116 protein-coding genes, 1 other RNA gene and 2 riboswitches (1 of these 119 running past the window's edge) are annotated in these 115,343 nt (G+C 36.9%); of the genes, 15 read left to right on the forward strand and 102 right to left on the reverse strand.

Annotated features, from left to right (window positions below):
- Positions 1-150: 150 nt before the first annotated feature.
- The 23 genes from CD138_RS04465 to CD138_RS04575 form a co-directional block, all read right to left on the reverse strand.
- Complete coding sequence (locus tag CD138_RS04465; RefSeq protein WP_019167652.1) at positions 151-2,040, reverse strand: vWA domain-containing protein; 1,890 nt, start codon at positions 2,038-2,040, stop codon at positions 151-153.
- A gap of 11 nt (positions 2,041-2,051) precedes the next feature.
- Positions 2,052-2,849 carry an ATP-binding protein gene (locus CD138_RS04470; RefSeq protein WP_019167651.1) on the reverse strand — a complete coding sequence of 266 codons (798 nt, stop codon included), beginning with the start codon at positions 2,847-2,849 and terminating at the stop codon, positions 2,052-2,054.
- A gap of 104 nt (positions 2,850-2,953) precedes the next feature.
- On the reverse strand, positions 2,954-3,157 hold the full coding sequence (locus CD138_RS04475) for a DUF6501 family protein (protein ID WP_019167650.1): 204 nt from the start codon (positions 3,155-3,157) through the stop codon (positions 2,954-2,956).
- Between the two features lie 3 nt (positions 3,158-3,160).
- Entirely contained in the window at positions 3,161-3,985 is an 825-nt protein-coding gene (locus tag CD138_RS04480; RefSeq protein ID WP_019167649.1) for a VOC family protein, read from the reverse strand.
- Between the two features lie 64 nt (positions 3,986-4,049).
- Positions 4,050-4,289: a hypothetical protein gene (locus CD138_RS04485; protein WP_019167648.1), complete on the reverse strand. Its 240-nt coding sequence runs from the start codon at positions 4,287-4,289 to the stop codon at positions 4,050-4,052.
- 440 nt (positions 4,290-4,729) lie between these two features.
- On the reverse strand, positions 4,730-5,998 hold the full coding sequence (gene sucB, locus CD138_RS04490; protein ID WP_019167647.1) for a dihydrolipoyllysine-residue succinyltransferase: 1,269 nt from the start codon (positions 5,996-5,998) through the stop codon (positions 4,730-4,732).
- Between the two features lie 14 nt (positions 5,999-6,012).
- Positions 6,013-8,799, reverse strand: coding sequence for a 2-oxoglutarate dehydrogenase E1 component (locus CD138_RS04495; RefSeq protein ID WP_019167646.1), 2,787 nt, complete (start codon positions 8,797-8,799; stop codon positions 6,013-6,015).
- Between the two features lie 94 nt (positions 8,800-8,893).
- The gene (locus tag CD138_RS04500; protein WP_019167645.1) at positions 8,894-10,261 is read right to left on the reverse strand and encodes a HAMP domain-containing sensor histidine kinase; all 1,368 of its coding nucleotides are present in this window, start codon (positions 10,259-10,261) and stop codon (positions 8,894-8,896) included.
- Complete coding sequence (locus CD138_RS04505; RefSeq protein WP_019167644.1) at positions 10,258-10,935, reverse strand: response regulator transcription factor; 678 nt, start codon at positions 10,933-10,935, stop codon at positions 10,258-10,260. The genes CD138_RS04500 and CD138_RS04505 overlap by 4 nt, the downstream gene beginning before the upstream one ends.
- Positions 10,936-11,483: 548 nt before the next feature.
- Positions 11,484-12,107: a phosphatase PAP2 family protein gene (locus tag CD138_RS04510; RefSeq protein ID WP_019167643.1), complete on the reverse strand. Its 624-nt coding sequence runs from the start codon at positions 12,105-12,107 to the stop codon at positions 11,484-11,486.
- A gap of 11 nt (positions 12,108-12,118) precedes the next feature.
- The gene (gene murG / locus CD138_RS04515; protein ID WP_026066787.1) at positions 12,119-13,189 is read right to left on the reverse strand and encodes an undecaprenyldiphospho-muramoylpentapeptide beta-N-acetylglucosaminyltransferase; all 1,071 of its coding nucleotides are present in this window, start codon (positions 13,187-13,189) and stop codon (positions 12,119-12,121) included.
- Positions 13,190-13,198: 9 nt separating this feature from the next.
- The gene (locus CD138_RS04520) at positions 13,199-13,714 is read right to left on the reverse strand and encodes a GNAT family N-acetyltransferase (protein ID WP_019167642.1); all 516 of its coding nucleotides are present in this window, start codon (positions 13,712-13,714) and stop codon (positions 13,199-13,201) included.
- A complete protein-coding gene (locus CD138_RS04525; protein ID WP_019167641.1) occupies positions 13,714-15,243 on the reverse strand; it encodes a S41 family peptidase in 1,530 nt (509 codons plus the stop codon). The genes CD138_RS04520 and CD138_RS04525 overlap by 1 nt, the downstream gene beginning before the upstream one ends.
- 50 nt (positions 15,244-15,293) lie before the next feature.
- Positions 15,294-15,515: a YozE family protein gene (locus tag CD138_RS04530; RefSeq protein ID WP_019167640.1), complete on the reverse strand. Its 222-nt coding sequence runs from the start codon at positions 15,513-15,515 to the stop codon at positions 15,294-15,296.
- Positions 15,515-16,015 (reverse strand): PTS sugar transporter subunit IIA, encoded by a 501-nt coding sequence (locus tag CD138_RS04535; RefSeq protein ID WP_019167639.1) that lies wholly within the window; start codon positions 16,013-16,015, stop codon positions 15,515-15,517. Before CD138_RS04535 ends, CD138_RS04530 begins: the two co-directional genes overlap by 1 nt.
- A gap of 13 nt (positions 16,016-16,028) precedes the next feature.
- Positions 16,029-16,457: a peptide-methionine (R)-S-oxide reductase MsrB gene (msrB, locus tag CD138_RS04540; protein WP_019167638.1), complete on the reverse strand. Its 429-nt coding sequence runs from the start codon at positions 16,455-16,457 to the stop codon at positions 16,029-16,031.
- On the reverse strand, positions 16,454-16,978 hold the full coding sequence (gene msrA / locus CD138_RS04545) for a peptide-methionine (S)-S-oxide reductase MsrA (RefSeq protein ID WP_019167637.1): 525 nt from the start codon (positions 16,976-16,978) through the stop codon (positions 16,454-16,456). The genes msrB and msrA overlap by 4 nt, the downstream gene beginning before the upstream one ends.
- Positions 16,979-16,995: 17 nt before the next feature.
- Positions 16,996-17,850 (reverse strand): DegV family protein, encoded by an 855-nt coding sequence (gene fakB / locus CD138_RS04550; protein ID WP_019167636.1) that lies wholly within the window; start codon positions 17,848-17,850, stop codon positions 16,996-16,998.
- Positions 17,851-17,868: 18 nt separating this feature from the next.
- Positions 17,869-18,348 carry a dihydrofolate reductase gene (locus tag CD138_RS04555; RefSeq protein ID WP_019167635.1) on the reverse strand — a complete coding sequence of 160 codons (480 nt, stop codon included), beginning with the start codon at positions 18,346-18,348 and terminating at the stop codon, positions 17,869-17,871.
- Between the two features lie 18 nt (positions 18,349-18,366).
- Positions 18,367-19,320 (reverse strand): thymidylate synthase, encoded by a 954-nt coding sequence (locus tag CD138_RS04560; protein WP_019167634.1) that lies wholly within the window; start codon positions 19,318-19,320, stop codon positions 18,367-18,369.
- A gap of 237 nt (positions 19,321-19,557) precedes the next feature.
- Entirely contained in the window at positions 19,558-19,998 is a 441-nt protein-coding gene (brxA, locus tag CD138_RS04565) for a bacilliredoxin BrxA (protein ID WP_019167633.1), read from the reverse strand.
- 24 nt (positions 19,999-20,022) lie between these two features.
- The gene (locus tag CD138_RS04570; protein WP_019167632.1) at positions 20,023-21,138 is read right to left on the reverse strand and encodes a conserved virulence factor C family protein; all 1,116 of its coding nucleotides are present in this window, start codon (positions 21,136-21,138) and stop codon (positions 20,023-20,025) included.
- Positions 21,139-21,169: 31 nt separating this feature from the next.
- Positions 21,170-21,355: a zinc-finger domain-containing protein gene (locus CD138_RS04575; RefSeq protein ID WP_019167631.1), complete on the reverse strand. Its 186-nt coding sequence runs from the start codon at positions 21,353-21,355 to the stop codon at positions 21,170-21,172.
- 226 nt (positions 21,356-21,581) lie between these two features.
- Here CD138_RS04575 and CD138_RS04580 point away from each other — a divergent pair, with 226 nt between their 5' ends.
- Together CD138_RS04580 and CD138_RS04585 are read left to right on the forward strand one after the other, a co-directional pair.
- On the forward strand, positions 21,582-22,280 hold the full coding sequence (locus tag CD138_RS04580; protein ID WP_019167630.1) for a queuosine precursor transporter: 699 nt from the start codon (positions 21,582-21,584) through the stop codon (positions 22,278-22,280).
- A 56-nt stretch (positions 22,281-22,336) separates the two neighbouring features.
- Positions 22,337-22,735 (forward strand): ribonuclease HI family protein, encoded by a 399-nt coding sequence (locus CD138_RS04585; RefSeq protein WP_019167629.1) that lies wholly within the window; start codon positions 22,337-22,339, stop codon positions 22,733-22,735.
- A 141-nt stretch (positions 22,736-22,876) separates the two neighbouring features.
- Here the strand turns inward: CD138_RS04585 and CD138_RS04590 are convergent, their stop codons facing one another.
- The 8 genes from CD138_RS04590 to CD138_RS04625 form a co-directional block, all read right to left on the reverse strand.
- Positions 22,877-23,758 (reverse strand): 5'-3' exonuclease, encoded by an 882-nt coding sequence (locus CD138_RS04590; protein WP_019167628.1) that lies wholly within the window; start codon positions 23,756-23,758, stop codon positions 22,877-22,879.
- A 4-nt stretch (positions 23,759-23,762) separates the two neighbouring features.
- Positions 23,763-27,218, reverse strand: a complete 3,456-nt coding sequence (locus tag CD138_RS04595; protein ID WP_019167627.1) for a dynamin family protein — start codon at positions 27,216-27,218, stop codon at positions 23,763-23,765.
- Between the two features lie 165 nt (positions 27,219-27,383).
- Positions 27,384-28,301: an EamA family transporter RarD gene (rarD, locus tag CD138_RS04600; RefSeq protein ID WP_019167626.1), complete on the reverse strand. Its 918-nt coding sequence runs from the start codon at positions 28,299-28,301 to the stop codon at positions 27,384-27,386.
- A gap of 34 nt (positions 28,302-28,335) precedes the next feature.
- The gene (locus CD138_RS04605) at positions 28,336-29,463 is read right to left on the reverse strand and encodes a THUMP domain-containing class I SAM-dependent RNA methyltransferase (protein ID WP_019167625.1); all 1,128 of its coding nucleotides are present in this window, start codon (positions 29,461-29,463) and stop codon (positions 28,336-28,338) included.
- A gap of 875 nt (positions 29,464-30,338) precedes the next feature.
- Positions 30,339-30,725, reverse strand: an RNA gene (gene rnpB / locus CD138_RS04610) — RNase P RNA component class B.
- A 41-nt stretch (positions 30,726-30,766) separates the two neighbouring features.
- Entirely contained in the window at positions 30,767-31,102 is a 336-nt protein-coding gene (gpsB, locus tag CD138_RS04615; RefSeq protein WP_019167624.1) for a cell division regulator GpsB, read from the reverse strand.
- 19 nt (positions 31,103-31,121) lie between these two features.
- Positions 31,122-31,679 carry an SLOG family protein gene (locus tag CD138_RS04620; RefSeq protein WP_019167623.1) on the reverse strand — a complete coding sequence of 186 codons (558 nt, stop codon included), beginning with the start codon at positions 31,677-31,679 and terminating at the stop codon, positions 31,122-31,124.
- A complete protein-coding gene (locus CD138_RS04625) occupies positions 31,672-32,013 on the reverse strand; it encodes a DUF1798 family protein (protein WP_019167622.1) in 342 nt (113 codons plus the stop codon). The genes CD138_RS04620 and CD138_RS04625 overlap by 8 nt, the downstream gene beginning before the upstream one ends.
- A gap of 192 nt (positions 32,014-32,205) precedes the next feature.
- On the opposite strand from CD138_RS04625, the gene recU reads away from it, so the two are divergent.
- A complete protein-coding gene (gene recU / locus CD138_RS04630) occupies positions 32,206-32,832 on the forward strand; it encodes a Holliday junction resolvase RecU (RefSeq protein WP_019167621.1) in 627 nt (208 codons plus the stop codon).
- Positions 32,829-35,039, forward strand: coding sequence for a transglycosylase domain-containing protein (locus CD138_RS04635; RefSeq protein ID WP_019167620.1), 2,211 nt, complete (start codon positions 32,829-32,831; stop codon positions 35,037-35,039). The genes recU and CD138_RS04635 overlap by 4 nt, the downstream gene beginning before the upstream one ends.
- A 147-nt stretch (positions 35,040-35,186) precedes the next feature.
- Here CD138_RS04635 and CD138_RS04640 read toward each other — a convergent pair whose 3' ends face one another.
- From CD138_RS04640 to cmk, 25 genes are all read right to left on the reverse strand, one after another.
- On the reverse strand, positions 35,187-35,522 hold the full coding sequence (locus tag CD138_RS04640) for a YpoC family protein (protein ID WP_026066785.1): 336 nt from the start codon (positions 35,520-35,522) through the stop codon (positions 35,187-35,189).
- Positions 35,522-36,193: an endonuclease III gene (gene nth, locus CD138_RS04645; RefSeq protein ID WP_019167618.1), complete on the reverse strand. Its 672-nt coding sequence runs from the start codon at positions 36,191-36,193 to the stop codon at positions 35,522-35,524. The genes CD138_RS04640 and nth overlap by 1 nt, the downstream gene beginning before the upstream one ends.
- On the reverse strand, positions 36,183-36,875 hold the full coding sequence (locus CD138_RS04650; protein WP_019167617.1) for a DnaD domain-containing protein: 693 nt from the start codon (positions 36,873-36,875) through the stop codon (positions 36,183-36,185). The genes nth and CD138_RS04650 overlap by 11 nt, the downstream gene beginning before the upstream one ends.
- A gap of 170 nt (positions 36,876-37,045) precedes the next feature.
- Positions 37,046-38,338, reverse strand: a complete 1,293-nt coding sequence (gene asnS / locus CD138_RS04655; RefSeq protein WP_019167616.1) for an asparagine--tRNA ligase — start codon at positions 38,336-38,338, stop codon at positions 37,046-37,048.
- A 67-nt stretch (positions 38,339-38,405) separates the two neighbouring features.
- The gene (locus CD138_RS04660) at positions 38,406-41,108 is read right to left on the reverse strand and encodes a helicase C-terminal domain-containing protein (protein WP_019167615.1); all 2,703 of its coding nucleotides are present in this window, start codon (positions 41,106-41,108) and stop codon (positions 38,406-38,408) included.
- Positions 41,109-41,135: 27 nt separating this feature from the next.
- Positions 41,136-42,107 (reverse strand): biotin--[acetyl-CoA-carboxylase] ligase, encoded by a 972-nt coding sequence (locus CD138_RS04665; RefSeq protein ID WP_019167614.1) that lies wholly within the window; start codon positions 42,105-42,107, stop codon positions 41,136-41,138.
- Complete coding sequence (locus CD138_RS04670) at positions 42,091-43,293, reverse strand: CCA tRNA nucleotidyltransferase (RefSeq protein ID WP_019167613.1); 1,203 nt, start codon at positions 43,291-43,293, stop codon at positions 42,091-42,093. Before CD138_RS04670 ends, CD138_RS04665 begins: the two co-directional genes overlap by 17 nt.
- Positions 43,294-43,296: 3 nt before the next feature.
- Complete coding sequence (gene bshA / locus CD138_RS04675; protein ID WP_019167612.1) at positions 43,297-44,421, reverse strand: N-acetyl-alpha-D-glucosaminyl L-malate synthase BshA; 1,125 nt, start codon at positions 44,419-44,421, stop codon at positions 43,297-43,299.
- A gap of 15 nt (positions 44,422-44,436) precedes the next feature.
- A complete protein-coding gene (locus tag CD138_RS04680; RefSeq protein WP_019167611.1) occupies positions 44,437-44,760 on the reverse strand; it encodes a nucleotide pyrophosphohydrolase in 324 nt (107 codons plus the stop codon).
- A gap of 178 nt (positions 44,761-44,938) precedes the next feature.
- The gene (locus tag CD138_RS04685; RefSeq protein ID WP_019167610.1) at positions 44,939-45,637 is read right to left on the reverse strand and encodes a zinc metallopeptidase; all 699 of its coding nucleotides are present in this window, start codon (positions 45,635-45,637) and stop codon (positions 44,939-44,941) included.
- Positions 45,638-45,675: 38 nt separating this feature from the next.
- A complete protein-coding gene (locus CD138_RS04690) occupies positions 45,676-46,269 on the reverse strand; it encodes a DUF1405 domain-containing protein (protein ID WP_026066783.1) in 594 nt (197 codons plus the stop codon).
- Between the two features lie 28 nt (positions 46,270-46,297).
- Positions 46,298-46,855: a YpiB family protein gene (locus CD138_RS04695; protein ID WP_019167608.1), complete on the reverse strand. Its 558-nt coding sequence runs from the start codon at positions 46,853-46,855 to the stop codon at positions 46,298-46,300.
- 11 nt (positions 46,856-46,866) lie between these two features.
- Complete coding sequence (locus CD138_RS04700) at positions 46,867-48,108, reverse strand: tetratricopeptide repeat protein (RefSeq protein ID WP_019167607.1); 1,242 nt, start codon at positions 48,106-48,108, stop codon at positions 46,867-46,869.
- Between the two features lies 1 nt (position 48,109).
- On the reverse strand, positions 48,110-49,399 hold the full coding sequence (aroA, locus tag CD138_RS04705) for a 3-phosphoshikimate 1-carboxyvinyltransferase (RefSeq protein ID WP_019167606.1): 1,290 nt from the start codon (positions 49,397-49,399) through the stop codon (positions 48,110-48,112).
- Positions 49,400-50,473: a 3-dehydroquinate synthase gene (gene aroB, locus CD138_RS04710; RefSeq protein ID WP_019167605.1), complete on the reverse strand. Its 1,074-nt coding sequence runs from the start codon at positions 50,471-50,473 to the stop codon at positions 49,400-49,402.
- A gap of 17 nt (positions 50,474-50,490) precedes the next feature.
- Complete coding sequence (aroC, locus tag CD138_RS04715; RefSeq protein WP_019167604.1) at positions 50,491-51,660, reverse strand: chorismate synthase; 1,170 nt, start codon at positions 51,658-51,660, stop codon at positions 50,491-50,493.
- Positions 51,661-51,934: 274 nt separating this feature from the next.
- Positions 51,935-52,387, reverse strand: a complete 453-nt coding sequence (ndk, locus tag CD138_RS04720) for a nucleoside-diphosphate kinase (protein WP_019165294.1) — start codon at positions 52,385-52,387, stop codon at positions 51,935-51,937.
- Between the two features lie 81 nt (positions 52,388-52,468).
- On the reverse strand, positions 52,469-53,425 hold the full coding sequence (locus CD138_RS04725) for a polyprenyl synthetase family protein (protein ID WP_019167603.1): 957 nt from the start codon (positions 53,423-53,425) through the stop codon (positions 52,469-52,471).
- A gap of 17 nt (positions 53,426-53,442) precedes the next feature.
- Positions 53,443-54,156, reverse strand: coding sequence for a demethylmenaquinone methyltransferase (locus CD138_RS04730; RefSeq protein ID WP_019167602.1), 714 nt, complete (start codon positions 54,154-54,156; stop codon positions 53,443-53,445).
- 13 nt (positions 54,157-54,169) lie between these two features.
- Entirely contained in the window at positions 54,170-54,736 is a 567-nt protein-coding gene (locus CD138_RS04735; protein ID WP_019167601.1) for a heptaprenyl diphosphate synthase component 1, read from the reverse strand.
- Between the two features lie 464 nt (positions 54,737-55,200).
- The gene (hbs, locus tag CD138_RS04740) at positions 55,201-55,473 is read right to left on the reverse strand and encodes a non-specific DNA-binding protein Hbs (RefSeq protein ID WP_019167600.1); all 273 of its coding nucleotides are present in this window, start codon (positions 55,471-55,473) and stop codon (positions 55,201-55,203) included.
- A gap of 170 nt (positions 55,474-55,643) precedes the next feature.
- On the reverse strand, positions 55,644-56,642 hold the full coding sequence (locus CD138_RS04745) for an NAD(P)H-dependent glycerol-3-phosphate dehydrogenase (RefSeq protein WP_019167599.1): 999 nt from the start codon (positions 56,640-56,642) through the stop codon (positions 55,644-55,646).
- 15 nt (positions 56,643-56,657) lie between these two features.
- Positions 56,658-57,968 (reverse strand): ribosome biogenesis GTPase Der, encoded by a 1,311-nt coding sequence (der, locus tag CD138_RS04750; protein ID WP_019167598.1) that lies wholly within the window; start codon positions 57,966-57,968, stop codon positions 56,658-56,660.
- 346 nt (positions 57,969-58,314) lie between these two features.
- A complete protein-coding gene (gene rpsA / locus CD138_RS04755; protein WP_026066782.1) occupies positions 58,315-59,496 on the reverse strand; it encodes a 30S ribosomal protein S1 in 1,182 nt (393 codons plus the stop codon).
- A gap of 91 nt (positions 59,497-59,587) precedes the next feature.
- Positions 59,588-60,247, reverse strand: a complete 660-nt coding sequence (cmk, locus tag CD138_RS04760) for a (d)CMP kinase (protein WP_019167596.1) — start codon at positions 60,245-60,247, stop codon at positions 59,588-59,590.
- A 73-nt stretch (positions 60,248-60,320) separates the two neighbouring features.
- Here cmk and CD138_RS04765 point away from each other — a divergent pair, with 73 nt between their 5' ends.
- The gene (locus tag CD138_RS04765; protein ID WP_019167595.1) at positions 60,321-61,289 is read left to right on the forward strand and encodes an asparaginase; all 969 of its coding nucleotides are present in this window, start codon (positions 60,321-60,323) and stop codon (positions 61,287-61,289) included.
- Positions 61,290-61,526: 237 nt separating this feature from the next.
- Here CD138_RS04765 and ypdA read toward each other — a convergent pair whose 3' ends face one another.
- The 4 genes from ypdA to CD138_RS04785 all read right to left on the reverse strand — a co-directional run bounded on the left by ypdA (position 61,527) and on the right by CD138_RS04785 (position 67,215).
- Positions 61,527-62,513 (reverse strand): bacillithiol disulfide reductase YpdA, encoded by a 987-nt coding sequence (ypdA, locus tag CD138_RS04770; protein WP_019167594.1) that lies wholly within the window; start codon positions 62,511-62,513, stop codon positions 61,527-61,529.
- A 748-nt stretch (positions 62,514-63,261) separates the two neighbouring features.
- Positions 63,262-64,725, reverse strand: a complete 1,464-nt coding sequence (gene ebpS / locus CD138_RS04775; RefSeq protein WP_019168751.1) for an elastin-binding protein EbpS — start codon at positions 64,723-64,725, stop codon at positions 63,262-63,264.
- Between the two features lie 173 nt (positions 64,726-64,898).
- Positions 64,899-66,275 (reverse strand): RecQ family ATP-dependent DNA helicase, encoded by a 1,377-nt coding sequence (locus CD138_RS04780; RefSeq protein ID WP_019168750.1) that lies wholly within the window; start codon positions 66,273-66,275, stop codon positions 64,899-64,901.
- Positions 66,268-67,215, reverse strand: a complete 948-nt coding sequence (locus CD138_RS04785; RefSeq protein ID WP_019168749.1) for a helix-turn-helix domain-containing protein — start codon at positions 67,213-67,215, stop codon at positions 66,268-66,270. Before CD138_RS04785 ends, CD138_RS04780 begins: the two co-directional genes overlap by 8 nt.
- 101 nt (positions 67,216-67,316) lie before the next feature.
- On the opposite strand from CD138_RS04785, the gene CD138_RS04790 reads away from it, so the two are divergent.
- Positions 67,317-67,565 (forward strand): ferredoxin, encoded by a 249-nt coding sequence (locus tag CD138_RS04790; RefSeq protein ID WP_014613875.1) that lies wholly within the window; start codon positions 67,317-67,319, stop codon positions 67,563-67,565.
- Between the two features lie 217 nt (positions 67,566-67,782).
- Here CD138_RS04790 and CD138_RS04795 read toward each other — a convergent pair whose 3' ends face one another.
- The 6 genes from CD138_RS04795 to CD138_RS04820 form a co-directional block, all read right to left on the reverse strand.
- Positions 67,783-68,328, reverse strand: a complete 546-nt coding sequence (locus CD138_RS04795; RefSeq protein WP_019168748.1) for an ECF transporter S component — start codon at positions 68,326-68,328, stop codon at positions 67,783-67,785.
- Positions 68,329-68,393: 65 nt separating this feature from the next.
- A riboswitch (FMN riboswitch) is annotated at positions 68,394-68,532 on the reverse strand.
- A gap of 157 nt (positions 68,533-68,689) precedes the next feature.
- The gene (locus CD138_RS04800; protein WP_026066866.1) at positions 68,690-70,432 is read right to left on the reverse strand and encodes an ATP-binding protein; all 1,743 of its coding nucleotides are present in this window, start codon (positions 70,430-70,432) and stop codon (positions 68,690-68,692) included.
- A complete protein-coding gene (locus CD138_RS04805; RefSeq protein ID WP_026066865.1) occupies positions 70,419-71,141 on the reverse strand; it encodes a response regulator transcription factor in 723 nt (240 codons plus the stop codon). The genes CD138_RS04800 and CD138_RS04805 overlap by 14 nt, the downstream gene beginning before the upstream one ends.
- Before the next feature lie 112 nt (positions 71,142-71,253).
- Complete coding sequence (locus CD138_RS04810; protein ID WP_019168746.1) at positions 71,254-72,000, reverse strand: pseudouridine synthase; 747 nt, start codon at positions 71,998-72,000, stop codon at positions 71,254-71,256.
- On the reverse strand, positions 72,001-72,543 hold the full coding sequence (gene scpB / locus CD138_RS04815; protein WP_019168745.1) for an SMC-Scp complex subunit ScpB: 543 nt from the start codon (positions 72,541-72,543) through the stop codon (positions 72,001-72,003). It abuts the gene before it with no gap.
- The gene (locus tag CD138_RS04820) at positions 72,533-73,261 is read right to left on the reverse strand and encodes a segregation and condensation protein A (RefSeq protein WP_019168744.1); all 729 of its coding nucleotides are present in this window, start codon (positions 73,259-73,261) and stop codon (positions 72,533-72,535) included. The genes scpB and CD138_RS04820 overlap by 11 nt, the downstream gene beginning before the upstream one ends.
- Positions 73,262-73,355: 94 nt before the next feature.
- Between CD138_RS04820 and CD138_RS04825 the strand changes: the two genes are divergently transcribed.
- Positions 73,356-73,862, forward strand: coding sequence for a DUF309 domain-containing protein (locus tag CD138_RS04825; RefSeq protein WP_019168743.1), 507 nt, complete (start codon positions 73,356-73,358; stop codon positions 73,860-73,862).
- Positions 73,863-74,206: 344 nt separating this feature from the next.
- On the opposite strand, the gene xerD is transcribed toward CD138_RS04825, so the two are convergent.
- The 3 genes from xerD to CD138_RS04840 form a co-directional block, all read right to left on the reverse strand.
- Positions 74,207-75,094, reverse strand: coding sequence for a site-specific tyrosine recombinase XerD (gene xerD / locus CD138_RS04830; protein WP_019168742.1), 888 nt, complete (start codon positions 75,092-75,094; stop codon positions 74,207-74,209).
- 40 nt (positions 75,095-75,134) lie between these two features.
- Positions 75,135-75,590 (reverse strand): ferric iron uptake transcriptional regulator, encoded by a 456-nt coding sequence (gene fur, locus CD138_RS04835; RefSeq protein WP_019168741.1) that lies wholly within the window; start codon positions 75,588-75,590, stop codon positions 75,135-75,137.
- Between the two features lie 103 nt (positions 75,591-75,693).
- The gene (locus CD138_RS04840; protein ID WP_019168740.1) at positions 75,694-76,236 is read right to left on the reverse strand and encodes an NUDIX hydrolase; all 543 of its coding nucleotides are present in this window, start codon (positions 76,234-76,236) and stop codon (positions 75,694-75,696) included.
- A gap of 79 nt (positions 76,237-76,315) precedes the next feature.
- Between CD138_RS04840 and CD138_RS04845 the strand changes: the two genes are divergently transcribed.
- Complete coding sequence (locus CD138_RS04845; protein WP_019168739.1) at positions 76,316-77,230, forward strand: aldo/keto reductase; 915 nt, start codon at positions 76,316-76,318, stop codon at positions 77,228-77,230.
- A 3-nt stretch (positions 77,231-77,233) separates the two neighbouring features.
- On the opposite strand, the gene CD138_RS04850 is transcribed toward CD138_RS04845, so the two are convergent.
- Positions 77,234-77,989 (reverse strand): SDR family NAD(P)-dependent oxidoreductase, encoded by a 756-nt coding sequence (locus tag CD138_RS04850; protein WP_019168738.1) that lies wholly within the window; start codon positions 77,987-77,989, stop codon positions 77,234-77,236.
- Between the two features lie 86 nt (positions 77,990-78,075).
- On the opposite strand from CD138_RS04850, the gene proC reads away from it, so the two are divergent.
- A complete protein-coding gene (gene proC / locus CD138_RS04855) occupies positions 78,076-78,891 on the forward strand; it encodes a pyrroline-5-carboxylate reductase (protein WP_019168737.1) in 816 nt (271 codons plus the stop codon).
- Between the two features lie 104 nt (positions 78,892-78,995).
- Here the strand turns inward: proC and rnz are convergent, their stop codons facing one another.
- Positions 78,996-79,913 (reverse strand): ribonuclease Z, encoded by a 918-nt coding sequence (gene rnz / locus CD138_RS04860; RefSeq protein WP_019168736.1) that lies wholly within the window; start codon positions 79,911-79,913, stop codon positions 78,996-78,998.
- A 156-nt stretch (positions 79,914-80,069) separates the two neighbouring features.
- Here rnz and zwf point away from each other — a divergent pair, with 156 nt between their 5' ends.
- Positions 80,070-81,554, forward strand: coding sequence for a glucose-6-phosphate dehydrogenase (gene zwf / locus CD138_RS04865; protein ID WP_019168735.1), 1,485 nt, complete (start codon positions 80,070-80,072; stop codon positions 81,552-81,554).
- A gap of 140 nt (positions 81,555-81,694) precedes the next feature.
- Entirely contained in the window at positions 81,695-82,552 is an 858-nt protein-coding gene (locus tag CD138_RS04870; RefSeq protein WP_019168734.1) for an effector binding domain-containing protein, read from the forward strand.
- A gap of 324 nt (positions 82,553-82,876) precedes the next feature.
- On the opposite strand, the gene gnd is transcribed toward CD138_RS04870, so the two are convergent.
- Together gnd and CD138_RS04880 are read right to left on the reverse strand one after the other, a co-directional pair.
- Positions 82,877-84,280 carry an NADP-dependent phosphogluconate dehydrogenase gene (gene gnd, locus CD138_RS04875; RefSeq protein ID WP_019168733.1) on the reverse strand — a complete coding sequence of 468 codons (1,404 nt, stop codon included), beginning with the start codon at positions 84,278-84,280 and terminating at the stop codon, positions 82,877-82,879.
- A gap of 73 nt (positions 84,281-84,353) precedes the next feature.
- Entirely contained in the window at positions 84,354-85,469 is a 1,116-nt protein-coding gene (locus CD138_RS04880) for a tripeptidase T (RefSeq protein WP_019168732.1), read from the reverse strand.
- Positions 85,470-85,642: 173 nt separating this feature from the next.
- On the opposite strand from CD138_RS04880, the gene prli42 reads away from it, so the two are divergent.
- Positions 85,643-85,744, forward strand: coding sequence for a stressosome-associated protein Prli42 (gene prli42, locus CD138_RS14135; protein ID WP_019168731.1), 102 nt, complete (start codon positions 85,643-85,645; stop codon positions 85,742-85,744).
- Positions 85,745-85,798: 54 nt separating this feature from the next.
- On the opposite strand, the gene CD138_RS04885 is transcribed toward prli42, so the two are convergent.
- The 20 genes from CD138_RS04885 to CD138_RS04980 all read right to left on the reverse strand — a co-directional run bounded on the left by CD138_RS04885 (position 85,799) and on the right by CD138_RS04980 (position 105,690).
- Positions 85,799-86,776, reverse strand: a complete 978-nt coding sequence (locus CD138_RS04885; protein ID WP_019168730.1) for an aromatic acid exporter family protein — start codon at positions 86,774-86,776, stop codon at positions 85,799-85,801.
- Between the two features lie 12 nt (positions 86,777-86,788).
- Positions 86,789-87,226 (reverse strand): bacilliredoxin BrxB, encoded by a 438-nt coding sequence (gene brxB / locus CD138_RS04890; protein WP_019168729.1) that lies wholly within the window; start codon positions 87,224-87,226, stop codon positions 86,789-86,791.
- 199 nt (positions 87,227-87,425) lie between these two features.
- Entirely contained in the window at positions 87,426-88,721 is a 1,296-nt protein-coding gene (locus CD138_RS04895) for a dihydrolipoamide acetyltransferase family protein (RefSeq protein ID WP_019168728.1), read from the reverse strand.
- 12 nt (positions 88,722-88,733) lie between these two features.
- Positions 88,734-89,717, reverse strand: a complete 984-nt coding sequence (locus CD138_RS04900; protein WP_019168727.1) for an alpha-ketoacid dehydrogenase subunit beta — start codon at positions 89,715-89,717, stop codon at positions 88,734-88,736.
- The gene (locus CD138_RS04905; protein ID WP_019168726.1) at positions 89,710-90,708 is read right to left on the reverse strand and encodes a thiamine pyrophosphate-dependent dehydrogenase E1 component subunit alpha; all 999 of its coding nucleotides are present in this window, start codon (positions 90,706-90,708) and stop codon (positions 89,710-89,712) included. The genes CD138_RS04900 and CD138_RS04905 overlap by 8 nt, the downstream gene beginning before the upstream one ends.
- Positions 90,709-90,729: 21 nt before the next feature.
- Positions 90,730-92,148, reverse strand: a complete 1,419-nt coding sequence (lpdA, locus tag CD138_RS04910) for a dihydrolipoyl dehydrogenase (RefSeq protein ID WP_019168725.1) — start codon at positions 92,146-92,148, stop codon at positions 90,730-90,732.
- Between the two features lie 10 nt (positions 92,149-92,158).
- Positions 92,159-93,217 (reverse strand): butyrate kinase, encoded by a 1,059-nt coding sequence (buk, locus tag CD138_RS04915; RefSeq protein WP_019168724.1) that lies wholly within the window; start codon positions 93,215-93,217, stop codon positions 92,159-92,161.
- Between the two features lie 235 nt (positions 93,218-93,452).
- Positions 93,453-94,346 (reverse strand): phosphate acyltransferase, encoded by an 894-nt coding sequence (locus tag CD138_RS04920; RefSeq protein WP_019168723.1) that lies wholly within the window; start codon positions 94,344-94,346, stop codon positions 93,453-93,455.
- Positions 94,347-94,352: 6 nt separating this feature from the next.
- Positions 94,353-96,035 carry a DNA repair protein RecN gene (gene recN, locus CD138_RS04925; protein ID WP_019168722.1) on the reverse strand — a complete coding sequence of 561 codons (1,683 nt, stop codon included), beginning with the start codon at positions 96,033-96,035 and terminating at the stop codon, positions 94,353-94,355.
- A gap of 13 nt (positions 96,036-96,048) precedes the next feature.
- Positions 96,049-96,501: a transcriptional regulator AhrC/ArgR gene (ahrC, locus tag CD138_RS04930; protein WP_014613844.1), complete on the reverse strand. Its 453-nt coding sequence runs from the start codon at positions 96,499-96,501 to the stop codon at positions 96,049-96,051.
- Positions 96,502-96,783: 282 nt separating this feature from the next.
- Positions 96,784-98,652 carry a 1-deoxy-D-xylulose-5-phosphate synthase gene (gene dxs / locus CD138_RS04935; RefSeq protein WP_019168721.1) on the reverse strand — a complete coding sequence of 623 codons (1,869 nt, stop codon included), beginning with the start codon at positions 98,650-98,652 and terminating at the stop codon, positions 96,784-96,786.
- 69 nt (positions 98,653-98,721) lie between these two features.
- A complete protein-coding gene (locus tag CD138_RS04940) occupies positions 98,722-99,603 on the reverse strand; it encodes a polyprenyl synthetase family protein (RefSeq protein ID WP_019168720.1) in 882 nt (293 codons plus the stop codon).
- Entirely contained in the window at positions 99,584-99,808 is a 225-nt protein-coding gene (locus tag CD138_RS04945; RefSeq protein ID WP_019168719.1) for an exodeoxyribonuclease VII small subunit, read from the reverse strand. Before CD138_RS04945 ends, CD138_RS04940 begins: the two co-directional genes overlap by 20 nt.
- Positions 99,792-101,138: an exodeoxyribonuclease VII large subunit gene (gene xseA / locus CD138_RS04950; protein ID WP_096559716.1), complete on the reverse strand. Its 1,347-nt coding sequence runs from the start codon at positions 101,136-101,138 to the stop codon at positions 99,792-99,794. Before xseA ends, CD138_RS04945 begins: the two co-directional genes overlap by 17 nt.
- Before the next feature lie 8 nt (positions 101,139-101,146).
- On the reverse strand, positions 101,147-101,539 hold the full coding sequence (gene nusB, locus CD138_RS04955; RefSeq protein WP_019168717.1) for a transcription antitermination factor NusB: 393 nt from the start codon (positions 101,537-101,539) through the stop codon (positions 101,147-101,149).
- 20 nt (positions 101,540-101,559) lie between these two features.
- Positions 101,560-101,934 carry an Asp23/Gls24 family envelope stress response protein gene (locus CD138_RS04960; RefSeq protein WP_019168716.1) on the reverse strand — a complete coding sequence of 125 codons (375 nt, stop codon included), beginning with the start codon at positions 101,932-101,934 and terminating at the stop codon, positions 101,560-101,562.
- Between the two features lie 20 nt (positions 101,935-101,954).
- On the reverse strand, positions 101,955-103,310 hold the full coding sequence (accC, locus tag CD138_RS04965; RefSeq protein ID WP_019168715.1) for an acetyl-CoA carboxylase biotin carboxylase subunit: 1,356 nt from the start codon (positions 103,308-103,310) through the stop codon (positions 101,955-101,957).
- Position 103,311: 1 nt separating this feature from the next.
- Positions 103,312-103,773 carry an acetyl-CoA carboxylase biotin carboxyl carrier protein gene (gene accB, locus CD138_RS04970; protein WP_019168714.1) on the reverse strand — a complete coding sequence of 154 codons (462 nt, stop codon included), beginning with the start codon at positions 103,771-103,773 and terminating at the stop codon, positions 103,312-103,314.
- Between the two features lie 270 nt (positions 103,774-104,043).
- The gene (gene efp, locus CD138_RS04975; RefSeq protein WP_019168713.1) at positions 104,044-104,601 is read right to left on the reverse strand and encodes an elongation factor P; all 558 of its coding nucleotides are present in this window, start codon (positions 104,599-104,601) and stop codon (positions 104,044-104,046) included.
- Between the two features lie 18 nt (positions 104,602-104,619).
- On the reverse strand, positions 104,620-105,690 hold the full coding sequence (locus tag CD138_RS04980) for a M24 family metallopeptidase (protein WP_019168712.1): 1,071 nt from the start codon (positions 105,688-105,690) through the stop codon (positions 104,620-104,622).
- Between the two features lie 94 nt (positions 105,691-105,784).
- Between CD138_RS04980 and CD138_RS04985 the strand changes: the two genes are divergently transcribed.
- Both CD138_RS04985 and CD138_RS04990 read left to right on the forward strand, forming a co-directional pair.
- The gene (locus tag CD138_RS04985) at positions 105,785-106,399 is read left to right on the forward strand and encodes a coiled-coil domain-containing 22 family protein (RefSeq protein WP_019168711.1); all 615 of its coding nucleotides are present in this window, start codon (positions 105,785-105,787) and stop codon (positions 106,397-106,399) included.
- 5 nt (positions 106,400-106,404) lie between these two features.
- A complete protein-coding gene (locus CD138_RS04990; protein ID WP_019168710.1) occupies positions 106,405-106,629 on the forward strand; it encodes an SA1362 family protein in 225 nt (74 codons plus the stop codon).
- 121 nt (positions 106,630-106,750) lie between these two features.
- Here CD138_RS04990 and lipM read toward each other — a convergent pair whose 3' ends face one another.
- Positions 106,751-107,581, reverse strand: a complete 831-nt coding sequence (gene lipM / locus CD138_RS04995) for an octanoyltransferase LipM (RefSeq protein WP_019168709.1) — start codon at positions 107,579-107,581, stop codon at positions 106,751-106,753.
- 159 nt (positions 107,582-107,740) lie between these two features.
- On the opposite strand from lipM, the gene CD138_RS05000 reads away from it, so the two are divergent.
- Complete coding sequence (locus tag CD138_RS05000) at positions 107,741-108,118, forward strand: rhodanese-like domain-containing protein (RefSeq protein WP_373364641.1); 378 nt, start codon at positions 107,741-107,743, stop codon at positions 108,116-108,118.
- 624 nt (positions 108,119-108,742) lie between these two features.
- On the opposite strand, the gene gcvPB is transcribed toward CD138_RS05000, so the two are convergent.
- From gcvPB to comGB, 8 genes are all read right to left on the reverse strand, one after another.
- Positions 108,743-110,215, reverse strand: a complete 1,473-nt coding sequence (gene gcvPB / locus CD138_RS05005; RefSeq protein ID WP_019168707.1) for an aminomethyl-transferring glycine dehydrogenase subunit GcvPB — start codon at positions 110,213-110,215, stop codon at positions 108,743-108,745.
- Positions 110,205-111,554 (reverse strand): aminomethyl-transferring glycine dehydrogenase subunit GcvPA, encoded by a 1,350-nt coding sequence (gcvPA, locus tag CD138_RS05010; protein WP_019168706.1) that lies wholly within the window; start codon positions 111,552-111,554, stop codon positions 110,205-110,207. Before gcvPA ends, gcvPB begins: the two co-directional genes overlap by 11 nt.
- A 12-nt stretch (positions 111,555-111,566) precedes the next feature.
- Positions 111,567-112,658, reverse strand: a complete 1,092-nt coding sequence (gene gcvT / locus CD138_RS05015; protein WP_019168705.1) for a glycine cleavage system aminomethyltransferase GcvT — start codon at positions 112,656-112,658, stop codon at positions 111,567-111,569.
- A gap of 75 nt (positions 112,659-112,733) precedes the next feature.
- Positions 112,734-112,829, reverse strand: a riboswitch (glycine riboswitch).
- A complete protein-coding gene (locus tag CD138_RS05020) occupies positions 112,816-113,343 on the reverse strand; it encodes a shikimate kinase (RefSeq protein WP_019168704.1) in 528 nt (175 codons plus the stop codon). (Overlaps the previous riboswitch by 14 nt.)
- Positions 113,344-113,506: 163 nt before the next feature.
- Entirely contained in the window at positions 113,507-113,992 is a 486-nt protein-coding gene (locus tag CD138_RS05025) for a competence type IV pilus minor pilin ComGF (RefSeq protein WP_019168703.1), read from the reverse strand.
- A gap of 210 nt (positions 113,993-114,202) precedes the next feature.
- On the reverse strand, positions 114,203-114,664 hold the full coding sequence (gene comGD, locus CD138_RS05035; protein WP_244913366.1) for a competence type IV pilus minor pilin ComGD: 462 nt from the start codon (positions 114,662-114,664) through the stop codon (positions 114,203-114,205).
- Entirely contained in the window at positions 114,621-114,944 is a 324-nt protein-coding gene (comGC, locus tag CD138_RS05040) for a competence type IV pilus major pilin ComGC (RefSeq protein WP_019168701.1), read from the reverse strand. Before comGC ends, comGD begins: the two co-directional genes overlap by 44 nt.
- 12 nt (positions 114,945-114,956) lie before the next feature.
- Positions 114,957-115,343 carry the final stretch of a competence type IV pilus assembly protein ComGB gene (comGB, locus tag CD138_RS05045; RefSeq protein ID WP_019168700.1) on the reverse strand. It continues 681 nt past the right edge of the window, so 387 of the gene's 1,068 nt are visible here — the last part of the coding sequence; its start codon lies beyond the right edge, outside the window; it ends in the stop codon at positions 114,957-114,959.

Here is a 115,343-nt window from a genome sequence, read left to right on the forward strand (position 1 = left end):
ACATAAACCCAATAAATAAAGTGTTTTTATTCATAACGCTGCTCCTTAAAATTCCTAAATAAATATGATTCATTCTATCATAAGAAAGTGTAGCCGTCTATAAAATTTCTGAAAATTTGAAAATTATTATTACAAAATGTGAAATAATGGCTAAAATGACTTCAACAGCAACTTTTTCAGTAGCGGTGAAAGTAAGCTTGGCAAATGTTGTACCCCTTCCACAAAGATGGCATATTGCCCATAGATATTATGAATGGTCTGTTCGATGGATTCAGTAATCGGTTGTTGACTTAAAAAGACATTGAACACTTCAATGCCGAGTTTACGTGAATTTTCAACGGCCTCATACGTATCTAAAATACCGTCTTGACTGTAATTAAACGCTGAAGGTTCACCATCAGAAAAGACGATAAGAAAACGTTGTTGTTCTGAACGGGTCAATAGGCGATCACTCGCAACACGAATGGCAACACCATCGCGATTATCGTCTTGTGGTGTTAGCGACATAATTCTCGGCGCTTCAGAATGGAATGTTGACTGGTGGTAATTAATAATTTCATCAATAATGTTGGGTTGATGTTGTGCATCTGCATCAAATGCATCTTCATTAAATGCCAAAATTTCATGTTTGACATTGAGTGCTTTCAACGTTTCATGGAAAAGTACAACACCTTTAATCGTTTCGTCCATTTTGTCGTGCATACTTGCTGATGCGTCAATTAATAACGTAAAAGTCGCGTCAAAAGTACGGCTTTGGTCAGCTTTTTTATAAAATAATTTATATTGATCATCTATAAACCAATTGACCAAGTTGCGCTGTAATCTGCCTTTTGTCAAATTCGTACGAACGTCTTGATATTCTCGGTCAATCGTCTTTTTAATGATTTGAATAAGGTCCTTAATTTCAAATTGAACAGATGATTGTACATCGCGGTATTTTTCAATGTGTTCCGGCAAAATATCTGGTACATTCCACTTGATATCCACATATTGGTTAATTCCTTTGAGGCTTAGCAATGCATGAGAAGGTCCTTGTTCACCGCCTTCTTGATCAACTAGAGTATCATTTGAGCCCTTGCCCTTTTTACTCATCATATCCGTCATATCATCAGTGCTGTCTCCTTCACGCGCACTCTCATCACCGAGCACATCACTATTTTCTCCTTCATGAAGTTCCATTTCGAGATAAGCGCCACCTGTAGATTCACTGTCGATGTTTTTGGACTCTAGTTTTTCAGTTTCCACATCTTCTTCTTCAGTGCCATTGTGCTGATCCGTATTTGCGGCATCAATTCTTTTTAAATCTTCAAGTGTCAGTTGACTTAATGATTCGTAGACATGACGTGGAATATGATAATACTCATTCAGCATATCTTCATCTAACCAATCATCCACTTGGTACATGATGCGCTGAGTAAGATACATCGTTTCTTCACTTGTCTGAAGTTGAAAGGCATCTGGCAAATATTGATACATAAATTCAAGTGTCGGTTGAAGATCAGGATGGATGTTTGGAATTGTATAAAAATCATCTTGTAAAAATGAATATTCTAAATTTAAAAAGAACAAATCTGTAAAAAGCGTTTTTGTTTGGTACACATTGATTTGTGACGCACTAAATTGTTGACGTGTTTCTTTACGAAGTTGAATCATCCTTTGGGTACGTGGACGTTCGCGTTCTATTAAATTTAAAATACGCATCTCTTCCATCATTTTAAAAAGTTGACGGTACAGTTTCGGATGCTTGAATCCTTCCTCATTCGTCAGTACTTCATTGACAATTCGTGGTTCCATATGAAAATAACTATAAGTCGCCAGTAAAACATCCGTTTTTAGCCCTGTATGTTCAATATGTTCAGGACGATGTGCCCAAAAAGAACTACAAATTAACGTATCATTGATGGCATCATAATATGGAAATTTGTGGATTTTCACTTGTGTATTTGGATTTTTTAACAACAAGCGTGCCAAATCTTGTAACATCATCATTTTCATGGCATCAAGTTGTTCGTCGTTAAACATGATAAAGCGATCACTCATAATATCACCTTCTAAAAGTTAAGTTCTACCGCATTCATTATCGCTTGTTGTTCACGTTCGTCTTCTAATTTATCAATGATACTACGTTGAATTGCGCGTTCAATTGGCATCACTGTCGCTAAATCACTCATATCGATTAACGCACGAATACTTGCTGCTTCTTCAGACAATTGTCCTTGTTGTGTCATCGTACGCAAATCCGCATTGAATTTAATAATTTGGTCAATCAATGCATCGTCTTGCAATAAACTTTGTCCTTTAATGACATCATGTAATGTTTGTCCGTCAATATAGTCTACATTGATGACTACGAAACGGTTTTTTAATGCTTCGTTCATAGGTAGTGTCCCAACGTAGCCTTCATTAATTGCTGCAATGACTTTAAAGCCAGGTGCCGCTTTAATCACTTCACCTGTAAATGGGTTTGTCAGTTGACGACGATAGTCCAACACACCATTTAAAATCGGTAACGTTTCAGGTTTCGCCATATTAATTTCATCAATGTATAAAATATGACCTTCACGCATGGCACGAATCACCGGCCCATCGATAAAAATAATTTCTTGATGGCCTTCTTCAGATGTTTTAATTGTTTTAAATCCAAGCAAGCTTTCTGCATCTAAATCGACAGAACAGTTGATTTGATGCATGGGTAATTCAGTGATTTCGCTCAATGTTTCAGCTAATCTTGTCTTCCCTGAACCAGTTGGCCCTTTAAGCAAAATATTTTTATTCAATTCGAATAATTTAATTGCATCTCCAAGAACAGTTTCATCGGAGTTCATATAACTCGTAAATTCCTTAACCATAGTCACTTCCCTTTCCCTTCCTGTTTAAGTGCATGAAAAAAGACGTGAGTACCGAGATACCCCCGCTTTTTTGAAGTTTTTAATCGTTATATAGAATGAAGTGCTTATACTTCTTCAAAATAAGTTTTGTAATAACCGCCAACGTGGCCTGAATTATCAATGATTTGATAGTATTCTTCAGTTTCGTTAACGACATCGTACGTTTCGCCTACAGTTAGCATATCACTCACTGTAAATTTCTTTGCATCTGTGTGAACGACTTTCACCTTTTTAATCGGTGTACGTGTTTTCCAAGTTTCATGTAACATAGATTAACTTCCTTTCGTTGCATGCGCTAATGTTAAAATCAATGCTAAACCACTGATATCATTGACACGAATAGCACGTGTCCCTTGTTGCTCATTTTGAAGTTGCTGAAAAGGGATGTCATGATGATTCAGTTGATTTAACGCATAATTAAATTCGTTTTCGTGTTGTGCTGTAAATTCGAGTTGTTCAACAATACCGTAAGGCGGCATCTGTAAAATGTCTGATTGATAAATGTGAACTTCAGCGCCTAATCCGCCACCATCACCTTCCATCACTATGACACGTTGATTGGTTTGAGGTGAAGTGTATTCAGCGATAGGTTTAAAACCAAATAAGTCACTTAACAATGTGATTGTCACAACTGGTTCATGTGTGCGTAACATCAATGGACCCATGCCTTGCACTTGATGTATTGGACTGACAGAACTCTTTTCATTAGGTATACCCAATCCAATACCAACGTTTACTTCGTTAGAAAAAATGGCGAATTGTTGTGCATCGGCATCTGAAAATTGTATCAGTTGGTGACCATTGAGGTGTGTGGGTCCTTCATATACGTGTTGATGTTCTTTTAAAATGGCTACATATTCATCGATACCATCATTACTTGGTGTGCGTAATGCAACACTTTCAAAATGTTGATGTGCAGGTTCAATGTTTTCTGCGATTTCAACAAATTGAAGACGTGTCCCAGGGCTAAGTTCTGCATCACCAAATTGAATACGATTGCCCTTTCTTACGTACGCCATACCTAACATATTATGGAATAAATCAATCGTTTTGTCTATACTTTTAGTAGCTAAAGTAACACTACGAAATTGCGCCATTTTATCTCATTCCTCTTCACATTTATTATAACGTAAATCAGTCATTGAAGCAGACTTGATGCCTTTATAACTTTAGTAGAATCCCTGCAATAATAAACACCAAACCAGCAATCAAATATACCGTTTTAGCGCGGTTAAATTTCAGTGTATCTATAGCAAATAGGAGTAATAAACAGCTACCTATTAATTGGAAAATCGGATAATAGTGAATGAAACCGAAAAGACTTGCGATGATGAAGCCGATTTGCGCAATAATATTGGCAATCGCTATCACAATCAATATGTAAATGAAATTGCGACTCATCTATGTCACCTCTTTCAATGGATTATTCTTTGCTATTTATTTTAATACAAATGTTCTCTAAATGACATGAGTACCTGAATATTAATGGGACTTGAATTTTTCACAAACTCCGAAAACAACCAACTATGCATACACCACGTGCAAACCAAGAAGATTGAGTATCTGTAAATGAAGAGAAATGTGTTTCACTTCTTTCGGTAAGTACACAAAACTAAAGATTGCAAAACTGGGCTTGACTCCTGAGGCATCAGCTGAAACTGAAAATCCACCAACGCTTCTATACAATGTAACAGTAAAATCAAAGCGTTGGTTAGTTGAAGTTTCAGCGCCTCGGAAAGCATAGCCCAGTTAAAGCAATCGGCGGAGCATTATCAAAACAAAAGTAAAAAAAGAGAGAAATCCATTACAGATTCCTCTCCTTTATCAACAACCCAAATCTATTATGACTCTAATAATAAATCTTCTGGGTTTTCAATTAACTCTTTAATCATCTTCAAGAAACTTACGGCTTCTTTTCCATCAATAATTCTGTGATCATAACTTAACGCAATATACATCATTGGACGGTTTTCAATCGTATCTTGATCAATCGCAATAGGTCTTGTAATGATAGAGTGCATACCTAAAATTGCAGCTTGACTACCATTAATAATTGGTGTTGACATCATTGAACCAAAAATACCACCATTTGTAATAGTGAATGAACCGTTCATCATGTCATCAAGCGTTAACTTATTATCACGTGCTTTTGTTGCTAAGTTTGCGATTTCTTGCTCAATTTCAGCAAAGTTTTTCTTGTCACAGTCTCTTACATTCGGTACTAATAAACCGCCTGGTGTAGAGACCGCAATACCGATATCGTAGTATTGTTTAGTGACCATGTAATCGCCATCAATTTCAGCGTTCACTTCAGGATAACGTTTTAAAGCTGCAACGGCTGCTTTTGTGAAGAATGACATGAAGCCCAGTTTCGTACCATCATGGTCTTCCATAAATTTATCTTTTTTGCGTTTACGTAACGCCATAACATTTGTCATATCTACTTCATTGAAAGTCGTTAACATTGCAGTATTGTTACTTACTTCTAATAACTTTTTAGCTGCAGTTTGTTTTCTGCGACTCATTTTTTCGCGAATCACTGGTTTTGATGGTGTTTTAGGTGCTTGTGGCGCTGCAGCTTCTTTTGCTTTAGGTTGAGAAGCACCAGATGATTGCTGTTGTGCACCACGTTCAACGTCTTCTTTGCGTACGACGTCGTTTGCTTTACCGCTGAGTTCGCTCAAGCTAATGCCTTTTTCACGTGCCGCGCGACGTGCTGAAGGCGTTGCATTAATACGCTCATTTGAAGAAGTGCTTTGGCTCTCTTTGTCAGAAGATGATTTTTCTTCTTTTTTGCTTTCTTGTTTTTCTGACGCTTTGTCTGACGCGTCTTTTGAGTCAGCTTTTGAATCGTCACTTGAAGGTTTAGAAGCGCCACCTTCGCCCACTACGGCAATCGCTTGGCCAACTTCTACAGTGTCGCCTTCTTCAGCAAGTAATTCTTGAATGGTACCTGCTTCTTCAGAAACAACTTCAACATTAACTTTGTCTGTTTCTAATTCAAGAATGGCTTCACCTTTTTCTACAGTGTCACCGACTTGTTTTAACCATTCTGCAATGGTACCTTCCGTAATCGATTCTGCTAATTCTGGAACTTTTACCTCTGCCATTTTTCTTATGCCCCCTAAATATTTAAACTATTTTCAATAATATTATTTTGAACAAGTTTATGAATTTCACCATCACCCTCGGCAGGTGCAGCTCTATGCTTTCTACCGTGATAAGTGAGTTCGTATTGATCTCCAACAATGTCTCTTAGCATTGGATATGCAAAATGCCATGCCCCTTGGTTTTGTGGCTCTTCCTGAACCCATGCGACTGTTTTAAGATTTGGAAGTGTTTCGAGTATTGATCGAATTTCTTCTTCTGGGAAAGGATAGAGTCGTTCAACGGCTATCAGTAAAATGGCTTCATTTGGTGATTGAGCCAATTTTTCTTTTAAGTCGATAAACATTTTGCCTGAAGCAAGAACGACCTTTTTAACTTTTTTAGCTTCATGTGCTTCTGGGAGAATCGGTTCAAATCCACCAGATGTAAATGCACTAATCGGTTGTGCGACTGTTTTATTACGTAATAAACCTTTTGGAGACATGACAACTAATGGTCTCATTGCGTCAGTACCTAGGCTTGCTGCTTGAGCGCGTAATAAATGGAAATAGTTGGCTGAGCTTGATAAGTTACAAATCGTCATATTATTTTCAGCTGCTAATTGTAAGAAACGTTCTAAACGCGCAGATGAGTGTTCAGGTCCTTGGCCTTCAAATGAATGTGGTAATAAGAAAGTTAAACCTGAAGATTCACCCCATTTTGCATTACCAGAGAAAATGAAGTTATCAAAATACATTTGTGCCATGTTAGCAAAATCACCAAATTGGGCTTCCCAAATGTTAAATGATGTCGGGTTTTGAACATTGTATCCATATTCAAAGCCTACTACTGCAGCTTCGGATAATGGAGAGTTGTGAATGTCAAATGTCGCTTTTTGATCTGGTACATGCTGTAATGGTGTGAATGTGTCACCATTTTCTTGGTCGTGTAATACAGCGTGTCGATGGCTAAAAGTACCACGTTCACAGTCTTGTCCAGTCATACGAATCGGTGTTCCTTCTTGCATCACCGTCGCAAATGCAAGTTGTTCTGCATGTGCCCAGTCTACTAAACCTTCTTCACTTTCAAACGGTTGTTTACGCTGCTCTAAAATACGACTTAACTTATTGAAAACGTTGAAACCTTCTGGATAGTTAAACATTGCATCGTTTATTTCTTTTAAGCGATCAAATGAAAGCTCTGACGTATTGCTTGCTAAAGGTTTTGAGATGCTATCCGGAATACGCATATCTGTGTTATCATTTTTGTCATTTTTGTCAATTTTGTCATGCGCAGTACGCATTTCTTTTTGAACATTTTCCATCACTTCGTCCATATCATCTTGACTAATGATGCCTTCTTCTACAAGTTGTTTACCGTAAATCACTTCAGAAGTATCATGCTTTTTAATTTCTTTGTACGGTAATGGATTTGTTAATGTAGGTTCGTCCATTTCATTATGACCAAAACGACGGTAGCCGACTAAGTCAATGACAACATCTTTATTGAATGTTTTTCTAAATTCCATAGCAATATCGATCGCTTCAATTGTTGCTTCAACGTTATCAGCATTGACGTGCATAATTGGGACATCATACCCTTTAGCCACATCCGTTGCATATGTTGTTGAACGACCGTCTTCAGGGTCTGTTGTGAATCCAATACGGTTATTCGTGATGATGTGTAATGTGCCGCCTGTTGAGAATCCGTCTAAGCTGCCAAGGTTCATTGTTTCAAAGTTCACCCCTTGACCTGGATATGCAGCATCACCATGTACGATAATCGGCATCGCATTTGAAAAATCAGATTGAACTTTACCCGCATAATCGGTTTGATCTTGTGCTGCTCTTGTACGGCCTGTCACTACGGGAGCCACTACTTCAAGATGACTTGGGTTATTAGCTAATGTGATTTTTTGCTCAATACCATGGTCATTAATCGTTTTAATGCCACCTAAGTGATATTTAACGTCACCTGTCCAACCTGAAGTGATTGATAAGCTACCATCTTCTGGTAAAAATTTCATCGGATCCGTATGCATAAATTCAGAAAGCATCATCTCATATGGTTTTTGTAGCACATGTGTTAAAACATTCAATCGTCCACGGTGTGCCATACCAATTTGAATATGAGCGATTTCTTCTTCAGCAGCACGTTTAATTGTTTGAGTAATCATAGGTACGAGGGTATTGACGCCTTGGATTGAAAATCTTTTTGCACCTACAAAGTTCTTGTGAAGGTATTTCTCAAAGCCTTCAACGTGTGCCAGAAGTTTGAAAAGATTAATTTTTTCTTCTTTATTAAGGCTTGCTTTATATGGTGTTTCAATACGACGTTTTAGCCATACACGTTCTTTGTTATTGTTAATGTGTGTGTATTCAAAAGCAATAGGCCCCTTATAACGTTCTTCCATACGTTCAATTGCTTCATACGCATTGTCGTAGATATCTTTAAAATGATCAGAAACAATTTCAGCTGAAATGTTTTCTAATGTGGCTTGATCTAAATTAAAGTCTTCAGGATTTAATTTGGGGATATTTGTACGTTCCGGTGCATTCACTGGATAAATATCAGCTTCTAAATGACCGTATTGTCTAATATTATCGATTAAACGCATCACACGTTTGATCGTACTATCTCCTGAGCTTGATTGCGTTGTTGATGATGTTGTCGCTTCACCATCTTTAATTGTACTAAAGAGAACTTGTAAATCTTCAGTTACAGAACTAGGGTCTTCTAAAAATTGATCATATAACTCTAAAATGAGCCCTAAGTTTGTACCGAAGTTTACAGGTGCCTCTGTCACCTGTTTATCGTTCTTCATAATCCACCCTCCACAGAAAAAAATAAAAACGCTTACAAGACAATAATAGCATTAAAATGTGAACATTTAAAGGCAAAAAACCTGATAAATATACTTATCCGCACGAATCAAAACTAATAGTAAATGTTGTGAAATAACCGACTTCACTTTCGACTGAAATACGACCATGATATAATGTCACCATTTTATGTGCAATGGAGAGTCCTAGGCCGTTTCCACCTTGTTGACGAGAACGGGATTTATCGACACGGTAGAACCGATCGAAAATATGCTCTTGGTCTGCTTGAGGAATCCCTAATCCACGGTCTGTAATTTTTATCACGACTTGGTTGCTAATGAGTTTCGTTTCAATAGAAATATGCTTGTTTTGAGTATCATATTTAATCGCGTTATCAAGAAAAATAAGTAAAATTTGTTCTAGGTGGAAAGAGTTGATATCTAAATATATAAAGTCTTGACTTGTTTGAAAGTCGAGTTGATAATCTGGATGAATTTGTTGCAGTGCATGAAGGCGACTTCTAATTTCATTATTAACATCGACTTTTTCAGTTTGATTTTCAGTTGATCTCGTATCATCTTTAGTGAGTAGTAATAGTTCTTCAACGAGCTTCGTTATCCGGTTCATTTCCTCTAAAGAAATATTAAGAGATTCTTCTAAAATGTCAGGGTCTTTTTTACCCCAGCGCTGAATTAAATTTAAATGTCCTTGGATGATTTGAAGTGGCGTACGCAATTCGTGTGAAGCATCTTCTACAAATTGACGTTGTTGATTAAAGGAACTCTCCAGTTTTAACATCATACTATTAAAAGTATCTATGAGCGCGTCAGTTTCTTCATAATTGGTCGGGACTTCTAGTTTTTCCTGGAATCCATTACGCCGTATTTGTGTCATCTTTTCCGTAATAATATTGATGGGCTGAGTAATTTGAGACGAAAAGAAATAACTCAGCGATGCGGTCACGAATAATGCAATGAGTCCAAAAGTTAAGGCGAGATATGTGATAAAATTTAATAAATCATCGTACTCCTCTAAAGAATGGACAATCGTTGCGTGCCCTTTAGAATAAGGTGTATTAATCGGTGTTGAAACGACGATGAACGAACCTTTATCTGTGCGTAAAATTTTAATATTACGAGTATCATACGCTTGAAATGGTGGCGTGAACTTCACATTTGTTGTACTGACATTTTCAAATAATTTTTTTCCTTTTTTGTCGTATAAAATCACTCTTTGATAGTTATCAATGACCGAACTGAATTCCAAGGCGGTAATGTTATTCATCGGTTTGGTTTCAAGTAAATTGTATAAATCATCCGCACTTCTTTCTGCTTTGTCAAATTCATTTTGTTTCAATAAACTACTAATTGCATAAATGATAAGTAAACAAAAAATGAAAATAATAAGAAATGTAATCAGTGTCGTGACAAAAGTCCACTTAGTCTTCAGTGTTGATTGTTTCATTGTCGAATCACGTAGCCGACACCACGGACAGTTTCAATTAATTTCTGTTTTTCTATGCGCTTTAACTTATTTCTTAAATATCGAATATACACGTCCACGACATTCGTTTCGACTTCGGATTCATATCCCCAAACATGATCCAAAATTTGTTCGCGATGAAGAACTCGATTTTTATTTTCAGCCAGTAGTAACAATAAATCGAACTCCGTCTTTGTTAGCTCAAGTTTTTCATTTTGATACGTCACATGAAAAGCACTTTTATCAATCTTAATACCATCAATATCAACAACATTTGTGTCGGTTACGTTCTCATCTGAATAACGTCGGATGAGTGCACGACTTCTCGCTAATAGCTCTTCAATCTCAAAAGGTTTGACGATGTAATCATCAGCCCCAATATCTAATCCTATGACTTTATCGTATGTTTCACCTTTCGCAGTAATCATAATTACAGGTGTGTCTTTTTGCGTTCTTAATCTTTTACAAACTTCTAACCCGTCCATTTCTGGTAACATCAAATCTAAAAGAATTAAATCAAAGTCATGTTGTAATGCACGGTTTAAACCAGATACGCCGTCATATTTTACTTCAACATCATAATTTTCATGCTTAAATTCAAGCTCAATAAAACGTGCTAAATTTTGCTCGTCTTCAATAATAAGTACTTTTTTCATATTAGCCACCTCTCCCCCTAATGATATGCTAAAAATAAAGATGACGAAAGTTTTTTTAAAAAATTTTGCTTTTTTAATTGACAATGATTCTCAATGCGTTATAATGTAATTGAAAATGATTATCAATCCCAACGACCCCCCACTACAATTCGTTCTTATGATTGAGTCATTTTCAATAATATCCCCTTTTATATGCCCGTATAAAAATTCGTTGATATTAAACGTTAAATAAAAGCCGTCGCATTTGATGCGGCGGCTTTTATTGTGTGCATTTGAATAAAACAAAGTTGTGTGAGATGGTTCATGATTAAACATTTCGCCTGTTGTCGTAAGGTCACGTTTGTATATCGTTACACGATGACTGTAACTAAAATTATACAAATGACCAAAATTGTATGATAAACATTGTGATGTCAAATGTGTTACCTTTGTTTTCCTAGAAGTATTCATTAGGTAAATAAATAAGACTGTGTCCTGAAAATCCATTGGCACTTCTAAATTTAAAAGGAGAACTGCTAACTGAAAATGAAAGACAGTTCTCCTTTAAATTAAACTTTCGATTGTTCGAGTGGATGTCTTAAAATGAGCAATGTTAATACGATACAGAAAAGACCGCCTACAATACCGGCCATAATATCTGTTGGATAATGGACGCCGAGATAGACACGTGAGCTTGAGATGAGGACAATCATCAACACACTTAACGCCATAGCGACATTTTTTGCCTTTCCTTTTAAGATGCGGTGCGCGACGAAAATCACGCTGCCGAAAAAGGCTGTTGAACCCATTGCATGACCGCTTGGGAAGCTGAACCCTGAAATATCAATTAAACGCAATAAAGTGGGACGTTCTCTGTCAAAAATATTTTTTAAAATCGGATTCGACACGCCTGATAACAACATTGTTAATGCGAAAAAGAGTGCCTCTATTTTATAGCGGTATAACATCAATAGAGCAACCATGATGAGTGATAAAGCAATCATAGCCCAAACTTCACCGACTTGAGTCGCACCGAAAAAAATTGCCGTTGAAATAAAACTTTCTGACGCATAGATGAAATTGTAAACTTCATTATCAATCCATTTGCCGAGACGCGATTCATGAAACATCGCAATCATTGAAAATATAAATGCGAAGACGATTAACAAAGAAATCTTTTTCCAATGTGTCATGCGTCAACCTCCTATTGAAGTGCGTCTTGGATGATTTTATCAAGTAAATCATGACGCGTATAACTTTCTGTAAAACTTTCCATATTTTGAATGTACTGATGTCGATTTTTTTCAAGTTCTGCTAATGCAGGTAATAACGTTTCACTTGTTAATTCCGACTCATCTAACATCGTCGCATATCCTTGTTTTTCAAAATATTTTGCGTTGTCGATTTGATCGCCACGTGATTGATCCAGACCAAGTGGAATAAGTAACATTGGAAGGCGTAATGTTAAAAACTCATAGATTGCATTTGAACCTGCCCGAGACACGACAGTATCTGTAATGGCTAATAAGTCTGTCAATTCTTCTTTAACGAACTCATATTGCACATAACCTTCTTGATTGATGTTTGAAGCGACAAGGCCTTTACCAGTGAGGTGGATAATTTGATACGTTTGAAGTAATGCATCTAGATGACGACGGATCGCTTCGTTGATTTTTAAACTTCCCATACTGCCACCCATCACGAGCAGTGTCTTTTTATCAGGGCTCAATCCTGTCAATGCATAGCCTTTTTGACGATCTCCGTGTTTTAAATCTTCACGAATTGTAGCACCAACGAAATCTGATTTTTCACGTGGTACATATTTCAAAGTATCTTCAAATGTCGTATAAAGTCGTTTCGCAAACTTTATAGCAATTTTATTGGCAAGACCTGGTGTTAAATCAGATTCGTGAACAATAGTTGGAATGTTGAGTGACTTCGCGGCAAGTATCACGGGTACTGATACGAATCCCCCTTTTGAAAATACGATATCCGGTCGTTCACGTTTTAAAACTTTACGTGCATCGCCAATCCCTTTAATGACTTTAAAAATATCTTTCAAGTTTTCAGCAGAGAGATAACGACGCAATTTACCACTTGAAATCGGATAATAAGTGGTTTCAGGAAGTTGAGACGTAATCATTTCACGTTCGATTCCTTCCTTTGAACCAATATAAAATGCTTCGTGTCCCTTTTCGAGCGCAGTAGGTATCAAGCTTAAATTCACGGATACATGCCCTACTGTACCGCCACCTGTAAATGCAATTTTAACCATAATAACCCTCTATTCTGTTAATTTTTTATAGTATGCGTAAAATGGCTTGCCTTTATCAAAAGGAAATTCTGTACTTGTCATTTCGCCAGTTTTTTTAAATCCAAATTTATCAAATAAACGTTGTGCACGTTGATTTTGCGAAAATGTATCGGTTAAAAGAATGTCAATGTCATGTGATTTCGCTAATTCAATCGCAAAGTTCATTAACGCTTGTGCTATACCACGATATTGTGGAGAAGCAACGAGACGATGAATAACATATGCGTCTGATTTATCCACCGGCCATTCGAGTGTATCGTACCAATCCGGTGCTTGTTGATCAATCACGATAAAACCTTGAATCACGTCATCCTCATCATAAACATAGAGGCTACCTGATTCAATATCCGTTTTAAAATGTGCCTTTAAAGGATAGCGATGGTCCCATTGTGGGTTATCATCTTTTATCATGAGTGTTTTTGCTTCTTCCGTCAATTGTTCAATGACATTGAGATCTTGTAATGTTGCTTTTCTTAACAAGGCCATCACTCCTCTACTTTTTTCAATGTTTTTTCTAACATCGGGTCTTCTGACGATGCTTTTTCAACAAGTCTTTCTGTAAATACACGATTTGTGTCCTTGTTAAACATGCCATTTGCATTGATATTATTTTTTTGTTGAAATTGTTTCACTGCCGAAGTCAATTGCGCGTCATAGTGATTGTCAATGGTCCCGACGTCATATCCGAGTGCTTTTAAACCAATTTTAATCGATTTGATATGTTGATCTTCTTGCCCTTCTTGATAGGTTGTTTTGGAAGGAATCACCGTGATATTTTCATAATCTGCACCTTTAACAGGGACATCTGGTTGAATACCCTTACCGTGAATATAATGGTCATTTGGTGTGAGCCATTTCATTTCAGTGAATTTTAATAATGAACCGTCTTCAAATTCACGCGTCGTTTGTACAATGCCCTTACCAAATGATTTTTCACCATAAATTTTCGCCACGTGATGATCATGTAAAGCACCAGAAAAGACTTCAGAAGCACTCGCTGAACCTTCATTCAGTATAATAGATACTTTTAAGTCTTTAACACCGTCTAAAGGCGCATTTGATGTTTTAATGGCCTCTTTTTGATCCCCTTTTTCTAGTTTGACGACTGTTTCATCTTGGTCAAGGAAAATATTTGCCATTTTTACAGCTTCATCAAGCAGACCGCCTGGATTGTTACGTAAATCAAGCACGATATTTTTAATACCAGCCTTTTGTGCCTGTTGTATGGCAGATTTTAACTCACCCGCTGAACCTTCTTGGAATTTATTGATTTTAAACACACCGACGTCGCCATGTTTTTCATATTTAACACTTTTGACATGAATTTTATCTCTTGTCACAGTGAGTTCCTTTTCTTCTCCATTCCGTTTTACTGTTAATTTCACCTCAGTGCCTTTTTTACCACGGACTTTAGGAATAATGGCATCGAGTGGTTGACCTTGGATTGACTTGCCATCAATTGCAATAAGGACATCACGTGGTTTTAAACCAGCTTTTTCAGCAGGTGAATCTTGCATTGGACTCGTGATGATAATTTGCTTTCCTTTTTGTTGCAGCTCTGCACCGATACCAACGAAATCACCGGAAACATCTTCATGGAAAGAAGTTGTCTCTTCCTTTGATAAGTATTCGGTATAAGGATCTTTTAAGCTTTTTGTCATACCGTTAATGGCTTCGTCCAACAATTGATCTTTATCTTGCTTTTGATAAAAATCTGATGCCAGTATTTCATAAACTTCACTTAATTTTTGCGCATTCTCACTTATCTTGTGGTCTTTGCTATATTGATGAAAATAGAATTGGATGCCAAAAACAATGCATCCCGTCAACAGTGCTGTGAGAATGAGACTTAAAATAAACGTTTTTAGTGAGACATAACGAGGTGTCTTTTTTTGATTTGGTGAATCTTTCAATACGATTTCCGCCCTTCTCGTTTGATCAACATTTGTCTCTTTGTCAAGTAAAGAGACAGTCTCTGCTTTTGCTGTGGTACATAAAGAAAAAGGGTGAGACATTTTCTGCCAGCACCCTCAAAATTCATGCGTGTCAAATCTTCAGCAATCACTTAAAATTGAAGCCATTCCTGATATTCCTCATACAAGTCATCAAAAACAGACATGGGTAATGTAAAATTACCTTCTGTCTCAATGTATTCAGATAACGCATCGAAATCTTTATCGTATTTTGGAAATGATAAATCCTGGAATATTTGCTCTGCAAGTTGTCCTGCATCATTTTTACGTCCACGAACAGTTAATGCAAATTGATAGAATGAGACATCTTTCATTATTTCATTGTCACTTCGATTACAGGTGTCTCGCCTTTAGTCAATTGCGTTACTTGTTGAATATCAATGGTTGCTGCTTGATCTGTGTTTGTAATAATGACAGGTGAAACAATAGATTTTGCATGTTGATCAATATAATCCACGTCAAATGTGACAAGTGGATCACCGACTTTTACTGTGTCACCACTATTGACTAATGTTTCAAAACCTTCACCATTGAGTTGTACAGTGTCTAGTCCGATATGAACAAGGACTTCTAAGCCATTGTCTGCTTTTAAACCAATAGCATGCTTGGTTGGGAAAACATTGTCAACGACACCGTTGATTGGTGAAACGACTTGACCTTCAGTTGGACGTATACCAAAACCCTCACCCATCATTTTTTGAGCAAAAACAGGGTCTGGAATGTCTTCAATTTTGACATATTCTCCAGTTATCGGTGCATAAACTTGAATGTCCTTATTTGTTTCTTCACTTTTTCCGAATAATTTCTTAAACATAAAACTCGCTCCTTTATTGGTCGAAAAGTTTGACTAAATCACCATAGCCTAACGCTTCGAGCTTTTCATATGGTATGAATTGAATTGCAGCCGAATTGATACAATAACGTAAGCCACCACGTTCTTTTGGGCCATCATTGAACACATGTCCTAAATGACTGTTGCTTCCTTCAGAGCGGACTTCTGTTCTCAACATACCAAATGATTTATCGACTAACTCAATAATGTCTTGGTCGTCGATGGCTTTGGAAAAACTAGGCCAACCACAATCTGATTCAAATTTATCATCTGAAGTAAATAGCGGTTTGCCAGAAAGTTTATCGACATAGACACCCTTTTCAAAGTGATTCCAATATTCATTTTGAAATGGTGGTTCTGTACCGTCTTGTTGAGTAACGAGGTACTCCAAGTCTGTTAAATCTTTTTTGTCTTTTTTAATCATGCTTGATTCCCCCAATGCTTTTCAATAAACGCTTTACGTCCTGATCCACGTTGATATTGTGCATAGTGAAGCGGATGTTTTTTATAGTAATCTTGGTGTGCCTCTTCTGCCGGATAAAAATTGCGATATGCTTCGACCGGCGTTACAACAGGGGCACTGAAAATTTGGGATTGATTTAGTGCTTCAATCTTGTTGAGCGCGGCTTGACGTTGCGCATCATTGTGATAAAAAATAACAGGTCGATAACTTTCGCCTCTATCAAAAAATTGACCATTTTTATCTGTTGGATCAAAAGTTTTGAAATAAATATCTAATATATCTTCATAGCTGATCACTTGATCATCATATTCAATTTGTACAGCCTCAACATGGCCTGTTGTGTTTGTACAAACTTCTTCATAGGTTGGATATTCTACTGTCCCACCGCTATAACCTGATGTGACACTTTGAACACCGTCAAATGTATCAAAAGGTTTAACGAGACACCAAAAACATCCGCCTGCTAAAGTTGCTATAGCCATGTTTGACACCTCCATTGTTATAAGTCAGATGAATCTTTAAGGACAACTAATCCAATAGCACCCGCACCGGTATGCGTCGAAATCACTGGTGTTGTATGTCCGAAATCAAAGTTTTGAATCGTAAATGTTTCATCTAATTTTTCTTTAAAAAGGTTAATGAAATCCTTTGCTTTCGCATGTGAAATACCGATTGATTGAATCGTGCCATCACCGACAAACGGCTTTAAATCTTTGATGACGTATTTAATACAAGCGTTTTGTGTGCGGGCATTATGAATCATTTCAAGATTACCGTCAATGAGTGAACCGATTGGCTTGATTTTCATAAGATTACCTATCAAGCCTTTAGTTTTACTAATGCGGCCACCTTTGATGAGTTGATCTAATTGTCCGATAATCACGTAAAGCTTAATGTTTTTTTGTAAGTTTTGAAGTTTTGAGACAATTTCTTCTGTTGGGACGCCTTCTTCCACCCAGCGAATCACATTTTGAAGTTGATAGCCTAAGCCGAATGAAATTGATTTTGAATCAATGACTGTTACTTTAGCATCAACCATTTCGCTCGCTTGAACAGCAGTTTGATATGTGCCACTCAAGCCAGATGAAAGATGGATACTGATGATTTCAGCACCTGTTTCACCCAACTTTTCATATGTTTCTACAAATCTACCAATTGGAGGTTGACTTGTTTTAAAATCGTGGTTGGTGTCTCCTAAATATTGTGAAAATGACTCAGATGTAATATCCGTTTGATCCTCATAAGATTCTCCGTTAATTGTAACACTCAACGGTACAATATGGACATTGTGTTGCTTCAGAAAAGCTGGATCTAAGTCAGATGTAGAATCTGTGACTATAATACGTTGTTGCATAATGCTAACCTCCAATAATTACTTTCGAGTAAGATGTAAAAATGTATGTGGGTATTTATTTTTTTCATCCACGACGCCTTCTACGGCAGATGTGACTTCCCAATCTTCAAATGTGTATGGCGGGAAAAACGTGTCCGCTTGAAATTTGTCGTCGATCACAGTGATATACATATCGTCAACACGGTCAATAAATGTTTCAAATAATGTCTGACCGCCAAAAATAAAGATATGGTCGTCCTCAATGGCATCAATGTCATCGAAACTGTGAATCACTTCAACGCCCTCAGGTTTGAAATCAGGGTTTCGTGTAATAACGACATTTCTGCGGTTCGGTAGTGGTTTTCCAATGGATTCGAATGTTGCACGTCCCATCACTAATGTATGTCCAGTGGTTAACTTTTTAACATGTTTTAAATCATTTGGTAAGTGCCACGGTAACTGTCCTTCAAATCCAATGCCACGCTGTTGGTCATGAGCGACTAAAATAGATAGTGTCATATGATTACTCCTTTTTGTTTATACGGCGATTGGTGCTTTAATCGCTGGATGGGATTCATAATTTACAATCTCTAAATCTTCATATTCTATATCGAAAATGGAACGATCTGTATTGATTTTCAATTGTGGCGGTGCATAACTTGAGCGTGAGAGCTGTGTTTTCACGGCGTCTAAATGGTTACTGTAAATATGTGCATCACCAAATGTATGTACAAACTCTCCTACTTCTAGGCCACATTCTTTCGCAATTAAATGTGTTAATAAGCTATAACTGGCAATATTGAAAGGTACGCCTAAGAATATGTCAGCGCTGCGTTGATAAAGTTGACAGCTCAGCTTATTGTCTTGTACATAAAATTGAAAAAGTGTATGACAAGGAGGTAACGCCATTGTCTCGATTTCAGCTGGATTCCAAGCGCTAATAATATGACGACGTGAGTTTGGATTCGTTTTGATTTGTTCAATCAATGTTTTCAATTGATCGTAATGTTGACCGTCTGCACCGACCCAGTCACGCCATTGCTTACCATAAACATTGCCTAAATCACCGTGTTTTTTCATAAAGGCATCATCAGTTAAGATCAGTTGTTTAAATTTAGCCATTTCTTCACGATACATTTCAGCAAATGCAGCATCATTTTGTGCTCTATGACCAAAATCAGTCATATCTGGACCGTTATAATCCTCACTTTGTATATATTTTTCAAAGGCCCATTCATTCCAAATATTGTTGTTATATTGTAATAAATATCTTAAATTCGTATCGCCACGAATAAACCAAATTAATTCAGTGGCAACGAGTTTAAAGGAAACTTTTTTGGTTGTTAATAATGGGAAGCCTTTTGAAAGGTCAAAACGCAACTGGTGTCCAAATTTTGAAATTGTTCCTGTCGCTGTTCGATCTTCACGTTGATTGCCAATTTGTAATATTTCTTTACATAAATCATGATAAGCTGCATCAAATGGATTCATGACATTCACCTCTTTCTCTTAGTATCTATAATAGACGATTTTGTGCCATTTTCAAAACGATATCAACGTAATTCTATATGGGGATATAAATGGAATGCATTCAGAATTTCCAACATTGAAATGGCTTCATACCATGCAACGAAAACAACTGTGCCTATAGGTTATAACGCGATTGATGTGACTTAGAAACGAAAAAAAGCCGGAACAATGACATCATTGTATGTTCCGGCTTTTTGATTATGCGCGACAATGTGTGTCGAATGCGTCTTTGATATCCATCGCGATGTCATTAATATCGCGCCCCTCAATATGTTCACGTGGCATAAAGTGAACTAATTCAGACCCTTTAAATAATGCGAATGAAGGGCTTGAAGGTACTTGTTGAATGTATTCACGCATTTTTGCAGTCGCTTCTTTGTCTTGACCTGCAAAAACAGTTACTTTATTCGTTGGTTTATATTCATTTTGTTCTGCTACGGCTACAGCTGCAGGACGTGCTAAACCAGCTGCACAACCACATGTTGAGTTAATAACAACGAATGTGGTATCTTCATCGTTCACATGGTCCATATATTCTGTTACTGAATCTTCACTTTCTAAACTTTCAAAACCATTTTGTGTCAATTCGCCTCTCATTTGAGCTGCGAGTTCTTTCATATATGCATCATATGCGTTCATATTATAACGCTCCTTTATATTATTTTATTGATTACGATTTGCGATCTGTTTCCACACTGATCCAAGTGCTTCTTCTCCATTTTCGATGCGTGTAATGGCCATTTCAATTTGCAACTTGACTTCATACGCAGGATCATTTTGATGTGCTTTCAAAGCTGGAAGTTGATCTGGCTCACCTTCATCAAAAAGGAACATCGCCGCACGCCATCGAACAATTTTTTGTGGATCATCTAAAGCTTTTTCCATTTCTGGTAAAGCTTCCTTAAAGCCTAAATCACTTAAACTATCACCAGCTGTTCGTCTCACTGCTGGACTTTTATCGTGCAATCCTTTATATAAGTATGGCAAAGTGGCTGGGTCTTCAATCATGCTGAGCAATACGACTGCTTCACGGCGTAATGGCACTTTATCTTCATTCAGTGCATAATCGAGTAACGGATAGTCATCTTGTGTTGGTGTTGGGAATGATTTCAACATACGGAGTCGCGCTTTCCATTCCGATTCTTGTTGGTAAGCTTCTAATGTGACATGCGCATATTGCTTTTGTGGCACTGTCACATCCGTATGTTTTGCCTCTTCCACCAATTGTTTCAAAACATGTTCAGGATAAAGCGCATCAACTTCTTCAACAACGCTTTGCATGACATCGTCTAAGTCACCATAGCGGATGCCTAACGTTTCCCATTTACGTAAAAACACAACATTATCATGAGGGGCTTGTGTTTCAAGCATTGCATTCACGAAAATGTCGCTTAATTGTTGACGCTTTTCTTCCTTAGAGGTTGTAAGCTTCACTTGGTAAGGAATATTTTTAAACTTGAGCACCTCTGCTTTGACCTCACCAAAATGGGTGTCAGGCTCAGGTTGTGGTGTGTCTTGTTGCTGTTCGTGATTCAGTGTTGCCGTGACGAGAGGTAACACAGTCTCCCAGTCTGCTTTTGGTGTTTTATCAACGGCAATAAAATCTAAAACATAAAATACAGATTTCACACCTTCTACTTGCAAAATAGCATTGATAAAGTGAGGCTGACCTTCTGCAACTTGTGTATACGTATTGGAATGATTGTCTTGCCTTTTTTCAGATAAAATAATTTTCATAGTATTCGGACTAGGTGTAGGTTCGACCTTCATAATTTCCATGTTAAACCTCCTCGTCAATGAACTACAGCCCTCATTGTAGCGCATTGCCTAATTGTTGAATTTGTTTGCCGATTGAACACGCATTGATACAGAAGTGATGTGCTTGTGTTTTCCCCTTTGTTTTTCGAAGGTGCGCTTTAACCAAGCAGTGTTCGCAATATTGTTGAGACAATTGATCGATTGAAGCAATGGCCTTCTTTTTAGAGTCAGTTAGCACGAAATGTCACCTCTTTTAAATATAGTGCGTACAATATTCACTATCGTAACATGATTTAAATGCACATTGAAGCGTTTTAACTTCAACATCATCGTAAAAAATGTCTCGCTTGTAAAAGTTATTTAAATACTATTGAAAATCATAAAGCTGTTGATTATAATGGATGAGTTATCGTGAAGAGCGGTTTCTAAACACCCGCGTTAACAAAATTTAGGAGGTTATTCAATTGTATAATGAATGGTTAGGTTTAGGGTCGTTTATCGTTACTTTCATATTAATGGTCGCGATGTTTCGATTCTTTGGTAAAGCAGGTTTGTACGCTTGGGTTGCGATGGGCACAATTATCGCCAATATCCAAGTGCTCAAAACGATTGATATATTTACGATTTCAGCAACTTTAGGAAACGTCATGTTTGCATCAATTTATCTTGCGACAGACATTCTCAATGATATCTATGGTAGAAAAGTTGCGAAAAGAGCAGTGTGGCTCGGCTTCTCGTCTACATTTATTATGATTATTATCATGCAAATTTCGCTCGCATTTCAACCGAGTGAAGCGGATATGGCACAAGGCGCAATGAAGGCTATATTTGATGTCGTTCCTCGAATTGCCTTTGCATCGATTATTGCTTATATTATTGGGCAGCATATCGATGTATTAGTTTTTAACATGATTAAAAAAGTATTTCGTTCAGATCGCACATTTATCTTACGTGCATATGGGAGTACGGCGTTAAGTTCTATTATTGATACGGCACTCTTTGTAGCGATTGCTTTTTATGGCAGTTTACCTAATGGTGTCGTATTTGAAATTTTCATAACAACGTATTTATTAAAACTATTATCTACTGTATTGAACGTGCCATTTGGTTACTGGGCAAAGTCGCTTTATCGTCGCAATAAAATTAAAGATGACACGCTGTAACGCATGGTATGTTAAGCTTAAGGCTTAAAAAAACATTCAAGTGTGGTGTATTGAATTTGGCTAAAATTTATTTTGATGCAGCAACAAAGGGAAATCCTGGAATAAGTGCATGTGGAGTCGTTATCGTAACTGAAGAGGCACGTCATACTTTTACCAAAGTGCTCGGCGAAATGGATAATCATAGTGCTGAATGGGAAGCACTATTGTTTGCATTAGAACAAGCAAAAGTATTAGCAGTTCCTAATGCTTTAGTTTACACTGATTCACAGTTGATTGAAGATGCAGTCAATCGTGAGTTTGTGAAGAATGCAAGATTTAAGCCGTATTTAGAGCGCTATTTGCAAATCACATCTGCCTTTGAATTGGCCTTTGTCAAATGGGTTCCACGAGCGCAAAATAAAGCCGCAAATCAATTAGCACAAGATGCCTTGTATCAAGCAATACAACGGTCGTAATGTTTAAATATTCAATGAAAAATGTCGAAGTAGATGACATGTGTATGACATGTCCATTTCACTTCGACATTTTTTTGTTGATCTTTTTATAGAAGATTTAATTGGTAGAGGTTCACAGCGAGATGATCTCGCAATGATGCATTACAAATTCTCAATAAATCGTTTCGATACAAATAATTCGTGTTGATCTAATACGGCAAGCACGTGATTCAATTCAACATGATGGGCCATCTGTTCGAATAATGTGTCGACAGATAAGGGCACGTTCAATTCGATTGTGGCAAGTTGTTTGGATAAACGCAAATTGTTCATATCTTGTTGAATCTTTTTCTGTTGTCCAGCCGTTAGTTGTGATATGTTCGCAATGACTTCTTCTACTGAACCATATTGTTGAATCAGTTTAATTGCTGTTTTCTCACCAATCCCTTTGACGCCTGGATAGCCATCTGCTGTATCACCCATAAATGCTTTCACATCAATGAGTTGTGGCGGTTGCAAATCATATTCTAATTCAAATCGTGCTCTGTCGTATTTGCTATATTCCGTAAAGCCCTTTTTAATGAGCCAAACAAAAACATTATCACTGACACATTGCAATAAATCACGGTCTCCTGTAATGACGTATACTTCATGGTCTGGTGACTCTGAGAAAGCGTGTGTCAACGTACCAATGACATCATCCGCCTCATAGTTTTCTACGCCGATATTTAAAAAGCCAAGTGACTCAGAAATATGCTGTACATGGTCAAATTGTGGCATCAATTCTTCAGGCGGTTCAGGACGGTTTTGCTTATATCCATCAAACATGTCATTACGAAATGTTGCTTTTCCCATATCCCAACAAACTGCCACGTGTGTCGGTTCAATATCTCGAATGGCGCTATACACATGTCTTACAAAGCCTTGCGTGCCATTCGTAGGTGTTCCTTCTGTATTGCGCATAAAATTTTTGTGTACACTGGTTGCGTAAAAATGGCGAAATAGCAGCGCCATACCATCAATCAATAAAAGTTTGTGTGTCATGTTTTCAGTCCTTTGAATTAAGTATTTCAAATAATTTTGGTGATTCCGTTTGTAATTGTGCAATGAGTGCATCATCCATTTCGACAGCTAACACTGTGTCGATTTCTTCTTGTGCTTGTGTTTCAATTTGTTCAAGTGCTTGTTGCGCTTTTGATGTTAATGTCAAAAGCATGGATTCTAGCGATTGACGTAAATCGGCTAATCGAGGTTGTAATAAGTCGATTGTTTCATCTTTAATTTCCGCCTGTATTTGTTTTTGCACTTGAGGTTGTAAAATGTTTTTCTTAGTCAATTGTTTCGGGAGTGCATTGACCATCGCATCTAATGAAATCGTTAAAAATGAATCTTCTATCGGTGCGACTTCAATAGACTCAATATCTGGTAATAAAATGTGATATTGATGAAAAGATTTAATTTTCGGTGCCATTTCTTGTTGTAACGCCTGATTAAAGAAGTATTTAATCCGTTCAATCATCAATGTTTGTTCTAAGTATAATTTTTGGTGTAGCTGATTTAAATAAGTTTTGGTCGATTGGCGTTTTTCCTCATTGAAATGATTGGAATTCGTCATTTGTGTGTTATATACAGCTTTTACATTATCCAGCAATTGAATTTTTAAGCGTTCATTTAAGTGATACATTTGGTCTTCTATTTCGTTTATCAGTTTTTGTCGAATCGCGTTTAAACTTTGCGTGTTAAAAATGGCTTTTTGACGCATTTGCTGTAATTGCTGTTTAACTTGCTGCATTTTTTCAGCATTGGACGTGTGATCGTCAATCATTTGGTCGTATGATTGTTGGATGTAGCGTAACTGATCATATACCTTGGCTTCTAAAATATGTTTTGATTCCACTTCTGAAAACTGTGAAATACTAGCTTTTAATTGTTGAACACCTACGTCCCCTTCTGTTAATGCAGCGCGACTCGATACCGCAAAGATTTCAGGATGCATTTGAACTTGCATTAACGCATTTTTGACGTAATCACGAACTGCCTGTTTGTCTGCTTCATTTTCAGCTAAGTCTGTCGCATTAATAACCATTTTGAAAGCTTGGTGTTCTTTCAGTTGATTCATATTTTTCATATGTTCGATAAATGCTTTGTCGTTATCAGTAAATGCGTGATTAAAATAACTTACATATAAAATTAAATCAGAAGTTGTGAGTATTTTTTCTGTTTCATTTGTATGGCGTTGGTTGTTAGAATGTAAACCTAATGAGTCAACAATAATTTTGTCTTTTAACCACTCAAGCGGTAATCTTAAATGCACCGTTTGCACAAATGTCGCATATGCATCTTCAGCACTCCATTGTTGTACTTCTGAAGCTTTAATTGGATGCTCTAAACCTTTTGCGATATACGATTGATAAAGCGCATAATTTTTTTCAATCGCATGAATAAATGCTAAGCGACTTTTCTCAATACGTCCTTTTAATTTGTCTGTATCAGCTTCTAAAAAGGCTTCGATATGATCAAATTGTCGCCCCTCTAATTCAAACACATCATTAATCTCTTGAAGTAACATTTCAGGTGATTTAAAGGTAATGTGATGTGTGTCACCATATGCAATTTCAGTCGTTGCTGCTGTCGTAGGATTAGGTGAACTTGTCAAATAACTGTCCCCTAACAACGCATTAATCAAACTACTTTTACCAGCACTGAATGTTCCAAAAACACCAATTTTAACTTTTTGATCTTGCATTCTTGCACGTGTAGCTTCGATATTTTTCACACTTGATTTAAATAGTGGTATATTTTTAACGATGCTTAACGCTTGATCGATGCGTTCGTTATCAATCCCTGATACATTCTCAGTCGTTGTTGACGCTTGTGGTGTAGTCTCTGTTAATTTGTCTGAATCTGTTTTCGGCTGGTATTGAATTTCAGTACGGTCAATTAAACGATCTAGTGAGTCTTCCATATGAATATAGTAATGACGGTAATTTTCAGTTTTCAATGATTGAGCTAAATTACGCAATTCGATATAACGTGAATACATGGCATTATCATTTGACTCATCAACTAAATGTTCTTCAGCGTGCACATTTTCAATTATGGTATCATCAAGTGGTTCCTGTTCTTTTAAAATATATTGTTTGATGGCTTTCATTAAATCATTTGAAAAAGTGAGCACATATTGATTTGTAATTTGAATTTGGGTCTGATACAGGTCTGTGACAATCGGTGCAGGTAATGTCAATTTTTGATTTAAAATACGTTGGTTTATCTCCGTATCATTAATAAAGCGCGTCAGAAATGACAAATCCTCTTGCATCGGTTTAATAATTTGATGATCCACTTTGCTTTGTAAATCTGTCATCATTGCATTCAGACGGGTTTCATGTTCTTCTTCTGTTTTTTTCTTTTTATTGAACAATCCACCTGCTTTAAAATCTTTCGTCATGCTTTCAAGGTAATAACGAATCGTTTCGCGCATCTCGTGTGTCATGATGTACGCATTGTCTATAATCGAACGCCGTTTATCTTTTAAATAATGTTTCAAAGCGTGCGCATCATTTAATAATTGCGCTTCTTCACTGATTGTTTCATTTTGTTGATGTGTTTGATACGCTTGATCGAACTGTGCAGCTTCAATATTGAGTTGCTCTAGAATGTCATCCATTTCGTGTTGTAAATAATCTAATTGATGTTGATGAATAAATTGCTTCATACGTGCAACATAATCTTCTACAGCTTCTCGATGTTGATCTTGTTCCATAATGAATGCACGTAACAGTTCGAATTCGTTATGAGGGTGTTCGAATTTTGTAATATAAAATGTTTCGAGTAAATCAATATCCCACTCTGTAATAGATTGTTCAACGCGTGCTTGGAAAGTTTCAAAATGAAGCTCATTGTCATCATGTTTATCAATTTGATTAATAATGAAAACAACAGGGATACTCGCGCGATTCAATCGTTTCATAAATTGAAAGTTCAGTGCAGATTGAACGTGGTTATAATCGACGGTATAAAAGACGATGTTACTTGTATAGAGAAATTGTTCCGTCTGTAAACTATGTGATTGTACATTGGAATCGACACCTGGCGTATCTTGGAATGTAAAGCCGTTTCGGAATGCATCGCTTTGTATGCGAATGTCGATGGATTCAACTTGAAAATTTTCGCGATTCATTTGTTTAACATCATCATAAGAGTTGAGTTGCGTATACTTTTGACCTTCAATATTGGCTGTAATTCCTGTTTCATCAGCAACAGTCACTAATGCGGTATTACTCGTAGTCGGGACAGGCGAACTTGGTAAAATATCTTGTCCGATGAGACGATTAATGACCGTCGATTTACCAGCTGAAAAATGGCCGACAAAGGTCATCGTGTAATGGTTCAAATACACTTTTTTAATCATTTGGTTAATCGTATGTATGAAAGCGGAATGGTCTGACTTCTCCACTTCTTTTTTGAGTTTATATAAAATATCCAGTTGTTCTTGATTTTGCATAGAAATTGGATTCCCCTTGTTTTAAACGTCTATATTTATGTATTATATGGGTTTGTTAAGATAAATGCTATCGGAGCGTTCATAAAATATCGCATTTTTCTTGTAAATCTCATATAAAAAAAATAACACCGCACAATCCATGTACGATGTTAGCTGATCTTTAAATTAATTTTGATATTTTAATGGTTGTGGGCGTTTTTTAATTTTAATGATTTGAGATATGACATAAATCACAATCCCGACCCAAATAAAGCAAAATGTAATGAATTGGTCGACATTAAACGGTTCTTTAAATACAAAAATGCCGAGTAAAAAGATAAGCGTCGGTCCGACATATTGAATAAAGCCCATTAATGATAACGGAATACGGATAGCCCCTTCTGAAAATGAAAGTAACGGTAATGCAGTCACAGCCCCAGAAAAGAGCAACCAAAATGTTGACATATTCCATCCAATGCTTAAATCGGCAGCCTGACCAACGATAATTAAATAAATGATTGCCATGGGTGCCGTCGCAAGTGATTCGACTGTGATGCTACTCAATGCAGACATCGGAACGAGTTTTTTCAGTAAACCGTATATACCAAATGAAAATGCTAAAATTAGCGAAATGTATGGAAATTCTCCTACTTTTAATGTCATATAAACGACACCCAGTACAGCAAATAGGATTGCCAACCATTCGAGACGATTAAAACGTTCTTTAAAAAATAGCATGGATAGCAAAATGCTGACAAGAGGATTGATATAATAACCTAAACTTGTTTGTAAGACAAATCCTGCATCAATCGCATAGATAAACGTACCCCAATTTACTGTAACGATATAACCCGCTAATATTATAATAAACAGTTTAAACGGTTTCGCCATTAATTGTGCCATATCTTGAGAAAACTGTTGCCATCGTCCAATGATCGGTAACAGAATTAACATAAAAATGAGTGATAAAACGATACGGTACATCAGCGTTTCAATCGGATCGACATCGTGAATGAGTGCCCAATATAATGGCAATGTGCCCCACATGACATAAGCCAATAAAGCGAAAAGAATGCCCTTTTTAAATTCTTTATCTTGATACAAAGTACTCCCTCTTTTCGTATAGATTCATAGCGGCTTAAGATTTTTGATTGGCCCAGTATTGGTAATAGGTTGTCTCAATATAACCATTAAATAACTTGCGTCGTTTTGTAGCTTTTCGATTCACAAGATATTCAAACTCTTTGTTGCTCGTCATAATATAAAGAGATAAATTTGGATGATTTTGCATTAACGTACCTAGATTACGGTACATCTCTTCAACTTCTTCGCGATCCCCAATACGTTCACCATATGGCGGGTTACCAATTAAGCCAATTGGACCTTCATGCTCAATTGTAAGTGTGTTCACATCTTTTACTTCGAAGCGGATAATATCGCCAACACCGACTTCATCAGCATTTCGTTTTGCAATTTCGACCATATCAGGATCAATATCTGAAGCATAAATTTCTATTTCTTTATCATAATCAGCCAGTTCATCAGCTTCTGCACGTTTTTGGTCATATAGTCCTGCTGGAATCATGTCCCACTGTTCAGAGACAAATGAACGATTAAAACCAGGTGCGATATTTTGAGCAATTAAACACGCTTCAATGGCAATGGTACCAGAACCACAAAATGGATCGATAAGTGGTGTGTTACCCGTCCAATTGGCTAATTTCACTAAACTCGCAGCGAGTGTTTCTTTAATCGGTGCCTCACCTTGCGCAAGGCGATAGCCACGTTTATTCAAACCCGAACCAGAAGTATCAATCGTTAATAATACTTTATCTTTTAAAATCGCTACTTCGACAGGATATTTTGCGCCTGATTCATCGAGCCAACCTGACACTTGGTGGGCATTTTTCAAACGTTCGACAATTGCCTTTTTCGTAATCGCTTGCACATCTGGGACGCTGAATAATTTTGATTTTAAACTACGACCTTGCACTGGAAATTGACCATCTGCAGGAATGAAATGTTCCCATGGTAAATTTTTCGTTTGTTCGAATAAGGAATCAAAAGTCACGGCTTCAAATTGCCCCACGATCAGTTTGACGCGATCTGCAGTGCGCAACCATAAATTCGCCTGAACGATGGCTGAGGCGTCTCCTTCAAAATAAATGCGTCCGTTTTCTACACGTGTGTCGTAACCTAGGTCTTGAATTTCTTTGGCGACAATCGCTTCAAGCCCCATTGGACAAACCGCTAATAGTTGATACACGAAAATTCCTCCTTTTGAATATTAGGTTATGTATTTCTTTTCATATTATTGCACTTTTTTTATTATATATGTGAGTGTTTATTGACTTTATTACTTGATTACAGAACTTGCCCTCCCTTTCCCAGGGGACTTGCCTCAACTAAATTCGGCTTGATGATAGGGTACATTTGATGGAAGCCGAATTGGATTTTCGGCTGCGTCTGATCCCTCGGGAGTGTCGGGCAGTTCTTGTAATCAAATTTCGGACATAAGAAAAGTAAATGTCATTTTCAAAAATAGATCATTTGTTTTTGTTATAGTTGTTTCTCTTATTGAATGGATTTTCGGTTTCGGCTTTATGCCTCAGGAGTCTCGCCTCGTTTTGCAATCAAGAAAGTCATGATGACAAACAGTTGCAATCACCAAGTCTCATAATTCCCCCAAAAACAAATTTAATACCATAAATTTACTTGCCAACGCTTTATTAAATAGAGATGTTGCAACATTTTCGGCTACGTCTGATCCCTCGGGAGTGTCGGGCAGTTCTTGTAATCAAATTTCGGTCATAAGAAATGTAGATGTCATTTTCAAAGTCACAATTTCTATGTTTTACATCCACATAAATTGAATTTAAGGAGATTCGTAACTCACACAGCTTTAAAAACAACTAAGATGAGAAATCGTTGGAAAACGCGAATACATGATAGCAATCTTATAAAGCTAAGAAAAAATGACATCAAAAAATGCATTACCCCTTCCTCTAAAATTTGATTGTTTTCCCCTATGATAAGGAAGTACTCTATATTTTGATATTGATTCTTATTCCATGTGATGTCAAGACAAATTGAAGGGCTGGAACAAGACGTTCCAGCCCTAAGGTGACTAGTTTGGGATATTTCTATAAGCCATGTTCTGTACTGATGTACTCGTTACGTGCACTAGTTTCACTGGTACTTCAGTTGTAATCATCTGTCTGAAAAGTATGCTGTACTTTTCCTCGTCTATACGTTGAATTCCGTTAGACAAGTGCTCCTACCAAATTTGGATTGCTCACTCGAGGGGTTTACCGCGTTCCACCTTCATTATTTCTAATAAAGCTACGTCACTGTGGCACTTTCAAACTAATGTAACCCTATCAAAAGACTTAGGTTAGGTCGTTGCCGTCAATATCGAATATTGCCTTGACTTATGGTTTCATCAAGCACGAACACTACAGTCATCTCAGACTGTGTGAGCATGGACTTTCCTCTATATGCCGAAACATATAGCGATTACACGAAATATCCTCAAAAAATTATAGCATTTTTTAATTAAAAAACAATCCCTATTTTCCAAAGACTGCTTTTTCAAGATTAGAAATTCGTTTTAAAATATCTACATTATTATTTTGGTTCGAACTTTGACTTGCGAAACTCTTATTATCTTGTGGTCGACTAGAGGCAACACGAATACGTAAATCTTCAATCTCTTTTTTTAGTTTGTGATTTTCTTCTGATAATTTGATGACTTCATTATTTAGGTCTGACATTTTTTGATAATCCGCAATAATATCGTCCAAAAAAGCATCTACTTCTTGGGGACGATAGCCACGAACCATTGTTTTTTCAAAATCTTTTTCGTAAATGTCTTTTGCTGATAATTTTAACGAAACATCTGACATCTGTTCCACCTCATTTGATTTAAATTTCTTCTGACCATTGTAAATCATTGATAAAGTTCGTAATTTCGTCAAACGTCACAATATCACAAGTATAGTTTGTTTTTTCAACAAAATCAACTAACTTCTTTTTGAAAAATTGTGGGCTTGCAGGTTGTTCTTCATCATAGATTAATATGGTAATATCCGTATGGTCTAACATGAATTGATCGGCTTGTTGAAATTGGAATGGACCTTCATATGTATGCTGATGCACACTGTTAACATAATCGCTATGTTCAATAATATGTTGATACTTGAACTGATTTTGTTCATTCCATTTAGATGTATGTTCTAAAAATGGCGTGATGACACCTAGTTTCAGTTCAGGATATGTTTCTTTCAATGCAATGACACATTCGGCTCCCCATAATTCAATACCCAATTGACCTTGGATTAACACCCATTCTAAACCTTCCTCTATATATTGAATTAATTTTTGTGTCATAAATTTTTTTAAATAAGTTACTTCAGGGGCGTTATCATTGAATATTTGTAGCTCGTATGATTTGTAACCCGTCAAATACATCGTCTTATACATGTGTGTCACACTCCAGTTGCGATAAGTAGTTCAGATCATGTTGAACGGCTTTGTATTGATCTATAAACAATTTTTTACTTGTTGTGGATTGATGACATGCGACGACGAGCTCTGCCATAAGAGAGGACATGCGATGTAATTTGTTTATATTGAAATATTTTTGTTTTGAAATGGTGTGTTGATAGCGCTCTAATGATTGTAAGTGTGCATCAACTTGTTGCACAAATGGCTGCACTTCGTTGTAAAAATCATATTGTCGTCCTGCTCGAGCGGCTTCATAACGTTGCGAAATAGTTGTTAAATCGTGAATTAACTGTTGTATGACAATTTGCATGATTTCTGACACCTTTCATCAAACTATATTAATTTTATCATAATATGATGAAATATTTTAACTGTAAATGATTTTAGGTCACGTTAAACGCTTATGTATGTTACAATAATGTCAGTTTATGAATCCTTTCGATTTATAAAACGCCTATCCTATCATGTTTATAGGAAAAAACATGGATTGTAGGTGAGACAAATGAATTATCCTAATGGTAAGCCTTTTAAGCCAAGTCAGACTCAAGTCGGAAGTGCTCGGACAAACAAATCGAGTAAAATTAAATATGGTGGGCGCGGAATGACATTAGAAAATGATATTGAAAGCTCCAACCAATATTATTTAAATACAGGACGTGCTGTGATTCATAAGAAACCAACACCTGTGCAAATTGTCCATGTGGATTATCCAAAACGCAGTCAAGCTGTAATTAAAGAGGCTTATTTTCGAACGCCTTCAACTACTGATTATAATGGTGTTTATAAGGGCTATTACATTGATTTTGAGGCAAAGGAAACGAAAAACAAAACGTCTTTTCCGTTACAAAACATCCATGCGCATCAAGTTGAACATATGAAACAAGCAGTGGCTCATGGAGGAATTGTTTTTTTGCTACTCCGATTTAAAGGAATCAATGAAGTTTATCTCTTGCCGTTTAAGCGATTTTTTCCGTTTTGGGAGCGCTACTTAAATAATGGAAAAAAATCAATTAAGGTTGAAGAAATTCAAGAAAATGGTTACTATATTCCTTATCAGTATCAACCAAGATTAGATTACCTCAGTGCAATTGATAAGTTGATATTAGATGAAAGTGAGGACCGCTTATGACGGAAAAGAAAGGGACTTCTAAGCAAACGAAAAAGAAGTCCGATCAAAAAAAGAATAAGAACATCAAGCGTACGATCATTAAAGTGTTGAGCTTTTTAGTATTAGCATTTGTCATCTTAGCACTCTTATCTGTATTGCTTTTCGCATATTATGCTTGGAAAGCACCTGCATTTAATGAGTCTAAACTCCAGGATCCAAGCCCAGCAAAAATTTATGATAAAGATGACGAACTCGTTAAAACGCTTGATAATGGTGCAAGACGAGAACATGTGGATCTAAAAGATGTTCCAGATACGATGAAAGAGGCTGTACTTGCAACTGAAGACAACCGATTCTATGAACATGGTGCCCTAGACTATAAACGTTTATTCGGTGCCGTTTTGAAAAACATTACGGGTGGTTTTGGTTCACAAGGTGCTTCAACGTTGACACAACAAGTGGTTAAACGAACGTTTTTAACGGATCAAAAATCCATTGAACGTAAAGCACAAGAAGCGTATTTATCTTATCGTTTAGAACAGGAATATTCTAAAGATGAAATTTTCCAAATGTATCTTAACAAAATTTACTATTCTGATGGTGTATATGGCATTAAGGCTGCAGCAAGATACTACTTCGATAAAGACTTAAAAGACCTTAACTTAGCTGAATCTGCTTATCTTGCAGGTTTACCGCAAGTTCCAAACACATACAACATATACGATCATCCAGAAGAAGCTGAAAAACGTAAAGATACAGTATTGTACTTAATGGCTTATCACAACCGCATTTCTGAAAAAGAGAAAAAAGAAGCGCAAGATACGCCGATTACTGAAAATCTCGTACAACGTTCAGCTGAAGATAGACAAATCAAACCAGATGATGATTCAGAACAATACAACTCTTACGTAAACTTTGTGAAACAAGAGCTGATGAACAATCCTGAATTTAAAGGACAAAATTTATCAGACCTTCTTAACAGCGGTATCAAAATCTACACTTACATGGATAAAGATGCGCAAAACAGTTTACAAAATCGTATTGATAATGGTGGCTACTATAAAAATGATGATCAAATGGTAGGTTCGACTATCGTGGACAGCAAAACAGGTGCCCTCGCTGCGATTTCAGGTGGCCGTAACTACAAAGATGTCGTTGAGCGTAACCAAGCGACTGACGCACATCCAACTGGTTCGACATTAAAACCATTCTTGGCATATGGTCCTGCAATTGATAACATGCAATGGGCGACAAACCATTCTATCCAAGATGAATCAGCGTATAACATTGATGGTGCGACATTCAGAAACTATGACCAACAAAGTCATGGTACCGTGTCCATTTATGATGCACTACGTCAAAGTTTCAACATTCCTGCATTGAAAACATGGCAACAAGTTAAATCTCAAGCAGGTAATAACGCACCGACAGACTTTGCGAAAAAAGTTGGTTTAGAGTATGAAAATACGGATATTGGACCTTCAGAAGTATTAGGTGGTTCATCTTCTGAATTCTCACCTACTCAACTCGCATCAGCTTATGCATCGTTTGCAAATGGTGGTACGTATAACAAAGCGCATTCAATCAAAAAAGTAGTAGAAGCCAATGGAAATACGATTGAATTTGATTTTACGAGCCATAAAGCAATGAATGACTACACAGCTTACATGATTACTGAGATTTTAAAAGGTACATTTGAAGCTTACGGTTCTGCATATGGTAACAAAGTCGATGGCGTAAACATGGCTGCTAAAACAGGTACAGGTACGTATGGTGCAGAAACATATCAACAATACAATTTACCTGACTCAGCTGCGAAAGACGTTTGGATTTCAGGTTTTACACCGAAATATACAATGTCTGTATGGATGGGCTTTAGTGAAGTAAAACAATATGGTGAAAACTCATTTGTCGGCAGTAGCGAACAAAAATATCCACAATTACTTTTCAGAGATGTCATGAGTGATATTAGTCCACGTGACGGTTCAGACTTTACACGTCCTGACTCTGTTGCAGGTAGTGGTAAGAGCCTCTACGTTGCGAAGTCACCTGACGGCAATACAACAAGTAACTTTACAGAATCAAGTAATGGTACAAACAGTGGTTCAAGTTCTAACAACAATAGAAACGGCAACAACGGTCAGAATTTGAACAATGGTAATAGTAATTCACAACAAGGCAATAACGGTAATAATAATGGTATTTTCGGTAACTTATTTAATCGTTAAATGCTATATAAAAAGGAGCAGGGTTCATCCCCCGCTCCTTTTTTATATAGATTTCCAGTAATCATTTGTGCAAAACAAAATAAAAAAGGAAGACTGTAAAATGTAGCGTTTTACTCAGTCTTCCTTTAATTATGAAAACCATCAAATTTACGATAATCGATGACGTGCGCGATATGCCGCATACATCTTCACTAATTCGGATTTTAACGTCTTCATTTGTTGATATCCCATATAATGGTGCTTGCGTGTCTCTATATATGCAAAACGTTCATCAATATTGAATGGCACAATACGTAAACTGTCTTGATTCACAAGGCGATAATCTTGCACTTCATTGATCATATTAAAGTAACGGATTAACAAATCATAATAATCATCTAACAGTGTTATCGATACGTCACGGCCAATTTTGCGTTGTTTTGCGAATTCGTCTAATCTGCTTTCAATTTGCGACATATTTTCAATAATCTCTTGATGATTCATCATGAGGCATCTGCTGCCTTCTTCAATGATGCACGATAACGTTTCTGTCCTTCACGACAATCCTCAAACAATGGACAAGCACCGCACTTTGGTTTTTTCGCTAAACAGTGATAACGACCGAAAAAAATTAATTGATGGTGACTCTTCGTCCAACGTTCTCTCGGAATGATTGAAGTCAGTCGACGCTCTACTTCCGTCACACTATCCTTCCAACGACAAATGCCTAATCGTTTAGACACGCGTTCGACATGTGTATCGACCGCAAGAGCAGGTTCACCAAATGCGACACTCATGACGACGTTGGCTGTTTTTCTCCCAACACCTGCCAAGTTTTCAAGTTGTTCGTGTGTATGCGGCACTTCCCCATCGTATTGATCAAGTAAAGATTGCGATAATTTTTGAATATTTTTTGCTTTATTACGATAGAGCCCGATTGAGCGAATATCTTGCTGTAACTCTTCTAATTCTACTGCTAAATAGTCTTCAGGCGTGTGATACTTCTGAAACAAATCTTTTGTCACACGATTGACTGTGTTGTCAGTACATTGAGCTGAGAGTACAACAGCAATGGTTAATTCGAATGGATTTTGATGTACGAGTTCGCATTGTGCGTCCGGAAACATCTGATCAATAACATCAATCATTTCAAGTGCTTTCTTTTTACTTATCAAAAGGATTCTCTCCTTTCAGCCAATTAAATTTCGGAATGTGCTCTGTTTTTTCAGAAGATTGTTGAGGTTGCTTTTTAAATTTCTCCCTTATCGGTTGTGCGTCTTTCACTGTTGTGACATTATTTTTTTGCCAATTCAATAAAATACGATCAATGTATTTGAGTGATGGCTTTTGATGTGCCAGTGCTTCATCAATTGCAGCATCAATCAATTCAATAGCATAATGATCGACGTCAATCCATTGATTTAAATGTTCAATCTCTAATGGTGATAATGGGCGACCAAATGCCGTTTCGATTTTTTTAAACACGCGTTTAAAGGCTTCCTCTTCAGAAATTGTTTCTTTGGATTGTTCAATTTGTTTAAATACAGACGCCAATTGTTCGTAAAAACCATCAAGATTAATATATTCAGTAAATTTACCCTCACTATTTTTTTCGACGCGCATTGCTAACAAACCGAGCTGGATTAATTTTTGTATAATCGCAGTTACTTCTGAAGATTGCATCGTTGTCCCCTTTTTTAACATATCAATAGAAGGTTGTTCATTAGAAATTTCATAGGTATATAAAATTTTAATCAAAATCACTAAATCATTCTCGTTAAGACCTAATTCTTGATAATGCTCAAGCAATTCATAGCGAATCACAACAGGTCGTATTTGCAGTTCTCGTTGGTTCATTCATTCCCCTCCTATTACACATTTTGATGTGACAACAATGCGATTTTCAACAGTCTGCTTTAGATAGAATAAAAAGAGAGTGAGTGTGAAATTCTAATTGTAAAAGAATTTCATCCTCTCACCCTCGTAAAGGATGTAGTGCGTTTTAAACTATCCACATCGCCATACTATTATGGATATAAACGATTTAATAAACGTGGGAATGGTGACGTTTCACGCACATGTTCAACACCAGCGATCCATGCAACAGTACGTTCTAAACCTAAGCCAAAACCACTATGCGGCACACTACCATATTTACGTAAATCTAAGTAATATTGATAGCTTTCTGTATCGAGTTGATGTTCATCGATGCGTTGCTCTAATAACGCAAGGTCGTTAATACGCTCAGAGCCACCGATAATTTCACCATAGCCTTCAGGTGCAATTAAATCCGCACAAAGCACTGTGTCTTCATTTTCTGGATTTGGTTGCATGTAGAATGGTTTGATTTTTGTTGGATAGTTAACAATAAATACAGGCAAGTCGTAATGATTCGCAATAGCTGTTTCATGTGGTGCACCGAAGTCATCGCCCCATTCGATATCGTCAAAACCTGCTTCATGTAAAAACTTAATCGCATCGTCATAAGAAATACGTGGAAACGGCGCTTGTACTTTTTCTAATTTAGATGTGTCACGTTCTAATAATTTTAACTCAATTTTGCAGTTTTTAAGCACAGATTGTACAACATAAGTGACATAAGCTTCTTGCACTTCTAAGCTTTCCGCATGTGTTGTAAATGCCATTTCAGGTTCAATCATCCAGAATTCAATTAAATGACGACGTGTTTTTGACTTTTCAGCACGGAATGTCGGTCCAAATGAGAATACTTTACCATATGCCATCGCTGCTGCTTCCATATACAGTTGACCACTTTGTGATAAAAACGCATCTTCATCAAAGTATTTTGTATGGAACAATTCGCTTGTACCTTCTGGTGCACTCGCTGTTAAAATCGGTGGATCAATTTTTGTGAAGCCATTTTCATTGAAAAATTCATATGTTGCACGGATGATTTCGTTACGAATTTTCATCACAGCATGTTGTTTTTTAGAACGCAACCATAAGTGACGGTGATCCATTAAAAATTCAGTACCATGATTTTTAGGTGTAATCGGATAGTCGTGTGCTTCATGGATGATTTCGATGTTTTTGACTTGCATCTCATAACCCAAGTCTGAACGGTTGTCTTCAGTAATTTCACCAGTCACATATAAAGATGTTTCTTGTGTTAATGATTTCGCACGTTGGAAAATTTCCTCATCGACATCTGCTTTTACGACAACACCTTGCATAAATCCTGTACCGTCGCGTAATTGTAAGAATGCGATTTTACCGCTTGAACGTTTATTTGCGAGCCAAGCACCAATTGTGACTTCTTGGCCGATTTTATTCTTTGCTTCTTTAATCGTTGTTTTCATAACCATTCTCCTATATGTTTTAATACTGTTCTTATTTTAACAAAACTATTGCAGAACTTCTACCACATCATGATTGATTCAGCTGCGATTGCATTTTATGGAGTAATTGTCCAAATTGCTGTATGTTACCTTGATGTTGTTGAAAATGTGTGAATGTATTTTGGAAAAAGTGTCGATATTGACTATGCATCAAGCGATTATCAAAAGAAACCACAATCCCTTGATCATTTTCATTCCTCAATAATCGCCCTAGTCCTTGTCTAAATCGTAGGACAGCTTCAGGTAAAACATAATCCTTGAACACATTATTAAATTCATTGGCGAGTAACATCGGTTTGACAGCATGATGATTCATAAATGGTAATTTTGCAATCATGACACATTTAATGCCATGCGCTTGATAATCAAAACCTTCAAAAAATGTACTCGTTCCTAGTAATATCGCTTTATCAAAATGATTGAACTGTTGTACGATTTTATAATTTTGACTTTGTTGTTGCGATAAAATGACATAATCTTCAAATTCAGCCATTTGATTTAAATAATCCATGACGCTATACAACATTTTATAACTCGTGAAGAGCACGAGACACTTGCTATCTACAGTTGTTACATAACGTGCAATATATTCGACAATTGTTTGGATATACGCCTCTTGGTTTTGATAATTGTAGCGCTTGATATCATTCGGCACAAAAATATGGGCGTTGGCGTTATTTGTATGTTCTGACGTGATTTTGTATGTTTGGAAATGCACATCAGCTTCAAACCATTTTTGATAGTTTTTAAAAGAGCCATTAAACGTCAATGTGCCTGAAACGAATGAAATCGATTCGAACTGTTTTAAAATCTTTTCCGTTAACAATTGTTTAATCGATGCGTCCTTAATATGGATTTTAATCGTCGACTTTTGATGGATATTTTTTAATGATATATAAAATAAATGTCCTGCTTTAAGTCCTGTTTCGATTGCCCGTAATTGATCCACAATATATAACAAATGTTTACGTAACGTTTTAACCACTTTATGTTTCATATTATTGAAATGTTCAAGTGTGACATTAATTTTAGAAATATATTGATGCAGCAACGGAATGAGTTGATCACGTTCTAGATCATAGGCATAGTGTAATTTCGATGCTTCATCCTCATACAATTGTCCTTCATGTACTTGATTGAAAATGTGGTCAAAAAAGTGTTCGTTCATGTCATGAATTTCAATGATATCTTGTTTAATACTGAACACATCGATGGGTGGGATGTCTAATTCTTGTAAAATACGTTGCTGTTCAAGTTGGTCCACTTGTTTTAACAGTTTTTCGTTTTCTGTTTTGCCAATTAAGCCTAATTGATACTTGATGTCCGCATAACCGAATGCATGAATGGCACAGTCAATCGCATAATCAGGTAAGCGATGTGCTTCATCAATAATGCAATGTTTAAACATTTGATAAAGGGTATGCTCTGGGGATGAATATAATAAATGTGCATGGTTAGTTATCCCAATTTGAATTTGAGATGCATTGCTACGGATGTGATTGTAATAATGAAAGTCTTTACGTAGGGGCACATATGTTTCGATTTTTTGTTCAAAATACATTTTTTGACCGCCACGTAAACTCAGTTCTTGAATATCCCCTGTACGTGTTTCGAGTATCCACATGAGTAATTGCATTTTTAATAAATTGACATCATAGTTGGTTGTTTCATCTTTCAGCACTTGGCTAATCAGACCTAACGAAATATAATCTTGTTTACTTTTAATTAACGTCGCATTGATAGAGACATTAAGGGCTTCGTTAATTTTCGGAATATCCTGTAATAACAGCTGATTTTGCAACATTTTTGTATTTGTTGAAATCATGACATGTTCACCAGTTTCAATATAATACATCAATGATGCAACCAAATAAGCGAGTGATTTTCCACTGCCAGTATCTGCTTCTATGAGTGCTTTTTCGTTATGCATGAGCTGCTCGAACACAATTTGTGCCATATAAAGTTGCTCTTCACGATATTGATAATGACAGGCGTCAACTATTGTTTGATACAATGACGTCAAATCGCCATCAAATTGAATATGACCTTTTTCAAAATCGGGTGGTGCTTGATAATGAATTTGTTCAAATTGATTCGAACCCGTCATCTCTTTTGCTGCGTCATGTAATCGCACTTGTTCGAAAAAATAGTCATCCAACTGATATTTTAATTGTTTACTTAAATAATACAGTTGCTTTTTTGTGTTAACTGGTAAGACCTCAAACTTTTGAAACGCCAAAATCATAATTCGCGCTGTCGTATGTGCGTCTTCATCTGCGCGGTGTGCTTGTGTGAGTGGGATGCCTAATGATTCAGCCAACTCAGTCAATTGATAGCTTTTTTCTGTTGGAAATGCAATTTTAAAAAGTTCTAACGTATCAATGACTTTTTTCGGTTGATAATGAATATGGCATTTTTTGAATGAACGCTTTAAAAAATTGAGATCGAAATTCACGTTATGCGCGACGAAAACACAGTCTTTAATTTTCGTATAAATTTCATGTGCGACTTCTTTAAAATAAGGTGCTTGGTTTAACATTTCTTCTTCAATGGAAGTTAATGCTTGAATAAAAGTTGGAATTGTTAAGTCGGTTTTAATCATTGAGTGATATTGGTCAATAATTTGGTTGTTACGGACAAAAGTAATTCCAATTTGAATGATCTCATCATAATCTGCTTGGTTGCCTGTTGTTTCTAAATCGACAACAGCATAACAGGGTTGATGCGCCATATGCCCCCTCCTTTCTCTCTGTTTGGATTAAAAATCAATATCTGCACTCATTAAACGGTGGAAATCTCCATTACCATCAACGACAAGTAAGAAGCCTTGATCGTCAATTTCAATAACTTTACCGTAAAATTGTTGTTTGCCTTCTGTAAAGCGCAATGGTTTATTCCAAATATTTGAACGCTGAATATATTCATCTTTAATTGTCGTAAAGGGTTCAGTCAAAAATTGTTGATATCGCACGTCAATGCATTGCATCAAATGTTCTAAAAAGTCATAACGATTGACGTTTTGTCCATAGTGCAATTTAACGCTTGTTGCAGTCTGCCGTAATGTATCGTCAAAATCTTCTACGTCATGGTTTAAATTAATACCAATACCACAAATGACAGCTTCAATTCCATCTGCGTTTGCTACCATTTCCGTAAGAAAACCGCATACTTTTTGACCATCTATGTAAATATCATTAGGCCATTTAATTTCAACTTTTGATGTACTCAATGATTGAATCGCTTCACTAATCGCTAACGACATAAATAAGTTAAAAGTTGTCAGCATTGAAAAAGGGATGTTAGGTCTTAATACAAGTGACATCCACAATCCTTTCCCTTTTGAAGACTGCCATACACGTTTGAAGCGACCTTTTCCAGCTGTTTGCTCGTCACTTAGGATGAGCATCGTCCGATCATCATTCAAAATTGCCTTTTTAGCGACTTGTTGTGTGGAATCGACGGAAGGATAGGTTTGAAAATGTTCAATAAGCGATTGGTGTTTAAAAATTGAAGCCAAAATCCCATTATGCCATGTTGGTGGCAAAGTTTTGAGTTGATGTCCTTTATTGTGAATCGAATCAATAGAAAATCCTTCTGCTTTTAATTGGTCCATCGCTTTTTTAACCGTCATCCGCGAAATATTTAATTGTTCTGCAATCGTCTGTCCTGAAATATAATCAGGTCTTGCATCTGTTAATAATTCTAATATTTGATCAAGATATTTTGACATGTGTTCTCACCCATTCAATGATAGCTTCTGTTTGATTGTTGACTTGACGTTGAATCACAGCACATTCAACTCTGCGTAATACTTCTTTAATCCATGGTCCCCCTTTTAATTGGAACGCTTGCATGAGTAATTGACCATCTATAGCTAAATCTTGACGTGACTGAATAGGTAAATCACTCCAAACATTTTGTATGATTGCGCCATTTAAAATAACGGGTGATGCTATATGAATTTGATTATCTTCTAATACCGGTCGCAATGCATTGATTTTAAGTGCGACGTCAATGCCAAAATCGTATACAAATTGTTGGAGTTGAGTTCGAGTAGCAATGGTTTGCGCACTTTGAATGGCTGATACTAACGTTTGGATTGTTCGTACTTGTACATTACTAAGTTTTAAAGGTTTAAACGCTTGATGATCTGTGCGATAACTGAGAATGGCTAAAAAAGATTCGATATCGATAGGTGTATTCAGTACCATCGTTTCGACATCAATATCTCTGAAATACGGGATATAACGCCACATTTGTAATGAATGAAGTAACGGCAAAGTTTCGGCAATATATGCACCATTTACTAATAACCTCAATTCATTCATGATACGTTCAATGGATAAATATTCTAAATCTGCCATTTGGTGTGACATCGCTTCAAACGTTGCATCCTCAATCGTAAAGCCGAGTTGTGATTTAAATCGAAGCCCCCGTAATATTCTTAATGCGTCTTCATCAAAGCGAGTTTTTGCATCGCCCACCGTACGAATCATACGTTGTTCAATATCGCGTTCACCTTCAAAATGGTCAATTCGTTGATAATGTATATCCATCGCAATGGCATTCATCGTAAAATCACGTCGTTCCACATCTTGATACAGATCTCTTACAAAATAAACTTCTGTAGGTCGGCGATGGTCCACATATTCAGCTTCAGCACGAAAAGTTGTCACTTCATAATTTTCATGATTCCACACAACATTGATGGTGCCGTGTTCTTTGCCGATTGGAATCGTATGTTCAAAGAGTGTCTCGATTTCATCAGGTGTTGCATTCGTCGTCATATCTACATCATGGATAGGTCGATTCATAATAAAATCTCTCACTGAGCCACCAACAAAATATGCTTCATATCCATGTTGAATTAATCGCTCTAAAATGGGTTTGGCTAATTCAAATTGAGATCGATTCATGAACTACAAATCCCCTATCATTTTTTTATAGTAATGTTCATATTGGTCTGCGATAATTTGTGAATCAAAGCGTTCAGTAACATCTTTTAACATATTTTCACGTAACGATTGATACAATGCATCGTCTGTTAATAATTTTATCGCATAATCAGCTGCCGTTTGACTATCACCGATGTCGACTAAGAACCCTGTTTCGTTATGCTTAATCACTTCTTGAATGCCACCTGCCCTTGTTCCAATAGGCACGACACCTGTTTTCATCGCTTCTAACAAAGTCAGCCCAAAGCTTTCTTTCTCACTCATCAATAACACAATATCAGACATTTGATAAAAATTACTCATGCAATCTTGCTTTCCTAAAAAGAGTACGTCTTCAGAAAGTCCCATTTCACGTACTTTCATGCGCATATCTTGTAGTTCAGGACCGTCACCAATAAGTAACAATTTAGATTTAATGCGTTGGTGGACGAGCGCGAAAGTGTCAATCATCGTATCAATCCGTTTCACTTTTCGGAAATTCGACACATGGATAAAAACTTTTTCGTCTTGGCCAATACCATAACTCTCTTTTAAATCTGAATTGTAACCCGTTGGAAATTCGGATTCTCGGACAAAATTGTATATCGGAACAATCTCTTTTTGAGGCGCAATAATTTCATTGGTTTCCTTTTTTAGAGATTCACTGACGCTTGTTACAATATCACTTTGTTCAATACCGAATTTAATGGCATTTCGTAATGAATGATCGTAACCGAGCACTGTAATATCCGTCCCGTGCAAGGTCGTCATAATTTTAATATCTTTTCCAGACATTTGTCTCGCTAAAATCCCACAAATCGCATGTGGAATCGCATAATGCATGTGTAGTATATCTAGGTCATACTCATTAATGACATTTGCGATTTTCGTACTTAACGAAATATCATAAGGTGGATATTGGAATACTGCATATTGATTCACATCTACCTGATGAAAAGTGATATTAGGTACCGGTTTATTTAGGCGGAACGGCATATTTGAAGTAATAAAATGCACTTCATGCCCTCGTTCAGCCATTAAAATACCGAGTTCTGTTGCTATAATCCCTGAACCACCGACTGAGGGATAACAAGTGATGCCAATTTTCATATAAGTAATACTCCTTTATGTCTTTCTTTCAAACCGATTTTTATCTCGTTTGTTGAATTTTTCCATCGTTTGGTTAAAGCTTTCTGTCATATCGATATCGAGTGAATTTGCGAGACAAAGGAGAACAAATAGATTGTCACCGAGTTCAGCTTCGACTGTATTTTCGGCTTCACTGTCTTTTTTCTTTTTCTCTCCATGATAATGGTTGATTTCACGTGCGAGCTCGCCTACTTCTTCGGTTAAGCGGGCAAGGTTTGCGAGAGGAGAAAAATATCCTGTTTTAAACTGTGAAATGTATGTATCTACTTCTTTTTGCATATCGGAGAGTGATCGATTCATCATATGACATCCTTTCTGTTTTCATTCTTCTTTATCTTACATGAAATGTGTGGCATAGAGCAATCTATGCACCTTTTTAATGCATCAAACACGATTTTCTATAACAGTATAAAAAGAATCCCTTGTTACAAAAATAAAAAAAGAGCTGGGCGTATATCCCCCAACTCTTTTTGAAATATTATTGATCTGCTGAACGTGCGATTAAAATTAAACGAACAAGCTCAGCAACTGCAACGGCTGTCGCTGCAACGTATGTCATTGCTGCTGCTCTTAATACACGACCCGCATGCTTATATTCTTTTTCATTCACGATTTGCATTTTTTGGATTTGATTCATTGCACGTTTACTCGCGTCAAACTCGACTGGCAACGTGACAATGGAGAACAATACAGCAAATGCCATTAAGAAAATACCGATCCACAATGCAGTTGAACCAATTGCCATGTGTAAGGCAGTCATGATAATCCCAGCCATAATGAAAATATATGACAATGAACTACCGAGATTTGCAACAGGTACTAATGCAGTACGGAAACGTAGAAAGAAATAACCTTCGTAGTGCTGGATTGCATGCCCAACTTCATGAGCGGCAATTGCAGTTCCGGCAACACTTGGTTTATTGTAGTTTGAAGGTGATAACACTACGACTTTGTTTTTAGGGTCGTAATGGTCAGTTAAAAACCCTTGACCTTCTTTAACTTCGACATCATAGATGCCATTTGCGTGTAAAATTTCTAATGCTACGTCTCGTCCCGTCTTGCCACTTGTTGATCTAACTTGAGAGTATTTTTCATAGTTAGATTTAACTTGGTGTTGTGCATACATTGGGAGGATCATAATAATTACAAAATAAATAATCAAAGACATTAAAGACATTATGTTCACTCCTTTATAATATTATTGTACTGGTTACATCAAACTTGGTCAATCTTTTTACCCTTGCTGAGCTGATAAATGACAAATAAAATTGGGAGTACTGATAACCAGAAAGCGAGGTAACCAATTTGTGATTCGTAATGTCCGAGTCCACCATAGACCGGATATTGATGAAAAACATAATCTACCACATCATTATGGAAAATCCAAATGATAGCTACGGCTAAACTCATCAACGTAAATTTGAATTGTGGTAAAAATATTAATGCTTGAATGGCCATAATACCATGAGAAATGATGAGCATCACACCCATGATGTAAATCGTATTATCTTCTATAAATAACAGGAAATTCATCATGACTGCCCACACACCATATTTCAATAATGTGATGAAAGCAAGTGTATCAATGATGGCATTCTTTTTGTTCAATAAAAGTAACACCAAACTTATCACTAAAAATAGTGTCGCAGTTGGACTATCTGGAATAAATGGCCAAAAATACCATGGCGACCTTAAAAGCTGTGGTGCATACCAAATATAACCATAAATCGTCCCTAAAATATTGCTCACAATGACTAATATGAGTATGGGGCGTTGATAGATCAACATGTTTTGTAGCGCAGTCCACATAATAGGGTTACCTTTCGTCAATTGATGTTTAAGTTTCATCCGTGATGTGCCTCAACTTAATGAGATTTAAAAATTTAGTATAGTATTTAAATGATTCAATATCTTTCAAATTTAAACTTAAGTCAATATGTGATTTTAATAAGTGAATTAATTGTTGTTCCGTACTATAAGATAACTCGATGTGATACATATCATTGAAATAGTCATCGCCCTTTTGTGTTAGAAGCAGTTGTTGTAATAATAAATGGTCGAGCCTTGAATCACGTTGCACTTCACGACTTAAATGAATTTTAATATCGAGTTGGTGTGAACAATGAATCACTTTGTCAAATATTTCATTGGAATTCATTAACAGCGTCTCAGCATCACGATATTGAATGGCTATGACGGAAGCATCCGACACAGCCATTTCTAAAGTAGCATGTGATGATACAATCTGGTCAACAAAGCGAATTTTTTCAATCAATTCTTGGTTCGCTTTAATTAAATTAAGTAACCACACACTAATTCGAGATTTAAACTGATAATGAAAAAGTAAATACTCGATGAAATCACGCTTTTCAATATTTATACGCGTATTTTGCATATATGTTCACCTTATTGTAATCGCCCTTGTTCAGCATCCCATTCAGGGTTACCACTATCTTTTTGTAATAGCAATTGAAGTATAGACTTGGCTAGTTCAATTTGACCGATTTCAATGAGATAATAGTAGTAATCTTTTAGGAAATCAACATTGTCTCGCATCGATTCATACGCTAACTGATAGAAATGTTGCGCCTCTTTATCACGTTCTTCTTGTCCTAATGCATATGCGAGTTGCCACATAAATTGAGGGTCCATATCTTCTTCATCTACATACTGAACCAATTCAATTAAGGACTCGTAGTCTTCTTCATTGCGTAAAAAGTCAGCTAACATGAGTAATGGTTCTTGATAGCCAGGGTCCACTTCAAGCGCTTGTTTCAACAAAGTGACACCTTCATTTTGATCCCCGTGTTCGATTTGCAATGCACCCGTACTATACATCAATTCTTTATAAAACTGGTTGAGACGTAATCCTTCTTGACCGATTTCAATCGCATCCGCAAAAGTTTTTTCATTTTCATAAAGTTGCTGTAAATAGTAATAGCCTTGAATAAAGTCGGGATCTTTTTGAAGTAATGTTTTCACCAATTTGATGGCTTCATGTGTCATGTCATTTTTCTCATATGCAATTGCCTTTTTAAGATAATCTTCTGAAGTCAGTTCATTGTCATTGATTTCATCAAACCAACGTAATGCATCGGTATAGTTTCCACTTTGAAGGCTACTGTCGGCTAAACGTGAAAATAAATTAATGCCATTGACTTCATATTCTCCACTTTCGAGTACGGTGTCATACTCTCGTGATGCACGTAAATATTGACCATCATAATAAAGCAATTCAGCTAATGCGAAATGAACGATTGGATCAGCCGGTTGCAACTCAATGGCTTGTTCGATTTTTTCAATCGCAATATCTATCATATTAATTTGTTGATATAAATCAGCTTCTAACATCAAGCGTTCAGGCGTTAGAGGTACCTCATTTAAAAATTCTAATGCTTCATCTGTTTGATTTTCTGAAATGAGACCATCAATAAAATAGATTAGAATTTCATCTTCATCTGGATATTTCATATAAAGCGTTCGAAAAACTTCAAGTCCTTGGGGTGTGAGTCCAAATTGATATAATGTCTCACCAAGGACAAACAATGCATCATCGTTATCTGTTTGTAACGCTTCCTGAACGCGAGAATCTAATTGATCTAATTTCTGTAGGTTGATATCGTCAATTAATTTGTAGATATCTTGCATACTATCCCTCATTTTCTAATTGTTTGAGTAGTGGTAAAAACCCTGGGAATGACACATTGACACTTTCGAATTGAGCAATTTCAATCGGTTCAGATGTCATGAGTGAAGCGACTGCTAACATCATACCAATGCGATGATCATTATGACTGTTAACAGGTTGCATGTGACTGATTGTTGACGGTTCGATGATGAGACCGTCGTCAGTTGGCTCAAGTTTTAAACCTAATTTTTTGAGTTCGCTTGCTGTTGTGTCAATACGGTTGGTTTCTTTCACTTTTAATTCTTCAGCATCTTTTATGATACTCGAACCATTCGCTTGTGTACAGAGTAACGCAATCGTTGGCAGTTCATCAATACATCTTGGAATCAAGGTGCCGCCGATTTCGATTCCTTTTAAGTTGGGTGTATATTGCACACGGATCGTCGCAGTAGGCTCTGGACCATTTGTTTGATTTGACAGAGAGATATTCCCACCCATACGTTCAACAATTTCGATAATACCATCTCGAGTTGGATTGATACCGACATTATGAAGTGTGATGTCACTTCCTGGTGTAATTAATGCGGCTACAATGAGAAAGACTGCCGATGAAATATCTCCAGGTACTTCGAAGTCTCGAGGTGTGATGTGATGGATACCTTCACCTGGAAGTGTCACTGTTAATCCTTCAGTTTGAATAGGAATGCCATAATGGGCAAACATGGTCTCAGTATGGTTACGAGACATATCGATTTCCTTGATCGTCGTTGTTTCACTTGCAAAAAGACTCGCAAATAAAATGGCGCTTTTCACTTGTGCGCTTGCAACAGGCATATCATAAGTGATGCCCTTCACCTTACTTGGACCTATAATAAGCGGTGTGTAGTTATCGTCCACACCAGTAATGTTAACATTCATTTGTCGAAGCGGTTGAAGTACGCGGTCCATGGGTCTATTACCGATGGATACATCTCCAGACAGTACGCTTTGAATACCTAGCCCCCCAAGTAAGCCGGCCATCAAACGTGTCGTTGTACCTGAATTTCCGGTATATAAAGTTTGATGCGGTGTTTGAAAATGGGCATAACCTGGTGAATCAATCGTAATGGCTTCTGCTGTCATTTCCATTTTAACGCCTAACGTTTCAAATATTTTGGCGGTGCGTAAACAATCTTCGCCGAGTAAGGGCTGGTGGATGACAGAACGACCTTTTGCTATCGAAGCAAGCATAATTGCGCGATGTGTCATAGATTTGTCGCCAGGTACGGATACTTCACCAATAAGTGGTCCGTTAATCATTATTTTCTCCATCTAATTCACCTCCATATATTGTTGTTTCAATGTCTCAAGTGCAAGTTCTAAAATAGGTGTTTCAACGTGCTTAACGATAGGTTTACCGATATCTTGTAATAGGACCATACGTACACCCTTTGCGTCATTTTTCTTATCATTCAACATCAGCTGCAATAATGGTTCGAATTCGAATTGGCGAATCACTTCTAACGGATAGCCTAAAGCTTTGAAATAGTTCATGTAATGTGGAATATCAAATTGCGTGTCCAATAATAGGTTTGAAACGATAAATTGATATAGAATCCCCATCATGACCGCGTGACCATGTGCGAGCTGATATTGGTATTCAATCGCATGGCCAAACGTATGGCCTAAGTTTAAAAATTGACGTTGTCCACGCTCTTTTTCATCGTTTAATACAATCTGGAGTTTCGTTTGAATCCCGTTGATTAAATGTTGTTCGAGTCCTTGTAAAGTTTTTAAATGCGCATGGTTAGGATAAGCATTTTCTAGTGTATTCACAGCATGTGCGTCATTCAACAATGCATGTTTATACACTTCACCATAACCACTTAAAATTTCTGAATAAGGCAATGAAGTAAGAAACTCCAAATCGTAAATGACAGCTTTTGGGCGATGAAAGGCTCCAATAAGGTTTTTACCATGAGCCGTATTAATGCCTACTTTACCTCCAATACTCGAATCGTGGGCAAGTATCGTTGTAGGGACTTGAATAAAATCAACACCACGTAATAATGTTGCTGCTAGAAAACCAACGAAATCTCCGGTTGCACCGCCACCAATCGCAATGAGACACGTGTTGCGAGTAGGTCGATGTGCAAGGAGTGCCTCAATATATTGTTCATATTGCGGCATATACTTCACTTGTTCGCCTGAAGGAATTTGAAATGTTGTATAGTCATGCCTATTGACGAAACGAGAAATTTTACTTTCCCATACTGAATAGACGTTTTGATCAATAAACACAAAAACATGTTGATAGTCAGAAACGAACGTATCTAATTGGTCTAATGCAGCATGTTCAATAATAATCGGATAGTTCTGGTCCGGATATGTCGTAGTTAATTGCATCGTTTATCACCTATCATTTAAAAAGTTTGGTTCAGTTCGCGTCTTTCGGCAACTTGTTGTGCGAGTCGTGAAAAATCATGAGAACCAAATTCCTCTAAAATACTTCTCGCAATTTCATATGAGACTGCATGTTCACAAACAATACTTGCTGCTGGCACCGCGCAACTGTCTGAGCGTTCAATTGTCGCTTTAAAAGGTGCTTTAGAGTCAATGTCAACAGACGCAAGCGGTTTATATAATGTTGGAATAGGCTTCATCACACCATTGACAATAATCGGCATACCATTGGACATACCGCCTTCTAAACCACCGAGATGATTAGATGCTCTGTAGTAACCTTGCTCCTCAGAGTATAAAATAGGATCTTGAATTTCACTTCCGAGTTTCTCAGCAGCTTTGAAGCCTTCACCGAAACTCACACCTTTGAACGCATTAATACCAACGACACTCTGCGCAATACGACCATCAAGTTTTCTATCATAGTGCACATAGCTACCGATTCCGATTGGCATATGGTCAACGATGACTTGTACCACACCACCGATAGAATCACCTTCTTTTTTGGCACTATCAATTTTATCCCGAATGGCTTGTGCAATGCTGTCGTCAATCACACGGACATCGTTTTTATCAACGTTTTCAATAATCGTTTGAATATCGTAAAGGCCCTCGTCTTTAATGCCTCCAATTTCAACGACACGACTATAAACATCTATGCCTAATTGTTTCAATAATTGCTTACAAAGTGCACCAACCGCAACACGTGCCGCTGTTTCACGTGCAGATGAACGTTCAAGTACATTACGTAAGTCGCGATGATTGTATTTCATCCCACCAACTAAATCTGCATGCCCTGGTCTAGGTTTTGTAATGACACGTTTCATATTTTCTTGTTCTTCTTCAGAAATAGGTGCAGCACCCATGATATTGCGCCAATGTGTAAAATCATCATTTTTAATGACTATCGTGACAGGACTGCCTAATGTATAACCATGACGTACACCTGAGACGATTTCTACTGTATCTTTTTCAATTTGCATACGGCGGCCTCTTCCGTACCCTCCTTGACGTTTAAACATTTCTTCATTGATTTGATCAATATCAATGGACATATTTGCTGGTAGCCCTTCAATAATAACCGTTAATTGTGGACCATGTGATTCTCCTGACGTTAAAAATCTTAACATGATGAGCACTCCCCCTACCTTTTAATTCATATGTCTCATATCATAGCATAAAATGAAAAATAAATTAATAGAAAACACTTTCGCTATTCACCGCTTTTAACTATTAAAGTGGAAAGGAGATTTTTTGATTTAGTAATAAAGTAAAAAATCACTAGAAATATTCCATTCAGTCAGAGGTATATGACGAGCTGTGCAACGCGATAAAGATCGGTTGGTATAAAAAATGAGGGGCTCAGACATTTGATGTCCGAGCCCCGTGATGCGTGCTTAAATCCTACGCTTCATATAACCATGTTTCATCTGGTGTATGGTATGAACTGATTTCTTCGTCTTTAAACCAAAGTGCAATTTCACGTTCAGCCGATGCCACTGAGTCTGAACCGTGAATGACATTACGCCCAACCGTTAAACCTAAATCTCCACGAATAGAACCAGGTGTCGCTTCAGAAGGATTCGTACTACCAATGATATGACGTGCAACTGCCACAGCGTTTTCACCTTCTACAACCATCGCAAAAACGGGTGCTGAAGTAATGAAAGAAATCAATGAATCGTAAAATGGTTTTCCTTCATGTTCACCATAATGTGTTTCAGCTAAAGATTGTGGTACGGTCATTAATTTTGCTCCAACAAGCTTTAATCCTTTTTGTTCGATGCGTTGAACAATTTCACCAATTAATTTACGTTGTACCGCGTCCGGTTTAATCATTACAAAACTTTTTTCCATGATGCGCAATGCCCCCTGTGTTTTTATGTATTACAAGAATATCCTATCATTTGTTTAAAGCGCTTTCAACAGGAAAGGTGATTAATTCATTCTGTTTTGTAGTCTTTTTATTAATTTTCTAAAATGTGGTTTAATCTCGTTTTTTGGTAGTGTTTCAAGTAGCGCCGAAGCTTTATCTAAATATTTTTGACTCACTTCTAAAGATTGAGAAATCGATTTTGATTGACGTATTTGTTCAATGCACCAGTCAAAGTCTTCGGTCGGTGAATTCGGCGTTAATGTTGCCACCTTTTCCTTTAATTCTACATGATGTTTCATAGCTAATAATACAGGAAGTGTCATATGGCCATTACGTAAATCGCTTCCGACAGGCTTGCCGAGTTTCTTTTCTGTGCTAGTAAAATCTAAAACATCGTCCACAATTTGGAAACTCATGCCGATATGATGCCCAATATCACGCATCTTTCTAATCGTTTCTGTGTCAGCTTGTGAACTCATCGCGCCGACTTCGGTAGCAAGTTGCATTAATAGTGCAGTTTTACGATTGATACGTCGTAAATAATTCGTAATGGACTGTTCTGCTCTAAATTGATCTTGAAATTGGAAAAGTTCACCACGACATACTTCGATAATCGCCGACGACAAAGTTTGATGGATACGGCTATCTTGAATATAAGATAAATGTTCTAAAGCACGTGCAAGTAGAAAATTACCGGTTAAAATTGCAGTCGGTTGATCCCATTTCTTTTCGATTGTTAACCTTCCACGTCGTTTATCACTATAGTCAATCACATCATCATGAACAAGCGTTGCCATATGGATTAATTCTAAAGCAGTAGCAACCCGATATGTCGCATCATTGGCAGGATTTTCACCCACATGGCTACTTAAAATCACGAATAGCGGTCGTACACGCTTACCGCCTGATGATAAAAGGTGATCTGCAGCACTTTGGAGTGTTGAATCCTCAGATTGAATCAACTGTTTCAAAGTATTTTCAATTTTTTTAATTTCCTGATTCAAATTTAATTTCGACATGCATAATCACCTTTTAATTAATTCGTTTTGGGTTTATAAGCTAAGTGCATGGCAGCGACGCCACCTGTAAAACTACGGACTTTGACATTTTCAAAGTTCACGCTTTCAAACATCTGCTTTAAAGTTTCGCGATCAGGGAAATCAAACGCAGACTGTTGAAGCCATTCGTATTCTTGTTTTGATTTCGCAAAAATTTTACCAAAGATAGGCATTACAAATTTAAAATACAAACGGTAACCTTGCTTGAAAACAGGCATAGTCGGTTGACTTGTTTCTAGGCATACCGCCATTCCACCTGGTTTTAGGACGCGATACATTTCTGACAATGCTTGGGTATAATCAGGAATATTGCGTAAACCAAACCCGATTGTTACATAATCAAATGAATTGTCGTCGAACGGCAAAGCCATTGCGTCACCTTGAACAAGACGGATGTTGTCCATATGCGCCGTTTTTTCTTCACCGACTTTCAACATGTTTTCACTGAAGTCGAGTCCTGTTACTTCACCTTCTGGTCCTACAGATTGGCTTAAAGCAATGGTCCAATCGGCAGTACCACAACAAACGTCTAATGCGATTTTACCTGGTTGAACATCCATTTCTTTCATTACCTTCTTACGCCACACTTTATGTTGTTCGAAGCTAATAATATTATTTAAACGGTCATATTTGCCAGAAATATTTTGGAATACTTCATGGACTTGTGCTTTGTTTGCCTTATTTTTAGTCATTTTGAAACCTCATTTACTTTTTTATATAGTTTTGTAATGCAATGATTATGTCGTTAATCTCATCTGTCTGCCAATCAATTAAATAACTCAGTTGTTGCACGTCGAGTTGTTGAATCATTTGATGGCATATCGTATCAAATGACTGTTCGATACGATAATGTTTCATCAATACTTGAATTAATAAAGTCTCGATTGTAATGATCATATCTTTTAAATTGGCGTTAGCGCGTATATCTTTTTGATGTTGAATATATGATTTTAATTCATTGATTTTTACAATCGCCTGGCTCATTTGGAGTTGTAAATTAACGTCTTTTAAATCAGCAAGTAATTGATAATAGTGTGCACTGAGTAAATCACCTATGAGTATCGCATCACGTTCATAATGATAATAACTAATGCGGTCAAGATGTTTCATTGATGTATCAATAGAGAGGCACGCGAGTTTTGCATTTAAAGGAACATCAAGTTGATCTAGTATTTCACTTAAAGTTCGATTGATATGTATGTTTTGGGGGCGATTGAGTTGATTCAATCGTTGCTCAAGCTGTTGTTGTAAACATTCAAAAGTATTCTCCATTTGACACACCTCTAATTTTAATCACTCTCTATCTTAACACTATCAACCTAAAAATTAAATCTGAATTGCTTTTTTTGTCATAAAAGCCATGATTAAAATTTAAAGTTGTTTGATTTCTTTTGTTGAGAATGCGCTATACACATCCATATGAAGAGAAAAATTTTGTCTGAAATGAATATATTTTGTTTGAAAAGTATGGAACGAAAGTATGTTTACAGTTTACTTAAGTCAGATTTGTCGAAGGTCTTGGGAGTTTCAAATGAAATGATATAAAAAGAAGGAAAGTTTGATTTTTAAGAAAAGTTTATGAATGAGAATGAAATGGAAAAACGATTAAAAAGAAGATGAAGATGATTTTTTATGCGATATCAGTGAAAGGACTTTGATTTGACGTTGTAGCAGTAAAATGAGCATAGGAAAGGCTGGAAAACGTATGTGTCCCAGCCCCTACCCTAATAATTGAATTATTTCACAGCATCTTTTAATGCTTTACCCGCTTTGAAAGCTGGAACTTTGCTTGCAGGGATGTCAATTTCTTTACCTGTTTGAGGGTTGCGACCTTTACGCGCGGCACGCTCACGTACCTCAAAGTTACCGAAACCGATTAATTGTACTTTTTCACCTTTAGCTAATGATGTTTGAATTGATTCAAATACAGCATCTACAGCTAAACCAGCTTCTTTTTTAGTTAAATCAGCTTGTTCTGCAACAGCGTTGATTAAGTCAGTTTTGTTCATGTCAATTCACCTCCTCAAAGGTTATGTAATGATAATTCAATTATCATTATGGTATGACTTTAACACAAGCGAATGCATAACTGCAACGATTTATATAAGAAAAACGTTGATTTAATCGCTTTTTGTTGATTTTTTTATAAATTTGTCATGAAAACGGTCAATTTCTAACTTTATTCTGATTTTTTCGTACGTCCCATTAAAGCTTTGACAGCTTCTTCAACAGGTTGATTTTCGAATAAAACAAAATATAACGCTTCAGTTATTGGCATTTCAACATTTTCTTTTTTAGAAAGATTGTACACAGATTCTGTTGTGTACACCCCTTCAGCAACCATGTTCATATGATTCATAATTTCGTCTAAACTTTTCCCTTTACCAAGTTGGTAACCGAGAGAATAGTTTCTTGAATGTGTAGAGGTACAGGTAACAATTAAATCACCAATGCCCCCTAATCCTTGAAATGTCAATGGATCAGCGCCGAGTTTAACCCCTAAGCGTGTAATTTCTGCTAAACCACGTGTCATCAATGCGGCTTTAGCATTGTCGCCAAAGCCCATCCCCGCAAGGACACCACTTGCGATAGCAATGATGTTTTTAAGAGCACCCCCAAGTTCTACACCGACAAGATCGTCATTCGTATAGACACGTAAATAATCTGTCATAAATAGATCTTGTATCAGTTTGCGCAATTCTGGATTACTCGAAGCAGCTGAAACAGTTGTAGGTTGTTTAATGACTACTTCTTCTGCATGACTTGGGCCAGAAAGCACCCCAATACCAGCATTATATTCAGTTGAAATAGAATCTTCTAACATTTCTGATACGCGTTTAAACGTTGCATTTTCAATCCCTTTAGTGACGTGAATAAAAGATTTTTTCGAAGTCAATAATTGATTCACTTCAGACATCACTTCTCGAATCGCTTTTGTTGGCAATGCAATTAAGAAGATGTCTGCGTGATCAATTGCTTCTTGAATATTTGTTGTCGCTTTGATATTTGAATTCAACTGAGCCTCTTTTAAATAATTACGATTTGTATGATCATTGTTGATTTCGTCTATAGTTGTTGATGTTTTGCCCCACATTAATGTGTTGTGGCCATTGTCTGCAAGCACATTAGCCAAAGCAGTACCGAAACTTCCTGTACCAAACACTGTAATGTTCGTCATGCTTATCCCCTCCATCTAATTTCGTTTACGTGCAATAATGTGTACTGGTGTTCCTTCAAATCCAAACGCGCTTCTAATTTGGTTTTCTAGATAACGTTTGTATGAAAAATGCATCAGTTCGACGTCATTAACAAATACAACAAATGTTGGTGGTTCGATCGCCACCTGTGTTGCATAAAAAATATTGAGACGACGGCCTTTATCTGTTGGTGTCGGATTCATTGCAATCGCATCTGTGATAACTTCATTTAATGTTGAACTTTGAACACGCTTTTTATGGTTTTCGCTTGCTTCGTTAATTAACGGGAAAAGTGTACGTAAACGTGTCCCTTCTTTTGCTGAAACGAAAGCAATTTGTGCATAATCTAAAAATTGGAAGTTTTTACGTACTTCATCCATAAACTTTTTCATCGTATTGCTATCTTTTTCTAACGTATCCCATTTGTTAACGACAATCACAATCGCTTTTCCTTCTTCATGGGCATAACCGGCAACACGCTTATCTTGCTCGATAATGCCTTGTTCTGCATCTAACACGACAAGGACTACATTCGAACGTTCAATCGCTTTTAAAGCACGTAAAACCGAGTACTTTTCAGTAGATTCATACACTTTACCTTTTTTACGCATACCAGCTGTATCAATCAGGACGTAATCTTGACCATCATAGCTATATACCGTATCGATAGCATCTCGTGTTGTTCCTGCGATATTTGAAACGATAACACGTTCTTCTCCAAGAATTGCATTGATTAAGCTAGATTTACCTACATTTGGTCGACCAATGAGCGATAAACGAATCGTATCATCGTCATAAGGGTCTGGTGTATCTTTTTTAAAGTGTTTAGCAACTTCTTCTAATAAGTCACCCAAACCTAAGCCGTGCGAACCCGAAAGTGGAAATGGTTCTCCAAATCCGAGTGAATAAAAATCATAAATATCATTGCGCATGTCAGGATTGTCGACTTTATTGACAGCTAAGACAACCGGCTTTTTAGATTTATATAATATTTGTGCAACGAGTTCATCATTTTGTGTGACGCCTTCACGTACATTGACCATGAAAATGATGACATCAGCTTCGTCAATCGCAATTTCAGCTTGTGCACGAATTTGTGTTTGGAATGGTGCGTCTCCAATCTCGATACCACCTGTATCAATCACGTTAAATTCATGTGTGAGCCATTCACCGCTTGAATAAATTCGGTCACGCGTCACACCGGGTGTATCTTCAACAATAGATACACGTTCTCCGACGATGCGGTTAAAAATTGTAGATTTTCCTACGTTAGGACGCCCCACGATAGCAACTACAGGTTTCGTCATGCTTGTTCTTCCTCTCTATGAATAACTTAAATATTGAATATATCAGTCTGTGCAAGTATTTTTCGCATTGTTCGATACATAACAACGCTATTATATCACGTGAAGTGCAGCGAACAAAAGCATTGGTGAAAAGTATCCGCTTTCGAAGTGTAGGAATACATGGTTATTGATTGGATAAGGAGAGTGTGATGCGTTTTGATAGGTGTACCTCAAAAGTTGCGTGTTGGTTTGAAAGTGGCACGCGTCTGAAAATTTTTGTAACAATATTAGATGAGTGTTGTTAACCGTACCTAAAAAAACGAAAAAAGAACTAAGGTTATGTGAAAAAACCTTAGTTCAAAATGAATTATAAATTTAAGTCTTTCAACTTATCACCGAAAACGTCACCTAAAGTCGGGTTGTTTTCGTTTTCATCAGCAGATTGTGTATAGTGTTGTGTTGTTTCCTCAGAAGCTTCTTCAGTTTCTTCTTCTGGGTTTGCTGCTTTGATTGATAGTGAAATACGTTCTTCTTCAGGATTAATACCTAAAATTTTAACTTGAACAGTTTGACCTGGCTCGAGTACTTCTCCAGGTATACCGATATGCTTGTGACTAATTTCGGAAATGTGTACAAGGCCTTGTAAGCCACTGCCAATTTCTACAAATGCCCCAAATGATGCTAAGCGCATAACTTTACCTTCTACAACATCGCCTTCGCTATACTTGTCTTGAATTGTTTCGAAAGGACTTGGTAAAGTATCTTTAATTGATAATGACACACGTTCAGAATCTTGTTCAACTGAACGTACTTTAACTTTGACTGTATCGCCAATAGAAACAACTTCTTCTGGTGATTTGACATGTTCATGAGATAACTCAGAAACATGGACTAAACCATCTACGCCACCAAGGTCGATGAATGCGCCGAAGTTTGTTAAGCGCGCAACTTTACCTTCAATTACGTCACCCGCTTTAATGGATTGTAATAATTCAGCTTTTTTCTTTTCATTTTCTTCTGCTTCTACGGCTTTACGGCTTAAGATGACGCGATTTTTTTCAGGTTCAAGTTCTTCAACTTTTAATTCAAGCACACGTCCTTCATAATCTGAGAAATCTTCAATGTAATCAGTTGAAATTAATGATGCAGGAATGAAACCTCTTTGACCTACATCTACAACTAAACCACCTTTAACGACTTCAGTCACTTTTGCTTCAATCGTTTCATTGTTGTCTAATTTCTCTTGTAAATAAGCGTAAGATTGCTCTTCTTCTAATTTACGTTTAGAAAGGATGTAACTTCCTGTTTCGTTTTCTTCATCAACTTCAATTTTAGTTACATAAGCGCCAACTTCGTCACCGACTTTGACCACTTCATTTGCATTTTCAACATGATAAGTGGAAAGTTGACTAATTGGAATAATACCGTTGTATTTACCGCCATTGACGTGAACAACAACGTGCTTATCTTCAATTTGTTGTACTTCTCCTGTAATCTTATCGCCCTCTTTAATGTCATTAATCATTGATTCATTGAATTCTTCAGTCATCATGATTGCCTCCTTATACTACTACATAATAATAACTTCTTATAAAAGTCTTGAATTGTCAAGAAATTTAGATAAGTTTGAATAAAATAAATTAAACCGCTTTTACTAAAGACAGGATCTTGTCTGTAACTTGTTCAATACTCAAACCAGTTGTATCGATTTCGATTGCGTCTTCAGCTTTTCGTAACGGTGAAATTTCTCTGTTCATATCGTATGCATCTCGTTCAGCAATATCTTTTTTCAGTTGCTCGATTGATGATTCGATACCTCTTTCTTGGTTGTCTTTAAAACGACGTTCAGCACGCTCTTCTACCGATGCTATCATATAAACTTTCACCTCTGCATCAGGAAGCACGGTGGTCCCGATATCGCGACCATCCATGACGATGCCCTTTTCTGCTGCAAGCTTTTGTTGTGCTTGAACTAAAAATTGACGCACTTCTTTGATAGACGACACATACGACACATTTTGCGTCACATCGTTTTCACGTAAATAATCAGTCACATCACGATCATTTAAAAAGACACGCTGCCCTTTTTCGGCATCATAACCGAGTCGTAAATCAATTTCGGAAATGAGTGATGTAAAATCTGTGAATTGTTCCTTGTGGGTTAAATAATAATATGTGATAGCACGATACATAGCGCCTGTATCTACATATATCATACTTAATTGAGCAGCTACTCTTTTAGCTATTGTGCTTTTACCAGCAGCTGCCGGTCCATCTAATGCAATATTAATCGCTTTCATACGTTACCTTCCTTGTCGTTTGGTTAACAATATTTTATCATAATAATGGACCATTTTACGAGGAGGAACTTAAATGAAAAATTTATTAGTCATTCATACAGGTGGCACCATTAGTATGTCGGAAGATGAATCGAATAAAGTGATGACGAATGATGACAACCCTATTACCCATCATCAAGACGTGATTGCACAGTACGCGAACATTGATGAACAAATGCCTTTTAACGTTCCCTCTCCACATATGACGATTGATAACGTTAATATTTTAAAAGAAATCATTGAAGATCCTGCCCATTTAGCACGCTATGATGGCTATGTTATTACGCATGGAACAGATACATTAGAAGAAACTGCTTTTCTACTCGACTTAACGATTTCGACTTCTAAACCAGTTGTGATAACAGGAGCGATGCGTTCTTCAAATGAGATAGGTTCAGATGGTTTGTACAATTTTATTTCAGCAATCCGTGTCGCAATAGAAGAAGAATCTGCAGGAAAAGGTGTCATGGTGGTCTTCAACGACGAAATACATACAGCACGCAACGTCACGAAAACACATACATCCAATACGAATACATTTCAAAGTCCGAATCACGGGCCACTAGGTGTCATTACGAAAGCAGGTGTCTATTTTCATCATAGACCGTATGAACGACAATTTTTACCTCATATTGATGCATCACTTCAAATTCCGTTAATAAAAGCGCATATGGGTATGGGCAGTGAAATGTTAAATTTTTATGCAGATTGTCAGGTGGATGGCCTCGTCATTGAAGCGCTCGGACAAGGGAATCTCCCGCCGACCGCTATGCCAGGGATTAATGCATGTTTGAAAAAAAACATCCCAATCGTCCTTGTATCACGCTCATTTAATGGGATTGTGAGTGCGGTTTATGCTTATGAAGGCGGTGGTCACCAATTATTTGAAAAAGGCGTAATCTTTTCAAATGGGCTGAAAGGTCAGAAAGCAAGATTAAAATTACTCGTCGCATTAAGCAATCAATTTCAACATCATCAAATTCAAGATTATTTTAATGTATAATGCGACATCAAAACTTTACTAAATTTTGACTTTTTGAATGAAAGAAATGCATATGAAAAAGTCGCTCCCGTCCGAAACACGAGGGCGACTTTTTATCGTTTTTGTGCATTGGCACAAAGTGAGTGATTCTATTAGCATTCTTGCATTAGATATCACGATGGCTTTAATGACTATGCAAGCGATTGTAACGACTATAGACTTGCATTTTAGACCACTGAATTATGAATATTTGAACGTCTATGATTCGAGTGGCGATTGCTTTTTCGTTAATATATCACGGGCAATGGCTTCACCATGGTATTTACCGTTTTCAATAAAAATAGTGTTCGCATCGTTACCTGCCGCGATGACACCAGCGATATAACAGTTTTCGATATTTGTTTCATACGTCTCAGAATTGTATATTGGCGCAGTTCCAAATTCGTTCGTATGAATATCGATTCCCATAGATTGTAGAAAATCATAATCTGGGTGATAACCAATCATTGCAAACACATAATCGTTATCAATAGTGATCGTTTCCCCTTCTTTTTCAAAAGTGACTTGATCTTCTGTAATTTTTGTTACTTGGCTGTTGAAATGCATTTGAACGTTACCTCGGCGAACGAGTGATTCAAAGTTTGGTAAAATCCATGGTTTAATTGCTGGGGAATAGGTCTCGCCGCGGTAAATGACCGTGACACGTGCGCCTGCTTTTTCTAATTCAATGGCCGCATCGACAGCAGAGTTTTTACCACCAATAATGACAACATCTTGGTCAAAATAAGGGTGTGGTTCTTTAAAATAGTGCATCACTTTAGAAAGTTCTGCACCTTCTACTTCCAATGTATTATGTTGACCGTAATAACCTGTCGCAACAGTTAAATAACGGCATTGATAAACATCTTTAGTCGTTGTTAATGTAAAGTGATCGTGCATCTTTTTCACGGTTAATACTTCTTCAAATGCATTGACTTTAAGTTGGTGATGTTTGACAACTTCACGATAGTACACTAATGCCTGATTTCGACGTGGTTTTAATTCTTCTACAATAAAAGGCACGTCTCCGATACTTAATTTATCACTTGATGAAAAGAAAGTTTGATGCGTTGGATAGTGATAAATCGCATCCACTATATTTCCTTTTTCAATGACTAATGTATCAATACCTTTTTTCTTTTGTTCTATGGCAGCACTCAAACCACATGGGCCGCCGCCTATGATAATACTTTCTACAGTTTTCATTTTGATACTGAAACATTAAAAATATGCGTTCACAAACGTCAATTATGCTACTTTAATGTTTCATATTGCCTCCTAATTCTCATACTAGCATCGTATATGATCAGAACTGTGATAATCCTTATACATTATATCAACTTTTAAAGTGATTCTAAATGGAAAAGTTTGTGACAGTCATCATCACACATAAAACAGAAACTCAAACGGGGATGGGATATAATCATTTTTGGTGCTATGGATGTAGTATTTTGTTTAACTTGCCTTCCATATGATTTGTGGCTTTTGATTGCCCTTATGGCTTCGCGTTCCCAGGGACTTGCCTCAACTCAATTTGGCTTGATAGATGTGAACACTGGATGGAAGGCAAATTGGATTTTCGGGAGCAGTACAGAAATCTCATATGGAACAAAGATTTCGTCGTACTGCCCCCGCAAGGCTGACTAGACTTCTCAAAAGCACAAGCATTGAGAAGTCAGACAGCTACTGCGTTAAACAGTAGCCACTATCAAAGTCAATTGACGTTATTTTGTTTTTAACTTCATCCCTCGGGAGTCTCAGCCTTCTGGGCAATCTTACATCAAATGCAGTCACTTAAGGCAAGTTGATGAAATGGAGACACGCCCATAATATCCAATGATGACGTCCCATTCATCCTTATTTGTGGCTGTTTGAGCATCATTAATTGATAGATGTCCATAAAAAGGATAAGGACTGGGAAAACTTAATGTCCCAGTCCCGTTTTGGGTAATCGTTATGGAATAATGAGTTGCTGTCCGTTTGAAATGTTGTTGTTTTGTAATCCATTGGCACGTTTGATCTTTTCAACATTTTCAGGTGAACCATTGCCATAATATTGAATCGCTATACGATATAAATTTTGGTTGCCATTCACGACATGGGTTTGTCCTCCTGCTGTTTGCCCCTGTTGATAACCGTTTTGTGGGTTGTTGACATTACCATTATTTACGTCATTCTGATTTTGATTCGAATCAGTAGCGTTAGAATCAGTAGCGTTAGAATCAACAGTGTTATTTTCGACAGAATTTGACTGACTGTTATCAGCATCACTATTGTCATTGCTATCTTTTGATGTCTCTGCTTTATCATTCGCATCTTGTTTGTCGTCGCTGTTTTCAGGTTTACTTTGTTTTTGGTCATCAGTGTCTTTCTTAGTGCTATCTTTTTGAGCGACTTCTTGTGAATTGTCACTTTGGTGATCTTGATTAAAAAGATAAATGCCTCCGAAAATTGCTACCGTACCTAAAAGGATAACCGCAGCAAGGATAGGTAAAAGCTTTTTGAAAAACCCACCACCAGAGCCATTTGAAACGGTTGTTTCTGATTGATGTTCTGATTTGGCTTGAGCATGGCTTGTAGAAGCGGCTGATGTTGCACTCGCACCAGTTGCGACACCTGCTGCTGCTTTTTTCTCACTGCTAGATTGAGAATGATTTTGTTGAGAATCGTGTTGCGCATCTTGATTTGTTTGCTGGCCTTTGTTCGCCATGCCTGCAGCACTCGCACCGGTTGCGACACCTGCTGTTTTTTTCTCATTGCTAGATTGAGAATGGCTTTGTTGTGAATCTTGTTGCGTATTTTGATTTGTTTGTTGACCTTTGTTCGCCATACCTGCCGCACCGATTCCTACACCGGTCGCCATAGCTTTTTGGTTATCGTGATCTGCTTCATTTTCTGGTTTCTTATTACGCTTTTCTTCGCTTGACGATTTAGGATCTTGATTTTGTTTATTCGCTGTTTGACCACTTGCGCTAACACCCGCAGCTGCCGCATCAGTTGTTGCAGATTTTTTATCTTTCGTGTCATCTTTAGCTCGCTCGTTGGTTGGTGAATCAGCTGTTTGAGCATGTTTTTCATTATGATGTTGTGTATGATTGATTTGCTCGTTATCGTTCTTTTTAATGCCACCAATTGGCCCCGGCTTTTTATCGATTTGGTCGTTGTTGGATGTTTCTTCATGCAAATTATCCTGGGCATCCTCTGGTGATGGTTTTGATTTTGCAATACCGAAATCTCTTTTTCTATGGCGTCTTGAAGCATTTCGTGGTGGGAATTGCTGTTGTTGCTGTTTGTGATTTTCTTGGGGTTGTTCATCTTTTTCATTGATTACATCAGTTGTCTCGTCCTCGTCGTGATGATGCGATTTAATTTCTTGACGACTCCGTTCAAACTCATCTTTGAAGTTATCTTTTGTCACTTAACATTCATCCTTTCTATTTAAATTGTACAATAACGATTTGAAAGTAAAACTTTGATACGTTCAATACCCATGCGTTTCATATATTTAATTCTATGTTGTTGATAAATCGCCTAATACCATTTATCTTAAATTATAACGGGTTTAAATTAAAAGTAAAAGCATTGTGAAAACTAATGAAACAAATGATCTAATTTTTCAATGTAAGTTAACTTTCTTTTAACTTTTTTCTTATTTTTTTCGTAAACTGGAGTAAGGTTGTCGCAATGATCACAACATGATGTCACTGTTTCTTTTGTCATACCAAAATAATTCATTAAATGTTGACGTCGACATTGTTTGGTTAAAATGTAATGATACATATGTCGATACCCCTGTCTTTTCACCTCTTCATTTTGAGTAAATATATGTCTAAGCTCTTGAAATGAAAAAGCTTGTGATAATACATCTAAAATATCGCGCTTTTCAATATCTATCATTTGACCGAGTTCATATTGATCCACATCTGCAGCGTGCATCATATTAGCTAATGCTAACGTCTCCATCAAATATTGATCATCTGGTTGAAACAGCGCAATGGCCTGGCTTGGAAGTCCATCTCTACCTGCACGTCCAATTTCTTGTAAATAACTAGATGGCGTCGGTGATACGTGAAAATGAATAATAGTACGAATATCTGGTTTGTTCACTCCCATGCCAAAAGCACTCGTCGCAACGATAATGCGAATGTCATTATTTAAAAATTGTTGTTGAACTGTATGTCGCTCTTGATAGGATAAATCTCCGTGATAAATCCCCGTTAAATACCCTGCTTTATAAATCGATGTCGCGAGTTCCAAACTGACTTTTTTAGAAGAAACATAAATAATCGTTGGACCAGACGTTGCAATCGTATCTATTAACCAATCTATCTTTTCTTCATAAGAGGACATAAATTTCACAGATAACGCCACATTGGGTCGATCCATTGAGTGCTCGATAACATGTATGGGTTTTTGAATCACTCGCTGAATATCAACTTTCAAATGACGTGTTGCTGTCGCTGTTAGTGCTAATACAGTCGCCTCGTGAAAATGATTTGTCACTTTACCTATCAAGGCATAGTGGGGTCTAAAATCAAACCCCCATTCAGACAAACAATGTACTTCGTCAAGTACAATCATGCCAAATCGAATGCTTTTAAAAAGATTAAAATGATGCGGCTGTAAAATGAATTCAGGGCTTACAAAAATAAATCGTGACTGTGCTACCTGTTGAAGTGCCCGTTTTTTTGCTGTGCTTTCCAGGCCGGAATGAATGGCGACAACACGATGTTCTCCTTGCATTTTCATCTGCATCACCTGGTCGTCCATTAATGAGATGAGTGGCGAAATAACTAACGTCGGTTGCTGTTTGATGTAAGTTGGAAGTTGATAACACAATGACTTGCCACTACCGGTTGGCAAAATCCCTAATGTATGTTGGCCATTTAGTACACTTGAAATGATACTTTCTTGACCTGGACGAAATGTTGAAAAGCCAAAATATTGTTTTAAAGCATCTTTAAGCATGTAATTCTCCTTTTGCGCTTCCGATTATCGCGAGTTTGAGTTCAAAATAGGATAGCGATTCAAATTGTTCTTTGTAACGCTTTAGCCTTTGGTAGGGTTGTTCTTGATAATATTTAAGAAATGGGACATAAGGTTGCCTGAAAAAATCTTCATAGTTAGTTAATTGATGTTTCATAAATAAATCGAGAATATGGTCTTCTATTGTTGTTTCACGTACCTGTTCTATTTCTGCTATTTGATCAATCGTATAGTTGTTTTCTAATAAATGTAACGTTTGCAACACACGTTCCGAAATTTCGAGCGGCATGATACATTGCGAAAGGATAGGGAACTGTTCTGCATTTTGAATGAAGCGATAAATAGACAGTAATGCTTCATAATGCGCAGTAAATAAATCTTGGATATCAATCGCTTCGATCATACTTATTTGTGAAAATGTGTACATCGGCTCATCATAACCGGTTAATAAGTAATGGCAATAAATGGTATCATGCTTTTCGTCTAATAACTCAAATAAGGTTGTCACTTCTTTTTCGAGAGTCGCATGTAACTGCCTTTGCTCAATTTCATAATAAATTTGGCGTACTGTATCATGAATTTCCACTTGAGACGCAATAGGCAGAAAAGTCCGTTGATGATTCTGGATATGAGAAACCGTTTGAATGAGTAACTGAATTGCTTTGAAAGTAGCATCCAAAGTTTGAAATGTCATTAAATGACTCGTCTCTAATCTTTTGATAGTATTTTCTTCTTGGTTGATGATTTGTTCAAATTGTTCGTATGTTAGTTTGGGTGCACAACCATAAAGTGATAATACATTTAAAGAAACAGCGTCAAAAAAAGTTTGATGAGATTTTTTACCTATGATAATATTAAAGATGCTTTTTCTAGTTTTGTAGGCTGATGCATGATCATATAGATATAGAATTAATTGTTTCATGTTTAGACCTCGATTAAAACGTATATATTGAAAAATTAGGTACACAGAACTACAATAAAATTATAATGTGAGTATGGTACTTTGAAAAGGGAGGCGAAAAAATGGCTAAATATACAATTGTTGATATGGATACTTGTATTGCTTGTGGTGCATGTGGTGCAGCTGCTCCAGATATTTATGACTACGACGATGAAGGTATTGCATACGTGATATTAGATGACAACCAAGGTACAACGCCAGTGCCAGAAGAATTGTATGAAGATCTTGAAGATGCTTTTGAAGGTTGCCCTACTGACTCTATTAAAGTTGAAGAGGAGTCATTTGATGGTGACGCACTCAAATTTGAATAGTTCATATTGAGGACTTTTGTCTTTAATATTAATATAAAACAACTTAAGGTCTAAGTAAACTAAGATGAAGATTGAGTAGAAAAATGGATGTATTGCCATGCTACTCAATCTATTTTTTTGTTTTTGAATGATGTTTGAGCTCTGCTTTAATGTTAAATAATACGAATAAAAAGGCTAAGAGATGTAATTTTTTACTCTTAGCCTTTTTTAATACGTCTTATTTTAATATGTGCCCAATACGTTGATATAACAATACAAAAATAATGGATATCAAGGCACCTTTAATTATGTTAAATGGAATGATTCCTGCAGCAATAAGCAATTTAAGATTGTTGGCTACGTCAGAAAGATTCATGATCATACCATAGAGTGGTAGTAGCACAAAATAATTCATGACAGCTAACAGTATGGTCATGACAACGGTACCAGCAATCAACCCTAAAATGAGGTTTTTGGTCGTTTGGTTTTTACGGTAAATTCCGTAACTCACGAGCAATAAACTTGCCCCTGCTAAAAAGTTAGCGACCGGACCGACTGGATCACTCAAGTTGAAAAAGAAGTTCAGTAAGTTTTTAATCAATTCAACGAGTATGCCTGCAACTGGACCAAGTGTAAATGTTGCCAGTAAAGCTGGGACATCGCTAAAATCAATCGTTAAATATGGCGGTAAAAATGGTAACGGAAACTTTATAAATGTCAGGACAATTGCTATTGCACTTAGCATCCCTACCGTTATTATCCGTTTCGTTTGCTTTTGCTTCATCAAAAAGACCTCCTATTGAATTCATCTTTCACGAATAGGAGGAATAAAAAGCAACACAAATAAACCTCCATCTTCTCCCATCCAGACTTTAACTGTCGGCTCTAGAATTTCACTAGATCAGCCACAAAGATGTTGTACATCATTTGCAGGTCGCAGGCTTATATTACTGCCGGTTGGGAATTACACCCTACCCCGAAGATGAATCATTTTTTTATTATTTTCTGTATTAGTTTACATGAGATAACTTTTGAATACAATCTATATGCAACGATTCAAAATATTAGCATATAAAGAAGGAACGGCGATAGCTCGAATCTAAAAAGAGCTATCGCCGTTCCTTGAATCAACGTTGTTATTTCTTCTACATGCGATATTTAGGCAGTGAAATGATAAATTTTGTCCCCTGTTCGAGTTCACTTTCGACGCGGATATGGCCCCCGTGCGCATTGACAATCATGCGTGTGATAAATAATCCGAGCCCTGTACCTTGTGAGCCACGTTTACGCGCAGAGTCCACTTTATAAAAGCGTTCGAAAAGTTTTTCTAAATGTTGCGGTGCGATACCCACGCCCGTATCTTCAACAGTTAAAATTTGGTTGTCATGATCCGCCGTTGCTTTAATTGATATAGTATCACCCGGTTGCGTATAACGAGAGGCATTATCGACAAGGTTCGTCAATACTTGTTCCATACGATCAAAGTCATAGTACCAAAGCGAGGCCATCTCGCCGTCCATTTGAAAATCTAACGTTAAATCTAGCTCTTGTGCTTGTTGACGATATTTCATCGCCATTTTTTTAACTAAATCTTGCATCGGTTGGACTTCTTGCGTGACATTCAACCCTTCAGCATCCATTTTCGCGACATTCAACAATTCGTTGACTAAGCGACTTAAACGTTTTGATTCATCTAACACCACAGTTAAAAATTCATTAATCTCTTCTGGTTCAGTTACGACACCATCCACGATTGATTCGGTATATCCTTGTAGCAATGAAATGGGTGTGCGCAATTCGTGGGAAACACTTGCAATAAAATCTTTTTTCACTTGCTCAAGTTCATGCTCGTTTGTCATATCACGAACGACTGCAACAAGGCCACCTTCACCATTAGTTTGAATTTTTTTAATATGGCTCATAATGACCACATAAAAGCGTTGATTCATTTCATATTCTCTATATTCCGTTTTTTGACTTTCAAATGTATCCTCAATTTGTCGATTAAACAGCTCACGATCGGATTCGTTCAATTCTGAAAGCATCCGTTCAGCTAAAGCATTGGATATAATGATTTGCTTCTTATGATTGATACCCAAAACCCCTTCAACCATTGAATTGATCAAGGTATCACGAATATTTTTAGATGTTGTTAATGCGTCGATATGTGTTTGTATACTACGGCTCATTTTATTAAAAGTCATAGCAAGTTCACCAATCTCATCTCTCGTTTGAATGGGCACACGTTTGTCATAATGCCCTCGAGCGACTTCTTTAGCTTGCGATTTAAGTTGACGTAGTGGATTGGTAATACGTGTTGATAAGAAAAATGCAAACACTGTTGTAATCGCTAAGAATACGACAGCTGTGATTAAAATCATAATAGTGATAATATTGTTCGTATCCTCAATACTTTTTAGATCCTGATAAATAAAAATGGCTGAAGATTGGCCATCACTATCTTTAGAAGGATAACCTAATAACACATACGTATGCGTTTTGCCATCAATTTTGAAAGTAACATGTTGTAGCTCTGATTGATTCTCTTTCAGTACACGGTCAAAATTCGGATGTTGACTGATTTCTTTAAGCATTTTCTTTTTAACCGTATCTTTTTCATTAATATTGGCTCGGTCCGGTAAAATGATGAGACCTTTATTATCTTCTAACAAAGCCTCACTATGTTCAATGGCAAGTTTTCGATTATCATTTTTGAGTAACAATTGGTTTACGTTTTCAGCACTTTGATAGAGCGCCCGTTCGGTTTCTTGCGTGAAGTAATATTGGAAAAATGTGATTAATGCAGCACTTAATAAAATTAAAACTGTCGTCACTATTAAAATAATAGTTAACCACAGTTTTACGACAACACTATTAAGCCGTTTCATCCGACTTACTAACTTCAAATTTATATCCTACACCCCAAACGGTTTGTATCATTTTTGCTGCATCTGCAGAAACACGATTTAATTTTTCACGTAAACGTTTGACATGCGTATCTACAGTACGTAAATCACCATAAAATTCGTAATGCCAAACTTCTTTTAGTAATTGTTCTCTATCAAAAACTTTATTTGGTGTTTTAGCTAAGAAAATGAGCAATTCATATTCTTTTGGCGTAAGGTTTACCGGTGTCCCATCTGCCAATACCTTGTGTGCATCATTATCAATCGTTAAATGTTTAAATTCAATCATATCACGGGCATGTGGCTCGTTTTGTTCTGCTTTTGAAGATTCTGTACGTCGTAATAAAGCCTTCACACGCAACACAACTTCGCGTGGTGAGAATGGCTTAACGATATAATCATCAGCACCTGATTCAAAACCTTCAACGCGATTGTTTTCTTCACCTTTTGCAGTGAGCATTATAATAGGCGTATCTTTAAGTTCACGTAATTTAACTGCTACTTCAAGTCCGTCCATTTCAGGTAACATTAAATCTAACAAAATACATGAATAATCATATTTTGTCGCCATGTCTAATGCTTCGCGTCCATCACTTGCTTCAGCAATGACGTAACCTTCTCTTTCTAAATATAATTTTAATAGTTTTCTAATTCGATGTTCATCATCTACGACTAAGATTTCATTAGTCATCATGACATACCTCCCACACATGGTGACATTTCTAACTCAAAGCATATTATACCATAAGGATTAATTCGGGTAATAATAAAACAATAATGCGTTTTCATTTCTGAATTTTAATTTAACGACGATGTTCGCCATTTTCAGCAAGTTGACGTAATGACTTTACTTCATGTGGCGATAATACGCGCCCTTCTCCAGCACCGAGTCCTTTCAGAGTGAGTGGACCAAATGAAACACGTGACAGTTTTTGTACACTAAAACCAAAGTGTTCAAACATGCGACGGACTTGTCGATTTCGTCCTTCTGTAATTGTAATTTCAACAAGGGATGTGTTCTTTTCTTTGTTTTGCTTTTTCACTTTTACTTTTGCCGGTTGTGTTAAACCGTCTTCAAGTTGAATGCCTTTTTCAAGTTCTTTCACTTGTTCCCTTAAAATGTAGCCTTCTATTTTTGCAACATACGTTTTAGGGATTTTATAGCGTGGATGTGTCATTAAGTTTGTAAATGCACCATCATTGGTTAATAAAAGCAATCCTGATGTGTCATAATCTAGGCGGCCTACTGGATAAATACGTGTTTCTAGGTCATCGAAATAATCTGTGACGACTTTTCGGCCACGATCATCTGATACGCTTGTAATCACTTGCGCAGGTTTATAGAACAAGATATAAAGTTTATCTTCTTGTTCAAGTGGAATCCCTTCAACTGACACTTCATCAGACGGACGCACTTTCGTTCCTAATTCGGTCACAGTTTTTCCGTTAACTTGTACTTTACCTTCCTCGATTAATGTTTCTGCTTTACGTCTAGAGGTGTAACCACTGTTCGCAATACGTTTTTGTAATCTTTCTAATTCTTGACTCATTTAAGAATCTCCTTTCTGATTCACCAGTTGGCTGAAAAATGATTCAATTTCCTCTTCTTCTTCATCTGTTGTTGGGAGTGCCTCAAGACTTTCCAAACCAAAGACATTTAAAAATAAATCTGTTGTAAAGAGTTGCTGTCCACGTGCCTCGGGATTCGTTTTGGGTTCAATTAATCCCTTTGCAATCAAGGTTTTAACAGGACCATCAGATTGAATACCGCGTATCAATTCGATGTCATTACGTGTCATGGGTTGATTGTAAGCAATAATAGCTAACACTTCCATTGCAGCTTGTGACAATTTAGCAGATGCTTTATTGATGATGAGAGATTCAATATACGGTTCTGCCTCTTTTTGAGTTGTTAAAACATAAGTTTGACCGAACTTTTGTACCATGAGCCCAGGCAACTCAAGTGTATCGATGGCATGTGTTAAAGTTTCGTGATCGACATCGAGTGATGCCATGAGTTGTACTTCATCAATACCATCTTCACCAACTGTATAAAGGATCGCAGTCAGTGCTTCAGTAACTTTAAGCGTCATAATTAACTCCTTTTCTAATTTCAAAGTTGTGGAAAGCTTTGACTTGTTGTAATTGTATCATGCCCGTTTTAGACATTTCGAGTAAGGCGAGAAAATGTGTGACGACGTGTTCGATAGATTCATTAAATGTAAATAAATCAAAAAATGTAATCTGAGAGGCTTGCTTTAACTTATCATAAATGTAAGTCGTTGATTGTTGGATGGTATATGTTTCTTTCCGAATATCCACAGTCGTCGGCTTCTTCAACGAGACACGGGTCTTCATTTTTTGATATGCAACGATGAGTTTCGTTAAATCCATTGTCGTATCTTCAGGAAGTCGCTCCGAATATTCATAATGCGAAAGATCTGTTGGAGCTTTAGTAAAATATTGTTCACGTGCTTGGCGTTTTTCTTCTAACATTTCTGAATAAGCTTTGTAATTTTGATATTCGATTAACTTTTCAACGAGCGCTTCTCTCGGGTCTTCCTCTTCAACCTCATCAGATGAAGTGTCGGGTAACAACATTTTACTCTTAATCATCAGTAATTCTGAAGCCATCAATAAATACTCACTTGCAATATTGATTTCTAATTTTTTCATAGCGTGAACATACTGCATATATTGTTCAGTTAATTCGCGCATAGGGATGTCATATATATCAATTTCAAATTCATTGATGAGATGCAATAACAAGTCTAAAGGCCCGTTAAAAGCATCCAATTTCACTTCGTACATAGGTGTACCTCATTTCATAGCGCAAGTAATGTGCATAATAACAAAAAATATTATAACATGTTTGATGTATAACAATAAATTTTTGGAGTGAGCCATGTTGGAAAATGATTTAGTCCATTTTTACTATCAGTTTCATCATGAACAGCATTATTTTCTTTGTCATGATATTTTGGAAGAAGCTTGGAAAATGCAACACGCCTTTTCAAAACAAGATGCTGTTGTAAGTTTAATTTTGCTTGCAACAGGTAGCTACCATTATCGACGCAGTAACTACAAAGGTGCACATAAAACTTTCAACAAAGCGTATCAAATTATTGTCGATTATTCCGAAGAAACGTTGGCCACTTTAGGGCTTATACGACAAGCCTATTTAAATATATTAACACAGTTGATCGATGATACAGCACAAGAAATTCCATTTTCACCAATACAATTACCGTTAACAGAAGCAATGATTGAGAAAATTATGTCACAATTTCCGAATTTTCAAGTGACTGACGCAGTGGTAGAAACGCCTGTCATTTTACATCATCACCAGTTGAGAGATAGAAGTGATGTGATTGCAGCAAGAGAAGCGGCTATAGAGAAGAGAAGGAAATAAAATTAAACATCTCCATTTTTAAACTTAAAAAGTGAATCATTCAAATTGTGAAAGTCGTTTTCCATAAAATGTTTTACTTATACTGCTTCTATTGATGTGCTCATGATCCAAGACGTAAAAATATCGTCAAGCGTTAACATTTTAGGATAATAAGTTTTCCCAAGCCCTGTATGAATTATGGCGATATATCGATTGAAGATTAATCCGTCAAAATGGGAGATAGATGAGATTTTTATGTATCGATTGACATGATTGTGATGCATATGCACAAAAATGGATGGGTGTATAGCGACGTCAATCGGCTTCATACCCATCCATTTTTGTATGATATATGGCTATTCATTTTACGCTCTTGGGTGATAGTCTTGGTAAATTTTACGGATTTGATTTTTAGTAATATGTGTATACAGTTGTGTTGTTGAAATATCAGAATGCCCTAACATATCTTGTACAGCTCGTAAATCGGCACCATTTTCTAACAAGTGTGTTGCAAATGAATGCCGTAATGTATGTGGCGTTAAACGTTTCATAATGCCAGCTTTGACCCCTGTTTGCTTAATCATTTTCCAAACGCCTTGTCGCGATAATGGCTTGCCATGTAAATTTAAAAATAATACATGGGTAACGGTGTGCTTCAATAGTTGCGGTCGAATGTCTTGAATGTAATGCGTTAAACAATCAATGACCGTCTCCCCTAATGGTACAATGCGTTCTTTACTCCCTTTACCGAATATTTTGACAAACCCCATCATTAAATTAATATCCTCAATTTCAATATTGATCAATTCAGAAACACGCATCCCTGTCGCATAAAGTAACTCGAGCATGGTTTTATCACGATAACCATTGATTTTCGATTCATCTGGGGCCATTAATAATTGCTCAACTTCTGCAATAGATAACACATCTGGAAGTTTGCGATCGTATTTGGGTGTTTCAATGAGCACAGTTGGATCATGTGAGGTGTAATTTTCTCTTAAAGCGAATTGATGGAAACTTCGAATCGTGGAAGTAAAGCGCGCAATTGTTTTCGCAGAACGTCCTTCATCATGCAAGAAACCAAACCATTCTTGAATCATTTGACGATCCACGAAGTTCAAGTTCGCCACTTTATGTTCTTCCATATAGTTCAAATAATGATTTAAATCACGACGATAAGCAGCTATCGTATTGTTAGACAGCCCTTTTTCAATTTGAATAAATCTTAAATACTCATCTCGAATTTCTTCCATAGATTGTCCTCGATTCTCGTCAACGTCCTTCGATTAATTATCACTTGGAACCTTTACCCTCTTTTTGACAAGTTTCGCAAATTCCATGAAATGTCAGACGATGGTCTAAAATTTTAAAGTTAAATTCATTTTCTACACGCTCTTCAACTTGTGGTAATAAGTCCTCATCAATTTCGTCTACGCGCCCACATTCCATACAAACTAAATGATGATGGAAATGCTTGGAGCCTTCTTTACGTAAATCAAATCGAGAAACGCCATCGCCAAAACTGACTTTGTCGACCACTTTTAAATCTGCTAATAGTTCTAATGTACGGTAAACGGTTGCGAGCCCTATTTCTGGTGCTTTTTCTTTCACTTTTAAATAAACATCTTCTGCACTTAAATGGTCAGCTTCATTTTCAATTAAAACACGAACGGTTGCTTCACGTTGCGGTGTCAATTTATATGAAGACTGTTGCAACTGTTGCTTCACGCGATTCAGTCTTTCCTCCACGGAAGCCTCACTCCTCTACTGAAAATTATAATTATTACAATTAAATATGTTTTCTTGTTATAAATTACCAGTAATTGAGAAAAAAAGCAACCATTTTCGCATCTTATTTAGAATGATTATAATGTAATAATAGGTAATGGAAAGCAATCAAAGTTTTCGCATCCTCGATAGTACGGTCTTCTACAGCTTTTTTGACATCATCTAACGAATAAAAAACTTTCTCAACAAATTCATCTTCATCTAAGTTCACTTCACCTTCAACAAGCGTATCGGCAAAGTAGACAGAGATTTTCTCATTTGAAAACCCTGGTGTCCCATAAACTTCACCAATTAAAGTGAGTTTTTCGGCTTTATAACCTGTTTCTTCTTCAAGTTCTCTCATTGCAGCGGATTCACGGTCTTCTCCGGGTTCAAGTTTACCCGCTGGAATTTCCAACAGTTCTTGTTCTAGTGCTTTACGATATTGCTTTACCAAAATCACTTCTTGATTCGGTGTTAAGGCACAAATAGCGACTGCCCCATTATGTTTCACGACTTCACGATATGCTGTTTCATTGTTTGGTAAAGACACTTTATGTTTTTCAACTTCTATAATTTTTCCTTTATATATTGATTCTTTAGAGATTGTTTTTTCTTCAAATTGCATTGTAAGTTCTCTCCTTTTCAATTGGTCATACGGTTTGCTATCATGAATATACATAAATTCTATCGGAAGGAGCTACATCATGCAAAAAAATGTTTTGAAAAGCGGCATCGAATTGTCAGAACTCGGTCTCGGATGTATGAGTTTAGGTACTGAAGAAAAGAAAGCAGAGCAAATAATCGATGCAGCAGTCACAGAAGGGATTACATATTTTGACACAGCTGATATTTACGATAAAGGTGTGAATGAACAAATCGTTGGCCGTGCCCTTAAAAAGTATCAAAATCGCGATGATATTATTATTGGAACTAAGGTGGGGAATCATTTAAAAGCGAACGGGGAAACTTTTTGGGACCCTTCCAAACGTTATATTAAAGAAAATGTGAAAAATTCATTAAAGCGTTTAGGATTGGATACACTTGATTTATATATGTTACATGGTGGCACGATTGATGATCCACTCGATGAAACCATTAGTGCGTTTGATGAGCTAAAGCAAGAAGGTATCATTCGTGCGTACGGCTTGTCATCTATTCGTCCCAATGTGATTCGTTATTATTTGCAACATAGTCAAATTGAAACACTCATGTCCCAGTTCAACTTAATTGATAATAGACCTGTCGATTTACTCAGTGAAGTGCATGATAAAGGTGTGAAATTGTTAGCAAGAGGTCCCGTATTTAAAGGTTTATTAACACCAAGTACTGAAAAAGCGTTGACAACAAAATTTGAAGACGGCATTTTTGATTATAGTCAGGAAGCACTCGAGCAAACGGTGGCAACTTTACAACAAATTGACCCAGAATTGACAGGACTCGCATTCAGCTATTTAAAATCATTTGATGTATTAGGTTCGATTATCGTTGGCGCAAGTTCAGTTGAGCAATTACAACAAAATGTAAGGCAGTATCATCAACAATTCAGTGAAGCACAATTAGAACAAGCATCTAAAGTTGTGAAACAGTTACACTACACACAACATTGGGAAATGTCGTAAAGCCTATCGTTTCTTCCCTAAGAAAAAGCGACGGCCGACCTTTTCAAATAGACGCGGCGCAAGTTGATAAAGTTTAAGTAACCAATAAATAGACTGGGGTTCATTCAGCTCCTGTTGACGATGTTGAATCGCTCGAACAATTTTTTCGGCAAGTTGTTCAGGGTTCAACATTATTTTTTTCATTTTATGCGCATATTGACCAGACGGATCCGCTTTAGTATGAAATGGCGTTGCGATAGGACCTACATTGACATTGAGCACATGCCATTGAGGTTGTTCGATGGGTAATGCGTTGAGTACATGATTCAGTGCAGCCTTGCTCCCGCCGTAATGCGCGGCGTAAGGTTGTGTTGCAGAAGCGGCTTGACTACTGATACCAACAATTGAAGCATGGTTAGATAAGTAAGGTGCACATTGATTGATGAGCATCGAAAAATGAATCACGTTCACTTGATAAGTATGTAAGATTTCTGCAGAAGTATGTTCGAGCAATCCTTTAAAGTAACCGAGACCTGCACAATGAACAATGCCATCAAAATGGGTTTGGCTATTAAAAGCACGTGTAATTTCAAGAACGTCGCTTTCATTTGTTAAATCACATTGAATGATTTGAACGTCTGAACTTGGAAATAATGATTTCGCTTTGTTTACATCACGTACAAGGAGTGTAATAGAATAATGGGCAGATATCAGTGCATGTGTGAGTGCGTACCCTAACCCACTCGTACTCCCTGTAATTAAAAAATGTTTTTGTTTCATGCTATATCTCCCCTCTTACACTCAATAAAAATGTTGTTATATGTTACTATAAGACAAGAAAATACTTTTAGGAAGTGATCTTTCGTATGAAAATTGTATTTTACGGTGCAGGCAATATGGCACATGCGATTTTTACAGGCATTGTGAATTCAAAAGTTGTCCCGGCAGAAAATATTTATTTAACTAACCGTTCTAACGAAGATATGTTGAAAGCATATGGAGAAGATTTAGGTGTTCAATATAGCTATGACGATGCAGCCTTGTTAAAAGATGCAGACTATATTTTTTTAGGTTCAAAACCACATGACTTTGATCTATTGGCTGACAGAATTAAGCCACATGTCCAGCCTAACAACCGCTTTATTTCTATTATGGCAGGTCTTCCCATTTCGTATATTAAAGAAAAAATTGATACGACCAACCCGATTGCGCGTATCATGCCAAATACCAATGCGCACGTTGGTCATTCTGTAACTGGTGTAAGTTTCTCTTCAAACTTTGATGGTAAAGCAAAAGATGAAATATTGGAAATTATTAATGCTTTCGGCACAGCGTTGGAAGTTCAGGAAGATCATTTACACCAAGTGACAGCCATCACAGGTAGCGGTCCGGCATTTTTATATCACGTATTCGAAAAATATGTCATTGCTGGAACAAAATTAGGGTTAGAAAAATCACAAGTGGAAGAATCCATTCGTGAATTGATTATCGGAACAAGTAAAATGATTGAACGTTCAGATTTAAGTATGGAGCAATTGAGAAAAAACATTACTTCAAAAGGCGGAACAACACAAGCAGGTTTGAATGCTTTATCTGAATATGACATCGAGGGCATCTTTGAAGATTGTTTAAATGCTGCTGTAAATCGAAGTATCGAACTGTCAACGCAAGATGATGAATGACGTTTCAGTGAAAAGTTATTAAATCAATCTACACATCTATATAGGAAGAAAGGTTGGGATTACATGGCATCTCAACCTTTCTTTTTTAGAAATAATGAGGGTATTTAAAACTGAAAACTATCGAAATCTTCAACGAATTGAAATGAAACTGGAGAATGGGCTTTTAATTTTGTCTCGATTTCATCAATATCTTCTTTCGTATAACGGTTGCTTAGATGAGTGAGCAGTCCGTGTTTTACTTTAGCATTTTCGATTAACGCGAGCACATCTTCAATATGACTATGGTGATAGGCATTTGCTAAAGATTTATCTCCATCAATGTATGTTGATTCATGCACTAGGACATCGGCATCTTTGGCTAACTGATACGCATGTTGACTCGGTTGTGTATCGCCAAAAATGGTTACAACTTGCCCTTTCTTATCTGGCCCTTTGAAGTCATTCGCATCATACATTTGACCTTTAAATTCAAAAGTATTTTGTGATTTTACTTTTTGATACTGTGGTCCTGGTGGCATACCAAGTGCTTGTAATTTTTCAACATCCAGCTTACCCGGCGTATCCGGTGCTTGAATGCGATATCCAAAACACGGGATACCATGATTCAAAGGTCGTGCAATGACTTCAAATTTGTTGATGATCATATCGAGTTGGTCTTCTATTTCAATAATATGTAAAGGATAATTTAAGTGTGAATATGTGAGTGCTAAATTGTATTCAACATAGTCTTTGATACCTTTAGGTCCTATGACAGTCAGCGGTTTGGATTCGCCACCTTGAAATGAGCGGCTCGTTAACACACCGGTTAAGCCAAAAACATGATCACCATGCATATGTGTAATAAAAATATGACTGACTTTTCCGAGCTTTATAGAATGATGTAAGATTTGATGCTGTGTTGCTTCACCCACGTCAAATAGCCACACGTCCGTCGCATAGGGTTCGAGTTTGAGTGCGATCGACTGTGTATGGCGTTCTTTTGTAGGTAATCCAGCACTTGTACCAAAAAATGTAATTTCCATGCATCGTACCTCCTTTAGCGATATATTATCATAAATCAACCAAGAATCGGCAAAATTTTAAGTGTAAAGCAGAATATATGACCAAGCTCGCGATATGTTCTATAATAAACTCATCATTAAAGTATGAACTAAAATGAAGAATTGAGGTTTTGAATCTTGAATAAGACAAATAATCATGTTCCAGCACTCATAACAATTTTTGGTGCCACTGGTGATTTAAGTCACCGTAAACTATTTCCATCACTCTTTCACTTATATCAACAAGATAATTTAGATGAAAGAGTTGCAATTATTGGTATCGGAAGACGTGAATTAACTAATGATGATTTTAGAGCTCAAGTGAAATCGTCAATTCAAGAACACGTACAAGATACAAAACATCTAGATAAATTTATGCAACATGTCTTTTATCAACCACATGATGTTAGTGATGAAGCAAGTTACCAAAAATTACTAGAATTAAGCGAATCATTAGATCGAGAATTTTCATTAGAAGGCAACCGCGTCTTCTATTTAGCGATGGCACCACGATTTTTCGGTGTCGTAACTGATTTCTTAAAGTCTTCAGGTTTAACAAAAACAAAAGGCTTCAAACGTCTTGTCATCGAAAAACCATTTGGTAGTGACTTGAAATCAGCAGAAGAGTTAAATGAGCAAATTCGTCGTTCATTTAAAGAAGAAGAAATTTTCCGTATCGACCACTATTTAGGTAAAGATATGGTTCAAAATATTGAAGTATTACGTTTTAGTAACGCAATGTTCGAACCATTATGGAATAACAAATATATTTCAAACATCCAAGTGACATCGTCTGAGGTACTGGGTGTTGAAGACCGTGGTGGTTATTACGAAACGAGTGGGGCTTTAAAAGATATGGTACAAAACCATATGCTGCAAATGGTTGCGTTATTAGCAATGGAGCCGCCTATTAGTCTGAACAGTGATGATATCCGTGCTGAAAAAGTGAAGGTATTAAAATCATTACATGTGCTTCAACCTGATGAAGTGAGAAATCAATTCGTACGTGGTCAATATGATAAAGGTTTTATCAATGGCCAAGAAGTGAAAGCTTACCGCGAAGAAGATAAAGTCGCTGCGGATTCAACTACGCCTACTTTCGTGTCAGGTAAAGTCGAAATCGATAACTTCAGATGGGCGGGTGTTCCTTTCTACATTCGTACAGGTAAACGTATGAAACGTAAATCCATTCAAGTGGTTGTTGAATTTAAAGAAGTACCAATGAATTTATACTATCAAAAAGATAAACATTTGGATTCTAACTTACTTGTGATTAACATTCAACCAAACGAAGGTGTATCAATTCACCTTAATGGTAAAAAATACGTTCAAGGTATCGAAACGGAACCAGTACAATTATCTTATGCAATGAGTGCACAAGATAAAATGAACACAGTTGATGCCTATGAAAACTTACTTTTCGATGTGCTCAAAGGTGACGCAACTAACTTTACACATTGGGAAGAATTAAAATCAACGTGGAAGTTTGTGGATTCCATTCAAGAAGCTTGGGATCATTTTGAACCAGAATTTCCAAACTATGAATCAGGTACAAATGGTCCATTAGACAGCGATTTATTATTAAGTCGTGACGGCTTTAAATGGTGGAACGACATTCAATAAAGTTAAACCTGCAACTTAAATAATTACCATCAGCTAAGTGATTCACATTTTAGTGTCACTTAGCTGTTTTTTGTTATATAATAAATTATTAGATACATCATGAGAGAAAGAGACTTTGAGAGTTATAAGGAGTGAAAATTTTGGACGTCATTAAACATTTACAACGCGCAATGGTTTATATCGAAGACCATTTATTAGAGCCATTTGACCTACAAACTTTAAGTGATTACGTTGAAATTTCTCCTTATCATTTAGAACAATCTTTTACGATGATTATTGGAAAGACGCCTCAAGAATATTGTCGTGCCCGAAGATTGACACTTGCTGCGAATGATTTAATCCACGGTGCAAATCGCCTCATTGATCTCGCAAAACGTTATCAATATACGGATGCGAATACATTTGCACATGACTTCAGTGATTATCATGGGGTGTCACCATTGCAGGCAAAATTAAAAAAAGATCAACTTCAAATGCAGGAACGTCTCTATTTAAAATTATCGACTACTTCGCAAAAGCCCTACCCTTATCGTTTAGAAACGTTAGGTGACTTTTCATTAGTTGGATGTTCTCGATTTGTCCCAACAGTGGAATTAGAACACCATTTTATTATTCCCGATTTTCTTGAAGATTTAAAAATGGATGGAACACTCAAAGATATCATGCGTTATAACGATATCGGGCCACATGAATTGTTCGTGGTGAGTTGTCCACTAGAACAAGGGCTTGAAATCTTTGTCGGTGTTCCAAGTGAGCGTTTTCCTGGTCACTTAGAAGATCGCTTTTTAGCCGCACGTCAATACGCTGTGTTTAATTTACAAGGTGAAATTGATTTCGTCACGAGTGAGGCTTGGCATTATATTGAAACGAGCTTACAATTGACTTTACCTTTTGAACGAGATGCGTTGTACATTGAAGTGTATCCGCTCGACATTTCGTTTGAAGATCCCTTTACGAAAGTTCAATTATGCGTACCAGTTAATATTGATGAAAATTAAATCAATATACTTCACACATCAGCACAATCCCTTTCATTACGTCGTTTCATTGACGTAACAGAGTGGATTGTGCTTTTTGGTACATCCCGTTTCAAAATCATTGATTGATGTAATTTTTTAATACGCCTTATCATTCCGTCTCCATAATACTATTTTATTTAGATTATATTAGATTTTATATAAAGGTTATCAAAAATGCGAATTACAATATTCCGTTGAATTACTTTGGAGGTTTAGCAGAAAGTACGGGGTGCTATGAAGAAATGTAACATTACGCATCAAAAAAGGCCAGGTATTACCCTGACCTTTTTGATTAAGAGGGTTTTATTTCGTCCATTGTGTATGGAAAGTACCTTCTTGATCTTTACGTTGATACGTATGCGCACCGAAGTAGTCACGTTGCGCTTGGATTAAGTTTGCTGGTAAGTTTTCTGTACGGTAGCTGTCATAGTAGTTGATACTTGATGAGAATCCAGGAAGTGCCACACCGTTTTGGATACCAGTTGCAACAACATCGCGAAGTGCTGATTGATATTCAGTCACGATATCTTTGAAGTAACCGTCTAATAAAAGGTTTTGTAAGTTGCTGTCGTTGTCGTATGCATCTTTAATTTTTTGTAAGAATTGCGCACGAATGATACAACCTTCTCTCCAAATCATCGCTAAGTCACCTAATTGAAGGTTCCACTCATTGATTTCACTTGCTGTTTTCATTTGGTCAAAACCTTGTGCGTATGAACAGATTTTACTCATGTACAATGCACGACGAATTTTTTCAAGGAACTCTTCTTTGTTGCCATCAAATGCAGCAGAAGGTCCGTTTAAAACTTTAGATGCATTCACGCGTTGATCTTTTAATGAAGAAATGAAACGTGCAAATACAGATTCAGTGATAATTGTTAATGGTGCACCTAATTCTAATGCATTAATAGATGTCCATTTACCAGTTCCTTTTTGACCCGCTTTGTCCATGATTTTTTCTACAAGTGGTTCGCCATCTTCATCAAGTTTAGTGAAAATGTCACCTGTAATTTCGATAAGGTAACTTTCTAATTCTCCAGCATTCCATGATTTGAATGTTTCAGAGATTTCTTCATGTGACATGCCTAACAAGTCTTTCATCATGATATAGCTTTCTGCGATTAATTGCATGTCGGCGTACTCGATACCGTTGTGTACCATTTTTACGTAGTGACCTGCACCATTTGGCCCGATGTAAGTCACACATGGTTTACCGTCTTTTGCTTTTGCAGAGATAGATTCTAAGATGTCTGACACTTTATGATAAGCAGCTTCTTGACCACCAGGCATTAATGAAGGACCTGTTAAAGCACCTACTTCACCGCCAGAAACACCCATACCAATGAAGTTGACGCCACTTTCAGCCAACGCTTTATTACGACGAATTGTATCTAAGTAGTTTGTGTTACCACCGTCGATTAAAATATCGTCATCGTCTAATAATGGTAATAAGCTGTCGATCGTTTTGTCTGTCGCTTCCCCTGCTTTAACCATTAATAAAATTTTACGTGGCTTTTCTAAAGAATTTACAAACTCCTCTACTGAATAAGTAGGTACAATGTTTTTACCTTTAGATTCTTCAACCATTAAATCTGTCTTATCTGCAGAACGGTTGTACACAGATACACTGTAACCTCTTGATTCAATATTCCAAGCTAGGTTCTTACCCATTACGGCTAAACCTACTACACCGATTTGTTGTGTCATTATACTTAACCTCTCTTATTATAAATTATGGATTTATTGTATCACATAATAGCCGATGAAGCCTTTTATTAGCTTACGCATTCAATTCAATGATTTTTAGGACATAATGTGTTAAATCATATAAAGATTGTTTAGAAATACGTTCATCTGTCGTATGAATTTTTTCGTAGCCCACGCCTAATATGACAGTGGGGATACCGAGCTGATTAATAATGTTACCGTCAGAACCGCCACCTCCAACATCTGCTTGCATGTCAAAGCCTAATGCTGTTGCAGCTTGTTCAGCCACTTGGTACACACGATCATTTGATTCAACACGGAAACCAGGATAGGATAATTCAGTTTCAACTTTTGCATGACAGCCATGTTGTTTTGCAGCATTTTCAAATGTTGATTTCATATGTTCGACTTGTGCGTCTAGTTTTTCTTTAGAATGTGAACGCGCTTCTGCCCAAATATTTACTAAATCCGTCACAACATTAGTCGGCCCACCACCTTGGAACTTACCAATATTGGCAGTCGTTTCATAATCGATTTGTCCAAGTTTCATCTGACTAATCGCTTGTGCTGCAATATTGATCGCGCTAATGCCTTCATTTGGTGTACTCGCATGTGCCTTTTTACCATGAATTGTTGCATTGACTTTCATTTGATATGGCGCACCAATCGTAATACTGCCAACAGGTACTGCGGAGTCAATGGCATAGCCATAATCAGCATCCAAATCTGCTTTACGTAAAGCTTTTGCGCCGACCAAACCAGATTCTTCTCCCACGGTAATAACGAATTGGATTTGACCATGTGGTAACTGTTGTTCATGAATGATGTGGAGTACTTCAAAAATGACCGCCAATCCCGCTTTATCATCAGCACCGAGGACTGTCGTTCCATCTGAATAAATAAAGCCGTCTTCTTTAATAATCGGCTTTACATTTCGTCCAGATTCCACTGTGTCCATATGACTCGTAAAATAAATTTTATCTTTACCTTCTTGGTTCGCCGGTAATGTGCAAATGAGATTATTTGCTCCAAAACCCGTTGTTGCTTTCGCATTATCTTCTACAACTGATAGGCCAAGTGATTCAAATTTCTCTTTTAATATGGGCTGAATGTTTTGTTCATGTCCCGTTTCAGAATCGATTTGCACTAACTCTAAAAATGTGTCAATCAATCTCTCTTTGTTTAGCATACAGTCACCTTCCCTTATGTTCTACTTTCATTTTATCGAACTTTGGATAGATTGCCAAAAAGACTGAACCATATGTATTTTACAAGAACTTTTGGCATTTTTTTAAATGAATGTTATAATTCACTCATTGTAAGTATATGAGAATATTATAGGTTATTTGGAGGCATATCATCGTGTTAAATAAAAAAGTGAGAAAAGTACTGATTATCGTGATGCTTGTAGCAATCGTACTAGCATTGATTTTAACAGGTATCGCACCGTTATTAAGCATGTAAGATGAAAGATGGGCTTGGAAACAATTGCGTTTCCAAGCCCATCTATATATACAATTAAATTTCATGGTGCATTTTAAGTGAACCAAATTTCGCTTTAATCGTTAAATACTCCTCAGTATCATACAAAATTTGAATCATACTGGAACGTGTCAACAACTCCTCATGTGTTTGAGGCAAAGGCAATTGATCAATTTCAAGGCGAATTTGGTATAACGTGTGTAAGCGTAATGCCGTATAATTATTTTCATTCACATTTTCTGCCATTTCAGTGAATAATTGAGCAACGTGTGCACTCATGACGTCATTTGCATTAATGTGTTTAATATGATTTTTAATGCGCTTTAATATTTCTAACTGGTCTTCACGCATATCAAAATAGTGATAGTAACTATTTTCATTCCGAACAAAATGATTCTTGACATCTCTAAACGCAATAGATTTCGCTTCTTGAATCGTATGTGCTAAAGACGTAAATGTCACATCAGGACGATTGTTATGCATGGCGCATGCTGAACTAAATGTATGGAAAATGTTCTTGAACTGATGCTCAATTTCTTTTTTGTATTTAGATAGTTGATGGTCTAAATTTGGCATTATCGTATTCATTGTAAAAGCGATGGCCAGACCAACGATAATGAGTAATACTTCATTGACGACTAATGCAAAATCAATCACATCAGCATTAAAGAAATGGAGCAAAATGACGATACTTGTCACGACGCCCTCTTGCATGTTAATCATCACCGTCACAGGAATGAAAAATAGCACAATTAAACCGAGTACCCAGGCGTGCTGCCCTAACAGTGGAAAAATAGCCCAACCAAAACCGATAGCAATTAAACAGGAAATAAAACGAGAAATAATGGCGTGAACGGAGTGTATTTTTGTATCTTTAATACATAATACAACTAAAATGGCACTAGAAGCGTAATTATCCAACCCTAGTAGTTGTGCGATGATTACACCTAGTGCCATGCCGACCGCAGTTTTTATCGTTCTAAATCCGATGCGATATGGATTTAAACGTAACATGATGAAACCGCCTTACTTTGCTTCACAGTAACGATCAAATAAAGTTTGAAGTTGTGTGATCACGTCCATAGTGTCGTGGCCTTCGATTTGATGACGTTCAATCATTTCAGTAATTTTTCCGTCTTTCATGAGTGCAAATGAAGGGCTTGATGGTGCATAACCTTCAAAATAATCACGTGCACGTTGTGTTGCTTCTTTATCCTGACCTGCAAACACTGTTACGAGTCGATCCGGTAATACATCATAGTGTAATGCATGCGTCGCAGCTGGACGAGCAATGCCCCCTGCACAACCACATACAGAATTAATCATGACTAACGTTGTTCCGTCTTGTTTGAAGACACGGTCCACATCTTCCTCAGTCGCTAACTGTTCGTAACCCGCGTGGTCCATTTCAGAGCGCGCTTGTTTTACGATATTATTCATATATAAATCAAAGTTCATATCCATTTGAACATTCCTCCATCATCAGTATTTCAATTAATTACATTTTACTAAAGGTCACACACAACTGCAATCATTCGGCAACTTACATGTGAAAAACAGCCGATAAAACTTATAATTTGATCCATCATTTCCAAATCATTGATATTAACAGCACCATTTGAAAAGGCCAGGAAACATAATCTCCTAGCCTTATCACAGTGTCTTAATAAACTTGTGTATGTTCAATCGTATAAGCTTCGATACGTTGTTTCACTTCATTTAAAAATTGTCCTGCCTGTAATCCATCTAGAATACGGTGGTCGAGTGATAGACATAAGTTGACCATTGAGCGAATCGCAATCATATCATCAATGACAACAGGTCTTTTTACAATCGATTCGACTTGTAAAATCGCTGCTTGAGGATGATTAATGATGCCCATTGAACTCACAGAACCAAATGTGCCTGTATTATTGACTGTGAATGTGCCGCCTTGCATATCTTCATAAGAAAGCTTGTTTTGACGTGCTTTTTGTGCAAGCTCATGAATTTCTCGAGCAATCCCTTTAATCGACTTTTCATCCGCATGACGAATCACTGGGACAAACAATTTATTTTCATGAGCCACAGCAATCGAAATATTAATATCTGAATGAAGAACAATTTCGTCATTTTGCCAAGTACTGTTCAGTAATGAATACTTTTTAAGTGCTTCGGCTACTGCTTTGATGAAAAATGCAAAGAAAGTTAAATTATAGCCTTCTTGTGCTTTAAATTGATTTTTGTAATGTGCACGTGTTTTTGTTAATTCCGTCGCATCTACTTCAATTGCCATCCAAGCATGTGGAATTTCATGCACACTTTGCACCATTTTATTCGCGATTTGACGACGCACACCGTTGACCGGTATCACTGTATCACTCGCACCTACAGATTGTGAATTGTCACTTTGTGTTGCTGTCGATGCAGGTGTTGGCGTTGGCGCTTTTGGTGCTACATTGTCTTGAGGTCTATCGTTATTGGCTGTAACCGTCGTACCTTGCTCAATCACACGTTCGATATCTTTTTTAGTTACACGTCCTTCAAAACCTGTACCTGTGACAGCTGATAAATCGATATTGTGTTCAGAAGCGAGTCTAAACACAACTGGAGAAAAGCGACCATTATTTTTGGGCTGGTTTGAAGATGATGACACAGCTGACGTTGATGCTGTTTCCTGTTTTGGTAGGTCTTTAGATTCTGTATCAGCTTCTGGTGCTGTTTTTTCAGAAGTTTCACTCGTCGCTCCTTCAACTTCCATTTCACAAATCACTGTACCGACCTCAATCGTTTCGCCGGCTGCAGCGATTATTTTTTTAATCGTTCCTGTGTATGATGAGGGTACTTCAGCTGTGACTTTATCTGTAATCACTTCACATAATGGATCATATTCTTCAACATGGTCTCCCTCTTTTACGAGCCATTGTTCAATCGTCCCTTCATGCACACTTTCCCCAAGTTTAGGCATTTTGATTTCCATGAGTGAACCTCCTTAAAATTGCGCTAACTCACGCATTTTATTTTTAATTTTATCAGGATTAATCATAAATTCGTCTTCTAATGGTGGTGAGAAAGGCATAGCAGGTACGTCTGGGCCCGCAAGTCGCATCACTGGTGCATCTAATTCAAACAAACAATTTTCTGCAATAATAGCTGCCACTTCTGACATGACACTACCTTCTTTATTATCTTCAGTAACTAGTAAACATTTACCAGTTTTTTTCGCACATTCAATAATCGTTTGTTGGTCAAGTGGATAGACCGTACGTAAATCCACTACTTCTACATCGATACCTTCACCTTTTAACAAGTCAGCAGCTTGAAGACAATAGTTCACGGCTAAACCATATGAAAATACTGTTAAATCTTGACCTTTTCGTTTTACATCTGCTTTTCCAAGTGGCACCGTGTAATAACCTTCTGGCACTTCTTCTTTCAGTAATCGGTACGCCTTTTTATGTTCGAAAAAGAGAACCGGGTCATTTGATGCGATTGAAGCTAAGAGTAAACCTTTGGCATCATATGGTGTGGAAGGAATGACAACAGTTAAGCCTGGCGTAGAAGCAAATACACTTTCGATACTTTGAGAATGATAAAGTGCGCCATGAATACCACCGCCGAATGGTGCGCGAATCGTTAATGGTGCATGCCAATCATTGTTAGAACGATACCGCAATTTGGCAGCTTCACTCATAATTTGGTTCGTCGCCGGTAAAATATATTCAGCAAATTGTATTTCAGCAATCGGTCGTTTCCCCATCATAGCCGCACCAATGGCAGAACCGACAATGTTGGATTCCGCAAGTGGTGTATCTAACACACGATAAACACCATATTTTTCTTGTAATCCAGCTGTCACACCGAAAACGCCACCCTTTTTACCTACGTCTTCACCAAGAATCATCGTTTGTGGATCTTTTTCTAAAGCGACATCAAGTGCTTGTTTGATAGCTTCAAGATATGAAATTTTAGCCATGTTGAAGCCCTCCTTCTTCATAGACATGTAAGTATGTTTCAGATGGATCTGGATATGGCGCTGCCTCAGCCTCTTTAGTCGCCTGATGTACCAACTGTTGATTTTCTTTTTCAATCGTTTCAAACCATGCTGCGTCAACTAACGATTGCTCGATTAAATACTGTTTAAATTTAAGGTTACAGTCATTTTCTTTGTCCATGGTTTTTTCTTCACTCGTACGATAACGATCATCATCATCTGAAGAGTGCGCTGTTAATCTTGTACATAAAGCTTCAATTAATGAGGCACCTTCACCGTTTACTGCGCGCTCACGGGCTGCTTTAATGGCACCGTAAACAGCAATCGGGTCATTGCCATCAATCGTTTCTCCGTACATGCCATAGCCTTTCGCACGATCGGATAAATATTCAGCGCCATACTGAAATTCTTTTGGGACAGAAATGGCGTATTTATTATTCTCAATTAAACAGATAAATGGCAAGTTGTGTACACCTGCAAAGTTCAAGCCCTCGTGAAAGTCGCCCTGGTTTGAGCTCCCTTCACCTAGTGTCGTTAATGCGATTTGAGATTTACCATCCATTTTGAATGTTAACGCTGCACCGACTGCATGGAGGATTTGTGTCGCTACCGAAGAACCTTGTGACATGATACCGACTTCTTTTTTACTAAAATGAGAGGGCATTTGTTTCCCTCCTGAACTGATATCATCACGTTTACCGAATGCGGATAACATCGTTTCTAATGGTGTCATACCTAAATAAGTCACGAGTGCTAAGTCACGGTAATAAGGAGAAGTAACATCCCCCTTTTGTAATGCATAGGCCGTTCCAATTTGTGTCGCTTCTTGCCCTTGACAACTGATCACGAACGGAATTTTACCAGCTCGATTAAGAAGCCACATTCTTTCATCTAGTTTACGACCTAAATCCATAGCACGGTACATGTTTTTTAAGTCTTCAATTTCTAGGCCAACACTTTGGTAATCTTTCATATCTATTTTCCTCCTTCTTATCTATATGTGAATAGATTGATGACTAGATTTTAATCCTAATTCCATAAGCAATTCTGAAATGGATGGATGTGCATGTGTTGAGAGTCCTAATTCAAGTGCAGACCCATTCATAAATTGTAGAACACTTAATTCATTAATGAGCTCTGTGACATGTGGACCAATTAAGGATGCACCAATCAAACTACCAGATGCAGAATCAAACAATAACTCAGCAAAGCCTTCAGGTAATGTTGATGCAGTAATCATAGCTTTACCATTCGCTTTGAACGGTGCTTTCATGACTTCAAATTTAATTCCACGTTGTTTTGCTGTCTCTTGATTAACACCGATAGATGCAATCTCTGGAGACGTATACACACATCTCGGCATTGAATCATAGTCAATAGGAAGTGGATTTTCATTAAACATATGTTCAACCGCGATGACTCCTTCTCTAGCACCGACATGCGCAAGTTGTAAATGTCCAATCACATCTCCAGCCGCATAAATATGTGTATCAGCTGTTTGCATATATTCATTTGTTTCAATCATTTTTTTATCGTTCAAAACAACTTTTGTATTGTCTAAACCTAAGTCAGCTGTATTCACTTGACGACCAATCGCAACGAGCACTTTTTCAGTGGAGAATGGCGTGTCAAAATTGAAACTAACTTGATCTTCATCTTGTTGAATATCATCTACATTAAGTGCTGTGTTCACATGGAACTGAACACCCTTTTCTTCCAATTGCTTTTGAATCATTTGACTGATTTGTGCACTTTCAGTTGGTAAAATACGTGGGCCAGCTTCAATAACATGTACAGTGATCCCTACAGTACTAAAGAAAGATGCAAATTCTAATCCGATGACGCCCCCGCCAATAATCGTGATAGATTGTGGTAAAGTATCAAGTGTCATCATATCGTTACTACTATAGATTTGTTCGTGATCAAACGGTAAAAATGGCAGTGCCATAGGTTGAGATCCTGTGGCAATAAGCACGTAATCATTCGGTAATAGTTCTGAAGTGCCGTCTTCATACTCTACAGAAACAGTCCCACTTTGAGGTGTAAAAATAGATGCCCCCATTAAGCGACCTACACCTTGAAATACATCGATTTTATGGCGTTTCATTAACCCTTGTACACCCTGATACATCGTGTCAACAATACGATTTTTACGCGCCATAACTTTCGTAAAATTCAGTATCGGTTGTTCTGCAGTGACGCCAAAGTCATCAGCATGTTTGATGTATTGAAATACTTCAGCTGATTTAAGAAAAGATTTTGTTGGAATACAGCCTTGGTGAAGACATGTCCCACCCATTTTTGATTTTTCAACAATAGCAACAGATTTTCCAAGTTGACTCGCGCGAATCGCAGCAGAATATCCTGCAATGCCACCGCCGAGGATTACGATATCGTATTTTTCTTTTGTCATATGCTTTCTCCTATTGATATATCTGGATTTTAATTTGCTCATTCAGTGCCAATTGTGCGCGTTCAGCTAGCGTTATCAGTTCGTGTTCTCCTGGATAAACCGAAATTGGCGCAATCCATTCGACATAATTTGCTATTTTTTCCATTAATTGAACACTATGGCTCATGCCACCTGTAAAAATAATTTGATCGACATGTCCTTTTAAAATAGTAGCACGTTCTCCAATAGCTTTAGCGATTTGAATCACCATTGAGTCTATCAGTAACTTCACTTTGTTATCTTGTTCGTAATTCACCATAATTTCCCTTAAATCTGTTGAATGAAAATAAGCTTTAAGCCCTGATTCACGACTCATTTGCACCTTCATTTGTTCGGCAGATAATTGGTGCTTTTCCATATATTGGACAATTAAATCGTTTGGAATGCTTCCTGAACGATCCATCGCCATAGGTCCTTCACCATATAGTGCTTCATTCACATCAATGACACGACCTTTTTCATGAGCACCAATACTAATGCCACCGCCCATATGTATTACAATCACATTAATGTCTTCGTAGGAACGATTGACTAGTGATGCATATCGACGCGCCATCGCTTTTTGATTTAATGCATGAAAGATACTTCGACGTTGAATGGAAGGTACGCCAGTATGACGTACTTCATCAATCAATTCATCTACAACCACTGGATCCGTTGTAAATACAGGAATTTGATATTTGAGTCCAAGTTGGTAGCCAATCATACCACTTAAATTAGATGCATGCGCGCCATACTTAAAACTTTTTAAATCATCGTACATCGCTTTGTTCACTGCGTATGTCCCGCCTTCTAATGGCTTCAGCAAACCACCACGACAAGCAATGACATCAATTTGATTTAAAGCATACCCTTGGGAAGCGATGGCTGTTTCAATCATTTGTTGTCTTAAAGGCTCTTGGTTAATTAACGGTTGATTTAAAATCGTTTCACCATGGTTAATATTTTCATTCACCCTACATTGATCATTTTCGTATATTGCATATTTACTAGAGGTACTACCTAAATTCAATACAAGTGCTGTTGTCATACAATCCCTTCTTTCAAAATCAAACAGTTATGGAGATGGGACATAAAAATTTCAGGCACATTTGATGCAGTAACTTACTTCCCCGATAATGAAAACTAGAAATGCAGTGGCATCCATTTTTATGTCCAAATTATCCTCATACTTCAATCGATTAATCATAAATACCGCAACAAAAATCTATAAGTCGTAAAGACTGGTTAGGTTATGGCCTTGATCAGTCAATTTGATTCCATCGTTAGCCAACTTTTAACGCGACTAAAATAGAATTGATTTTATTTTCTATACTATCCGCTCTTGAGGTCAAGACGATGGGAAATTGTGCGCCAAGAATAAGACTCGCAACTTTAGCATGACCAAAATATGTGAGTGATTTATATAACACGTTACCGGCATCTAATCCAGGTACTATAAGAACATCTGCATCTCCGGCTACTTTTGAATGAATCCCTTTGTGAATCGCGCTCTGTTTATCAATCGCATTATCTAACGCAAATGGTCCTTCGACATATACACCTGGTTCGATGGGGTGAGATTGATAATATCGACTAAGTTGCTCGGCTTGAACAGTGGATGGGATTTTTGGGCTTACTTTCTCAACGGAAGACAATAATGCAATATAAAGCTGTTGATATTGCAGTCTTTTAGAAAAGTGCACCACATTTTGAATCATTGCTTTCATCTCATCTTCTGTTGGTGCGATATTAAGCGCAACGTCAGAAATCATAAGCAATTTGTGATATGACGGAATTTCACAGAGTGCCACATGATTTAAAAATGGTTTTGTACCTTGTGCATTACGTTTTAAAACTGCAGATAAAATTTTAGCAGTTGGAATCTGCCCTTTCATCAAAATTTGTGCGTTGCCTTGATACAAATCATCGAGACAACCTTCAATTGCAGCTTCTTCTGAATCAAACGTGTAAATATGAATGCGTTTTAAAAACTCAGCTGACAAATCGAATGAACGAATGATTTCTGCCGCATCTTGATAATTATAAAGTTTGAAGTCAGCATGCGTTTGCTTTAAAACTTCAATAATGACTCTAATCAATGGTTCATCTGTTGCATTTACTATTGCAATCGTCCCAGTTAGAGATTGAGGTTCTTTAAGCAATTCTTTAAAATTCAACTTTCATCATCCTTTATGCTTTTGGTTTTGTTCAATCATTTCTTTCGCATTTTGTCTCGTCAATTCGGTAACAGTTGCACCAGAAATCATCCGTGCAATTTCATCAATACGTGCGTCACCTGTGAGTTCACGTACAGTTGTTGTTGTGCGGTCATCCTTTTCGTGCTTAGAAATATACAAATGATGATCACTCATTGACGCCACTTGTGGTAAATGAGAAATACAGATGACTTGGATCACTGCAGCAATGTCTTTCATTTTTTCTGCCATTTTTTGTGCAGCTTGTCCAGAAACACCGGAATCCACTTCATCAAATAAAATCGCAGTTTGCCCTCGAGCTCTCACAAAAATACTTTTCAGTGCGAGCATAATACGCGACAGTTCACCGCCACTTGCAATTTTGTTTAAACTTTTTAATGGTTCACCTTTATTTGGACTAATTAAAAATTCAATATGTTCTAAACCGTCTTTTTGAGGTGTTTCATATGGTTTAAACGAAATTTCTAAGTTCGCATCTTTCATTTGTAAATATTGGATTTCATTAACGATACGATCGCGCAACTGTCTTGCTACTATTCTACGCGCTTTTGATAATTTTTGCCCGTCTTCTTGAACTTGTTGCGATAATTGTTGAATTTCTTCGCGTAATTTTGACGTACTTTCTTCATAATTTTCAATTTTATTAATTTCATCAGCGATTTTTTCTTGATAAGTCATCAGGTCTGAAATGTCTTTACCATATTTACGTTTTAAATTATTCAACAAGTTCATGCGCGATTCTAATTCATTTAAATAGTGTTCATCAAATTCAGTTTGGTTGATTTCTTCATAGATTTGGTGTTTTGCGTCTTCTAACGTGTAATAAAATTGATCAACTTCTTCTTTCAGTTTTTCAAATGTTTCAGGTAAGATTTGATTCACATTGTGTAGCTCTGTACTTAAAGTATAGAGACGGTCCGTAATCGCGTGCTCATCTGTTAAAGTCAGATATGCTGCGTTTAAGGCTAAACTCAAGTTCTCGGAGTTTTGTATCCGTTTGATATCTGTTTCTAGTTGTTCAATTTCGCCTTCTTTTAAGTGTGCTTCCTTTAATTCATCGTATTGGAACTTCATTAAATCTAGACGTTGCAATAATGCTTGGTCCGCAGACTCGAGTGCTTCAAGCTCTTTTATTTTTTCTTGGTGCTGTTGATATGATTGGGCATATTGTTGAAGCTCTTTTGTATATTCACTGTCAGCATAACGATCGAGTAGTTCGACATGATACTTTTGCTTTAATAATGATTGCGTTTCATGTTGACCGTGAATGTCAAGTAATGCTTGCATCACTTGTCTTAAATCTTGTAACGTCACAGTCTGGTTGTTAATACGACAAATACTTTTCCCAGAACGGAAGATTTCCCTTTTGACAATTAAAAAGTCTTCATTGATATCAATACCTAACGATTCAAGTTGGCGTATCGCATCTTTCGCATCATCAATATCAAAAATACCTTCAATAATTGCTTTCTTTTCTCCATGACGCACAAATTCAGATGAAGCACGCATGCCAATCAGTTGTCCAATGGCGTCAATTATAATGGATTTACCCGCACCGGTTTCACCACTGAGTACAGTTAAACCATCAGAAAACTGAACATCTAATGTATCGATAATTGCAAATTGTTTAATGGAGAGGCTTTGTAACATCTAACATCCATCCTTATAACATATTGAAAATTCTTTCCTTGATTTCATCAGCTGAAGGGTTATCACGACAAATAATTAAGCATGTATCATCGCCACAAATCGTCCCTAACACTTCTTCCCAATCTATTTGATCCAATATGGCACCAATGGATTGGGCATTACCAGGTAACGTTTTAAGTACCAGTAAATTATTTGCACTATCGATTTTTACAAACGAATCCATCAAATAGCGTCCTAATTTTTCAAGTGGATGATATCGACGATCATTAGGCAAACTATAAATATATTGACCACTTGGCGCAGGAACTTTAATCAATTGAAGTTCTTTAATGTCACGTGACACAGTTGCTTGCGTCACATTCATATCATAATCATTTAAACGCTTTACTAATTCGTCTTGTGTTTCGATTTGTTCATTTGAAATAATTTCTCTAATTTTTATATGTCTTACAGATTTTTTGGGCATAATTGGCACCTCGTAACGAATATTTATACAATGATTTTACCACACTCGATAATGATTTACCTACTTAAGCGATAAACGAATCCATTATTACAATTGTTGCCGTTATTGTATTTAATCATCCAAAAATAGCATGCTTTTTAATTCAATATATACGAAAAATGTATATCGACATCCATTTTACGGATCAATTGGCAATCAAAATATTTTGGACCTTTACATCGTTCGTGAATATAAGTATCAAAAAAACACGAGCAACTGTAATAGATTACTCGTGTTTAGATGTTATTTTAAAAATTGTTGAATTGTACGGACAAGTGGATCATGTGTTAAACCTAAATCTTCTAAAATTTGATCGACATCACCGTGTTCGATGTACTCATCATTAATACCAAGTCGTTTGATCCGATTTGTATAACCATGATCAGTCATATAATTTGCGATTTGACCGCCTAAACCACCATTTAACATGCCTTCTTCAACTGTCACAACTGGAATGTTTTGCGAACCTAATTCATCCAAAACTGTAGTGTCCATTGGTTTAATATAACGCGCATTGATGACACGCGCTTGAATACCATGATCAGTTAACGTTTTGGCAACTTCAACTAATGTCGCGAGTGTAGGTCCATAACTGATAAGTGCCACATCTTGGCCTTCAGTTAAATTTTCCCATGATCCAATTGGCAAATGCGTGCGTTGTTCAGTGATATCAACACCTAAACCATTGCCTCGTGGATAACGGATTGCAATCGGACCTTTCTCATAATGCATCGCTGTATAAACGAGATCTTTCGCTTCATTTTCATCTTTAGGCATCATGACAATCATATTTGGAAATTGTGTCAAGAAACCAACATCAAAGACCCCTTGATGGGTTTCCCCATCTGCACCAACAAGACCAGAGCGATCCACACCAAAAATAACGTTTAAGTTTTGACGATCGACATCATGTAATACTTGGTCATAAGCACGTTGTAAAAATGTAGAATATATAGCAACGTACGGTTTCATACCTTCCATTGCCAAGCCAGCTGCCATCGTTACAGCATGTTGTTCAGCAATGCCCACGTCGAAAAATTGTTCCGGCAATTCTGATTGGAATCTTGTTAGTTTTGAACCGACCGGCATTGCAGGTGTAATTGCAACGACACGACGATCATTTTTGGCATATGACAAAATTTCGTCGCTCATTAACTGGCTCCATGATGGCCCTTGTGTTTGACCTTTAATCTGTTCGCCTGTTTCTAATTTGTAAGGTCCTAAACCATGCCAAGTGCCAATTTTATCATTTTCAGCGGGATGGTAACCTTTCCCTTTTTTCGTCACAACATGTATAAGCACCGGTTTATTAATCGAATCAGCTGCAGTTAAGGCATTTTCTAATTCTTCAAAATTGTGACCATCCACTGGACCGATATAGCGAATACCAAGCTCTTCAAAAAATGCGCCATCCACGACTAAATATTTTAAACTGTCTTTAATACGATCCGCAGATTCACGCAATCGACTGCCTCCCGGTAATCGACTTAAAATCGATTCAGCATCAACTTTAAGTCGATTATAACCTTGATTCATTCGTATACGACCGAGCATATTATGCATTGCGCCAACATTAGGTGCAATACTCATTTCATTATCGTTTAAGATAATTGTCATATTTGTACGGTCATGGCCGATATTATTTAAAGCTTCGAGTGCCATACCACCTGTTAATGCACCATCACCAATGACAGGAACAATATGGTTCTTTTTGCCTAAAATATCTCTCGCTTTTGCCATGCCCATCGCAGCTGATAATGATGTGGAACTATGCCCAGCTTCCCACACATCATGATCAGACTCTTTTAATTTTGGAAATCCACACAATCCTCTATATTGTCTTAATGTTTCAAACTGTTGACCACGGCCAGTCAAAATTTTATGAATATAACTTTGATGACCGACATCCCAGATAATTTTATCTTCAGGACTATTAAAATGCTTATGAAGTGCGATTGTGAGTTCAACAACACCTAAATTAGCACCAATATGGCCCCCCGTTACAGCACACGTTTGAATTAAGAACTGTCTCACATCGTGACTTAATGCTTCAAGCTCTTCAACAGAAAGACTTTTTAAGAATGAAGGATTCTGTATATTTCTTACGTCCATTGAAATCACCCTTAATTTTTTCTATCGTACTGATTATAACACTTCACTTGCTTCATAGATAGACAGAACTTAATTTTGACGTTGATAAAAAAGTGTTAATAAATATTTTAAATTCGTTGTATCAAACTCCATAGACAATGTGTCTAAAATGGCTTCTGCTTTTTGTATGTGCACTTGGAGTTCTTGTTCAGCCCCTTGCTCACCTAAGAGCGTCACATACGTACTTTTATGATTTGAGACGTCACTCCCAACAGGTTTGCCTAGTTTTGCTTCATCACCGTATACATCTAAGAGGTCATCTTTAATTTGGAAAATGACACCTAAATGTTGAGAAAACTGAATCAATTGCTTCGCGGTTGTTTGACGAATTGAAGTAATGATGGTTGCAGCTTCAATGGCAAATTGGATGAGGGCGCCCGTCTTATGTACATGAATACTTTCAAGAATATCAAGTGGGATGTGTTGATGTTCACTTTGCATATCCAACGTTTGACCGCCTACCATCCCTTGATGTCCACTTGCTTGACTTAACTTTTTAATGAGTTCAACTTTAATATCGGCGTCAATATAGGGTGTCAATGCAATCTTTTCGAATGCTTTCGTCAATAATGCATCTCCAGCCAATATCGCAAGCCACTCACCGTAAACAGTATGATTTGTCGGTTTACCACGTCTCAAATCATCGTCATCCATCGCAGGTAAATCGTCATGAATTAACGAATATGTATGAATCATTTCAAGCGCTAAAGCAACATGCATGCCGCTAGTGAGCTTTTGAGCATCCAACATTTTAATTGTTGCCAACATGAGCAAAGGTCGAATTCTTTTTCCACCTGCTTCAAGAGAGTAGCGCATACTTTCTTCTAATGACGTGCCCAGTGGCGTATCCTCTATCGCATCATTCAAGTGCCCGTTAAATTGTTCTAATAACTCATTCAGACTTTGATTCATGACTTTCATCTGCCTCTTTGTCCATTAATTCAGATACCTTTTTCTCAGCATCGCTTAATGTTTTTTCACACGATTTAGAAAGCGCAATACCTTGCTGATACAATTCTAAAGATTTTTCTAACGATATCGTATCATTATCTAACTGATTTACAATGGATTCTAATTCTTTCATCATTTCTTCAAAAGATTTATTCTCGGTCGTCATTTTGCCACCTCACCTTTTCAATTCTTGCATCTAATGCGCCATCTTTCATTGTCACTTCGATTTGATCGCCTTCATGTACATCATGACTACTCGTAATGACTTCATGCTCTTTTTTAACAATCGAATAACCCCGCAACATCGTCTTTGTTGGACTCAAATTATCGAGTGATAACAGTTGATGTTGAAATAATTGTTTTTTTGAGCTGATAATGCGTTGAATTTGTTTATCTAATTGGGATGCTAAATCCATAGATGCTAGCTTTTGACGTTGTACATTATCATAAAAATATTTAATACGAATGCGTTGCTGCAACATTGCTAATCTTTGTTGTTCGCTTTGAAGTCGAAATTGCATGGATTGATGAAGGGCACGATCCAGTTCATCACGCTTTTGTGTTTGTTGTTCATACAATAAGCCAGGTTGTTTAAATTTATAGTAAGATTGCAACTGTTGTAATTGTTGCGCGGTATGTCTTAAATGTTGCTTGATATAGCGATTCAAATACACACGCGATTGATGAAGCACCTGCTTAAGTTCTTGTTGATCAGGTGTCGCTAACATCGCGGCTTGGGTTGGTGTAGCCGCCCGTAAATCAGCAACAAAGTCACTTAATGTCGTATCCGTTTCGTGACCGACTGCAGATATGATTGGTGTTTGACAAGAATAAATGGCTTTAACAACATCTTCCTCATTGAAATTCCACAAATCTTCAATAGAGCCGCCACCACGACCTAAAATAATGACATCTACACCGAGTTGATCCGCAGCTTTTAATTTTTCGATAATGTCAACTTTTGCTTGTGCGCCTTGGACGAGCGTACTCATTTTAATCTGTTCAGCTAATGGATAACGACTGTTTAAAGTATTTTGTATATCTCGAATGGCTGCACCTGTGCTCGCCGTCAGTATCGCAATTTTTTGAGGATACTTCGGAATAGGCTTTTTGTGAGCAGGGTCAAAGTAACCTTCTTTTGTTAATTTGATTTTTAACTGCTCAAATTTTTGATAAAGATTCCCTACACCATCCAGTTGCATATGCTTAACATAAATTTGATAACTACCACGAAGTTCATAAACAGAAACACGTGCTTCAATAAGGACTTGATCGCCTTCTTTTGGATCAAAGTCCAGTTGGTTGGCTTGCGCTTTAAACATCATTGCTGCGATGACACTATTTTCATCCTTAACTGCAAAATATAAGTGTCCACTACTATGACGTTTAAAATTCGATAATTCACCTTTGAGGTAAACACTTTGAAGGTGAGGGTCTTGATCAAATTTATACTTAATATATTTAGTTAATGCAGAGATCGTTAAATATTTTTCCATGCCATCACTCAATTTCTTTTAATGTGACTTAATACACCGTTGATGAATTTATAATGATCATCATCACTAAATTGTTTTGCCAATTCTACTGCTTCATTAATAATAACCTTCTCTGGTGTGTCACTGTGGTTCATTTCAAATGCAGCCATACGCAAAATAATACGATCTGTTTTCAACAAACGTGCAATCGTCCATCCATTTAAATGTGGACTGATTGTTTCGTCCAATACATGTTGATGATCTTTAACACCAGAAACAAGCCATTTAATGAAGTCGAAATCTAAATCAGGATAGTCTTCTTTAATAAAACTAATCGCTTCGTCAATCGTCAACTCTGTATTTTTCATTTCTAGTTGGAATAATGTTTGAAAGGCTTGACTTCTTGCTTGTTTTCTACTCATTTTAATTCTCCGTTCATAAGTTAATCACGATTATTTTTTGCCATTTCTATATGTGTAATGTGCACATTGATTTGCTGAGGTGTCAGTGCAGTCATCGTACGCAATGCACTATGAATGGATTCTTGAACTTTTGACGCTGTTTCAGAAACTTTAACGCCATATTTTAAAGAACAATAAACATCAATCGTAATTTCATTGTCTTTCGTGGTGATTTTAACTCCTTTACTTAAGTTTTTACGACCAAAGCGTTCTAAAGTTGAATTTTTTAAATCTGGAAATGCGCCTTCAACGCCTTTCACTTCTGAAACTGCGATACTCGCAATCACAGAAATGACTTCAGGTTCGATTTCAACAGTTCCGAGATTAGGGTTGAAATGTTCAATTGGCTTTGCCATATAAGTTGCCCCCATTCAATTTATTGATCTTCATTCATAATATCGTATATCTCTAAAAATTTGGTGCTAAAGAAACCCTTATTGAAGACAGGATGGTTTAATAAACGAATATGGAATGGAATGGTTGTATCAATTCCGAGTACAGCAAATTCGCTGAGCGCACGTAAACCTGTCATGATGGCCTCTTCTCTTGTCGGTTGATGCACAATTAATTTCGCAACCATCGAATCATAGTACGGTGGAATGATATAGTTCGTATAACATGCTGAGTCAATTCGTACACCAAAGCCGCCTGGTGTTAAATATTGCTCGATTTTTCCAGGTGAAGGCATAAAGTTTTTATATGGATTTTCAGCATTGATACGAAATTCAATGGCATGTCCATTGATTTGAATATCATCTTGTGTATAAGGCAATCTTTCGCCCATAGCGACTTTGATTTGTTGTTTTACGAGGTCGACACCTGTCACCATTTCTGTCACAGGATGCTCTACTTGGATTCGCGTATTCATCTCCATAAAGTAAAATTGATCTTCATCTAAATCATAGATAAATTCAATAGTACCTGCGTTAAAATAGTTCACCGCTTTAGCTGCTCTTACAGCTGCATCTCCCATTTCTTTTCGTTTCGCTTCAGAAAGAATGGGAGAAGGCGCTTCTTCAACGAGCTTTTGCATGCGACGTTGAATCGTACAATCCCGTTCGCCAAGGTGGATCACATTACCATGCTCGTCACCCAGGATTTGAATTTCGATATGACGGAAGTTTTCGATGAATTTTTCTAAATATAAGCCCCCATCACCGAAAGCTGTCTCTGCTTCTTGTTGCGTCATTTTATAACCATTAATTAACTCTTCTTCATTTCGGGCGATACGAATCCCTTTACCACCACCACCAGCAGTTGCTTTTATTATAACAGGGTAACCAATCGAGTTAGCTGTTTGGATGGCATCTTCAATCGTGTTCACAAGTCCTTCGCTACCAGGAACAACAGGGACATTTGCACGTTTCATCTCTTCTTTTGCAATATCTTTAATACCCATTTTTTGAATCGATTCATAACTCGGTCCAATAAATTTAAGTTGGACAGCTTCACATAATTCTGCAAAATCACCATTTTCAGCTAAGAAGCCGTATCCAGGGTGAATACCGTCACAACCTGTAGAAGTGGCGATAGATAAAATATTTGGGATGTTTAAGTATGAATCTTTTGATTGCTTAGGTCCCACACAGTAGGCTTCGTCGGCTAATTGAGTATGTAATGCATCTTTATCGCCTTCAGAATAAATCGCTACAGTTTGGATACCTAATTCGTGACATGCGCGAATAATGCGCACTGCAATCTCGCCACGGTTTGCAATTAATATCTTTTTCATATTATTTCACCTTGAATAAAGCTTGGCCATACTCAACCATTTGTCCATCTTCAACTAAAATTTCAACAATTTCACCTGTAACTTCAGCTTGAATTTCATTAAATAATTTCATTGCTTCTAAAATACAAACTGTCGTATCAGCTGTAACTTGATCGCCCACTTGCACATAGGCGCTTTCTTCAGGAGATGGCGATTTATAAAATGTGCCTACCATAGGTGCTGTAATTGTTTTAAGTGCCGAATCAGTTTCAGCTACGGGTGCGTCTACAGAAGTCGTACTCGCCTGAACGGGTTCAGCAGATACAGTTGGTGCAACCATTTGTTGCGGTGCTGAAATTTGTTGTGTCACGATTTCTTTTTCTTTTTTTAAGTTGATTGTCGTACCTTTATCTTCAATACTGATTTCAGTGAGGTTAGAATTGTCTAGAATATCAATTAATTCTTTAATCTCTTTAAAATTCATTTTGGTTACTCCCTTATGATTGATTATTTCTACCCTACTATTTTACTTGAGTGTATAAGGCAATTCAAGAAAATACATAATATCTACAGGGTTGTTGTTGGATTCGTAGTAATGTTTCTTCTTTATCGAGAATCAAAAATTTAGCGTCGACGTAGATCTAAAAAATAAAATATGGACTAACAAGACAAAAATAAGCCTCATTAGTCCAACAATTATATTCTCCATTTGCATACATTAACAGGGTTATCTTTCCTCCTGATACGGATTAAATTAACCGCGTGAAACGTAGCTACCATCTGTCGTGTTAATGACTAACACATCACCTTCATTGACGAATAATGGTACATTCAATGAGTAACCTGTTTCAACAGTTGCTGACTTAGTTGCACCTGTCGCTGTATCACCTTTGATACCAGGCTCTGTTTCAGTTACTTCAAGTTCAACAGTTTTCGGCAATTCTACACCGATTGTTTCACCTTGGTATGTTTGGATATGTACATCCATGTTTGCTTTTAAAAACTTCAATTCATATTCTAAGTAATCTGTGCTTAGTTCTGTTTGTTCGAAAGTTTCGTTATCCATGAATACGTGGTTGTCTCCATCAGCATATAAGTATTGCATACGACGGTTTTCAATCATCGCTGGTTCTACTTTTTCACCTGCACGGAAAGTTTTTTCTTGGATTGCACCTGTTCTTAAATTACGTAATTTTGATCTTACAAACGCAGATCCTTTACCAGGTTTAACATGTTGGAATTCAATTACTTTCCAGATTCCGTTATCAACAGAAATCGTTAAGCCTGTTTTAAAATCATTTACAGAAATCATTCAGTTTCCTCCTCAGAATCACTCTTCTTCTAAAATAATAAGGTCTTTTGTGCAATTAGTAAAGCGTTCGCCGCCATTTTCTGTAATTAAAATGTCATCTTCTATCCGAACACCGCCTAACCCTTCTACATAAATGCCTGGTTCAATCGTCACACAATGATTTTGTTCTAAGACGATATCTGATTTTTGTGACAGTCCAGGAAGTTCATGAATGTCCAAGCCGATACCATGACCTAATGAATGACCAAAATGTTTGCCATACCCTGCTTCTGTAATGATATCACGTGCAATACTGTCCATTTCTTTACCAGTCATACCTGGACGAATCGCTGCAATCGCGGCTTCTTGACTTTTTAATACGATATTGTAGATTTTAATCATTTCTTCTGATGGCTGGCCGACAGCAAATGTACGTGTAATATCTGAACAATAGCCATTATAATATGCACCGAAATCTAACGTGACCATTTCTCCTGACCGGATGACTTTGTCTGAAGCAACGCCATGTGGCAACGCGCCTCGTACACCTGAAGCAACAATTGTATCAAAAGAAGTATCGTCAGCACCTAAATGCAACATTTTGCTTTCTAAATGCGCTTTAACTTCTTTTTCTGTCATACCAGGTTTAACAACAGTCAGAATATATTCGTATGCTTCATCCACAATTTGCGCTGCTTTTTGGATGGCTTTAATTTCATTTGCATCTTTTGTTTGGCGAATCGTTTCGATAGCTTGACCGATAGAAATCAAGTCATGACGACCTTGATTTAATTTTAAAAATGCATCATAAGCGACGAGATGGCCTTCAAACCCAATATTTTGTATATTTAAAGCTTTAAACTGTTCTACAATGGTTGTGTATAAATCGCCTTGTTGTAAAATGACCTCAAATTCAGTAGCCTGTTGTTGTGCTTGATCAGTATAACGGAAATCAGTAATGAGTAGTGCTTGGTTATTTGTAATAATCAGTGCCCCACTCGTACCTGTAAAACCGGATAAGTAGCGTCGATTAAAATCAGATAAAACTACTAAACCGTCGAGATGTTTTTCTTGTAATAAAGTTCTTATCTTTTGAAGTCTATTTTTCATACAAAAAATCCTCCTTATATTTGTACTTAATTACATGATACCTTAAAATGTAGTCATATGTAGTGAAAAACAATTGAGTGTTTAGGAGTTTAATATGAAAAAGAGAATTTACGCGAGTATCAGTGTGGTATTTTTATTGTCAGCCTGTGGAAGTCAAAATTTGTTACCTTTAGAAGAGAAGAGCACAGACTTAAGTGATAAAAATCATGAAATTAAACTTGAAAATCAGCAACTTAAAAATGAAAATGCAAAAAAACAAAAACAAGTGGACGCTTTGAAAAAAGACTCGGAAAATACAAAGCAAGCGAAGTCTAATCAGAAAAAAGCGACCTATCTTGAATTTTCATCACAATACTATGCCTCTGTTACGGATGCAATTAACGCTTATCAACAAATCGACTCGAAAGTTTTAGAAAACAAAAAAGATGACAAAGTATTGGAACAATTAGATCAAATTGTTGATGATCACGAAAGTGCGATTGAAACATACAATGACGCGACTGAAGATGAATCGATTGTTAAAAAAGATAAGTCAATCAAAACGCAAGATAAAGAGATTAAAAAGCTTCAAAAAGACATTAATCGTGCATTAACAAAAATCAAAAAAGGTTATAAAGACAAAGATAAAACAGAAATCCAAAGTGGACGTCAGAGCTTATCGAACATCAATGTCAAAACTACAAATGCAGAACAAAATAAAGAGGAGTAATTGAAATGTCAACTTTCCAAAAAATTATATTCGGTGTAATACTCATTGTTGCAACGATAGGATTAATTTTTAATTTAGATGTAGTGCTTTTCAGTATTTTTAGATCTATCCTAACTATAGGGATTATTATCGGCATCATCTATTTGGTTTATTTCTTTTTCTTTTTAACGCCAGATCAACGAGATTATAAAAAACGCGTTTGGAAGAATAAACTTAAAAGACGAAGATAAAATCATTTTGAACCACAGTTAATTTTGTAGTACTATCAATTATATTTAATATAAGTTTAAAGGCTGGGCGCATATCTGTAATGCGTTTCCCAGCCTTTTTTTGATTTTCGATCATTCGTGGTTATTTTCGATATAAAAATTCATCTGAACGATATTTTTCTTCTAACGCCTTCACTTCTTCTTGTTGTGCTGCTGTTAATTCTAATGGTTTAAATTCAATATCCAGTGCTTTTTTGAATCCTTCTTTAAACGCGACTTCCATTTGTTCTAATGTCACTGTTTCATCGGATAAATCATTAATGGCCACTGCTTTTTCTACAAAGGCTTCTTTCATTTTATCTTTTAATCTATCGCTTTTGAAAATGAACATATGGAACAAGTCATCAATATCCACATCTTGAAGAATAGAGCCGTGCTGTAAGATAACACCTTTTTGTCTTGTTTGAGCACTGCCTGCAATTTTTTTACCTTCAACAACAAGTTCATACCAACTCGGAGCATCAAAACAAACAGAACTTCTCGGCTGTTTTAACTTTTCTCGCTCCTCTTTAGAACGTGGTACAGCGAAATGCGCATCAAAGCCTAATGATTTAAACCCTTCAAGTAAACCACCCGAAATCACACGATAAGCTTCAGTGACCGTTTGTGGCATATCTGGATGTGATTCTGGAACGATAACGCTATAAGTCAATTCCTTATCATGTAAGACGCCACGGCCCCCTGTTTGTCGTCTCACCAAACCATAGCCTTTTTCTTTAACTTTTTCGATATCAATCTCTTTGGCAAGTCGTTGGAAATAGCCAATGGATAATGTCGGTGGATCCCAAGTGTAAAAACGAACAACTGGATCAATCTCACCTCTTGATACGAAATTTAATAAAGCCTCATCTAATGCCATATTGTAGTATGGATCATGACTTCCTGTATTGATAAAATGCCAAGTTTCTGTCATTTGATTTAAATCCTCCCTATGAAATATCATCGGGCATATGTTATGTTTCAAAATATATAAAATTGCCAACATATGTCACACATAAAAATTTTGATAAATTGGTCTATCAGTCTTATAATAATAATATCGGTATTTTAGGGAGGATGCAAGATGAGTAACATGACATTAATCGTTTTAATTGTGTTAGCTTTGGTCATCATTTGGATGGTATCCAACTTTATCATCAATAAAAGATCAGTAACAGAATTAAACCAAGAAGAGTTTCAAGAAGGTATTCGAAAAGCACAAGTGATCGATCTTAGAGAAAAAGCAGACTATGATTATGGTCATATTATAGGTGCACGAAATATCCCTATGACAATGTTTCGTCAACGATACCAAGGATTAAGAAAAGATCAACCTATCTATCTTGTAGATGCAAACGGTATCGCGAGTTATCGAGCTGCACGTACACTTAAGAAAAAAGGCTATTCACAGTTGTACATGTTAAAAGGCGGCTACAAAAAATGGACAGGTAAGATTAAGTCTAAAAAATAGTTAAAAGAGCTAGTGGATCCAACACGTGTGGATGACCTAGCTCTTTTTTTATGAGCATAACTAGGGTTTAAAGTGCTAATCACTATAGTCTCCCTCGTTAGTGAACAAACGTTCCCCTATCGCTATTTTTAGCACTTTTTTAGAATAGTTCTGATGACAGTCTGAGCATAATAAGGGGATGGGTCATTAAGTTTTCCCAGTCCTTTTCCTTTTTATGGACATATATCGATTAACGATGATAAAACAGCCAAAAATGAGGATAAATGGGACGTCATCATTTTTGGCTGTTATGAGGTTCTTTCCATTTTATAAACTTTCCCTAGGTGACTGCAATTGATGTAAGATTGTCCAGAGGCTGAGACTCCCGAGGGATAGAGTTAAAAACAAAATTTCGTCTTTTAACTTTGATAGTGGCTACTGTTTATCGCAGTAGCTGTCTGACTTCTCAATGCTTGAACTTTTGAGAAGTCTAGTCAGCCTTGCCGGGCCAGATCATCCCCTGGGAACGCGAAACCATAAGGGCAATCAGAAGCCACAAATCATAGGGGGCAAGTTAATCAAAATACTGCATCCACAGCAACAAAAATGATGATGCCGCATCCCCTTATCATCTTTGAAATGAATTTATTTTTCTTCTTTTAAGTTCTCAAATTTTAAAATTGGTTTTCGTGCTGCTGTCGTTTCATCCAAACGGTCAATAATTGTAGTATGTGGTGCTTCTAATACTTTATCAGGATCTTCCTCTGCTTCTTTCGCAATTTGGATTAAAGCATCACAGAAATAGTCTAATGTTTCTTTAGATTCAGTTTCTGTTGGTTCAATCATCATACCTTCATCGACAATGAGTGGGAAGTATACTGTTGGTGGATGCACCCCAAAGTCTAATAAACGTTTAGCCATATCTAACGTACGGACACCAAGTTTTTTCTGCTTCGTACCACTCAATACGAATTCATGTTTACAATATTGATCGAATGGAATGACGAAAGTATCTTTTAAACGTGCTTTCATGTAGTTTGCGTTTAGTACAGCCGCTTCAGACACTTCTTTCAATCCGTTATAGCCCATTGTACGAATATACGTATAAGCACGTAAATAAATACCGAAGTTACCGTAGAATGGTTTCACGCGTCCGATTGAATATGGAATGTCATTATCATATTCAAAGCGATCTCCATTTTTCACAACGAGTGGTTTTGGTAAGTAATCACGTAATTCCTTTTTCACACCGATTGGACCTGAACCTGGGCCACCGCCACCGTGAGGACCTGTAAATGTTTTGTGTAAGTTCAGGTGAACCGCATCAAATCCCATGTCACCAGGACGAACTTTATCCATAATCGCATTCAAGTTTGCGCCATCGTAATAAAGTAAGCCGCCCGCTTCATGTACGATATCACGGATTTCCATAATATTCGTTTCAAAAATACCTAAAGTGTTCGGATTCGTTAACATGATTGCAGCAGTTTTATCACTTACGACTTCTTTAAGGTGATCGATGTCTACTTCACCTTTTTCATTCGATTTAACTGTGACAGCTTTGAAACCAGCAAAAGCTGCAGAAGCTGGGTTTGTCCCGTGTGCTGAGTCTGGTACAATCACTTCATCTCTTTCAGTATCACCATTTTGTAAGTGGTATGCTTTGAAGATCATGAGCGCCGTCCACTCACCGTGCGCACCAGCAGCAGGTTGTAATGAAATTTCATCCATACCAGTAATTTCTTTTAATTCTTCTTGTAAGCTGTAAATAATTTCTAAGGCACCTTGAATTTGGTCCTCATCTTGTAAAGGATGCGCTTCAGTAAATCCAGGAATACGCGCAACTTTCTCATTAATTTTAGGATTATATTTCATCGTACATGAACCTAATGGATAGAATCCTGAATCGACACCAAAGTTTTTATTAGAAAGTTCAGTGTAATGACGAATTAAATCAAGTTCAGATACTTCAGGAAATTCAGCTTTATTTTTACGAATGAACTTTGAATCAAGGAGTTGATTGGCAACATCGTTATCAATTTCTCTTTGCGGTAAAGAATAAGCAAAGCGACCTTTTCTTGAACGTTCAAAAATTAATGGACTAGATTTACTTACCATTGATTTCACCAGCTTTCTGCACAAATGTATCGATTTCTTCTTTTGTTCTCAATTCCGTTACAGCAACGAGCATGTGGTTTTCGAATGTTTGGTCTACAGTGCTTAAATCAAAACCACCAATGATGCCCTCATCTAAAAGTGCACGGTTCACTTCAGCAATCGGACGATCAAAGCGTACAACAAATTCGTTATAAGATACGCCGTCTAAAACAGTAAAGCCGTTATTTTTAAATTCCGTTTTAGCATAGTTCGCATTTTCCATGTTTTGTATCGCTATTTCTTGAATCCCTTGTTTACCTAAAGCTGACATTGCAATAGATGATGCAAGCGCATTTAAGGCTTGGTTTGAACAAATATTAGATGTCGCTGTTTCACGACGAATATGTTGTTCACGTGCTTGTAACGTTAGTACAAAACCACGATTACCTTCATCATCCGTTGTTTGACCTACGAGACGACCAGGGATTTTACGCATCAATTTTTTCGTTGTTGCAAAATAACCACAGTGTGGCCCACCGAATTGTGTAGGAATACCAAACACTTGTGTATCACCGACAACGATATCTGCACCAAATTCACCTGGTGGCGTTAATAAGCCTAATGATAAAGGATTCGCATATACGATAAAGAGTGCTTTCTTATCAGCAACCATCGCTTGAATCGCCTCTAAATCTTCAATAGAACCATAGAAATTTGGATATTGTACTGCAACTGCTGCCGTATCATCATCAATAGCTGCTTCTAATTTTTTTAAGTCAGTTACAGTACCGTCTAAATCTACTGTAACGACTTCATATTGTTCTCGAATTTTTGAATACGTATCTAAAACTTGTAATGCTTGATAATGCAATCCTTTTGATACAACAATTTTCTTTTTCTTCGTGTTACCCCAAGCTAATAAACAAGCCTCAGCAAAACTTGTCATCGCATCATACATAGAGGAGTTTGCAACGTCCATCGCTGTTAACTCACAAATCATCGTTTGGAATTCGAAAATGGCTTGTAATTCCCCTTGCGAAATTTCAGGTTGATATGGTGTATAGGCAGTGTAGAATTCAGATCTGGAAATCATCGCATCTACAACAGCCGGTGCATAGTGATCATAGACGCCTGCACCTAAAAATGATGTATGTGTTTCTTTCGTAATATTTTTATTCGCAATACGTGTTAATCGCTTCAATAATTGTGTTTCTGGCTCTGCATCAGCAATATTTAAATCTCTGTTTAATAACACATCTTCAGGAACATCACTGTATAGTTCTTGAATAGATTTAACACCAATCGTCTCTAACATTTCTTGCTCATCTTTTTCAGTTAATGGAATATAACGATGACTCACTGTATTCACTCCCTATTTTTCGATTTGATTCTTTTTAACAATTTGTGCTTTAACTTGACGTTTTCTTACTTGTACAACAACTTCTTTTCCCATTTCAAATGCATCGCGCTGAATGATACCCATACCGATAGCTTGACCTGTAGAAGGTGATTGTGTACCCGAAGTCACTTCTCCAATTTCGTTGCCATCTACATCAAAAATCGTATATCCAGTTCTAGGAATGCCCTTATCAATCATGCGAAGTCCTACTGTACGTCTTGGTGCGCCATTTTCTTTTTGTGATTTAAGTACAGATTTACCGATAAAATCTTCCTCTATTAATGGTTTAGCTGCAAAAGCGATACCACCTTCATATGGTGTGATGGACTCAGATAAATCTTGTCCATGAAGAGGTAATCCGGCTTCTAAACGTAATGTATCACGTGCACCCAAGCCACATGGTGTTACACCTTTTGATAAAAGTGCATCCCATATTGCAGTTACATCTTGACTGTCACAATAAATTTCAAAGCCATCTTCACCTGTATAACCAGATTGTGAGAGGATTACATTTTTACCGAAGATTTCGACATTTTGTTTAAATTCAAACATACCCATTTCACTGACATCTTCAGAAGTATTGTCTTGAATGATTTGTCTTGCATTTGGACCTTGTAATGCCAGTTGACCATATTGATCTGATACATTTGTTACAGTAGCATCAAAACGATCACTATGTTGTACAATCCATTCATAATCTTTATCGACGTTGGCAGCATTAACAACTAATAAATATTGCGTTTCTCCAAGCTGATAAATGACTAAATCATCAATGACACCACCCTCTTCATTACATAAAGCAGTGTATTGCGCCTTTGATAAAGTTAGTTGATTTGTATCGTTAGAAAGTACATATTGAACAAGTTGTGGGGCTTCTGGACCTTCAATGTGAATTTCCCCCATGTGGCTCACATCGAATAAACCAACGTTGCTACGTACAGCATTGTGTTCCTCTTTAATACTTGAGAATTGAACTGGCATCGCCCAACCACCAAATTCAACAATTTTAGCCCCTGCATCAACGTAATGTTGGTAAAGCGGCGTTTTCTTTAGTTCTTCTGACATGTAGTCCCCTCCTAATGTGTAATAAAAAACAGGGGAGTACATTCATACTCCCCTGTTGAGATGCCTTCAGGAATGCGTCACAATATTATCCTTTTACCTGAGAGATTCGTAATCCATAATTACTTGCTCCTTCGGTGATGAGTCGTACCCATACTCTCTAATATTGATCATTCGCAGACAATTTAATTTTAAGTTCATTAAGCGTTTCTGACAATGGTATTGCAGATGAAACCTTAATGAATGCGATTTCATTATATCTTGAAATGCGCGTAGAATACAAGTGTTTTAAAGATTCGAAACTTTTTTTATTCGCATTAGGTCGATGGGGATCGTCTTTAACTCTTTCATAGAGTGTTTCCATAGGTGCGTCGACCCATATCGCTTTCACTTCAGAATCTTTAATCAATTGATACGTGGGATCATGTGTCAGAATACCGCCACCGACCGCAATGATGTCATAGGATTGCATCGCTTTTTTTAAACATTGATATTCATGTTGTCTAAAACCCGCTTCTCCTTCTTCATCAAAAATTTGTGGGATTGATTTTTGTGTTTCAGTTTCAATAAATGTATCTAAGTCAATAAATGAACATTGCTCTGCTTCAGCTAATGACTGCGCAATAGTACTTTTACCAGCACCCATAAATCCGATAAAAATAAGTGGTGTATCGCTATTTGAATTCATATATTACTCACCTTTGTCGATAATTCGCGCTATTTGATACGTATAGTAATCTGATAGCGCATCTATAGTTTGTAATTTTAGACTATATATCAATAAATAAAAAGAGATAAAAGTAAAATACGCAGCTAAAATGATGAATAATAATGGTAAAGTAAAGCCGTGTCTACAATAAAACCTCTTTTTCATGTGTTGTAGTCCCTTCTTGATAAGTTATTTTCATGACAATAAAGTCATGTGCTATTTTTTCAAAGTAAACATCTAGAACGTGATTGCACATCGTAATGTTCCCTTTATGTCCAACCGTCTTTATCATTTTTTGATTTCGTAATTTATAGTTCACCTCACTGTAATCATCATGTATCTCAAGTTCTTTCTTTCTGATAACCTGTGCTTTGACATTTTCCGAGTGCAGTGAATTCGAGATGTCCTTAACCATCAGTTCAATATCATACGTTCGATCGTCAAATACTGTCGCTTTGAATTGCCCTAAACTCATTATGATTAAAGGGATAAGTAATACGATGGTGATTTGAATGAACAGTGCGATAAGGCTCTCAATGAGTGTGAAGCCTTGCTTTTCGATAACAATATTTTTGTGTAGTTTGATAGTTTCGTATACATAATTGATGAGCTGTCGGAATAATTTCATAATGAGACACCGTCAATTTCTTTTCTGGAATTTGATGTTGAATGACTTCAAATAATGTACGCTTTAATACTGAATCTTCTACTGTTTCATGATACGTTTTAACCATTTGGTGTGTCATTGGGATAAGTTGAAAGACAATCATACTTAGCAGAAACATTGCAAAGAGGCTTTCGATAAAAACAAATCCTGCGCTTACTTTTAGCTTTTTTACTATTGATATGATATCCGGTACCTCCCTTGTTCAATGTGGAAAATGAGGGAAAAGGCACGTTGCTGATGTTCAAAGTGTAATGTGCCAAATTGATTTGCTTTCCCGTCCTTATCAAAAATGAGTGCATGAAGGTTTGAAGTCATTTTCAAATGAAGTGGCGTAAGTGGAATGGTTGTCACACGATGAGGATTGATCGTTTCTATCTTAATATCGTTTCGGTTAGGACGAAAGAGCAGCATGACAGGTGCGGGACTCTGAATCGCATAGGCTTGGTAGTAGTCAATCTCACTAGTTAATTTTTTAATCTCATAATCCGTAGTGTTTTGAATTAAATTCAATTGTGGATATGCAATAGATAGTGAAATCATAACTGAAACAATGGTCAAGACTAACAACATCTCAATCAGTGTAAAACCTTCACGACGCAACTGCTTCGCCATCTCTGATAGTAATATCTTCACCTGATTTACATGTTTTTTGGCTTTCTTTTATATAACCTTCACGAACTAAGTCATCAATCGTATTTGGTTTATGGTTAAACTTTAGTGCATAGGCTTCTATTTGACTATCAACCATTTTTAACTGCGCGGCACAACCTGTTTTTTGAATATGGTCTGATTGTTTAGCAATATTAGGGATGATAAGTATCAATAGCACACTAATTATTAAGAGAACGAGTAGCATTTCTATTAAGGTAAAACCTTTCTTTTGCTTGAATTTTGATTTAAGTTGTTGAATCATTGTTATTCACTCCTATTCTTTAATCGCTTGCATCATTTCAAAAACGGGTAGCATCATAATTAAATAGACTGACAATACTAAAATACCGATGAACGTGAACATGATGGGCTGAATCCATTTAATGTGGTGGTAAATCATTGCTTCTATACGGTCTAATAAGAAGATGCTATATACTTCCTGCTCAATATCCAATTTATCTCGTTTTTCACCCTGCTTAATATAGCTGATCAATTGAGATTCAAAACAGTCTAATTGCATCAAAATATGTGAAAATGATTCGCCTTGTTGGAGGTGTGTTTTCAATGTTTGTCCGACATATTGTAAGAATACATTGGCTTCTTGATTCAAATAAATCTTAACAATATCGTTGAGTGTAATACCGTTTCTAAAAAATAATAC

Origin of the sequence: Staphylococcus intermedius NCTC 11048 (genome assembly GCF_002902385.1) — a bacterium.
Taxonomy (GTDB): domain Bacteria; phylum Bacillota; class Bacilli; order Staphylococcales; family Staphylococcaceae; genus Staphylococcus; species Staphylococcus intermedius.

Coding starts and splice junctions, on each gene's coding strand:
- lpdA (WP_019168725.1), bottom strand. CDS start 92,148: ATGACAAAAGAAAAATACGATATCGTAATCCTCGGCGGTGGCATTGCA.
- CD138_RS04940 (WP_019168720.1), bottom strand. CDS start 99,603: ATGAATCAAAGTCTGAATGAGTTATTAGAACAATTTAACGGGCACTTG.
- accC (WP_019168715.1), bottom strand. CDS start 103,310: ATGAAAAAGATATTAATTGCAAACCGTGGCGAGATTGCAGTGCGCATT.
- CD138_RS04480 (WP_019167649.1), bottom strand. CDS start 3,985: ATGGCGCAATTTCGTAGTGTTACTTTAGCTACTAAAAGTATAGACAAA.
- CD138_RS04505 (WP_019167644.1), bottom strand. CDS start 10,935: ATGAAAAAAGTACTTATTATTGAAGACGAGCAAAATTTAGCACGTTTT.
- bshA (WP_019167612.1), bottom strand. CDS start 44,421: ATGAAAATTGGCATCACTTGTTATCCCTCAGTCGGTGGTTCAGGGATT.
- CD138_RS04535 (WP_019167639.1), bottom strand. CDS start 16,015: ATGTTTAAGAAATTATTCGGAAAAAGTGAAGAAACAAATAAGGACATT.
- CD138_RS04590 (WP_019167628.1), bottom strand. CDS start 23,758: ATGACACACAAACTTTTATTGATTGATGGTATGGCGCTGCTATTTCGC.
- CD138_RS04780 (WP_019168750.1), bottom strand. CDS start 66,275: ATGCTTAAAGATGCTTTAAAACAATATTTTGGCTTTTCAACATTTCGT.
- CD138_RS04745 (WP_019167599.1), bottom strand. CDS start 56,642: ATGACGAACATTACAGTGTTTGGTACAGGAAGTTTCGGTACTGCTTTG.
- msrB (WP_019167638.1), bottom strand. CDS start 16,457: ATGATTAAAAAAGACAAAAAAGATTTAACAGACTTGGAGTACCTCGTT.
- CD138_RS04620 (WP_019167623.1), bottom strand. CDS start 31,679: ATGTATAAGACGATGTATTTGACGGGTTACAAATCATACGAGCTACAA.
- CD138_RS04510 (WP_019167643.1), bottom strand. CDS start 12,107: ATGACACATTGGAAAAAGATTTCTTTGTTAATCGTCTTCGCATTTATA.
- rpsA (WP_026066782.1), bottom strand. CDS start 59,496: ATGACTGAAGAATTCAATGAATCAATGATTAATGACATTAAAGAGGGC.
- efp (WP_019168713.1), bottom strand. CDS start 104,601: ATGATTTCTGTAAATGATTTTAAAACAGGCTTAACGATTTCTGTTGAT.
- der (WP_019167598.1), bottom strand. CDS start 57,968: ATGACGAAACCTGTAGTTGCTATCGTGGGGCGTCCTAACGTAGGAAAA.
- aroC (WP_019167604.1), bottom strand. CDS start 51,660: ATGTTAAGATTTTTAACGTCAGGAGAATCACATGGTCCACAATTAACG.
- xseA (WP_096559716.1), bottom strand. CDS start 101,138: ATGGAAAAATATTTAACGATCTCTGCATTAACTAAATATATTAAGTAT.
- hbs (WP_019167600.1), bottom strand. CDS start 55,473: ATGAACAAAACTGACTTAATCAACGCTGTTGCAGAACAAGCTGATTTA.
- xerD (WP_019168742.1), bottom strand. CDS start 75,094: ATGGAAGAAATTCGAGATGAGTATTTAAGATTTATTCAAATTGAAAAA.
- CD138_RS04500 (WP_019167645.1), bottom strand. CDS start 10,261: ATGAAACAATCAACACTGAAGACTAAGTGGACTTTTGTCACGACACTG.
- asnS (WP_019167616.1), bottom strand. CDS start 38,338: ATGAAAACAACGATTAAAGAAGCAAAGAATAAAATCGGCCAAGAAGTC.
- CD138_RS05000 (WP_373364641.1), top strand. CDS start 107,741: ATGACATTAATCGTTTTAATTGTGTTAGCTTTGGTCATCATTTGGATG.
- CD138_RS05020 (WP_019168704.1), bottom strand. CDS start 113,343: ATGAATTCAAATAGCGATACACCACTTATTTTTATCGGATTTATGGGT.
- recN (WP_019168722.1), bottom strand. CDS start 96,035: ATGTTACAAAGCCTCTCCATTAAACAATTTGCAATTATCGATACATTA.
- CD138_RS04560 (WP_019167634.1), bottom strand. CDS start 19,320: ATGAATCCATTTGATGCAGCTTATCATGATTTATGTAAAGAAATATTA.
- CD138_RS04695 (WP_019167608.1), bottom strand. CDS start 46,855: ATGCAAAATACGCGTATAAATATTGAAAAGCGTGATTTCATCGAGTAT.
- gcvT (WP_019168705.1), bottom strand. CDS start 112,658: ATGTCAGAAGAACTAAAGAAAACGCCGCTTTACCAACATTACGTTGAT.
- CD138_RS04685 (WP_019167610.1), bottom strand. CDS start 45,637: ATGTCTTTAATGTCTTTGATTATTTATTTTGTAATTATTATGATCCTC.
- nusB (WP_019168717.1), bottom strand. CDS start 101,539: ATGAGTAGAAAACAAGCAAGAAGTCAAGCCTTTCAAACATTATTCCAA.
- brxA (WP_019167633.1), bottom strand. CDS start 19,998: ATGAACGCATATGATGCATATATGAAAGAACTCGCAGCTCAAATGAGA.
- CD138_RS04700 (WP_019167607.1), bottom strand. CDS start 48,108: ATGCAAGATATCTACAAATTAATTGACGATATCAACCTACAGAAATTA.
- CD138_RS04795 (WP_019168748.1), bottom strand. CDS start 68,328: ATGAAGCAAAAGCAAACGAAACGGATAATAACGGTAGGGATGCTAAGT.
- CD138_RS04825 (WP_019168743.1), top strand. CDS start 73,356: ATGTTGGAAAATGATTTAGTCCATTTTTACTATCAGTTTCATCATGAA.
- CD138_RS04475 (WP_019167650.1), bottom strand. CDS start 3,157: ATGTTACATGAAACTTGGAAAACACGTACACCGATTAAAAAGGTGAAA.
- CD138_RS04880 (WP_019168732.1), bottom strand. CDS start 85,469: ATGCTAAACAAAGAGAGATTGATTGACACATTTTTAGAGTTAGTGCAA.
- rnz (WP_019168736.1), bottom strand. CDS start 79,913: ATGGAAATTACATTTTTTGGTACAAGTGCTGGATTACCTACAAAAGAA.
- CD138_RS04980 (WP_019168712.1), bottom strand. CDS start 105,690: ATGAAAAATAGACTTCAAAAGATAAGAACTTTATTACAAGAAAAACAT.
- CD138_RS04520 (WP_019167642.1), bottom strand. CDS start 13,714: ATGGCCTTGTTAAGAAAAGCAACATTACAAGATCTCAATGTCATTGAA.
- brxB (WP_019168729.1), bottom strand. CDS start 87,226: ATGGATATGAACTTTGATTTATATATGAATAATATCGTAAAACAAGCG.
- CD138_RS04905 (WP_019168726.1), bottom strand. CDS start 90,708: ATGAAAGATTACCAAAGTGTTGGCCTAGAAATTGAAGACTTAAAAAAC.
- dxs (WP_019168721.1), bottom strand. CDS start 98,652: ATGGACGTAAGAAATATACAGAATCCTTCATTCTTAAAAAGTCTTTCT.
- CD138_RS04525 (WP_019167641.1), bottom strand. CDS start 15,243: ATGTCTCACCCTTTTTCTTTATGTACCACAGCAAAAGCAGAGACTGTC.
- CD138_RS04650 (WP_019167617.1), bottom strand. CDS start 36,875: ATGAACCAACGAGAACTGCAAATACGACCTGTTGTGATTCGCTATGAA.
- CD138_RS04765 (WP_019167595.1), top strand. CDS start 60,321: ATGAAAAATTTATTAGTCATTCATACAGGTGGCACCATTAGTATGTCG.
- CD138_RS04570 (WP_019167632.1), bottom strand. CDS start 21,138: ATGGAAATTATGAAGGTCGAACCTACACCTAGTCCGAATACTATGAAA.
- CD138_RS04470 (WP_019167651.1), bottom strand. CDS start 2,849: ATGGTTAAGGAATTTACGAGTTATATGAACTCCGATGAAACTGTTCTT.
- CD138_RS04850 (WP_019168738.1), bottom strand. CDS start 77,989: ATGAAACAAAAACATTTTTTAATTACAGGGAGTACGAGTGGGTTAGGG.
- accB (WP_019168714.1), bottom strand. CDS start 103,773: ATGAATTTTAAAGAGATTAAAGAATTAATTGATATTCTAGACAATTCT.
- comGC (WP_019168701.1), bottom strand. CDS start 114,944: ATGATTCAACAACTTAAATCAAAATTCAAGCAAAAGAAAGGTTTTACC.
- CD138_RS04845 (WP_019168739.1), top strand. CDS start 76,316: ATGCAAAAAAATGTTTTGAAAAGCGGCATCGAATTGTCAGAACTCGGT.
- CD138_RS04465 (WP_019167652.1), bottom strand. CDS start 2,040: ATGAGTGATCGCTTTATCATGTTTAACGACGAACAACTTGATGCCATG.
- msrA (WP_019167637.1), bottom strand. CDS start 16,978: ATGGCTATAGCAACTTTAGCAGGCGGATGTTTTTGGTGTCTCGTTAAA.
- ahrC (WP_014613844.1), bottom strand. CDS start 96,501: ATGCCCAAAAAATCTGTAAGACATATAAAAATTAGAGAAATTATTTCA.
- buk (WP_019168724.1), bottom strand. CDS start 93,217: ATGACAACAGCACTTGTATTGAATTTAGGTAGTACCTCTAGTAAATAT.
- CD138_RS04595 (WP_019167627.1), bottom strand. CDS start 27,218: ATGCAAAATCAAGAACAACTGGATATTTTATATAAACTCAAAAAAGAA.
- CD138_RS04670 (WP_019167613.1), bottom strand. CDS start 43,293: ATGAATCGATCTCAATTTGAATTAGCCAAACCCATTTTAGAGCGATTA.
- CD138_RS04810 (WP_019168746.1), bottom strand. CDS start 72,000: ATGAGTCAAGAATTAGAAAGATTACAAAAACGTATTGCGAACAGTGGT.
- murG (WP_026066787.1), bottom strand. CDS start 13,189: ATGGTTAAAATTGCATTTACAGGTGGCGGTACAGTAGGGCATGTATCC.
- CD138_RS05025 (WP_019168703.1), bottom strand. CDS start 113,992: ATGAAATTATTCCGACAGCTCATCAATTATGTATACGAAACTATCAAA.
- CD138_RS04530 (WP_019167640.1), bottom strand. CDS start 15,515: ATGAAAGATGTCTCATTCTATCAATTTGCATTAACTGTTCGTGGACGT.
- ypdA (WP_019167594.1), bottom strand. CDS start 62,513: ATGAAAACTGTAGAAAGTATTATCATAGGCGGCGGCCCATGTGGTTTG.
- gnd (WP_019168733.1), bottom strand. CDS start 84,280: ATGACACAACAAATCGGTGTAGTAGGTTTAGCCGTAATGGGTAAGAAC.
- CD138_RS04625 (WP_019167622.1), bottom strand. CDS start 32,013: ATGCAAATTGTCATACAACAGTTAATTCACGATTTAACAACTATTTCG.
- CD138_RS04805 (WP_026066865.1), bottom strand. CDS start 71,141: ATGACTAATGAAATCTTAGTCGTAGATGATGAACATCGAATTAGAAAA.
- CD138_RS04725 (WP_019167603.1), bottom strand. CDS start 53,425: ATGTCGAAATTAAATTTGAATCAGGAAATTAAAAAAATTGAAAATACT.
- ndk (WP_019165294.1), bottom strand. CDS start 52,387: ATGGAAAAAAGTTTTGTAATGATTAAACCGGACGCGGTACAACGTAAA.
- aroB (WP_019167605.1), bottom strand. CDS start 50,473: ATGCAATTAACTACGACATATCCGGACCAGAACTATCCGATTATTATT.
- CD138_RS04885 (WP_019168730.1), bottom strand. CDS start 86,776: ATGTTACGTTTAAATCCATATCGCATCGGATTTAGAACGATAAAAACT.
- CD138_RS04790 (WP_014613875.1), top strand. CDS start 67,317: ATGGCTAAATATACAATTGTTGATATGGATACTTGTATTGCTTGTGGT.
- cmk (WP_019167596.1), bottom strand. CDS start 60,247: ATGAAAGCGATTAATATTGCATTAGATGGACCGGCAGCTGCTGGTAAA.
- proC (WP_019168737.1), top strand. CDS start 78,076: ATGAAAATTGTATTTTACGGTGCAGGCAATATGGCACATGCGATTTTT.
- CD138_RS04840 (WP_019168740.1), bottom strand. CDS start 76,236: ATGCAATTTGAAGAAAAAACAATCTCTAAAGAATCAATATATAAAGGA.
- CD138_RS04495 (WP_019167646.1), bottom strand. CDS start 8,799: ATGAAGAACGATAAACAGGTGACAGAGGCACCTGTAAACTTCGGTACA.
- CD138_RS04680 (WP_019167611.1), bottom strand. CDS start 44,760: ATGAATCGATCACTCTCCGATATGCAAAAAGAAGTAGATACATACATT.
- fakB (WP_019167636.1), bottom strand. CDS start 17,850: ATGCAACAACGTATTATAGTCACAGATTCTACATCTGACTTAGATCCA.
- lipM (WP_019168709.1), bottom strand. CDS start 107,581: ATGACAGAAACTTGGCATTTTATCAATACAGGAAGTCATGATCCATAC.
- CD138_RS04820 (WP_019168744.1), bottom strand. CDS start 73,261: ATGTACGAAGTGAAATTGGATGCTTTTAACGGGCCTTTAGACTTGTTA.
- gpsB (WP_019167624.1), bottom strand. CDS start 31,102: ATGTCAGATGTTTCGTTAAAATTATCAGCAAAAGACATTTACGAAAAA.
- CD138_RS04785 (WP_019168749.1), bottom strand. CDS start 67,215: ATGAAACAATTAATTCTATATCTATATGATCATGCATCAGCCTACAAA.
- CD138_RS04640 (WP_026066785.1), bottom strand. CDS start 35,522: ATGAATCATCAAGAGATTATTGAAAATATGTCGCAAATTGAAAGCAGA.
- CD138_RS04690 (WP_026066783.1), bottom strand. CDS start 46,269: ATGTGGACTGCGCTACAAAACATGTTGATCTATCAACGCCCCATACTC.
- CD138_RS04960 (WP_019168716.1), bottom strand. CDS start 101,934: ATGGCAAAGCCAATTGAACATTTCAACCCTAATCTCGGAACTGTTGAA.
- CD138_RS04800 (WP_026066866.1), bottom strand. CDS start 70,432: ATGAAACGGCTTAATAGTGTTGTCGTAAAACTGTGGTTAACTATTATT.
- CD138_RS04895 (WP_019168728.1), bottom strand. CDS start 88,721: ATGGAAATCAAAATGCCTAAACTTGGGGAAAGTGTGCATGAAGGGACG.
- CD138_RS04660 (WP_019167615.1), bottom strand. CDS start 41,108: ATGGCGCATCAACCCTGTTATGCTGTTGTCGATTTAGAAACAACAGGC.
- sucB (WP_019167647.1), bottom strand. CDS start 5,998: ATGGCAGAGGTAAAAGTTCCAGAATTAGCAGAATCGATTACGGAAGGT.
- aroA (WP_019167606.1), bottom strand. CDS start 49,399: ATGGAGAAAATAATGATTAACGGACCACTTATTGGTGAAGTATCCGTA.
- CD138_RS04990 (WP_019168710.1), top strand. CDS start 106,405: ATGTCAACTTTCCAAAAAATTATATTCGGTGTAATACTCATTGTTGCA.
- CD138_RS04665 (WP_019167614.1), bottom strand. CDS start 42,107: ATGTCAAAATATCTTGATCAAATATTAGAATTATTAACAGATGCAAGA.
- CD138_RS04900 (WP_019168727.1), bottom strand. CDS start 89,717: ATGGCTAAAATTTCATATCTTGAAGCTATCAAACAAGCACTTGATGTC.
- CD138_RS04635 (WP_019167620.1), top strand. CDS start 32,829: ATGACGGAAAAGAAAGGGACTTCTAAGCAAACGAAAAAGAAGTCCGAT.
- CD138_RS04945 (WP_019168719.1), bottom strand. CDS start 99,808: ATGACGACCGAGAATAAATCTTTTGAAGAAATGATGAAAGAATTAGAA.
- CD138_RS04985 (WP_019168711.1), top strand. CDS start 105,785: ATGAAAAAGAGAATTTACGCGAGTATCAGTGTGGTATTTTTATTGTCA.
- CD138_RS04485 (WP_019167648.1), bottom strand. CDS start 4,289: ATGAGTCGCAATTTCATTTACATATTGATTGTGATAGCGATTGCCAAT.
- recU (WP_019167621.1), top strand. CDS start 32,206: ATGAATTATCCTAATGGTAAGCCTTTTAAGCCAAGTCAGACTCAAGTC.
- CD138_RS04730 (WP_019167602.1), bottom strand. CDS start 54,156: ATGACTAAAAATAAGGCAAACAAAGCACAAGTCCATGAAGTATTCCAA.
- gcvPB (WP_019168707.1), bottom strand. CDS start 110,215: ATGGTAAGTAAATCTAGTCCATTAATTTTTGAACGTTCAAGAAAAGGT.
- CD138_RS04735 (WP_019167601.1), bottom strand. CDS start 54,736: ATGGAGAATACTTTTGAATGTTTACAACAACAGCTTGAGCAACGATTG.
- scpB (WP_019168745.1), bottom strand. CDS start 72,543: ATGACGCTTAAAGTTACTGAAGCACTGACTGCGATCCTTTATACAGTT.
- CD138_RS04555 (WP_019167635.1), bottom strand. CDS start 18,348: ATGACACTATCTATTTTAGTCGCTCATGACCAACAGCGTGGCATTGGA.